Source organism: Alteromonas sp. I10, from assembly GCF_003201515.1.
GTDB lineage: Bacteria > Pseudomonadota > Gammaproteobacteria > Enterobacterales > Alteromonadaceae > Alteromonas > Alteromonas macleodii.
The window spans coordinates 115,344-212,831 of the sequence record NZ_QJJN01000010.1 but is presented as its reverse complement, the minus strand read 5'-3'; the positions used below and the strand labels follow the sequence as shown (position 1 = coordinate 212,831).

At 44.7% G+C, this 97,488-nt stretch carries 101 protein-coding genes and 3 tRNA genes (1 of these 104 cut by a window edge); 49 read left to right on the top strand and 55 right to left on the bottom strand.

The features are described 5' to 3' along the window. Positions 1–111: 111 nt before the first annotated feature. The 9 genes from BZA03_RS17880 (at position 112) to BZA03_RS17840 (ending at position 5,487) form a co-directional block, all read left to right on the top strand. The gene (locus BZA03_RS17880) at positions 112–411 is read left to right on the top strand and encodes a hypothetical protein (protein WP_110289476.1); all 300 of its coding nucleotides are present in this window, start codon (positions 112–114) and stop codon (positions 409–411) included. A 127-nt stretch (positions 412–538) separates the two neighbouring features. Beyond that, positions 539–940 carry a hypothetical protein gene (locus tag BZA03_RS17875; RefSeq protein ID WP_110289475.1) on the top strand — a complete coding sequence of 134 codons (402 nt, stop codon included), beginning with the start codon at positions 539–541 and terminating at the stop codon, positions 938–940. 150 nt (positions 941–1,090) lie between these two features. Continuing rightward, the gene (locus BZA03_RS17870; protein WP_110289474.1) at positions 1,091–1,474 is read left to right on the top strand and encodes a trypco2 family protein; all 384 of its coding nucleotides are present in this window, start codon (positions 1,091–1,093) and stop codon (positions 1,472–1,474) included. A gap of 367 nt (positions 1,475–1,841) precedes the next feature. Then, positions 1,842–2,189, top strand: coding sequence for a hypothetical protein (locus tag BZA03_RS20515; protein ID WP_090492737.1), 348 nt, complete (start codon positions 1,842–1,844; stop codon positions 2,187–2,189). A gap of 309 nt (positions 2,190–2,498) precedes the next feature. Then, positions 2,499–2,741, top strand: coding sequence for a hypothetical protein (locus BZA03_RS17865; RefSeq protein ID WP_110289473.1), 243 nt, complete (start codon positions 2,499–2,501; stop codon positions 2,739–2,741). Between the two features lie 117 nt (positions 2,742–2,858). Further along, positions 2,859–3,329 carry an ion channel gene (locus BZA03_RS20720; protein WP_375342589.1) on the top strand — a complete coding sequence of 157 codons (471 nt, stop codon included), beginning with the start codon at positions 2,859–2,861 and terminating at the stop codon, positions 3,327–3,329. A 140-nt stretch (positions 3,330–3,469) separates the two neighbouring features. Beyond that, on the top strand, positions 3,470–3,823 hold the full coding sequence (locus tag BZA03_RS17855) for a DUF6404 family protein (RefSeq protein WP_110289472.1): 354 nt from the start codon (positions 3,470–3,472) through the stop codon (positions 3,821–3,823). A 152-nt stretch (positions 3,824–3,975) separates the two neighbouring features. Next, the gene (locus tag BZA03_RS17845) at positions 3,976–4,350 is read left to right on the top strand and encodes a hypothetical protein (protein ID WP_110289471.1); all 375 of its coding nucleotides are present in this window, start codon (positions 3,976–3,978) and stop codon (positions 4,348–4,350) included. A gap of 144 nt (positions 4,351–4,494) precedes the next feature. Next, positions 4,495–5,487: a hypothetical protein gene (locus BZA03_RS17840; RefSeq protein ID WP_075177694.1), complete on the top strand. Its 993-nt coding sequence runs from the start codon at positions 4,495–4,497 to the stop codon at positions 5,485–5,487. A 62-nt stretch (positions 5,488–5,549) separates the two neighbouring features. Here BZA03_RS17840 and BZA03_RS17835 read toward each other — a convergent pair whose 3' ends face one another. Continuing rightward, the gene (locus BZA03_RS17835; protein WP_075177695.1) at positions 5,550–5,852 is read right to left on the bottom strand and encodes a type II toxin-antitoxin system RelE/ParE family toxin; all 303 of its coding nucleotides are present in this window, start codon (positions 5,850–5,852) and stop codon (positions 5,550–5,552) included. Next, positions 5,849–6,091: a type II toxin-antitoxin system ParD family antitoxin gene (locus BZA03_RS17830; protein ID WP_075177696.1), complete on the bottom strand. Its 243-nt coding sequence runs from the start codon at positions 6,089–6,091 to the stop codon at positions 5,849–5,851. The genes BZA03_RS17835 and BZA03_RS17830 overlap by 4 nt, the downstream gene beginning before the upstream one ends. 725 nt (positions 6,092–6,816) lie before the next feature. On the opposite strand from BZA03_RS17830, the gene BZA03_RS17820 reads away from it, so the two are divergent. The 15 genes from BZA03_RS17820 to BZA03_RS17745 all read left to right on the top strand — a co-directional run bounded on the left by BZA03_RS17820 (position 6,817) and on the right by BZA03_RS17745 (position 15,425). Further along, positions 6,817–7,275 carry a hypothetical protein gene (locus BZA03_RS17820; protein ID WP_075177698.1) on the top strand — a complete coding sequence of 153 codons (459 nt, stop codon included), beginning with the start codon at positions 6,817–6,819 and terminating at the stop codon, positions 7,273–7,275. Between the two features lie 111 nt (positions 7,276–7,386). Beyond that, on the top strand, positions 7,387–7,719 hold the full coding sequence (locus BZA03_RS17815; protein ID WP_110289470.1) for an SMI1/KNR4 family protein: 333 nt from the start codon (positions 7,387–7,389) through the stop codon (positions 7,717–7,719). A gap of 78 nt (positions 7,720–7,797) precedes the next feature. Continuing rightward, positions 7,798–8,349: a hypothetical protein gene (locus BZA03_RS17810; RefSeq protein WP_110289469.1), complete on the top strand. Its 552-nt coding sequence runs from the start codon at positions 7,798–7,800 to the stop codon at positions 8,347–8,349. A 73-nt stretch (positions 8,350–8,422) separates the two neighbouring features. Then, the gene (locus BZA03_RS17805; protein WP_110289468.1) at positions 8,423–8,809 is read left to right on the top strand and encodes a hypothetical protein; all 387 of its coding nucleotides are present in this window, start codon (positions 8,423–8,425) and stop codon (positions 8,807–8,809) included. A 126-nt stretch (positions 8,810–8,935) separates the two neighbouring features. After that, positions 8,936–9,268, top strand: coding sequence for an energy transducer TonB (locus tag BZA03_RS17800; RefSeq protein WP_110289467.1), 333 nt, complete (start codon positions 8,936–8,938; stop codon positions 9,266–9,268). A gap of 534 nt (positions 9,269–9,802) precedes the next feature. After that, positions 9,803–10,225 carry a GCN5 family acetyltransferase gene (locus tag BZA03_RS17795; RefSeq protein WP_110289466.1) on the top strand — a complete coding sequence of 141 codons (423 nt, stop codon included), beginning with the start codon at positions 9,803–9,805 and terminating at the stop codon, positions 10,223–10,225. A gap of 672 nt (positions 10,226–10,897) precedes the next feature. After that, positions 10,898–11,263, top strand: coding sequence for a hypothetical protein (locus BZA03_RS17785; protein WP_110289464.1), 366 nt, complete (start codon positions 10,898–10,900; stop codon positions 11,261–11,263). Positions 11,264–11,412: 149 nt separating this feature from the next. Beyond that, positions 11,413–12,201 carry a YwqG family protein gene (locus tag BZA03_RS17780; RefSeq protein WP_110289463.1) on the top strand — a complete coding sequence of 263 codons (789 nt, stop codon included), beginning with the start codon at positions 11,413–11,415 and terminating at the stop codon, positions 12,199–12,201. Positions 12,202–12,266: 65 nt separating this feature from the next. Beyond that, entirely contained in the window at positions 12,267–12,806 is a 540-nt protein-coding gene (locus BZA03_RS17775) for a TlpA disulfide reductase family protein (RefSeq protein ID WP_049588383.1), read from the top strand. Between the two features lie 40 nt (positions 12,807–12,846). After that, positions 12,847–13,104, top strand: a complete 258-nt coding sequence (locus BZA03_RS17770; protein WP_110289462.1) for a PspC domain-containing protein — start codon at positions 12,847–12,849, stop codon at positions 13,102–13,104. 161 nt (positions 13,105–13,265) lie between these two features. Beyond that, a complete protein-coding gene (locus BZA03_RS17765; RefSeq protein WP_049588380.1) occupies positions 13,266–13,700 on the top strand; it encodes an energy transducer TonB in 435 nt (144 codons plus the stop codon). A 63-nt stretch (positions 13,701–13,763) separates the two neighbouring features. Continuing rightward, entirely contained in the window at positions 13,764–14,099 is a 336-nt protein-coding gene (locus tag BZA03_RS17760) for a YnfA family protein (RefSeq protein ID WP_110289480.1), read from the top strand. A gap of 35 nt (positions 14,100–14,134) precedes the next feature. After that, positions 14,135–14,563 carry an N-acetyltransferase gene (locus BZA03_RS17755; protein ID WP_181417309.1) on the top strand — a complete coding sequence of 143 codons (429 nt, stop codon included), beginning with the start codon at positions 14,135–14,137 and terminating at the stop codon, positions 14,561–14,563. A gap of 52 nt (positions 14,564–14,615) precedes the next feature. After that, on the top strand, positions 14,616–15,071 hold the full coding sequence (locus BZA03_RS17750) for a GNAT family N-acetyltransferase (RefSeq protein ID WP_110289460.1): 456 nt from the start codon (positions 14,616–14,618) through the stop codon (positions 15,069–15,071). 24 nt (positions 15,072–15,095) lie between these two features. Further along, positions 15,096–15,425 (top strand): zinc ribbon domain-containing protein YjdM, encoded by a 330-nt coding sequence (locus tag BZA03_RS17745; RefSeq protein WP_014948132.1) that lies wholly within the window; start codon positions 15,096–15,098, stop codon positions 15,423–15,425. Between the two features lie 91 nt (positions 15,426–15,516). Here the strand turns inward: BZA03_RS17745 and BZA03_RS17740 are convergent, their stop codons facing one another. Then, positions 15,517–16,374, bottom strand: a complete 858-nt coding sequence (locus BZA03_RS17740) for a LysR family transcriptional regulator (protein WP_110289459.1) — start codon at positions 16,372–16,374, stop codon at positions 15,517–15,519. Positions 16,375–16,545: 171 nt separating this feature from the next. Between BZA03_RS17740 and glyA the strand changes: the two genes are divergently transcribed. Continuing rightward, positions 16,546–17,802 (top strand): serine hydroxymethyltransferase, encoded by a 1,257-nt coding sequence (gene glyA, locus BZA03_RS17735; protein ID WP_110289458.1) that lies wholly within the window; start codon positions 16,546–16,548, stop codon positions 17,800–17,802. 9 nt (positions 17,803–17,811) lie between these two features. Here glyA and BZA03_RS17730 read toward each other — a convergent pair whose 3' ends face one another. The 5 genes from BZA03_RS17730 to BZA03_RS17710 form a co-directional block, all read right to left on the bottom strand. Then, a complete protein-coding gene (locus BZA03_RS17730) occupies positions 17,812–18,282 on the bottom strand; it encodes a hypothetical protein (protein WP_039225015.1) in 471 nt (156 codons plus the stop codon). A 147-nt stretch (positions 18,283–18,429) separates the two neighbouring features. Continuing rightward, on the bottom strand, positions 18,430–19,701 hold the full coding sequence (locus tag BZA03_RS17725; RefSeq protein ID WP_110289457.1) for an NRAMP family divalent metal transporter: 1,272 nt from the start codon (positions 19,699–19,701) through the stop codon (positions 18,430–18,432). Between the two features lie 142 nt (positions 19,702–19,843). Next, positions 19,844–21,181 carry an alginate export family protein gene (locus tag BZA03_RS17720; protein ID WP_110289456.1) on the bottom strand — a complete coding sequence of 446 codons (1,338 nt, stop codon included), beginning with the start codon at positions 21,179–21,181 and terminating at the stop codon, positions 19,844–19,846. 146 nt (positions 21,182–21,327) lie between these two features. Continuing rightward, positions 21,328–22,125, bottom strand: coding sequence for an ABC transporter substrate-binding protein (locus BZA03_RS17715; protein ID WP_014948126.1), 798 nt, complete (start codon positions 22,123–22,125; stop codon positions 21,328–21,330). A 19-nt stretch (positions 22,126–22,144) separates the two neighbouring features. Next, the gene (locus BZA03_RS17710) at positions 22,145–23,263 is read right to left on the bottom strand and encodes a porin (protein WP_014975544.1); all 1,119 of its coding nucleotides are present in this window, start codon (positions 23,261–23,263) and stop codon (positions 22,145–22,147) included. 257 nt (positions 23,264–23,520) lie between these two features. Between BZA03_RS17710 and BZA03_RS17705 the strand changes: the two genes are divergently transcribed. The 4 genes from BZA03_RS17705 (at position 23,521) to BZA03_RS17690 (ending at position 25,649) form a co-directional block, all read left to right on the top strand. Continuing rightward, entirely contained in the window at positions 23,521–23,862 is a 342-nt protein-coding gene (locus BZA03_RS17705) for a Rho-binding antiterminator (RefSeq protein WP_258364666.1), read from the top strand. A gap of 48 nt (positions 23,863–23,910) precedes the next feature. Continuing rightward, positions 23,911–24,297 (top strand): VOC family protein, encoded by a 387-nt coding sequence (locus BZA03_RS17700; RefSeq protein WP_014948123.1) that lies wholly within the window; start codon positions 23,911–23,913, stop codon positions 24,295–24,297. 92 nt (positions 24,298–24,389) lie between these two features. Continuing rightward, the gene (locus BZA03_RS17695) at positions 24,390–24,701 is read left to right on the top strand and encodes a hypothetical protein (RefSeq protein ID WP_014948122.1); all 312 of its coding nucleotides are present in this window, start codon (positions 24,390–24,392) and stop codon (positions 24,699–24,701) included. 222 nt (positions 24,702–24,923) lie between these two features. Next, positions 24,924–25,649, top strand: coding sequence for a YitT family protein (locus BZA03_RS17690; RefSeq protein ID WP_049588369.1), 726 nt, complete (start codon positions 24,924–24,926; stop codon positions 25,647–25,649). A 425-nt stretch (positions 25,650–26,074) separates the two neighbouring features. Here the strand turns inward: BZA03_RS17690 and alr are convergent, their stop codons facing one another. Further along, positions 26,075–27,151: an alanine racemase gene (gene alr / locus BZA03_RS17685; protein ID WP_061094112.1), complete on the bottom strand. Its 1,077-nt coding sequence runs from the start codon at positions 27,149–27,151 to the stop codon at positions 26,075–26,077. A 190-nt stretch (positions 27,152–27,341) separates the two neighbouring features. Between alr and murQ the strand changes: the two genes are divergently transcribed. Continuing rightward, the gene (murQ, locus tag BZA03_RS17680) at positions 27,342–28,355 is read left to right on the top strand and encodes an N-acetylmuramic acid 6-phosphate etherase (protein WP_110289454.1); all 1,014 of its coding nucleotides are present in this window, start codon (positions 27,342–27,344) and stop codon (positions 28,353–28,355) included. A gap of 18 nt (positions 28,356–28,373) precedes the next feature. Further along, a complete protein-coding gene (locus tag BZA03_RS17675; RefSeq protein ID WP_110289453.1) occupies positions 28,374–29,897 on the top strand; it encodes an exo-beta-N-acetylmuramidase NamZ domain-containing protein in 1,524 nt (507 codons plus the stop codon). Positions 29,898–30,056: 159 nt separating this feature from the next. Here BZA03_RS17675 and BZA03_RS17670 read toward each other — a convergent pair whose 3' ends face one another. Both BZA03_RS17670 and BZA03_RS17665 read right to left on the bottom strand, forming a co-directional pair. Then, positions 30,057–31,127 (bottom strand): mechanosensitive ion channel family protein, encoded by a 1,071-nt coding sequence (locus BZA03_RS17670; protein WP_110289452.1) that lies wholly within the window; start codon positions 31,125–31,127, stop codon positions 30,057–30,059. 94 nt (positions 31,128–31,221) lie between these two features. Continuing rightward, positions 31,222–33,195: a glycoside hydrolase family 3 N-terminal domain-containing protein gene (locus BZA03_RS17665; RefSeq protein ID WP_110289451.1), complete on the bottom strand. Its 1,974-nt coding sequence runs from the start codon at positions 33,193–33,195 to the stop codon at positions 31,222–31,224. A gap of 196 nt (positions 33,196–33,391) precedes the next feature. Here BZA03_RS17665 and BZA03_RS17660 point away from each other — a divergent pair, with 196 nt between their 5' ends. Together BZA03_RS17660 and ggt are read left to right on the top strand one after the other, a co-directional pair. Next, positions 33,392–34,768 (top strand): Na+/H+ antiporter NhaC family protein, encoded by a 1,377-nt coding sequence (locus BZA03_RS17660; RefSeq protein WP_110289450.1) that lies wholly within the window; start codon positions 33,392–33,394, stop codon positions 34,766–34,768. 76 nt (positions 34,769–34,844) lie between these two features. Next, positions 34,845–36,563, top strand: a complete 1,719-nt coding sequence (gene ggt / locus BZA03_RS17655; RefSeq protein ID WP_110289449.1) for a gamma-glutamyltransferase — start codon at positions 34,845–34,847, stop codon at positions 36,561–36,563. A 100-nt stretch (positions 36,564–36,663) separates the two neighbouring features. On the opposite strand, the gene BZA03_RS17650 is transcribed toward ggt, so the two are convergent. Next, the gene (locus tag BZA03_RS17650) at positions 36,664–37,134 is read right to left on the bottom strand and encodes an NYN domain-containing protein (RefSeq protein ID WP_014948113.1); all 471 of its coding nucleotides are present in this window, start codon (positions 37,132–37,134) and stop codon (positions 36,664–36,666) included. A 77-nt stretch (positions 37,135–37,211) separates the two neighbouring features. On the opposite strand from BZA03_RS17650, the gene BZA03_RS17645 reads away from it, so the two are divergent. Further along, the gene (locus tag BZA03_RS17645; protein ID WP_258364665.1) at positions 37,212–37,931 is read left to right on the top strand and encodes a PepSY domain-containing protein; all 720 of its coding nucleotides are present in this window, start codon (positions 37,212–37,214) and stop codon (positions 37,929–37,931) included. A 52-nt stretch (positions 37,932–37,983) separates the two neighbouring features. Here the strand turns inward: BZA03_RS17645 and BZA03_RS17640 are convergent, their stop codons facing one another. From BZA03_RS17640 to BZA03_RS17620, 5 genes are all read right to left on the bottom strand, one after another. Further along, positions 37,984–38,400, bottom strand: coding sequence for a VOC family protein (locus tag BZA03_RS17640; protein WP_014948111.1), 417 nt, complete (start codon positions 38,398–38,400; stop codon positions 37,984–37,986). A gap of 11 nt (positions 38,401–38,411) precedes the next feature. Next, positions 38,412–39,818, bottom strand: coding sequence for an aldehyde dehydrogenase family protein (locus BZA03_RS17635; RefSeq protein WP_110289448.1), 1,407 nt, complete (start codon positions 39,816–39,818; stop codon positions 38,412–38,414). A gap of 316 nt (positions 39,819–40,134) precedes the next feature. Next, a complete protein-coding gene (locus BZA03_RS17630) occupies positions 40,135–41,433 on the bottom strand; it encodes an adenylosuccinate synthase (protein WP_014948109.1) in 1,299 nt (432 codons plus the stop codon). Positions 41,434–41,937: 504 nt separating this feature from the next. Continuing rightward, positions 41,938–42,120, bottom strand: coding sequence for a DUF2065 domain-containing protein (locus BZA03_RS17625; protein ID WP_014948108.1), 183 nt, complete (start codon positions 42,118–42,120; stop codon positions 41,938–41,940). A 56-nt stretch (positions 42,121–42,176) separates the two neighbouring features. Next, positions 42,177–43,355: an aminotransferase class V-fold PLP-dependent enzyme gene (locus BZA03_RS17620; RefSeq protein ID WP_110289447.1), complete on the bottom strand. Its 1,179-nt coding sequence runs from the start codon at positions 43,353–43,355 to the stop codon at positions 42,177–42,179. Positions 43,356–43,619: 264 nt separating this feature from the next. Here BZA03_RS17620 and BZA03_RS17615 point away from each other — a divergent pair, with 264 nt between their 5' ends. After that, complete coding sequence (locus tag BZA03_RS17615) at positions 43,620–44,048, top strand: hypothetical protein (RefSeq protein ID WP_110289446.1); 429 nt, start codon at positions 43,620–43,622, stop codon at positions 44,046–44,048. 153 nt (positions 44,049–44,201) lie between these two features. On the opposite strand, the gene trxA (BZA03_RS17610) is transcribed toward BZA03_RS17615, so the two are convergent. Further along, entirely contained in the window at positions 44,202–45,071 is an 870-nt protein-coding gene (trxA, locus tag BZA03_RS17610) for a thioredoxin (RefSeq protein ID WP_014948105.1), read from the bottom strand. 287 nt (positions 45,072–45,358) lie between these two features. On the opposite strand from trxA (BZA03_RS17610), the gene BZA03_RS17605 reads away from it, so the two are divergent. Beyond that, positions 45,359–45,691, top strand: a complete 333-nt coding sequence (locus BZA03_RS17605) for a DUF962 domain-containing protein (RefSeq protein ID WP_014948104.1) — start codon at positions 45,359–45,361, stop codon at positions 45,689–45,691. A 283-nt stretch (positions 45,692–45,974) separates the two neighbouring features. Next, positions 45,975–48,083, top strand: coding sequence for a S9 family peptidase (locus BZA03_RS17600; protein ID WP_110289445.1), 2,109 nt, complete (start codon positions 45,975–45,977; stop codon positions 48,081–48,083). A 200-nt stretch (positions 48,084–48,283) separates the two neighbouring features. Here BZA03_RS17600 and BZA03_RS17595 read toward each other — a convergent pair whose 3' ends face one another. The 6 genes from BZA03_RS17595 to purE all read right to left on the bottom strand — a co-directional run bounded on the left by BZA03_RS17595 (position 48,284) and on the right by purE (position 52,695). Beyond that, entirely contained in the window at positions 48,284–49,465 is a 1,182-nt protein-coding gene (locus BZA03_RS17595; RefSeq protein WP_110289444.1) for a PQQ-dependent sugar dehydrogenase, read from the bottom strand. Positions 49,466–49,659: 194 nt separating this feature from the next. Continuing rightward, on the bottom strand, positions 49,660–50,133 hold the full coding sequence (locus BZA03_RS17590; RefSeq protein ID WP_014948101.1) for a Dps family protein: 474 nt from the start codon (positions 50,131–50,133) through the stop codon (positions 49,660–49,662). A 186-nt stretch (positions 50,134–50,319) separates the two neighbouring features. Beyond that, complete coding sequence (locus BZA03_RS17585; protein ID WP_075177727.1) at positions 50,320–50,865, bottom strand: copper chaperone PCu(A)C; 546 nt, start codon at positions 50,863–50,865, stop codon at positions 50,320–50,322. A 66-nt stretch (positions 50,866–50,931) separates the two neighbouring features. Beyond that, positions 50,932–51,007, bottom strand: a tRNA-Thr gene (locus BZA03_RS17580). Positions 51,008–51,067: 60 nt separating this feature from the next. Next, positions 51,068–52,204 (bottom strand): 5-(carboxyamino)imidazole ribonucleotide synthase, encoded by a 1,137-nt coding sequence (locus tag BZA03_RS17575; RefSeq protein ID WP_014978177.1) that lies wholly within the window; start codon positions 52,202–52,204, stop codon positions 51,068–51,070. Then, positions 52,201–52,695 carry a 5-(carboxyamino)imidazole ribonucleotide mutase gene (gene purE / locus BZA03_RS17570; RefSeq protein WP_014948098.1) on the bottom strand — a complete coding sequence of 165 codons (495 nt, stop codon included), beginning with the start codon at positions 52,693–52,695 and terminating at the stop codon, positions 52,201–52,203. Before purE ends, BZA03_RS17575 begins: the two co-directional genes overlap by 4 nt. 278 nt (positions 52,696–52,973) lie before the next feature. On the opposite strand from purE, the gene nhaA reads away from it, so the two are divergent. Next, on the top strand, positions 52,974–54,248 hold the full coding sequence (nhaA, locus tag BZA03_RS17565) for a Na+/H+ antiporter NhaA (RefSeq protein ID WP_014948097.1): 1,275 nt from the start codon (positions 52,974–52,976) through the stop codon (positions 54,246–54,248). On the opposite strand, the gene BZA03_RS17560 is transcribed toward nhaA, so the two are convergent. From BZA03_RS17560 to trxA (BZA03_RS17545), 4 genes are all read right to left on the bottom strand, one after another. Next, on the bottom strand, positions 54,210–57,026 hold the full coding sequence (locus BZA03_RS17560; protein WP_110289443.1) for an ATP-binding protein: 2,817 nt from the start codon (positions 57,024–57,026) through the stop codon (positions 54,210–54,212). The genes nhaA and BZA03_RS17560 overlap by 39 nt on opposite strands. Before the next feature lie 22 nt (positions 57,027–57,048). Further along, positions 57,049–58,347, bottom strand: a complete 1,299-nt coding sequence (locus BZA03_RS17555) for an amidohydrolase (RefSeq protein ID WP_075177730.1) — start codon at positions 58,345–58,347, stop codon at positions 57,049–57,051. Between the two features lie 229 nt (positions 58,348–58,576). Continuing rightward, the gene (gene rho, locus BZA03_RS17550) at positions 58,577–59,842 is read right to left on the bottom strand and encodes a transcription termination factor Rho (RefSeq protein WP_014948094.1); all 1,266 of its coding nucleotides are present in this window, start codon (positions 59,840–59,842) and stop codon (positions 58,577–58,579) included. A 271-nt stretch (positions 59,843–60,113) separates the two neighbouring features. Further along, positions 60,114–60,440, bottom strand: coding sequence for a thioredoxin TrxA (gene trxA / locus BZA03_RS17545; protein WP_012517074.1), 327 nt, complete (start codon positions 60,438–60,440; stop codon positions 60,114–60,116). A gap of 100 nt (positions 60,441–60,540) precedes the next feature. Between trxA (BZA03_RS17545) and rhlB the strand changes: the two genes are divergently transcribed. Both rhlB and BZA03_RS17535 read left to right on the top strand, forming a co-directional pair. After that, a complete protein-coding gene (gene rhlB, locus BZA03_RS17540; protein ID WP_014975523.1) occupies positions 60,541–61,833 on the top strand; it encodes an ATP-dependent RNA helicase RhlB in 1,293 nt (430 codons plus the stop codon). 33 nt (positions 61,834–61,866) lie between these two features. Further along, positions 61,867–63,378, top strand: coding sequence for a hypothetical protein (locus BZA03_RS17535; RefSeq protein ID WP_014948093.1), 1,512 nt, complete (start codon positions 61,867–61,869; stop codon positions 63,376–63,378). Positions 63,379–63,490: 112 nt separating this feature from the next. On the opposite strand, the gene hemB is transcribed toward BZA03_RS17535, so the two are convergent. The 7 genes from hemB to tatA are packed head-to-tail and all read right to left on the bottom strand — an operon-like array spanning position 63,491 to position 69,066. Next, positions 63,491–64,501, bottom strand: a complete 1,011-nt coding sequence (gene hemB / locus BZA03_RS17530) for a porphobilinogen synthase (RefSeq protein ID WP_039225046.1) — start codon at positions 64,499–64,501, stop codon at positions 63,491–63,493. Further along, positions 64,498–66,396, bottom strand: coding sequence for a diguanylate cyclase (locus BZA03_RS17525; RefSeq protein WP_101563388.1), 1,899 nt, complete (start codon positions 66,394–66,396; stop codon positions 64,498–64,500). Before BZA03_RS17525 ends, hemB begins: the two co-directional genes overlap by 4 nt. Before the next feature lie 12 nt (positions 66,397–66,408). After that, positions 66,409–67,185 carry a TatD family hydrolase gene (locus BZA03_RS17520; RefSeq protein WP_039231022.1) on the bottom strand — a complete coding sequence of 259 codons (777 nt, stop codon included), beginning with the start codon at positions 67,183–67,185 and terminating at the stop codon, positions 66,409–66,411. Then, entirely contained in the window at positions 67,186–67,740 is a 555-nt protein-coding gene (locus tag BZA03_RS17515) for a hypothetical protein (RefSeq protein ID WP_110289442.1), read from the bottom strand. Positions 67,741–67,765: 25 nt separating this feature from the next. Next, the gene (tatC, locus tag BZA03_RS17510; protein WP_014978169.1) at positions 67,766–68,521 is read right to left on the bottom strand and encodes a twin-arginine translocase subunit TatC; all 756 of its coding nucleotides are present in this window, start codon (positions 68,519–68,521) and stop codon (positions 67,766–67,768) included. Continuing rightward, entirely contained in the window at positions 68,522–68,821 is a 300-nt protein-coding gene (gene tatB, locus BZA03_RS17505) for a Sec-independent protein translocase protein TatB (RefSeq protein WP_014948087.1), read from the bottom strand. It abuts the gene before it with no gap. Next, complete coding sequence (gene tatA / locus BZA03_RS17500) at positions 68,821–69,066, bottom strand: Sec-independent protein translocase subunit TatA (RefSeq protein ID WP_230598753.1); 246 nt, start codon at positions 69,064–69,066, stop codon at positions 68,821–68,823. The genes tatB and tatA overlap by 1 nt, the downstream gene beginning before the upstream one ends. A 177-nt stretch (positions 69,067–69,243) precedes the next feature. Here tatA and BZA03_RS17495 point away from each other — a divergent pair, with 177 nt between their 5' ends. Further along, positions 69,244–70,305 carry a hypothetical protein gene (locus BZA03_RS17495; RefSeq protein ID WP_075177736.1) on the top strand — a complete coding sequence of 354 codons (1,062 nt, stop codon included), beginning with the start codon at positions 69,244–69,246 and terminating at the stop codon, positions 70,303–70,305. A 79-nt stretch (positions 70,306–70,384) separates the two neighbouring features. Here the strand turns inward: BZA03_RS17495 and ilvN are convergent, their stop codons facing one another. The 10 genes from ilvN to orn all read right to left on the bottom strand — a co-directional run bounded on the left by ilvN (position 70,385) and on the right by orn (position 80,551). Beyond that, positions 70,385–70,882: an acetolactate synthase small subunit gene (gene ilvN / locus BZA03_RS17490; RefSeq protein WP_014948084.1), complete on the bottom strand. Its 498-nt coding sequence runs from the start codon at positions 70,880–70,882 to the stop codon at positions 70,385–70,387. Beyond that, positions 70,882–72,600: an acetolactate synthase 3 large subunit gene (locus tag BZA03_RS17485; RefSeq protein ID WP_014975512.1), complete on the bottom strand. Its 1,719-nt coding sequence runs from the start codon at positions 72,598–72,600 to the stop codon at positions 70,882–70,884. Before BZA03_RS17485 ends, ilvN begins: the two co-directional genes overlap by 1 nt. A 273-nt stretch (positions 72,601–72,873) precedes the next feature. Continuing rightward, positions 72,874–73,251, bottom strand: a complete 378-nt coding sequence (gene maoP / locus BZA03_RS17480; protein ID WP_039225146.1) for a DUF413 domain-containing protein — start codon at positions 73,249–73,251, stop codon at positions 72,874–72,876. A gap of 233 nt (positions 73,252–73,484) precedes the next feature. After that, complete coding sequence (locus BZA03_RS17475; protein ID WP_014975511.1) at positions 73,485–73,946, bottom strand: hotdog fold domain-containing protein; 462 nt, start codon at positions 73,944–73,946, stop codon at positions 73,485–73,487. Between the two features lie 147 nt (positions 73,947–74,093). Continuing rightward, positions 74,094–75,662, bottom strand: coding sequence for a sulfotransferase (locus BZA03_RS17470; protein WP_110289441.1), 1,569 nt, complete (start codon positions 75,660–75,662; stop codon positions 74,094–74,096). 93 nt (positions 75,663–75,755) lie between these two features. Continuing rightward, on the bottom strand, positions 75,756–78,227 hold the full coding sequence (locus BZA03_RS17465) for a TonB-dependent receptor (protein WP_110289440.1): 2,472 nt from the start codon (positions 78,225–78,227) through the stop codon (positions 75,756–75,758). 474 nt (positions 78,228–78,701) lie between these two features. Beyond that, entirely contained in the window at positions 78,702–79,472 is a 771-nt protein-coding gene (locus tag BZA03_RS17460; RefSeq protein WP_258364664.1) for a hypothetical protein, read from the bottom strand. Between the two features lie 227 nt (positions 79,473–79,699). Next, a tRNA-Gly gene (locus tag BZA03_RS17455) sits at positions 79,700–79,775 on the bottom strand. 53 nt (positions 79,776–79,828) lie between these two features. Continuing rightward, a tRNA-Gly gene (locus BZA03_RS17450) sits at positions 79,829–79,904 on the bottom strand. A 101-nt stretch (positions 79,905–80,005) separates the two neighbouring features. After that, on the bottom strand, positions 80,006–80,551 hold the full coding sequence (orn, locus tag BZA03_RS17445; RefSeq protein ID WP_014948078.1) for an oligoribonuclease: 546 nt from the start codon (positions 80,549–80,551) through the stop codon (positions 80,006–80,008). Positions 80,552–80,637: 86 nt separating this feature from the next. On the opposite strand from orn, the gene rsgA reads away from it, so the two are divergent. From rsgA to BZA03_RS17425, 4 genes are all read left to right on the top strand, one after another. Further along, positions 80,638–81,681, top strand: a complete 1,044-nt coding sequence (gene rsgA / locus BZA03_RS17440; protein WP_014975509.1) for a small ribosomal subunit biogenesis GTPase RsgA — start codon at positions 80,638–80,640, stop codon at positions 81,679–81,681. Between the two features lie 248 nt (positions 81,682–81,929). Then, positions 81,930–82,877, top strand: a complete 948-nt coding sequence (gene asd, locus BZA03_RS17435; protein WP_110289438.1) for an archaetidylserine decarboxylase — start codon at positions 81,930–81,932, stop codon at positions 82,875–82,877. A 3-nt stretch (positions 82,878–82,880) separates the two neighbouring features. After that, entirely contained in the window at positions 82,881–83,756 is an 876-nt protein-coding gene (locus tag BZA03_RS17430) for a DMT family transporter (RefSeq protein ID WP_110289437.1), read from the top strand. A gap of 32 nt (positions 83,757–83,788) precedes the next feature. After that, positions 83,789–84,481: a glycerophosphodiester phosphodiesterase gene (locus BZA03_RS17425; RefSeq protein ID WP_075177745.1), complete on the top strand. Its 693-nt coding sequence runs from the start codon at positions 83,789–83,791 to the stop codon at positions 84,479–84,481. A 123-nt stretch (positions 84,482–84,604) separates the two neighbouring features. On the opposite strand, the gene BZA03_RS17420 is transcribed toward BZA03_RS17425, so the two are convergent. The 3 genes from BZA03_RS17420 to BZA03_RS17410 form a co-directional block, all read right to left on the bottom strand. Continuing rightward, positions 84,605–85,033 (bottom strand): MerC domain-containing protein, encoded by a 429-nt coding sequence (locus tag BZA03_RS17420; protein ID WP_014948073.1) that lies wholly within the window; start codon positions 85,031–85,033, stop codon positions 84,605–84,607. A 156-nt stretch (positions 85,034–85,189) separates the two neighbouring features. Beyond that, positions 85,190–86,095, bottom strand: coding sequence for a divergent polysaccharide deacetylase family protein (locus BZA03_RS17415; protein ID WP_110289436.1), 906 nt, complete (start codon positions 86,093–86,095; stop codon positions 85,190–85,192). Between the two features lie 123 nt (positions 86,096–86,218). Further along, positions 86,219–87,382 carry a murein hydrolase activator EnvC gene (locus BZA03_RS17410; RefSeq protein ID WP_110289435.1) on the bottom strand — a complete coding sequence of 388 codons (1,164 nt, stop codon included), beginning with the start codon at positions 87,380–87,382 and terminating at the stop codon, positions 86,219–86,221. A 253-nt stretch (positions 87,383–87,635) separates the two neighbouring features. On the opposite strand from BZA03_RS17410, the gene BZA03_RS17405 reads away from it, so the two are divergent. The 4 genes from BZA03_RS17405 (at position 87,636) to gpsA (ending at position 89,948) form a co-directional block, all read left to right on the top strand. After that, positions 87,636–88,061, top strand: a complete 426-nt coding sequence (locus BZA03_RS17405) for a rhodanese-like domain-containing protein (RefSeq protein WP_014948070.1) — start codon at positions 87,636–87,638, stop codon at positions 88,059–88,061. Positions 88,062–88,073: 12 nt separating this feature from the next. Then, entirely contained in the window at positions 88,074–88,334 is a 261-nt protein-coding gene (grxC, locus tag BZA03_RS17400) for a glutaredoxin 3 (protein ID WP_014948069.1), read from the top strand. A 62-nt stretch (positions 88,335–88,396) separates the two neighbouring features. After that, positions 88,397–88,906 carry a protein-export chaperone SecB gene (gene secB, locus BZA03_RS17395; RefSeq protein WP_014948068.1) on the top strand — a complete coding sequence of 170 codons (510 nt, stop codon included), beginning with the start codon at positions 88,397–88,399 and terminating at the stop codon, positions 88,904–88,906. A 10-nt stretch (positions 88,907–88,916) separates the two neighbouring features. Then, positions 88,917–89,948, top strand: a complete 1,032-nt coding sequence (gpsA, locus tag BZA03_RS17390; RefSeq protein WP_110289434.1) for an NAD(P)H-dependent glycerol-3-phosphate dehydrogenase — start codon at positions 88,917–88,919, stop codon at positions 89,946–89,948. A 90-nt stretch (positions 89,949–90,038) separates the two neighbouring features. On the opposite strand, the gene BZA03_RS17385 is transcribed toward gpsA, so the two are convergent. The 7 genes from BZA03_RS17385 to BZA03_RS17355 form a co-directional block, all read right to left on the bottom strand. Beyond that, positions 90,039–90,431, bottom strand: a complete 393-nt coding sequence (locus BZA03_RS17385) for an NAD(FAD)-dependent dehydrogenase (protein WP_110289433.1) — start codon at positions 90,429–90,431, stop codon at positions 90,039–90,041. Between the two features lie 160 nt (positions 90,432–90,591). Further along, entirely contained in the window at positions 90,592–92,001 is a 1,410-nt protein-coding gene (locus BZA03_RS17380) for a TolC family protein (RefSeq protein ID WP_110289432.1), read from the bottom strand. Positions 92,002–92,005: 4 nt separating this feature from the next. Further along, positions 92,006–93,976, bottom strand: coding sequence for a MacB family efflux pump subunit (locus BZA03_RS17375; RefSeq protein WP_110289431.1), 1,971 nt, complete (start codon positions 93,974–93,976; stop codon positions 92,006–92,008). 1 nt (position 93,977) lies between these two features. Next, positions 93,978–95,156, bottom strand: a complete 1,179-nt coding sequence (locus BZA03_RS17370; RefSeq protein WP_232362799.1) for an efflux RND transporter periplasmic adaptor subunit — start codon at positions 95,154–95,156, stop codon at positions 93,978–93,980. A 172-nt stretch (positions 95,157–95,328) separates the two neighbouring features. Beyond that, positions 95,329–95,793, bottom strand: coding sequence for a tRNA (uridine(34)/cytosine(34)/5-carboxymethylaminomethyluridine(34)-2'-O)-methyltransferase TrmL (trmL, locus tag BZA03_RS17365; protein WP_039225063.1), 465 nt, complete (start codon positions 95,791–95,793; stop codon positions 95,329–95,331). Between the two features lie 152 nt (positions 95,794–95,945). Next, positions 95,946–96,923: an alpha/beta fold hydrolase gene (locus tag BZA03_RS17360; RefSeq protein ID WP_110289430.1), complete on the bottom strand. Its 978-nt coding sequence runs from the start codon at positions 96,921–96,923 to the stop codon at positions 95,946–95,948. 64 nt (positions 96,924–96,987) lie between these two features. Further along, on the bottom strand, positions 96,988–97,488 hold the end of the coding sequence (locus BZA03_RS17355) for an ATP-binding protein (RefSeq protein ID WP_110289429.1). Its footprint extends 861 nt past the window's final position; 501 of the gene's 1,362 nt are visible here — the last part of the coding sequence; the start codon falls outside the window, past its right edge; the stop codon is at positions 96,988–96,990.

The window sequence follows — 97,488 nt, the reverse complement described above, 5'->3', positions numbered from 1 at the left end:
GCTAAACACGTTCACTTCGTTCACTGGGACAGTAACGCAGCGGCGCTTCGCGATTATGCCGCTACGTCACTGCCCGTTAGCTTAGCGTTATGTGCTAAAGAGAATGCTTAGATGGATCTATTTTTTGCAAATCTGGTAACAATTGTATTCTTCGTTACAGGGTACAAGCTCATCGAAAAAGCAATTTTTCCAATGCCCTCCACTCTGCTGAAAATTGCACTCTATTCCCTTTTGATCTTCTGCTGTTTAGGCATTAATTCGATTCTTTTTGCAATTGCTATCGGACTCTGGTTACCAGATACATACCCAGTAACTTTTTCATACAAAGCGCTGTTTATTTGTCCTATTATTACCATCTACTTTTTATTTAAAATGATGCAAAACAAAAGGCTTGTTTCTGCACGCACATAACAAGCGCATTAACACTCGCTGCGCTCGCCAGGGACAAAAAAACGTAGGCTCCCTGCGCTTCGCTTGGTATTGTAGCCTACGTATTTTTGCCCGTTATGCGGGTGTTAGGGTTACAAGGATAGTTTAAATGTATAAATCTGGCCAAAAGGTACTCAATAAAGGATTAAGTCCCTTTTCCAGAATCTTGCTCGGTAGCATTTCTGGCCTTTTTGGCGTTGTCATGGTTTTAATTGCTCCTGATATGAGTAAGCCAATAGCTATTTATGGGTTTGGTGTTTTTTGCCTTACTATCTTTGTAATGTGCATCACTAGTGGCAAAATACGCAATTACTTGGGACGCGTAATCGGACTTATCGCCTTTTGCTTATCAATTGTTTATCTTTTGAGTCAAATAGGTGAGGGCCAATTAATATCAGGGCATAGATCAAAGCCATCTATTTACAATGCTGTATTGTTTTTCTTTGCTTTCGGCCTTCCTGGTATTTGGTTCGCAGTTAAAGGTAAATTCCGTGTTGATCATAAAGGATAACCTCCTAAGCAGTTGTAACCCTAACAAACCACTCAAAGCACTCGCTTCGCTCGCTGGGACGCTAACACATGGGCTGCGTCACTTCGTTCCGTATTTTAGCCCATGTGTTATCGCCCCTTAGTGGGGTGTTAGCGTTCAAAGGAGAATTAAATGGAATTAAAAGACTTCGTCAAAGAATCATTGGTCCAAATTAGCAAGGGAATTGAAGAAGCAAATGCTGAGCTTGCAGACTCAGAAGCTATGATAAACCCTGTTTATGTCAAGATGCATACGGATAATGCTCAAGCTTACGGTAGAACAAAGTCTCGAGATCCGAAGCATGACTTACAACCTGACTCACGAATAGTTCAAAAAGTAGATTTTGATGTAGCAGTTGTTGTTGAGTCAGGGCAGCAAGGCTCTGCTGAAGCAAAGCTTTCAATAGCTTCAATTGGTATAGGCGGTGGTGGAAAAACAGAATCGTCTAACAAGTCAGAGTCTCGAATAAAGTTTTCAATACCCGTTGTTTTACCCGGCTGCATAAATGAACGCTAACAAACCGCTGTAGTCGGTCGCAAGCTCCCTGGGACAATAACACGTGGGCTCAGTCGCTTCGCTCCAAGTTTAGCCCCAAGTGAGTATTCAGCAGATATTGGCTTCTCCCCAAGGGAAGACGCATTGGGTGGTGGAGGTAAAGTGTCTATTGAATCCATGGAAATCATGCTTCGTTTAGGACTGGAGCTCTATTTATCAGAGTATCCAGAGGACTAGGATGTTTAACCACAAACCTAACAACTCAATAAACCCGCTCACTTCGTTCGCTGGGACGCATACAAGCGGGGCGGCTTCGCCATTATGCCCCACATGTCTGCGCCCGTTATTGGAAAGTTAGGTGCTACAAGTGAAATGTCAGTGTCAAAGCATGGATATAAGAGTTACTGGCTGGAGAAATGATAGTTACTTCAATTCAATGCCTGAGATGCAAAGTTATGGGAATGGTTGGCAATCTATTCTCAAATGTTCAACTTGTTCTCAACATTGGCTAGTTGATCATTTCGACAAAGTACAGTCACTATTTGCTGTGAAAATTGACTCTCCGACTGATGTCAGCAAAGATCATCTATTGAGGAAACACATAAGTGCGTTACTTAAAAAGTACAATGGTTATTCAACTAACAATTGTCAATTTGCTGGCTGTAATGAATTGGCATTAAAAGGAAAGGCTTTTTGCCCTAAATGTTTGATTACAAAGCAAGGGGTCTATGAATAAGCTCGCACCTAACAAAAAAATTAAGTCACTCACTTCGTTCGCTGGGACGCAAAGATGCGGGGCGGCTTCGCCATTATGCCTCACATGCCTGCGCCCCTTATTTAAAAGTTAGGGCTATTTAGCTCACTCATATATTTTTAACTAAGGAGAGTCATTATGGCTGGAAAAATAAAGTTACCTCATAAATGCCCAAAGTGTGGTGTCGTTGCTAAAACAGAGCCTGAGTTGGAAAGGATTTTTGGTTACAGAACGATGAATGGGGGTGTCAGTAACCAAAGCCAGTGTAAAAAATGTAGATAAGGAGGTTTTATGAGTTTTTGGAAAAAAGCTTTAGACGTAACAAAAAATGCAGCTACGGCCGTTGCAGGAGAAATTGAAAAACAAGCAAATGAGTTACGAGAACTAAAGCAGAAATATGAAGATAAGAGTGATGATGAATTGCTTAAAATAGCGAAAAATGACGGTGTATTTGGAAGCACTAGTAAAGAGAGAAGCGTAGCAGCATCAATATTAAAAAAACGAGGTTTCTCTGTCGAAGAGTTAAAGTCATAGCCCTAACAAACACCTTAACAAAGGACGTAAAATGCTTGGCTCGCGCTCCTTCGTCGCTAATTATAAGCCAAACATTTTACGCCTGTTAGGTGGGCGTTATGTTCAGGGAAGATACAGTTGATTAAACAGCAACAAAGAATAGTTACTGCAATTACGCAAATATTGGCTGTACTAGTCTACTTCTTAGTACTAAATTACTCGGTATTTTGGGCGTTTATATACGCTTCCTTTTTCGCTGTAGCCGCTCCATTTTCGCTACGCAGGGCGTTAAGTTCGCACGCTTCTGACAATAGGTTTATTTTTACTGCAATTACTATAGCGGCAGAAATGCTAGCAGTTATCTTTGCATTCGCGAATGCATACCAGATTTATGGTGGTGTAGTTGTAAATGGGGTCGCAGCTATAGGGTTTGCAGACCACCTCTATTTTAGCGTTGTAACATTTACTACCCTTGGATATGGTGATTTTCTCCCAACTGGTACAACTAGGTTTATCGCTACCTTCGAGGCATTGTTAGGTTATGCATACTTTGCTGTTATCATTGGTCTTTCTGCAAGTCTCTTTTATGAACATTTGCGGAAAACATAACAAACAAATTATGTCACTCGCTGCCGCTCGCTGGGACGCAAATACGTGCGCGGCTTCGCCATTATTGCACACGTGTTTGCGCCCCATGTTTGGAAGTTAGGTTTCTCCGCGGGAAACATCGAATTCGAGGATTTTAGATCATGGATTATGAAGCGAAGCTACGACTTGCTCACAAAGAGTTAAATGATAAAGGCGTTTGGAAGTCGAACTACAATCCACCAATTGTAAAGTGGCTACGTAAACTTGGAATGTGTTTTCCGCCACCTTATTACCAAAGTTATTTTGCAAACGTTATGCTTTGTGTGACTTTCTTTGCTCCTGTATGGGGAATCTTCCAATGGTTTCTTGTGTGGAACGAGCTAGGTAAACCAGTTTTAGAAGCCGTTTTCATCTCGTTACTTGCTGGCACTTTGTTTGGCTTTATTATAGCAACCTTCTACTACATTAAACGTAAGCAATTAAATCTAACAGATTGGGGTTCATTGAGAGAGTAAGCCCAAAACCTAACAAACTGTTCAAGAGGGATTCGCAACGCGTGGCATTTTCATCATGCGTTGGTTTTAGTGTTTAAGGCGGTATGCGGCGACTTCGGTATTGCGTTGCTCACCCCTTAACAGGGCGTTATGTGACTCAAGGATGACGAAGAATGTATTTGCCTTTAAAAGATTTGAAAAAGGAACATTCGATACCGGAAGTATGGAAAGACTCCATTTGCAAAGTGGTTATTCAATTAACCAAAGATAATTTCGAACTCCACAATGTCTCGGAACACATCACTCTTCAATCTAGCGATTTGGCCAAGCTTAATCGAGAAAATGTTCTTGAATATGGTTGTTATCTAAAGGCGTTATCTACTGAATGTTGGGAACGTTCATGCTATCAATGGCAAGGTGATTATTGGGATTTAATCATCGATTTATGTACTGTAGAGGAAGGTGTTAGTGATCTCGTTCTGAAAGGTCGAGTTTATCCCATAGTTTCAGGCTACGAATATGAGTTTGGCATGGTATATGTTCCTTAGTTTTATTGGGCAGTCACATAACAAACACATTAAGCTGCTCGCAGGCTCGCTGGGACAGTAACACGTGGGCTCTGTCGCTTCGCTCCTATTTTAGCTCACGTATTGCTGCCCCTTATGTGGGTGTTATACCGCTAAAAGGATTTTATGAACCCGAGTGTTAAAAGCAAAATTCCACTAGTGTTTCTGATCATCATTTCGATTTGGTGGTGGTATTATTACGCGACTTCAAATGCCCTAAACGAATATGGAAATGCCAAATATGAGTGGCTATTTATGCTAGACGCACTATTAGCACTTCCAATTTTGTGCTTTCTTTGCGAATCAGATAAACAAAAAGCACTTTTAAAAGCGGCAATTTTGTGTAGCACTTCCGTGTTCATAGGAAGCCTTGTAATTCCCGAACAAAACAAAGTCATTTTCCATTTCCTTGAAAGTGGTCGTTATTTTGTCATAGCCATCATTCTTGTGTTAGAGCTCGTAGCAATAGTTACGGTATGTTTAGCCGTTCGCGCTGCGCTTGCGAACAAAGAAGATCCAGATTTAGCAGTAGCAAATCCTATCGAGAAAATTTTCGGTTTTTCGCTGTTCAGCTCAATTCTAGCAATTGAAGGACGCGTCTGGAGCTTTGCACTTTTTGCTTCCCAAATAGAAAGTAACGCATATCGTGGCGAACAACATTTTTTCTACGATAGAAAGGATGACGCTCAGAGTAACTTATTTGGCTTTATACTCCTCATCATTATCGAAATGCCACTTGTCCACTTACTCCTTCACTTTTTATGGTCAAGCGTCGCCGCAAATATCACAACAGGACTTACACTCTTCGGGCTTATATTTTTCTTGGCAGAATACAAAGCTGTTGGTAAACGCCCCATTTCAATTCATGGGAAAAACTTAATCATCCGTTACGGACTTTATGCACCGTTAACCATACCGTTAAAGGACATATCTGAAATAAGCCCAAATAATTCGTTTGTGAAGCGTTCGCGTGACGTCAAACGGTTTAACTACTCTGGTGTTCCGAATGTTGTTATCAAACTCTGTTCACCTATTAAGGGAAAAACGAAAATTTATTTGGGTGTTAACTCGCCAGAAGCTTTTATCATCACCGTTAATCATGCAAAAATCGCGGTATAACAAACACATTAAGGCGCTTCGCTCGGATTTTAGCCCACGTGTTACTGCCCCTTATGTGGGTGTTATGCGCCAAAGCGTACAGGATTTACATCCATACTTTTATGAAGGATTCTTGTGATCAGAATTTCCTGACTGCCCGTTTGTTTATAGAAAATAACATGGCTACCTTGAGGGAATTTTCTGTATCCATCCCTTATTTCATCGCAGCTTTTACCAATATCAGGATTTTCAGACAACATCCAAAATGAATCGTCGAATTGTTTAAGATATACATTACGCTGTTCTCGGCCCCATTTCCGTTGCGTAAACAATGCAATATCTTTTAGATCTGATTTTGCTAGTACGGTTAACTTAAATGGTTTCACTCTTTTAATTCACCGTCTAGTTCTGATATCAGGTGCTCAAGGTCGTATTCAGTCTCGCCGCTTTCTTCACCTGCTACAAGTAATTGACGCAGAGTGTTTAATTTGGTTTCCTGTGTTTCTAGCAAGCGAAGAGCTGAACGAATCACCTCACTTGCTGAACCATACCGACCAGTTTGAATTTGGCTAGCAATAAAGCTATCAAAATGGTCTCCAAGGGTAATGCTGGTGTTTTTAGCCATCTGATTTCTCCAAGTACCAATATATACCTAATTATGGTACTCGCGCGTTGTAAGTCAATAGCGCATAACAAACTGCTGTAGTCGCTCGCAGGCTCGCTGGGACGCAAACACATGGGCTGCGTCGCTTCGCTCGGAGTTTAGCCCATGTGTTCCGCCCCAAAGCAGGGTGTTATACGTCGAACAGGCATCAAGGATGATTTTTAATAAATTCATGAGAGTATTCAAAGAAACGAAAGGGATGCCAAAGTTATTCCGGTTTCAGCATATGCTCAACTCAATTACATACTCACTAATGGTGTTATTTGCTTTATGGCCTTGGCCAAACGCAGAGTATTCGTTGAATGGACGCAGCCTTACTTACCAAGAATTTTGGTTAACAGGTATGGCGCCCGGCTTTCTGCTATTTAGTATATTAATCATTGCAATTTGCTTCGCTTCTGTGAATAAACACTGGACTGGCCGCGTTGGTACTTTTTTATACTGGGCATCTATTATTGCCTTCATGTCTTTTTATTCTTTAAATGGGGGTGTAATCGGTGGGGCAATAATAGCTGTTTGGGCGTACTATGTGTTCTATAGCACTGGCATGAGGCAGTTTTTTGTTCAGTCAAACGTATAACAAACAAATTACGGCACTCGCTGCCGCTCCCTGGGACACAAGCACGTGCACGGCTTCGCCATTATTGCACACGTGCTAGCGCCCCTTATTTAAAAGTTAGGTGCCGATGACAAAACTTAGTATCTCAATCCTATTAATTATACTTGGCCTAGCGGGCTCAATATGGGTTCAAGTCCAAATTGATGCTGAGATTCCTAAATTAGAAGAGTATTCGGTAGTCTCAAGTTATAAACCTGTGAAGTACAAAACTAGGCAAACTGGCGGAAAGCCTAGTTACGAAATAACTTCCTTTACCATATCGGACGTTGAGTTTGTAATTACAGACAACAACCCATTCTATCGTCGTGTCTTATTTGCATTAAACGCTGGCGGTTACCTTCGCGTTTGGTACAAACCCACAGATAACTCAGCAATGATTTATCAACTCTCCCAAGACAATAAAATAGTGGCGCCATTTGATAAATTAGTTCATATCAATGGATATTCAGGAAGTGGAACTGCGACAATTCCCATATTACTCGCTATAGTGTTTGTATTTTCGTGGTATCGCAAAAGTGGCACCTAACAAAAGTTTACGTCACTCACTTTGTTCGCTTAGACGCATAATACACTCGGGGCGGCTTCGCTACTATGCCCCACATGCCTGCGTCCGTTATGGAAAAATTAGAGCTCAAAGATGAATCGAGCATTTGGGAAAGTATTTAAAAGCGAAAATGGCGTTAAGTACGGTGTAATCAGAAAAGCCACAGCGCCATTTCCTAAAGTCTTATCGGCTTTGGAGGTCTTGGCCGAAGACGGCTGTGGTAACTATTTCGTTCTACTAAATGAAGCCGTTTGCTTCTGGGATCACGAAACAGATGAGGCCGAGGTTCTTTCTAATTCAATAGATGATTTCGTTTCTAGGTGCTCGGCTCTAGAAGAAGTTGAACTAGAGCCTAGCCAAGTAGAGTCGGCATGGATAGATCCCGAGTTTGCGAAGAAATTCGGCATCAAGAGCAAGCCCTTATAAACGCATGTTTGAGACAAATTTCCGCTGCGCTCCAATTTGCCGTTATTGGAAAGTTAGCTGTATAAGGACGTTTGGCATATGAAATCCATTTTACTTATTTTCCTTTGTCTATTTTCTATTTCTGAAGTTCGTGCCAATCGGTTAATTTTAGTTACAAAGGTATTGTCTGAAGAGGTAGTAAAACGTAACTTTAACGGCACAGAAAATCCAAGGTTAAAACCGTTCAGATTAGAGCAGTCGAACGCCTGTGGTGTACAGTTTGTTAAACTTTATGTTGAAAGCGTATTAGATGGATACTTTGAAAAGAAAGTAATTGATACTCATGTAATTTTGGGTGAGTGGTGTGGACAGCCATTTAAACCTTTTCAAGAGTATGTTGTAAAATTATTCGATAAAGAAGACCCTGTCGTTTCAATACATCGTACTCAATTGGATGGTTGGGAGGTGTTCAATCTATATAGCATTGAACGTTTGCCAAATAATGAACGAGCGTTAACCCAAGATTGGCATGTTAAGCATTTCGATCATTTAACCCCGTCAGTAATAAGTGATTTTAATGGCAAGTCAGTAATTAAAATTAATGAACTAAAGGTGTGGTATACAGCTAACAAACAAATTAATTTGGACTAAAAAGCTTGGCTCAGCTCGTACCTCACTTATTTTAGCCCGTTATGTGGGCGTCATATTTCAAAAGGAGTGAGTTATGCGGATTTGTTTTTTAGCTCTCTATTTCCTTTGTTCAGGTGTATTTGCCACTAGCTGTTATATCAGCGAACAGCAAAGTACTGAGAATAGCATCAAACATCAGGATAAAGTCGACATCGAGGTAACGCTTGTAGATACTGATTACTCTGTGATGATATCGCTACCTTCTCAAATAGATGAACTTTCATTTCAAGGAGTCTTCCTCATTGCTGAGGACCTGGAACATCCAACTTTTTTCACTCAGCTTCAACCTTTCGAAGAGAATGGTAAAAATGTAGCTTGGTACACAATAAATGCTGGGTTAATTCGCCGTCATTTTATCGTTGCCAGCTTCGGTGAGTGTGGTATAGATGTGTTCAAGGAGGTTTTGTACCATGAAATATAACAAACCACTTAAGGCACTCGCTTCGCTCGCTAGGACGCTAACAAATGGGTTGCGTCACTTTGTTCCTAATTTTAGTCCATGTATTATCGCCCCTTAGCGGGAAGTTAGTTCTTTCGAGGAAGGTTGATGAAAAAGGAAATTTTACTCTTTATATTTTTTGCGTTTGTTGCAGCGTCTATCTCAACGCATTGCTTTGGAAATGAGACCGCAACAAACTTAGAAAACGAAACAAATGAGGCACTCGAAGGTTGGGTCCGCATGTCTTTTGACATCACTGAATCCGGAAGTACTGATAACATAAAAATATTAGAATCATCTCCATCGGGAAAATTTGATAACGAGGCAGTCAAAGCACTTTCAAAATGGAAGTACAAACCCAAGGTGGTTGATGGTACTGCAGTAAGGCAAACTGACTTAAAGGTACAGCTTGATTTTGTTTTAGAAGACAGCGAGTACTAACAATCAAATTAAGTCACTCGCTCCGCTCTCTGGGACGTAAACACGCAGGCCCCCTTCGCTTCGCTCCGTATTATAGCCTGCGCAGTTGTGCCCCAAAGTTGGGCGTTATGTGCCGCTAGACTATGCCAAATTTAAAAATTAAAGCTGAATTCGCATCAAGAGAAAGAAAGTTCTTAACGGCTTTGCTTATTTTCGCTCTACCTTTTGCCGTTGTCGTGGTTATCAATTCTTTTTCATCTACATACATAAATCCCGGCTTTCCTTTCGTCATCATGGTGCTGGGTTTTATGTTTGCTACTTATAGGTGGTATCGATGTCCTAAGTGCAACTCGATACCGCGTGCTTTAGGAAACCCTGGGGTGCAACTGTTTGCAAAAAAGTGCGGAGAGTGTGGAGCTCAACTAAGGTGAAAGCATGTAACAAGCCAATAAACTCACACACCTCGTTCGCTAGGACGCTAACTCGCGGGGCCGCTTCGGTATTATGCCCTACGTGCTATCGCCCCTTATTTAAAAGTTATGCTCAAGGAAGATTATGAAGATTTATCCAGAAGTACTCGACCCAGAACAAGTTGGAAACTATCCCGCAGTTGCCAAGTCCGGAGGTGGGTATGTTTGGGATGAAGTTCTCGAATATAGGGTATGGTGTCATCCTCACGATGGCGCGCCAGACCTCGAAGGTGGAAGCGACTATTACTATGCTTTCGCCACTTTTGAAGAAGCATTGGAATGTAGCAACGATATTCTAGGTGCAGAAAGACCAATGGCTCTAGTTCTTCAACGCGAGTACATAAGCGAACCAATCACCGGCCAATATGAACACATAAAAGAAGAAAGAATAACTGAATGGCCAGTTCAATTTTTAGGGCGCCCTAAAAGAAACAATCTAACCATTCCTAACTTTATGTCTCCAGATGCTCCGGACAACAAACTGGACATAATTAGAGGCCTTGCATAACTTTGGCGTAAGGCATAACAAGCCGCTGTGGACCCAAGCGGAGCATACTGGGACAAAAACACGCAGGCATGTTCGCCATTATGTCCCACGAGCCTGCGCCCGTCATTGAAGAGCTATGAAGTGTTGAATCATTTTAGAGGACTTTTTATGAAACTCTACCCTTATCAAACGATACAAACTGTAAACCTACCAACTCTTTTGTTCGCAGCTAGAGCTCTTGGTATTTTCGCCTATATATTCTCTTTTTTTACTGTTCTACTATGGGGCGCAGCTTTCGCTGTCGATCCTAGAGTCAGAGAAACTTGTTTACTTGTTAGCATGGGCACATTTTCCGCTACTATTTGCTTTTTAGTTATTAGCGGGTTATGCGCTGCCGTTGTCTCTTGCGAACAAAAATACACTCAAGGATAGAACGCTACACAAAAAACCAAGCCAGCGGGATACAAGCACGTACGTTCCCGTAACTTCGCTTTGTATTTTAGCTTACGTATTTGTGTCCCTGCTTGGGATATTCTACTCACAGGAGAAGATAGTGCTATTTTCTCCTGTGAATAGAAGAAAGGCGCTTAACACGTTCACGCCGTTCATTGGAGCAGAAACCCAGCGGCGCTAGGCTATGATACCGCTACGTTGCTGCTCGTTAGCTTAGCGTTAGGTACTACAAGGAACTTTATGGCAAAAGCCGAAATAAAAAGATTCATTAAAGACATACAGTCTCGTTTTCCGGATACTGTACCTTTAATGGAAAAACACGAGAGTTGGGCGCTAACCTTTCGAATGGAAGAGTTTGCAAACTCAACAACTTTTGCGTTTAACGAGAATAGACTAGCGGAAGCTGAAAGACATTTATCATACATGAGCCAAAAATTAGACTCGGCAACTTCAATTGAATTTGAGTACATCGACAAATATTACGTCGAACACTTGTTTTGGAATGCAACACCTGCCGGGATAAAAGCTGGTTGGCCACTCGTTCCAAACAACTTAAAAAAGCTCTACATAGATTTTCACGGTAACGAACCGAAATCGAGGTCGTAGAGGCACGCACCTAGCACCCAAATAAACGCACTCGCTAGGCTGCTTTGGACAAAAGCACGTAGGCTCCCTACCCTTTGCTTGATATTCTACCCGACGTAATTTTCCCCTAAGGAGGGTGTTAGCCTCCCCATCAAAGGAATTGAACAACAATGAATGAAAAAATACTAAGCCTCGATGAAAAGTGCCTTAGGCTTATTTCCGCAGAGACAGAAGTAGTTAGTTTTCTTGGTGGAAAGCCAGTAGTACGTTCACCTTTCGACTGGCCTCGTAAAAATAATAAACCACTTGGGTTCATTGCTCAGCTAGACTTGGAAGAAATTAACGTAAATCAAAGTATCGAATGGCTACCTGACAGTGGCCGATTATTATTCTTTTATGATTTTGAAGAGTGGCCTTGGGGGTTTGACCCACATGATAAGGGTGGTTGGGCTGTAATTTATGAGAATGGTTCTGGAGATCTGTACTCTCATGAACTGCCCGGAGATCTCAGTGACGAACATCTAGCCCCTTCAATTAAATATCTGAAAGCAAAAAGTTTTACTAGCTATCCAGATGCGCAAAGAATTAGCTTTAAAGAAATTGGCTTATCTGAAGACGAGGATGATGAATACTGCGACTTTATCGATGAGCAGTACGGAGTAGAACCTCGCCATCAAGTTGGAGGCTTTCCTACACCAGTCCAAAATGACGATATGGAAGAAGAGTGTCACCTTGTGAGTAGTGGAGTAAATTGTGGCGGTTCAGAAGGATACAATTCTGAAAAAGCCAAACAGCTTCGAAGGCAGAAAAACGATTGGCGAATGATTTTCCAATTTGACTCTGATGATGATATCGAAGTTATGTGGGGGGATATGGGTATACTTTATTTCTGGGTTAGAGAAAGTGACGCTAGAAAACGTGACTTCTCTGCTGCTTGGGTGGTGCTACAGTGCAGTTAATATTAACCCATGTATTACTTCTACTTATTTGAGTTGCTATATTCTTTGACAATTAGGAGGTCATTGTGAAGAAGGTTTCAATATTACTATTTCTGATTTTCTCAAGCGGTTCGTGGAGTCAGACATATGAAGAGAAAGTCGCAGCATCTAGGGCATTCATAGGAAAGCCTGTTCAAGAGCACACGTTTTATACTATAGATAAACTGCCCATCACCTTTCAAAGCCTTGAAGGTGAAAGTGTTGTTGCTTACTTTTTCGCATCCTGGTGCTCGCCTTGTTATGAAGCATTAGAAAATTTAAACAAAGCAATCAAGACTGCTCCCCCATCCATCCGTGTCGTTGCAATTTCTTTAGATGAAGACTGGACTGATCTTGAGAGAATGTTAGCAAGAACAGGTTTCACTGGAGAGGTATGGAAATCGGCAGACGCAAAGCTAGCATTTCGAGAGCGCTTATTTGCGAATTTTAGCGGTTCTCTACCACACATCGTTCGTATAGATTCTCATGGGGTTCTTGTGGAAGGAGGCTCCAGAGTGAAAACTATTGAGCAATGGGCAGCAGTAATCAATAAAAATGCCTCGTTGGCTGAGGCTAGTGAAATATAACACACCAACTTTAATTTACAGTTAAGTCAAAGGAACTGATATGCAGAATAAAGCAAATATTCTTACGCGCGGTAGTAAAGGAGTTATTGCTGGCGTTTGCTCAGGCATCGCTGAATACTACGGTCTGCGAAAGAATGGCCTTCGTTTAGCATTTCTGATTACCAGTTGTTTCTTTGGAATTCCACTTCTCGTCTACATTATTCTGTGGATGATTTTACCAAGCTACCCTATATCCCAAGCTATGGCTCGCGAACTAAGCCGTAAAGCAGAACAACGGCGGGGTATTAAAGGTAAGTGACTCGCCAGCTTGGGTTTTACCTCTCTTTTATAATGGAAAATATGTATTCAGAGTGTTTTTTCCTTTTATTTCATACAATGCGTTAAGTGGTATCTACCTAATGCAGAAATCGTGTTAGCGTAGAATCTAGGAAATATGTCAAACAACACAAGGAAAGTTATATGTTTTATAAAGCGTCGCTATTTTCACTCTGCTTACTGTCTGCCGGCTCCTTTGCCGATACCATTTATGGCACGGTAGAGCTTACGCACTTAACACCCACTCAAGCAGAAAGTACGTGGCAAAGAGAAAATCAGGTTGTGCCTCGCTATCCAATGAAACTAGCACAAAAAGGCATTGCTGGGTGCGGCATTTTTAAAGTTAACGTTGATGCTGAAGGTACCACTAAGAGCATTACATTAGTTAATTCGGTACCTAAAAGGGTTATCGAAAAACCTGCTGCTAGAGTCATAGAGGAATGGGACTGGACGCTGGCAGAAGGAAAGTCGGCTGCGAGCGAAGAAAAGCTGATTCGATTAGATTTTTGTTTGGGCGCAAGCTCTGAAGAAGAAGCCAATCAACTGTGTAAGCAACAAGCCAGCATGGCGTGCGAGTAGCGCTTTAATGCCCTTTTCAAAGGGCATTGTTTGCTCACCATCAGTATTTCAAAAGAGGTCTGCCTGTTGGAATTAAAAACCATTGGTTTGTTTGTTATTACTGCACTTGCTGAAATTGTTGGGTGCTATCTGCCCTACTTATGGTTGAAAGAAGATAAGTCCATATGGTTGTTAGTACCAGCGGCTATATCTCTCGCGCTTTTTGCTTGGCTGTTATCACTGCACCCGACTGCTGCCGGGCGCGTATACGCGGCTTACGGTGGTGTTTACATTTTCATGGCTATTATGTGGCTTTGGCTTATTGATGGTGTGAAGCCAACGTTATTGGACTTGGTGGGCACCTTTGTCGCTTTGATTGGTATGGCGATAATTATGTTTGCACCAAGAAGTCACGGATAAGAGTCTTGCTTGCAATAAATAACGAAGAAAACGCGATGAAGATTACCTTTATTCCAAGTACGAACCTACCAAGGGCTGCTGAGTTTACCTTTAATAACATGCGCGATTATTACGCTCAGTTTGCGCCTGATTGGGACGCCGAAAAAGTGCTTGGGGTTACCGCAGAGCTCATTAATTACGACATTCAAGTAGACAGCGAAACGGTGGGGGTTATGCGTCTTCAATACGACGGTAATACCTGTATGTTACGCGACCTTCAGGTCATACCCAGCGCACAGAACAAAGGCATAGGTAGTGCTGCCATTGAAGAAGCAGAAAGACTAGCGTTAGGGGCCAATACTAACTCGCTTGACTTACGAGTATTCAAAGTTAGCCCTGCCGTTTCGCTTTATAAAAAAGTAGGATTTGTCATAAAAAGTGAAGACGACCGCTTTTATAACATGACAAAACCCTTAAGCACTTAACAAACAGGCTTGTACCGCCGTCTATTCAGAATATACCTAAAGGCCAAAGCACATGAAGATTATTATTGATGATCTCACCGGAGGAGAAGTGCTAGCGCTTTTAGAAGAGCATTTGTCTGATATGTATGCTACATCGCCACCTGAGAGCGTACATGCATTAGATGTTGAAGCACTAAAAGCTTCGAACATTACTTTTTTTAGTGGCTGGAAGCAGCAACGACTTGCGGGCTGCGTCGCTATTAAAACCCTTGATACACATAGCGCCGAGCTAAAATCTATGCGCACCGCCAAACCGTTCAGAGGTTGCGGTGTAGCGTCTCAGTTATTACTTTTTGCCCTAGAACATGCGAAAATGAAAGGGTTTAGTTCGGTAAGTTTAGAAACGGGAACGCAAGACTACTTTTTAGCGGCCAGAACCCTATACAAAAAGTTTGGTTTTGTTGATTGCGGTCCATTTGGCAGTTACTCAATCGATCCCAACAGCCACTTTATGACCCGAGCGCTTTAATTTAGTACTTTAAGAGAATTCCACATGTCGTTACCTCCTTGCCCGCATTGCCAATCAGAATATGTATACGAAGATCAGCCTCTACTTATTTGCCCTGAATGTGGACACGAGTGGAACCCGAACGAGGTAGAAGAGGAAGTCTCAGCAAAAGACTTCAACGGTACACCGTTAGTTGCCGGCGACAAAATTACGCTAGCAAAAGATTTGAAGGTAAAAGGCAGTTCGTTGGTACTTAAAATTGGCACCAAAGCCGTTATCCGACACGTGAAAGATGCCAAAGACCACCAGCTAGATTGTAAAGTAGATGGCGCGGGTGAAATGATGCTAACTGCACAGTTTGTTAAAAAAGCATAAACGGCACCTTATTTTAAAGCCTTTTCTCCTTTCAACGCGCTTGCCTTTTTGTTGTTCGGCAGGCGCGCTAGCTATCCCCTGCTATCTCCTCTTAAAAATTTGCGACTTCGTTGGTGATGGTTTCAGTGAGCAAGCTAATCGCTTTCGATGACACCTTCTGAGGATTAACTAAACAAACACCCACATGCCCAAGCTCGGGTAAACTTTCTGAATTAGATAGAACGTGTAGACCAGGCGGCACCGAACTTTTTGCAAGAACGGTTATACCCAACCCTTCGTTAATGGCCGTTTGTATGCCGTTTAAGTCAGCAATGGTGTACACCACCTGCCACGGTTTTTTGATAGCCGATAACAGATTGGTTGCTCGCTTGCGGTAAATACACGGCGACGGTGCAGCAATAATAGGCAGTTTAGCAGGCACGCTATTTACAAAGCGCTGACTCCCCACCCATACCAATTGATCTGAAATGATGTAGCCGTCTTGCTGAGGATCTGGTGTTTCTTGTAGCGAAAGAATTAAATCGAACTGACTTCTAAGCGGCTCACTAAGTAAGTCTTTACTTAGCGCACAATGCACCTCTAGCGATATTTCCGGATAGGTTTGCGTGAACCGTCGAATAATTTTAGGCATAAGCGTTGTGCTAAATTCGCTAGGAATGCCTAACCGAATATTTCCCGTAACCTGCGGCTTGCCGAATTCGGCCATAGCCTGATCGTTAAGAGCCACTATCTTTTCACCATACGACAATAAGCGACTACCAGCGCCAGTCAGTGCCAAGCGGTTTTTGTCGCGGGAAAATAGCTTTTCCCCAATCATTTCTTCTAGTTTTTTTATCTGTAAGCTAATGGCAGGCTGTGTGCGCTGAAGCTGCTCCGCACATTGTGTGTAGCTACCCGTCTGTGCAATAAGCACGAACGAACGCAGAAAATCTATCGATAAGTTTTTCATTACTTTGCTGTACACCTCTCTATTAGCTTTGCCTGCTGTTTTGCCTTACTGATGCCAAACTTGCTCACAAAGCCATTTAATAAAGTTATAATGCCATATTTTTTATTAATTTTATTTATTCTTTTTACACTCCTAGTATCAGATACAAAATAATGACATTTAGGAGCCAGCATGAACCCACTTAACCAGCACCTTCACGAACAAGACCCAGATATCGCAGCATTTATTGCGCAAGAAAACGAACGCCAAGAACATCACATCGAACTGATTGCATCGGAGAACTACACCAGCAAAGCGGTTATGCAGGCGCAAGGCAGTCAGCTAACTAATAAGTATGCAGAAGGCTATCCGGGCAAGCGCTATTACGGTGGCTGCGAGGCGGTGGACAAAGTAGAACAGCTTGCTATCGACAGAGCTAAAGCATTGTTTGAAGCGGACTATGTGAATGTGCAGCCTCACTCTGGCTCTCAAGCGAATACTGCAGTTTATATGGCGCTATTAAACCCCGGCGATACCATTCTTGGGTTGAGCCTTGATCACGGTGGGCACCTGACACACGGTGCAAAGCCTAACTTCTCGGGAAAACTATACAACGCGATTCAGTATGGCTTGAACACAGAAACCGGTGAAATTGACTATGACCAAGTAGAAGCCTTGGCTAAAGAGCACAAGCCAAAAATGATTGTAGCGGGCTTTTCCGCTTACTCTCGCGTGGTCGACTGGCAGAAGTTTAGAGACATCGCTGATAGCGTAGGCGCGTATTTACTCGTAGATATGGCACATGTTGCAGGCCTTGTTGCGGCCGGTGTTTATCCATCGCCAATTAACGCGGCTCACGTGGTTACTACTACTACCCATAAAACACTGCGTGGCCCTCGTGGCGGGCTTATTATGTGTAAGTCAAACCCCGAGCTTGAAAAGAAATTCAATTCATTAATTTTCCCTGGCATTCAGGGTGGCCCACTTATGCACGTTATTGCCGCAAAAGCGGTAGCGCTTAAAGAAGCCATGACAGCAGAGTTCCGCGCTTATCAAAAGCAGCTAGTTATTAATGCACAAGCTATGGCTGATGTGTTTATGAAGCGTGGCTTCGACGTAGTATCTAATGGAACCGACAACCACATGTTCCTGTTAAGTCTTGTAAGCAAAGGAATGACGGGGAAAGAAGCCGACGCGATATTAAATAGCGTGAATATAACGGTAAATAAGAACACAGTACCCAACGACCCGCAGTCGCCATTCGTTACAAGTGGTATTCGAATCGGCACACCTGCGGTCACTTCACGCAACTTTAGTGAAGAAGACTGTGTTCAATTAGCCCATTGGATTTGTGATGTGTTAACAGCGCCAGAAGACAATGCAGTAGTACAGCAAGTGATAGATAAAGTGGCAACGCTAACAGCGGCTCGCCCCGTTTATACTAAGTAAAACCTAGTACTATACTGAGCGAACTCGTGCGTTGCAGGTAGCCACCATTACCCGCCACACGAGTTTGGCTCGTTCATTAAACTGCACTATTCCCACTCCCCAAGCGTCTTCCATGGCGCCTTGCCACACGCTACACGTTTCAATGGTATCGCCGTACAAAGGGGCTAACGATAAGCTAATGCGTAGCGACTCCAACCATTCCCTAAATAACGGGTCCTGATTACCTGCTTCACGCATTTGAGAAAGCTGTAGCGAAGCCTGTTGCTTAATACCTTGAAGCCTTTTGTAGATTTCGCGAGGGTCTTCTTGCTGCCCCAAAAGATGAAGTTCGCGCTCAATGTCGTAAGCATTGTGCCAGTGGATAGTTTGCTGCGGTTCTTTTGAACAGCCCCACATTGCCGCACTCACAAGCGAAAGCAGCATGATACGCTTACCCCATAATAAAAGGGTTGAAGGAAATAGTTTTTTGCCACGCACCAAGCTGCGAACTCCTCAAACGATGTCATCTACAGTATAGATGAGTATTGCGCTGGGGCTCGCACAAGTGCGCGTAATTAAACTAATTTACTAAGGTGAAACTTGCGAAGCACCTAAAGTGCTTTGCGCTCTCGTTACGGTAGGAAGTGGCTAGCTAAACCACTTCCACCATATAAACACCATTAGAAACCCAAATAGATAGATTAGGCCTAAATAGCTAAGCAGCTTCACTATTACGTTTGGTGTCGCGTCTTGATGAAGCTTGGTTTGTGCCACAAGCTTATGGTTAAGCCAAGCAAACATTGGAGTAGTAACAAAGGCCAGCGTCATCGCAAAGCCTAACATTGCCAATAGCGCAGATTTAAAGAACAACACAATGATAAAACTCGCCACTGCCATGAACAGTAACACTGGCGTTACCAGCGTATTTCGTGCGTTTTTGTCTTTGTTAAAAAGAAGCGCTATTGCTTCAGCAACCACCCTCGCATAACCATCGTAAACGGTTAGCGCCGAACCAAATATGCACAAAAATGCAACTAGTGCGATAAGCCAATGCGCCCACTGTCCAATGGTTGATGAGTACATGCTAATTAGCTGATGGGAAAAGCCGATACCGCTGGTACTTAGCTCTGTACCGCTGCCATACAAAATTAATGCACCTAAGCCCAAAAACAATAATGCGAGTAGCACCGTCACTGCATAACCTAAATTAAAATCGAAAAGGGCCGACTTTGGCGTTACGGCTTGCCCTTTGCACTGGCGCTTTAACCAAAGTGAAGTAATGGACGATATTTCAATAGGTGCGGGCATCCACCCCATTGTGACTACTAAAAAGCCTAATGTAGCGAGCGTCCAAGGCGAAGGCGGCGCCACGGCAGGTGCTGGTGAAGCAGAATAATTGCTTAGTGCCACCACGAATACGGCTACAGTCGCCACCACAAGCACGCCCATTATGCCTTTGGCGATATTGTCCAATCCTTCAAAATGGCCAGCGAGTAGAATGATTAAAATAAGTGCCAAAACCACTGAAGCTGACAACGTTATGGCGATATCGAAAGGAATAAAATACGACAATAAGCTTGCAGCAAACAACAACAGCGCTGCAGCATTGACCACCGACGCAATGGTATTCAAACCCAAGGCAATGGCCAAATATCGTCGTCCCATTCCCAAGTACCCTTGCTGAAGGGTTTGTTTTGTACTGATGGTGTAGCTAACACCTGCTCTAAAGAATGGGTATTTGAGTAAGTTAACTACCAATATAAGCAGCGCTAACTGCCAACCAAACTTCGCCCCCGCTTGAGTTGATGCTACTAAGTGACTACCGCCTACCGCCGCTGTTGCCATAAGCACACCCGGGCCGAGTAATTTTAATAGTGCAATACAACGGGCAAAAAACGATGTTTCAGCTGAATACGACAAGGAAACCTCTAAATGGGCATTTCAAAATAGCCGTTAACCATATCAGTAATATAATAAACAGAAAAGAGAGTACGCGCTCATCTGCAAGGCTTGTAGTGTAAGCAGCTGTACCCAGTTTACGCGGGCTATTTAGCCGGAGATTTTAAAAGGTATACAAAGCGCCAGTGAATAAAAAGGCGCTGTTGTCGCTGTAATCTCCACGCGCAAAACCCTCTCCTTTTTTGAGGTAGGCTCCACCTAGCACTAATCGCAACTCGGGTCGCACTTGATAACGCCAGCGAGCTTCCACTTGATGGCCAATGAAACTGTCCACGTCTTGAGGTGCTTTTTGGTACCACATGGCTTTGTAACCAAGCATAATATTGTGCGCTTTTGCTGGCTTAGACACGCTTCGAAGTCCCACTGCTTTTAGGTTTCTACGTGGCATAGCCTGATATACATCAGTAGGTCCGAAATCAAAACGTCGCACGCCGTATAAGGTATCAAAGTCAGAGATTGTGTCATCGCTTGTGTCGTTGTCGCCACTGATATAGTCAACTTCAGCTCTAAGAAAGGTGTTGTCTGTAATCTGTTTCCCAACATAACCAAACAGCATATATGCACGAACGTCTTTCTCGTCTGTATCGTTAGCAGATGCGGTTTGAAAAGAAGTTCCCGTTTGCCCCACCACCTCTATATTTGTTATCAGGCCATTATCGAAAGGCTGGGTATAGTCCACACTCAATGTGTACAGATCACGGTTTCTGGTGGCAAGCGCTTCACTATCGTCTTCTTTTAACCAGTAGCTTTGCAGCTTGACGTTGTTGTCTTTTGACGCAGCGTACACACCAAAGAATTTTCGTTCGCTAAAGCTTTTGTCGAACGCGCGTTCGTTCCCGTCCAGACTTTCACTGTCAGTAGGAAAGCGAGATACCGGCAGCACGTACACGCCATGTACTTGCCAATCTGCAACTCTTGCTTCCACCACAATTCCATCATAGCTATTGGTGGCATTGCGATAGGCTGTTTTGGCCAATAGCCTGCGACTACCGTAGTCGAGCTCCATACGCCCTACCTTTATCGCAGACACTTCGTATAAGCTAGATTCTCGTTCAAGTTTGTAGGTGATGAAAAACTGTGTAGGCTCTAGTGTATTAACCTGATTGGCCGTTAGCGTTGGATCGTTTTCGTCAAGAAATACTCGCGAGTCACGTATTTCGATCGTTGCCGCGAGGTTTTGATAACTTACCGTAGAATTCACGATAAAGCGTGTTGAAAGACGCTGATTACTTTGTTCTCGTGCAGCTGATGATGTTGGAAATATAGGGTTATTCAACGACTCGTAGCGCACTCTAAACGAGCCAGAGACATCAAAGGCTATTTCATCACTCGACGCATTGGCTAGCGGGCAAATAACAACGAGTATTAGCAGAAGGCATGTGCTCAACAGCGAGCGAAAACGACCACGCCCGTAAAGTCGCACAAATAAAGGGCTGCGCATTAGGAAATAACCATTACATCAGTATCATGTGCACTGAAGTATATAGATTATTTTTATTATCGCACTGCCCTTTTAGTTTAATTTACTATGCCTTTGGCGTTTAGCCAGCAGGGCCTTTGTATAGCCCCTTAGGCCTGAAACACCAGCTAACGTCTGTCAAAATTCACTTTTTTCTGCGGATGCTGATAGTAGCCTTCTTTTAGAAGGCGTTTAAAGCGGGTCAGTTTTCCGTCCAGCGTTAACTCTTCTAACCCTTTATTAAATAGCGACAGAATAAGCTGACTGTCACTTTCGCCTTTAGGCACTAACAGATGCGTGGTTACAGTTGAGATAAACGGCTTAATGGGCATCACATCTCTGCGGTCGCCACTATCGAAATCACGCTGAAGCAAGTACCATCCTGTTAACTCATCAATGGGAAAAACGTCAATTTTACCTTCAATCAGCGCCTGTAAATTGTCTTTGTCTGTGGCACTTTCCACAACATTACTGCTGCTTTTAATGTAAGCGGCAAGTTCATCGTTGTATAAATACCCTTCTGTTACGCCCATCTTTAGGTCTTTTAAGTCGCTTAATTCAGCCCAAGTATCAGGGCCCTTTTCAGCATTAACATAAAACACCAAGCTTTCCGCACTAATAGGGTTACTGTGGAAAAACTCGCTTTCCCGGGCGCGCACAAAATTGCCGTATGAAATGGCGTCGTATTCGCCTTTTAGCGTTGCTTCAAGCGCTTCTTCCCAGGGTAAAGATACAAACTCAACCACAACTCCCGTTTCTAAAAACGCATCAGCGATAATGTGATTGATATAACCGTCGTGCTGCATATCAGTTGACGTATAAGGGGCATACTCTGTGGTCGCTATTCGCAGTTTCATCCACGCATGGGCAAAACTTTGCATTGGAACTAGCGCTAGTATAAATGTCGCTATTAATAGTAATCGCATGTCAAAGTCCTGTTAGTGATTAGAAGTAAATACCAAGGTTTATGTTCAGGCGGTGGGTAGTTTCTTGTCTACCACCTAAGTCGAGTCCCACGCCCGGACCGCCTGAGAACCACATGTTTTTGCCTTGGATACTATCTACATATACAAACAATTTATCCCAGCCAAAGCTACAGCCGTTTATCCACTGCGACGAGTTTTTCCCTTCACTTCCTTCACCTTTTGCCACGCTGTACTCTGAGTAACAAGTAAGTGATTCTATGTGAGTAAACTTATATGGCACAGAGTACACAAGGTTTGCTGAATAGGTTTTACCGTCGGCCGCGGCTAAGAACGGAAAGGTGAAAGAGGATAGCGCTATGCGATCGTCTGCTTGCCCTTCTGGTGCAGCCAAATCGTATTCATAATCGATATACTGCAGTTCGACTTTTAGGTCGCCTTGGGTATGGCGCATATGCACGGCATAGGCATTCATATCACCATCGTCCAGGGTATCCAGGTTTAAGATGTTGCCGTATTGGTAAGACACGCCAATATCGGTAGTGCCTCCGCGAATAAAGTTTGCTGTGTAGTTAGCACGTAAATTGTATTGGCCGTCTTCTTTATTTCGATATTCACCGTCGTCCGCCACGTCGAACGAATAGCGCCCAAACTCAGCGGCATCGTTGTACTCGTCGTTCATAAAATAAGCGGCTTGAAAATCCCAGTTGCCCCAATCGTGGTTTATTTTCACTCCAGCATCGTAATCATCTTCGAAGCCAAGATAATAATTTACCGAGAACCAAAAGTTGTTACTGGCAAAGGGCTGCAAACCAAACGGTGTTTGGGTTATACCTGCGGTAATTTCGGTTTGCTCATCGAAATGATAAGTCAGGTCGGCGAACCTTACTGTGTCGAAGTCGGTGTTTTCGTACCATCGATATTCGGCTTTATAGCTAAATTGATCTGACTCACCCGACACGCCAAGTTTGAATGATTCAAATTCGAAACCATCCCTAAACTCGGGGATTTGCCAGTCTTGATGCCCGTAGTTAACCCTAACATGGCCGCTTAAATTAAAGGGAAGTTCGTCGGCATTTGCGAAGCTTGAGGTGCACGAGGCTATTGAAACTAAAGAAAATGCGGATAGTAGCTTGTTCATTACTGTTCCTGTATTGAATTTTTGGCGGGAACCCTTTGCTAAAAAATGCCTCTAAGAAACATGAGGGGCGTTCAAGCGCTTAGGTGTATCGCGCACCAAAATAAATCCTTCAGTACTAACAATACTGAGCAAACCTTAAAAAAAGATCATTTGTTAAGGTCAGACTTCTGTGAAGTGACTCATGGAAATTAATCGCCCCCCGCGAGGCGGCGGCATTTAAACATTGGTCGTTTACTGTGGAAAGTGAAGCGCTATGTATGCGCGGTAGATGCGGAAAGTTTTGCTGTGAACGTCAGGTCTACTCTACTAATCGGTCGCCACTTGAACAGCGAATAGGGGAATATGTGAACATAGCGTGCCAGCTTTACGACTACATCGAAATTGCCTGCATGTATGGGCTTGAGGTGAGCGTAGTATTAAAAGACGGGAATACGGTAAAGGGTACAGCGCTGACCACAGTTATCGATAAACGCAACGACGTGGCCACAGAGTGTATTCAAATGTCCATCGACAAAACCAAGCAAAATATTGCGCTTAATGAAATCGCTCAACTTCATGCAATAACTGACAACCCGCATTTCAGCTCAGTCAGCTTTTAGGTAGTATGCGCAGCTAACTTAGCTTAACTTTCAAAGTGATCCTGATTTATGACGCAAAACCTCTCTGCCATTACTTTTTTTGTAGACGACTACGACAGTGCCGTTGAATACTTCACCACGGTTTTAAACTTTACCTTAACCGAAGACAAAGTAACCGGCGAAAACTCGCGTTTTGTTCTGGTAACCCCACCACACAGTGCTACGAGCTTGTTGTTGGCGCAAGCAAAAAATGACACAGAAATGGCACTCATTGGCAGCCAAGCCGCCGATAAAGTATTTTTAATTTTGAATACTGACGACTTCTGGCGCGACTTCAATGCCATGCAAAGCAAAGGGGTGGCATTTTTAGAAACCCCTCGGGAAGAAGTGTATGGTACGGTAGCCATCTTTAGAGATAAGTTTGGCAATAAGTGGGATTTGATCCAAACCACCTAATTGCACTTTATATAAGTGCGCCTTGTCGTTGCGATATTTTTTGCGGCAAGGTTTTAAATGAATAGTGTAAGGAAGTAGAGGAGAAGTAGCACGTGCAGGCCATGAAGCGTTCCATTATTGCTGATGTTGTTGCAATAGCGGCAATAGCACTGTTGATCACTACGACGTTTTATTGGATAGAAGCAAGGCGCGAAGTCATAATTCTCTGCGATAATTTTACGCCTGGCGTATCGAAAAAAAGTGTCGAACGCCAGCTAGATACTGCAAACTTATTGTTGTGGGATACAGAGTTTGTTGCAAATGGCAGCAAAATCGAAGCATATAGCCCTCTACACCTAGGCATTATGAAATGCAGTGTAGAGTTTAATAAGCAAGATACCGTTGTATTCTCTATTGTTGAGTAATCAGACTCCCTAGCAGCTTCCTCTACTTTTTGCGTTTCATGTGAACCAGCTTGGTGCAACGTTTACATTGACGCAACACCCTATTCACCGGTGCGCTAAAAGTCGTAAAGGCAAACTTACCTTCCGCCATTTATCGCACCGAGTTAACTTTTCATCTCGCTGTAACCTACTGTGTTGTAAACGTATAATTACGCTGTGTCTTCTTAACGCAAACTTTTTCTTATGCAAAAAACAAAACACAGTGTCATCGAGGATGTTTTCGCCCTGATAAGCGCCGGCTTGTTTGTTGCTTTTGGCGTATATTTATTTCAGTCTCAAGACTTAATGGTAGGTGGCGCAGCAGGCTTAGCGCTATTAGGTACTTATGCCGTAGATATGGACTTCGGCTTGCTATTCTTTCTGATTAACTTACCGTTTTACACCCTAGCTTGGACGCAAATTAGCAAGCGTTTCACCATTAACACCTTTATATCCGTCACCACGGTTTCTGTACTAACTGAGCAAATTCCAGCGTTTGTGGATATTAGCCACGTAAATCCATTTTTCGCGGCGGTATTTGGCGGTATTCTAATTGGTGTAGGTATGCTGATGATGTTTCGTCATAGCTCAAGCCTTGGTGGCGTTGGTATTATGGCGTTCTATTTACAACAGCGTTTCAATATTAGAGCCGGTACATTCCAGCTAACCGTCGATAGCTGTATATTACTTAGTGCTCTGTTTTTCATCGCTTGGCCTTTAGTGCTGATTTCAATTTTAGCGGCATTTTGTTTGAACATGGTTATTTCGCTTAACCATAGACCAGAGCGTTACTTCCCAGTACAAGGCGAATCTGAATCAAAAAAGGCAAACGTTGAGTCAAACAACGCCGATACCAATCACATGGAAAATCGTGCTGAAAACAGCCTAGAACAGTGCTTAGACAGCGAGCTTCGCGCACAAAACGGCTAAATTTACTCAGCCTGTCTTTGCCATTCGGTCATAAATTTTCGCTGTTACCCCCCTCAAAAAGAGACAGCAGCGATGATTAGGGCAACAAATAAAAAGCCCGGTTAGGCACAACCTAACCGGGCTTTCTTGTATCTTTTATTTGTATTCCTAGACGCCTACAACAAACCTATTGCTTCTTCTGAACAGGTCTTGACGGTCGACTTACTACTCCACGGTTCACTCTTGGACGAGAAAACGAAGTACGCATACAAACCTCACTTATGAGTTGTTGCTCAGCACAGTTGGAGGCGAAACATTCACCGCAATCCCGCAACCAAGCCGATACAGTATAGGCTCAAAATGGGGGTAAAAGTCTCATTCTTTTAATGAATAGTGCTTTATTAAAACTTATATAAAGATTGGCCAAATTGGCACTGCTTTGAAAGTTAAAGGTATTTTACAATGCGCGGCACCCGTTGAGAAACGCGGGTCATTAATTCGTAGTCGATAGTGTCAGCATTAGCCGCAACTTCCTGAATTGGCACATTCTGCCCCCAGAGTTCAACTTCATCGCCCACCGCGACGTTGTCGATATGAGTTACATCGATTGTGATCATGTCCATAGAAACGCGGCCAGCTAAATAGGCGCGTTTACCTCTAATCATTACCGGCGTACCGTTTTTGCAGTGTCTTGGATAGCCATCGGCATAACCAATGCCAACGGTTGCAATTTTGCTGGGCTTACTTGCTACCCAGGTTTGACCATAACCAATTCCCTCGCCTGCCGGTATGGTTCGTACTGCTAATACACTGGAGCGAAGTGTCATGGCAGGGTAGATTTCAATGTCGAGATTTTGTGAGGTAGAAACGGCACCGCCATAAACCCCCACACCTAAACGGTTCCAAGCATTTCGACTTGCAGGCCAGTTTACCGTGGCGGGAGAATTAGCCACGCTGGTTGGCAAGCCCAATTTACTCGCTACTTGATTGAACGCATCGATTTGCGTGTTGGTAAAGTTATTATCTACATCGTCAGCACACGCAAAGTGCGTAGCAATAACCGTTTGCTCGCTAAGTAAATGATTGTACTTAGCAGCAATCCCTTCGATATCGGAAAGGGCAAAACCCAACCGATGCATGCCGCTATCCACTTTAAGCCAAATATGCGGGCGCTGCTGTTCGGGGCAGCTTTCTAACCACGTAAGCTGTTCTTCGCAATGCATAACTAATATACAGTTATGCTGAAATGCCATTTGGCACTCTTTTGCCTGATGTGCCCCTTCTAACACCACAATAGGCGCAGAAATTCCCGCGTCGCGAAGCGCAATGGCTTCTTCAATTATTGCTACGGCAAAACGCGAAGAAACATGCTGAAGAATGCGCGCTACATTTACTGCTCCATGACCATAAGCATCGGCCTTTACTACCGCCATAGACTGACTTGAGGGCGCTAAAGCAGCAAGGGCTTTAAAATTATGTAAAAGGGCATCAGCATGAATGATAGCTTGCGTTTGTCGGCTCACAGAAAAACACGTTCCTTAAATGTTTAATGAGAAAGAATATCGAAAGCCAAAGTGTACCACGAGAAGCGTATTAGCTGCGCAGGATTAATAATGAAAAACGTACCATCTAACGCAAGGTTTCTTATGGCATAAAATACCGTTATGCTTTGCGCTAGCTCATTATCACAATTTCGTTGCCCCAAGGTTTTCAATGTCTTCGCACAATTCTTCTACTTCAGAATCATCCGCCAACGCCAGTATTAAAAATACAGTCAGTACTGACAATCAAGCAGCAGGTAATAAGCCCACCGTTAACGAATTAGCCCAGTCACTGAATAAAATTGTGTCAGAAGGCAGAAACCCAGACACCCTCGATATAGACACGCTAAGCACGGAAGGGATTCTTGCCCGCATTAACAACGAAGACGCGAAAGTGGCAAACTCAGTTACCTCGCAAATTCCGCAAATTGGAAAAGCGGTGGATGCTGCAACCATTAGCATTAAAAATGGTGGCAGGCTTATTTATATAGGCGCGGGGACCAGCGGCAGGCTGGGCATACTTGATGCGGTAGAGTGCCGCCCCACGTTTAGCGTGCCTGATGAACTGGTTGTTGGCGTGATAGCTGGCGGTGAAAAAGCCATTCAGCACGCCGTAGAAGGTGCAGAAGATGACGTCGACGCGGGGCGTGCTGATCTTGTAGCGCTGTCCTTAAACCACAACGATACCGTTATTGGTATTTCGGCAAGCGGTCGTACACCCTATGTAAGTGGCGCACTGGAATATGCCCGTTCGCTTGGCTGCTTTACCGGCGCTATTGCATGTAGCCCTAACGCCGCTATTTTTACCCATGCTGATGTAGCTATATGCCCAGTTGTTGGTCCTGAGGCACTTACTGGCAGTACGCGCATGAAGTCGGGTACGGCGCAAAAGCTAATTCTTAATATGATTAGCACCAGCACAATGATTAAGCTGGGGAAAACCTATCAAAACTTAATGGTAGATGTGAATGCCACTAACGAAAAACTAAAAGCCCGTGCGCTTCGCATTGTTATGCAGGCTACGGACTGCAGTGAAAATGCTGCTTTAGCAGCGCTTAGTGCGTGTAACAACAAAGCTAAAGTTGCTATTTTAATGGTATTAACGGGGCAATCTGCCGAGCAGGCCGCCGCTCAATTAGATGCTAGCGGTGGGTATTTACGTTCCGCCGTGAATAAAAGCGAATAACCACGGTAGCCTAATGCTATGAAAGTTTTAACTTCGGTCACAGTGAACAAGGTTTTTAGACGCCTAACGTCGAGCGCATTCATTGCAATACTATCTTCAGTACTAATTAGCTTATCGCTTAACGGCTGTGCACAGCAAAGCTCATCTAGACATGTATATACAAGTGATACAGATGGCAAAGCGAAGCATCCTACATTAATAGAAAAGCAGCCTACACTAGGGGATAAGCAGCCTGTATCAAGCACTAAGCAGTTTACTGTAGGCGCTGAACGCTATTCGAAGTACCTGCCCTTGCTAGCAGGTAAACGGGTTAGTTTAGTGGTAAACCAAAGCGCGTTGGTTTCGAGCCACAGCGCTTTGCCTTCTAGCAAAGTTGAGCCTGAAGAGCGCGAATCAAGCAACAGCTTGGCTACACAAAAAAATAAGATAAAGACAAGCCAGCGCAATCAGCACCTGCTTGATGCCCTACTTCAACGCAGTGTTAACGTTGTAAGTATTATGTCGCCGGAGCACGGATTTAGAGGAGACAAAGGCGCGGGCGAAAAGGTAGATAGCAATATTGATGCTAAAACCGGTATACCTATTCACTCCCTTTATGGCGCAACCAAAAAGCCTACCCCCGACATGTTGGATGGCATCGATGTGATTGTTTTCGATATCCAGGATGTAGGCGTACGCTTTTACACCTATTTAAGCACCTTGCACTATGTGTTGGAGGCGGCCTTTGCGCGTAATATCGACGTTATCGTGTTAGATAGGCCAAATCCTAACGGCCGTTATGTTGACGGCCCAGTACTTCAATCTGAATTTTCGTCCTTCATTGGCATGCATCCTATTCCCGTCTTACACGGTATGACCTTGGGCGAACTTGCTCAAATGATTGTGGGGGAACAGTGGTTAGATATTGACGTGAGCAGTTATGACAACGCTAAGCTTACCGTTGTCCCAGTGCAGGATTATCAACGCACTGCACATTATTCATTGCCCGTAGCCCCTAGCCCCAATCTGCCAAACGATTTATCGATACTCCTTTACCCAACGCTGTGCTTTTTTGAGGGCACCGACGTGAGTATAGGTCGCGGCACTGACTTTCCCTTCCAACTTATTGGCCACCCGTTTGTTGAATTTGGTAAAACCAAGATACCGGTAAATGCAAATAGTGCAGCGCCCCACCCTAAACATGAAAATACTCTGCTAAGTGCACATGTCTTTTCTTATGCTGATCCAACGATCTTTGAAGGCTCTGACTCTAAGCAAACAACTCACAAGCGCTCACCAATTAGTGGCTTAGATATCGCTACATTGATAGATGCCTATTCTCGTTTTTCTGAATATAACAAGGTGATCAGCGCCAGTGATGCCTCTGAAGAAACCTTCTTTACCCGCCCAGATTTCTTCGACAAATTAGCGGGTACCGATGCGCTACGATATCAAATTCAAGCCGGTAAAACGCCTGCAGAAATTCGCCAAAGTTGGCAGAAAGATTTAAATAAATTTAGAGAAAGACGAAAGGCCTATTTGCTTTACGACGACACGGATTGATCGACAGATAAGCACCTTTAGCTTTGAGAATTTGAGGTATCATATCAAGGTAAATGTGGAGGAAGTGTTAGCGATACTAAACTTACCACATAATGTGTAAGTAAATACTCACACCCGCATAACCCCAGATTTAATGGAAGATAAAAAAGTTAGTAAAAACTAACCTTCTTCATTTTTTGTTTTTACCAAAGCTGCGAGCTGAGCTTCAGCGGTGGCTTTTTGATGTTTAAGCTCATCTCTGTTTTCGCCGTCACTCTCAGCGATTTTTGCATCAATATCGGCGATCGTCTGCATCAGCGTTTCTTTACTTTTTTCTTTTTGCTCTGCCTCTTCAGCCTTGTCAAAAATAACGTCTTCAGGAGATGCTTCTTCTTGTTTAGTGTGTCCAGGCGATTTAGCTATCATTTTCAAACCGTCGGGCTGGGGGCGTTGATTCATAAAGCTAGGAGAAACAATTTCAATATCGGCATTATGCAAAGCGTCGAGTACGGCTTTGTGAAGCCTTGAGCGCGCGCTCAGCAAACTCTTCACTTCAGTTAGTAGACCTGAAATGCGATAACTTACTGAAAAGTCGCCTAGCCCAACCACTTGTACAAATGGCTCTGACAGCTGGGCATTTTCAGCTGCAACAAGTAAGTGCTTTTCAATAATGCTGTGATGAATATCGTAACCTAAGCTGATATCCACACTAACAATTGCGCCAGACGCTCTGGTCACAGAAACGGGCGAATTCACCATCAGTGTATTGGCAAAGGCAATAAGCTCTCTGCTCTCAGTCTGAATTTCAACATCGAGCAAGCCCATTTCGGTAACGCGACCGCTGTAGCCTTCTACCTTGATAAAGTCACCCACTTTAAACGGACGATTTACACGAAGTACGATCCCCGCCATCAAATTCCCTACCATGGTGGTAGAAGAAAAGGCAATCACACCTGATATAAGTACGCCGATAAGTGCAATGACCTGATTTCTAGTACTCTCACTTACAGGGAGCGTCATCGCAATTACGACAGATCCAATGATAGTAAGTACCAACATTCCTACTTGGCGAGGTAACTTCTGCTCACTAGTAAGATGGCTCTGCTTGGCTAGCAGAAGGTAGTGCAGTGCGATGAGCACACTTATTACCAATACAATAGCGACAAGGAGCGGAACAAAAGGGAACAACGCACTTAATACCGTATCGACTAATGACGTTTGCGTAGCGCCTGATGTATTTGTTGTATTCACGATAACTCCTTTTAAAATGGCTTTTGGCTTGGCTCTTTGTTCGCACTTAAATGGGCAATATCTTTGGTTTTGGTCTCTGCTTTCGCGTGGCCACCTATTTCAACGAAACAGGTGAACGTCCCTCAGCGAGCGCGCTACCAAGTAATACATCAACCAATGCATTAAGACTATAGCTCGTAACGTGCTGATTTTCTTTGTCACTTTGCTGTGTAATGTTCACCGCATAACTAAATGTAGCAATAGCAACATCGGCTAGCTCTTTCACGTCATGCGCTTTATATGGCATGCGCAGTGGCGCAAAGACCACGGTTTTATTCTGTGCTTTCGCAGCAACCATTATTTTTTTGCTAAATGCCATCACCTCAGTCTCGCTTGCGCGTCGTTTCACATGCTCAGGTAAATCGACTCCTCCTAATTCATAGTTAGCATGTAGCGGACTAATATTACCAACCACCAGCACGTCAGCTTGTTTTAGTAGATTCATTGCTAATTGGGTTTTAGGTAACGCAGTTAACGGCAAACACGCAAACTCCAGAGTCTTATTGTTGAAGTTGGAACGTGCGCGTGTAAGCGCGGCTTCAAATGCTAAACATCTTGCTGCGTCTGGCATAAGCGCCAACCAGCGATTTGAAGTTATTGGCAACTCATCCTTCCCGAAGAGTACAGAAACTGACGATTTAGAAAGCGCTTTCTCAATTTGAATTCCTCTGTTTTTCAAACTGTTAGGGTTATTCATTGAAGCATTTTCTTTCGCTTCATTGAGCCACCATGACATGGGCTTGGAAATAAAACTTTGCAAAGCAAAGCGCTGTTTTGCCTTAATAATACGATTATGAGACGCTTTCAAGAAAGCGCTTTCCGACATTCGATTTGCTGCATTATCCAAAAGTAACGCGAACTTTTTTATGTCGTCTTGGTTTCTTATGGTGAACGGCATAAGCGCAATATCAGCACCTGCGCTGAATGCACTGACTAATGCTTCTTCATGGGAGAAAAACTGAGTAATACCTGCCATGTCTAACGCGTCAGTAACGATAAGGCCTTGATATCCTAATTGGTTGCGAAGCAAATTGCTTAGTATCTTCTTCGACAAAGTAGCAGGAACTATTTGTGACTTACCATGCTTATCAATAATTGTCGTATCGTCTAAAGACGGGTACTGAATGTGTGCACTCATTACCATTGCAGGAGGCGTTGCACTATTAATGATATTCGCAAAAGGAAGGATGTCACCCGCCATAGCTTGCGCTTTGCTATGCGTTACTTGCGGCAGGCCACTGTGGCTATCTACATGGGTATCACCATGGCCTGGAAAATGTTTGATAGCGCTCATTACACCTGTACTTTGCATAGCACCGACAAATGTCTGCCCGAGTGCGGCTACCTGCTCTGGATTTTCCGAAAAGCTGCGTACGTTAATAACGGGGTTCTTCGGCTCGCTATTTACATCAACCGACGGCGCAAAATTGGTGTTTATTCCCAGCGGTAAAAGCGTTTGGCCAATATGAGATGCCACACTTTGCGCAAATGCGCTGCCTCGCTGATGAAAAGTGGCGCCAATGGCCATGTTACCCGCAAACGGCGAGAGCATGTCTGAAGGCAACCTTGCTACTCTGCCCCCTTCTTGATCGACAGCAATAAATAACGGCTGACGACCTGCTTTTACCATATGCTGCTGCATGGTGTAATTGAGCGTAATTAACTGCTCGGTATTTTGAATGTTCTCTGAAAACAAAATAACACCGCCGATGTTGTGCGTACTAAGCACATTTAAAAGTGACGGTGGAATTACGGTCATGGGCGTACGGCAGCGCGAAGACGGCGTATTGTCTTCACAAAAATAGCGAAAATCCAAAATGATTTTTTGCCCGAGCATGTTTTTTACAGCGCGAATTGTTTCGGCATCAGCGCTGGGCTTAGGATTATTCGAAACGTTAGCACTTTCAGATTGAGCGGTTGCGCTAGCAGTAAACAGTGAAGCACTTAATAAAATGAGTATGCCTGACAAGATAGCGCTAAGGCCCATCAATGAAGCACGTTTTTTACAAATAACTTGCTGGAATAACAATGTTTATCTAATCCTTGGTAACACGAAGCACAATACGGTACGCTAGCATAAATGAGAGAAGCATGTTCGCCAACTTTGAACTGCAATCACACATTCTCTTACGCAAATAGACATACCTATAGGGCAAGTAGAGCGTAGTAACTTATCAAAGCTCAACAAGTCCTAGGCACACATAAATTTAAGTTTGGAAAGAAGTATGGATTGGATGTCAGTCATCCCCCCTCTTGTGGCTATTGCCGTCGTCTTTTGGAAAAAAGAAGTCATACTCGCATTAGCGCTGGCTGTTTTGTGCGCGGAAGCGTTAATTTTGGTAAATGCTGATATCGCTGGCAGCTATATGGCGCCCATTAATGCCATAGAGCGCGTGGTTGATACCGCCGCGAGTCCGGGCAATACACGGGTGCTTATTTTCTCTGTACTAGTGGGCGCGTTGCTCGCATTTATACGTGACTCTGGCGGAGTAACGGCAACGGTCAACTTTCTAGTAAACAAAGGGGTAGCGAAGAGTCGCAAACAAGTTGGCGGCTTGACCATGTTCACTGGCATCGCTGTATTCATAGAATCAAACTTAAGTGTGCTCACTGCCGGCATATTCGCCCGAGGTCTGTTTGACCGTTTCGGCATGAGCCGCGCGCGCTTAGCCTACATCATCGACTCCACCAGCGCGCCCGTTTGCATTTTGATTTTATTGAACGGCTGGGGGGCATTTATACTCAGCCTGCTCGATGCATACGAGCTACCAGCTTCGTCAGCCTCAATTTTATGGGGCAGCGTATTTTTTAACTTTTACGCTATCTTCACCTTACTTATTGTGGCCTACACTATTTCCGCTGACAAAGTGCACGGCCCCATGGCTGAGGAAGAAAAAGCACTCACGCATGTAGAGGTTAACCAAACTACGGAACCTGCCACCAAGGCACGTTTTATGTTGGTACCGCTAATAATAATGGTATTAAGCATGGTTGGCTTCATGTTCTGGACAGGTAATCGGGTATTGTCTGAAGGCAGCGGGAGCAAATCTGTACTTTACGCTACTGCTTTAGCCACTGCCATTGCCTATGGCCTGCTCTTAATCCACAAACGTTTTACCCACAAGGAAGCGGTAGAAATTGGTTTTAAAGGGATGGGTGAACTACTTCCTCTAGTAACCATAGTGTTACTGTCGTTAACCTTAGGCAATAGCCTTAAGGTGCTTGGAACGGGCGTGTTTGTCGCGGGCATAGTGGGAGAGTATCTTCCTTTAGTGCTTATTGTTCCCATGCTATTTATTGCCGGAGCGATCATGTCGTTTACCACAGGCACGTCATGGGGCACATTCGCCATCCTAATTCCTATTGGTGTGCCGTTGATTCAAAGTTTAGGGTTACCCCCTTCACTGGTCATTGGCGCTATTTTGGGGGGCGGCATATTTGGTGATCACTGTTCACCTATTTCCGACACTACTGCCGTATCTTCGCTAGCAGCAGGTACTGACGTATTAACGCACGTTAAAACTCAGTTTCCCTACGCACTATTTGCGGGCGCACTTACGCTTATTGCCTATTTTGTAGCAAGCTTGATCATGCTTGGTTAATGCCGTTGATTAAAGCTTGCTGGAAGTCAGTTGCTAATCGCAAAGGTTTAGCAATGTCTGTAACAAGGAGTTTGTAATGAAAAAGCGGATAGCTAACGTCGGGTTTATCTCGGTAATAGTGGCATTTATTTCAGTAGTGGCAGCATGTTCCCATGCGCCAAATCCCCCTGTTGATAGTGCTAGCAACAATACAGTAGGGCTTAGCCAACAGGCCGTTGCCATGCCTGACAGCTACAGTGCCGATGCTGCAATGCAGGTACTCCAAGAAGGTGGTAACGCAATTGACGCTGCTATTACGGCACAGTTTGTCTTGGCTGTTACTCTACCTGAGGCGGGCAACGTAGGCGGTGGCGGCTTTATGACAATAAAGTTTGAAGATAACACCGACTTTTTAGATTACCGTGAAATGGCACCTGAAAATGCGCATCGCGATATGTATCTTGACGAGCAAGGTGACGTAAAACCGTACGAGTCTTTGTTTGGGGCTAAAGCGTCTGGCATTCCTGGTACCGTTGCTGGTATGTGGGCCGCGCATAAAAAATACGGCACATTGGATTGGGAGCGTCTACTCGCACCAGCCGTTGATTTGGCCGAGCAAGGTTTTGTGGTTCACGAGAAGCTGGCCAATAACATTGATCACTATATTGAGCGTACCAAAGAAGCAGCTATCAATAACAACTTTAGCGAGTATTTTGCACACGCTAAAGCAGGCACTACCTTCAAACAGCCAGAGCTAGCGAAAACGCTTAAAGCGATTCAGCAACAGGGAAAGGATGGCTTTTATAAAGGCGATGTAGCAAAGCATATTGTTGATTTTATGCAGCAAAACGGCGGCCTTATTACTTATGAAGACTTACTGGCTTACAAAGCCGTGTGGCGCAAACCTCTTCACCTAAACTGGCAAGGTTATGAGCTGGTGACCGCACCTCCTCCAAGTTCTGGTGGTGTTGCCGTTGCCCAGTGGATCGGCATGCTAGAAGCCTATGACGCAACGCACGATTTGCCAGCGCAAAACAGCACTGAATACATTCACGTTATGTCAGAAATTGGTAAGCGCGTGTTTGCCGATCGCGCTGAATACATGGGCGATCCTGATTTTGTTAGTGTTCCGGTAAAAGCGCTCACTGACGCTAATTATATTACTCAACGCGCAGCAGATATTCAGCCTACCAGCATTTCTGATACCCCAAGCGTTAAGCCTGGTTTAAAAGAAAGCGAAGATACAACCCACTTCTCCATTATGGACAGATGGGGTAACGCTATTGCCAATACAACGACCATCAACCTTACGTTTGGTAGCGGTGTTGTTGTGACTGGCGCTGGCTTTTTGTTGAATGATGAAATGGACGATTTTAGTGCTAAGCCTGGCGTGCCTAACTTCTTTGGCGCAGTGGGTGGTGAAGCGAATGCTATTGAACCTTACAAGCGCATGCTGTCTTCTATGACGCCAACACTGGTCACTAAAGACGACCAAGTGGTACTGGTAACAGGCTCTCCTGGCGGCACTACCATTATTTCGTCAGTAACTCAGTCGCTATTGAATGCCCTGCTTTACGATATGAGCGCTGAAGAAGCCGTGAACTCACCACGGTTTCATCACCAGCTATTGCCCAAAGACACCATTCGTATGCACGACGGGTTTACAGAGGCAACGGTAAATGAGCTTAAAGCAATGGGCTATACCATAGATAACCGTCGCTTTGGTGATGTACACTTAATTAAGCGTACTAAAGAGGGTGTAGAAGCCGCATCTGAAAAAAGCGGACGAGGTAAGAGCCTAGTACAACCATATTAGTACAGCCTTATCAGCACAGGACTGTTAGCTGAGCCACATTAGTGGAGCTTTGGGGGCTCAGCGTTATTAGTTCAGCCTTGAACAAAGTACAAGCTGAAAACTACAACAACAGCGTGGCGTCGATAGGCACGTACTTAGACGCCACTTTTTGAATACTTTCAGCCGTTAATGCAGGAACACCGTACACCGTTACGGTTTTCCCTTTTGCTTTAAGGGCGTTTACAAGAATATCGAAATCGCCGTCGCCCGACACCAAAATGATCTCATCAACATCGTCGGCGTGTTCAAGTGCATCTACTGTTATACCTACATCCCAATCACCTTTCGCCGAGCCGTCAGCACGTTGAATGAAAGGCTTTAACTTTACTTCAAATCCAATAGCACGAAGAATGTTTTGAAATTCACGCTGCTTGCTGTCCCCCCTGTCTATGGCGTATGCGAAAGCATGGGCTATATCCAAGTTGTAGGTAAGTTCACGCCAAAACTGGTTGTAATTAAAGTTGCGTTTGTACGCCTGACGGCAGGTGTAATACACATTTTGTACGTCTACCAGCACTAATGCTTTATTCAAAACCACTCTCTTCTTCGGTTTACTCGGTTATTGTTTTCTGATGTTATAGCCTTTTGATAATAAAACCAAAAAACCTGATGATGAAATTTATGCGCAAAGCGCACAACTACCTAGGCTTAATACTATTTGTACAAATAGGCCTATGGTTTTTAAGCGGCTTGGTTATGGCCTGGTTACCCATAGATGAAGTAAGAGGTAACCATTTAAGGAACAGGGTAACCACATCATGGCACAGCGCTTCCGTTACTCCTTCTGATATTTTGCGTAACCACAGCAGCACTGCGGTGCTATCACTCACCCATCGCATAAATGAAGTAGGCCTCGCAGAACCGGGCTCGCTCAATGCTATTCCTGTTTATCATGTTGTGGATGACGACATTGCCTATCGCTACAGCGCATTAACAGGTGAAGCTTTGCAAACCATGCAAGAAAGCGCTATTCGTAAAGCAGCAAAAGGGCAATACGCAGGTACTGGCGATATTGGTGAGACCCAGCTATTAAGCGTGTTACCTCAAGAAGTGCAAAACCTGTCTGCGCCATTATGGCAGGTAAACTTCGATGACGACCTTAATTCGCGGTTTTATATCGACCCAAACACAGGCAGTGTTCTGCGCGTACGTACCGACACATGGCGACTGTTTGATTTTATGTGGATGCTGCACATAATGGATTATAAGGACAGAAGTAACTTTAACACGCCGTGGTTAATTGCTTTTTCGGGCAGCGCCTTTTTGTTCACCCTTACAGGTGTTGCGCTTTTATATAAGCGCTTCAAACCAAAAAAGAAGAAGCGCTAGCCTAGTATCAGGCAGCTCTTTGATGTACGGCAAAGAGCAACTGCCCCCATTATTATGAAGCGAAAAGCTGAGAAATATCGGCGAACGCTTTGAACTCTAACGCGTTGCCGAAAGGGTCTTTGAAAAACATGGTGGCTTGTTCGCCCGGCTTTCCTTTAAAACGAATATAAGGTGCGATAACAAACTCGGTATCGGCAGCCTCTAATTTACTTGCCAGTGCTTGCCAATCGTCCATGGTGAGCACAACGCCAAAGTGTGGCACCGGCACAGCATGATCGTCTACCCCGTTATGTGAAGGTGGCGACGGCATAGCCTCTACACAATGGGTCACTAATTGATGGCCAAAGAAGTTCCAATCTATCCACTGGGTATCACTGCGGCCCTTTTCACAACCCAACAACTCACCGTAAAACGCTTCTGCGTCGGTTAAATTAGTGACCGGAATGGCAAGATGAAAAGGTTGAACCATGGAAACTCCTGTTATAAAAACTTCTTAAGCAACGACAGCTTAAACTTAGAAAACGGCGCATAACGGAAGAACACGTCAAGGGCGAATGAACGTTTCATTACCGTTTTAATATGGCTGAATGTATCAAAACCTGCTTGGCCATGATAGCTACCCATGCCGCTATTTCCTACGCCACCAAACGGTAACTCAGGATTAGTCATAAACAGCATAGTGTCGTTAGTACACACACTGCCTGAACTGGTTTTGCTGATAATATTATCAAGCACATCATCCTTATCACTAAATGCATAAAGTGCGAGTGGCTTAGGCCTGCTGTTCACAAACTTAATGCCCGCCTCCATGTTGTCGACAGTGATAATAGGTAGAATAGGGCCGAAGATCTCTTCTTTCATTAATGGGCTATCTAGCGATGGCTCCAGTACAAGGGTAGGCGCCATTGCTGGACGAGATTCATCTAGCTCGCCGCCATACACCACATTGACGTTTTCAAGGTAATTTTCAAGACGCTTTAAGTGACGATGATTAACGATATTGCCGTAATCTCGTGACGATAAAGGTGCTTTGCCGTATTGCTTTTTCAGCTCTTTTTTAACCGCATCGATAAGCTTTTGCTCAAAGCCCTTTTCAACAATGACATAGTCAGGCGCAATACAAGTTTGGCCCGCATTCATCCATTTACCCCACACTAAACGGCGCGCGGTGACAGCAAGGTTTGTGTTTTTATCAACAAAGCAGGGACTCTTACCGCCAAGCTCAAGGGTTACTGGCGTTAAATGTTTGGCCGCGGCGCTCATGACAATTTTGCCCACCACTTCACCACCGGTGTAAAAAATATGGTCCCATTTGCAGGCAAGTAGCGCCGTCGCTTCATCTTTACCGCCTTCTATTACGGCAACGCATGAATTATCCATATATTGGGGGATAAGCTTAGCCACCAGCGACGAGGTTTCTTCAGCCAATTCAGAGGGTTTCAATACCGCACAGTTGCCCGCTGCAATAGCGGCGATATAAGGGGCAAGCAATAACTGAAGCGGATAATTCCACGCCCCGATAATAAGCACAGTGCCAAGCGGCTCAGGCTTGCGAAAGCTCTTACCTGGCCATGCCACCATGGGCGTTGATACTTTGCGTGGCTTTGCCCATTTATCCAAATGCTTAAGCGTATGCTTGATATCAGAAAGCAGAAACCCTTGTTCCGCTACCATGGCTTCGGTCTTACATTTGCCCAGGTCATTTTTAAGGGCCTGCAAAATGTCGTGCTGGTTGTCTTTCAGTAAAGTTTCTAATGCTTTTAACTGGCTTTTACGCCACTCCAAGGACTGGGTTTTCCCTGTATCGAAACTGTCGTTAAGCTTGTGAACAACGTCAACGAAACACACGCCAGTTTCCACTGCGTGAAGAGAAGGTCTATTTGGCATAAGAAGGCTCCGATAGCATAACACCCACTGCAACAATTCTATGGCTCATCTTAAGATTGTTGTCGGGCAAAGCAGCGCAATAATTAACTGATACTATCTTATATTAATAGGGATGTTCGAAGACAACGCAACTAAATTGTTAATTAATGTTTAATGAGCTCGTATTTTAGGTGCAAGTGGCTGACGTTACACTTAAGAAGTATAAACAGTTAACGTTGAAGCAATAACAAAATTATATAAAAGTAAAAAGTCGAAAAATTACAAACAAAAAAGCCCAGTAAACACTGGGCTTTTAAACATATTTAATGTGAAACTATTACGCGTCGTATGGGCTGCGTAAAACGATAGTTTCGTTTCTGTCAGGGCCTGTTGAAACGATATCAACCGGCACACCTGTTAGCTCTTCAAGACGCTTAATGTAGTTTTTCGCTGCTTGTGGAAGCGCTTCAAACTCAGTTACACCAAAGGTGTTGTCTGTCCAGCCCGGCATTTCTTCATAAACTGGGGTTACTTTTTCGTAACCGTCAGCCGCCATAGGTGGAACGTCTTTCACGTTGCCGTCTGCATCTTTGTAGCCTACACAAATTTGAAGGCTTTCAAGACCGTCTAGCACGTCAAGCTTGGTTAAACAGAAACCTGTAATAGAGTTAATTTGTACTGCGCGTTTCATCGCAACTGCATCGAACCAACCTGTACGGCGCTTACGGCCTGTAGTTGCGCCAAACTCGTGACCTTTAACACCTAAGTGTTGGCCTACTTCACATTCTAGTTCAGTAGGGAAAGGACCTGAGCCTACACGCGTAGTGTATGCTTTAACAATACCCAGTACGTAATCTAGCTTAAGTGGGCCAAAGCCAGCACCCGTTGCTACACCACCAACGGTAGTGTTTGACGACGTAACATAAGGATAAGTACCGTGATCGATGTCTAGAAGTGTACCTTGTGCACCTTCAAACATAATAGGCAAGCCAGCATTGTGTGCTTTGTCTAGCTCGTCAGTTACATCAACAACCATTGCTTTAAGAATGTCAGCAACTTCCATTGCACCTTTTAAGGTTTCGTCAAAGTCTACTGCTTCTTCGCCATAGTACTGAGTAAGCGTGAAGTTATGCACGTCTAGCACTTCTTTCAGCTTTGCTGCGAAGTCTTCTGCATTAAACAAGTCGCCAACGCGTAATCCACGACGGGCTACTTTATCTTCATACGCTGGACCGATACCACGACCGGTAGTACCAATTGCTTTTGCGCCGCGGGCTTTTTCGCGCGCTACGTCTAGTGCAATGTGATAAGGAAGAATAAGCGGACAAGCTTCACTAATCTTTAATCGCTCGCGCACTGGAACGCCACGCTCTTCAAGCATAGTCATTTCTTTCATTAGTGCGTCAGGGCTTAGCACAACACCGTTACCAATAATACAGGTAACATTATCGCGTAGGATGCCTGATGGGATTAAGTGAAGTACGGTTTTTTCACCGTCGATTACTAGAGTGTGACCTGCATTGTGTCCGCCTTGGTAACGAACAACATATTTTGCGCGATCAGTGAGTAGGTCTACGACCTTGCCTTTACCCTCGTCACCCCATTGAGTGCCGAGTACCACAACGTTCTTTGCCATGAATCATATGTGTAAGAAAATTAGGCGGGGATTCTACAAAATTCTAGGGCAAGGATCATCTCTTTTTCGAACAAAAATACGACTATTTTATTTTTATTTTTGAAATCACAAAGATGACCCACTGCCGCTCGAGCCTTTTTGAAATAAGGCTTGGCTTCTTATTTTTCAGCACAAACATTCTAAGACGCTAATTTTTAAAGCTTTCTAAACATTACCTGGTAAAAAAGCTGAACAGACGGTCTATCGCAGTCTGCGCTACGCCCCATTTATATAACGTTTTGCTATTATTCGCGGGCATTGGATGCTTAAAAGCTAATGAGGTATTCAAAGGGCTGAAAACATACCTCTGAATGTTGAATACGGGTTTAAGAGCACACTTTTCAGTCAACGGTAAAGTCGCGCTCCTTTTCGTACTATGTATTATGGTAAAGCGTGTGGCAGTGTTTGATGAGGTCCGTTTTCACACCGCTTCACGCCTCTTAATGCCTAGATCTGGGCGCTAACTCAACTGAAATAAAACAGCAGTAGTGCGCCTATTATCACAAGGGTTCCGCCAATTTGACGCAGTTGATTGCTGGGCTGTTGGCTTATCTGAAGTAAATAATTACGCCATTTATTAGGAAAAAGAAGCGGCCCTATTCCTTCTATAATAAGTACCAACGCTAAAGCGGGTAGTAGCCACTCCATAAAACTATCCTTAAATAAGTGTGACGTTAATATTTACGTATGTTTAAAGCAACGACTTACGCTTTCTGATTCAGTGCGGTTAAATCAATGTACTCAGGGGTGTGGTACAGACCAAAACCAAACCGTAAGCGGTTTCCTCTACAATCGGTAAGGATATGGTGCTCCTTAAGCGCTGAAGCAAGGGCTTTTGTTTCATCGGCACTATCTAATTCAAAGGTAAGGAAATGCCCTCGGTTTGCTTCATCACTTACTGCTAGATGTTTTTCGTTTAGCAAGGGATGGTTGCAGGTAGCAAGTTTCTCTAGAAATGTGCGCTGCATGCCCATTACGTATTCGTTAACTGTAGCGACATCAATGCCATTGTCGTCGAACATACGAAGCACGGCTCTTAATCTGTAGAGCGCGGTAAAATCCATGGTCGCACCGGCAAAGCGCATTCCATCTAGACTATATTGAACGCTGTCTTTACCGCCAACCTTGCGAGGCTTATCTAGCTCGCCAAACTCTGCAAACCAGCCTGTATATGCGGGTCTTAGCTCACAGCCCACGGGTACGTGCGCAAAACATGCGCCCTCTCCTGCCTGAGCATATTTGTAACTACCGGCAAGATAAAAGGCTCGGTGGGCAATGTTCGCTATATCGGTAGGCTTTGCCATAAATCCGTGATAGCCATCAACCACAATAAGGGTATTGTCGTTAGTTACGCTATTTACGATATCTGTGACATCGTTGACCACGTATCCGGAATTAAAAAACACCTGACTAAAGAAAACCAGCTCGGGATCGTGTTCGGCAATGGCGGCCTTAAAGCGCGACGCAAACGTATCGTAGGGTTTAGTAGGTACGGTAATAAGTTCTATCGCACCCTGCTCTTGCATCCTACTCGCTTGGCGCTGAAAACTGTGAAACTCGCTGTCTGTCGACACTACTTTATAAGGCGCAGCGCTATCGATGCAGCTCATTACGCGATAAAGCAGCTCATGGGTATTGGGCGCAAAAACGATTTGCTGTGGTGCTCCAGTGTTCAGTATGTTGCTAATGCGCTGCTGTAGCTCTGGCACTAAAGTTTGGAAGAAATATCCCCACTTTTCGTCAACATACTTAGCGCTGTCATCCCAGTAGTTGAGCATTGCATCACGCGTGCAGTCGGGCCAAAAGTAGTGGCTGTGACATGCATAATGCTGTTTACCTTTGTTCGCATTAAGAAAACCCGTATAAAAATGCTGATATGCCATGCTCTATTGCCCAATATAAAAACTGCGTAAACCCTATCAAATTTCTACCTTTTTCGCATGAATCTGCGCCTGCAACAAAACATTTATTTACAAATTAAGTGTAAATTGTTTTGCCCAAATCGACGTGCTTAGTGATATTTCTTATATAAACACAATCACAGCAAATTTTAAGAACTCTGCTATACCCTATAGAGGCAAGATGTTTTTGTTAGCCGAGTTAGCAAGCTCCGTCTGTTCCACGCAGACAAGCATTAAAGGTATTTTATGCGTTTTCCTAAATACGGAAATTATTCATTGGATGTCTCAGGTAACGTACTTGAGGTGTTTGCAACCGGGGCGTGGAACCTGAAAACGACAGAGTTTTTTATAGAAGAAATGCATGAACTTATCACTAAGTTCGACAATAAGCCTTGGGCTGCCCTAATGGACGGACGCCGCTGGGTGCTGTCTACGCCTGAATGCCAAACCCGTTTAGCAGAAGCAATAAAGGTGAACATTTCGCGAGGGCTTACACGCTCAGCTTACGTGCTGGATACCGGAATGGTTAGGCGGGCCCAATTAGAACGAACCCACCCTTCTAAGCACCGTGACGCTGAATCAGCTAACTACGAGCGCGATTATTTTCAAAAGTATTTCGAAGCACTTAATTGGCTGCACAAAGAGGGGTTCTCCCCTATTCTCTCGCCTAAATAAATACAGCAACCGAAGTAGAAATACACACGGTGACACTCGTCAGCATGCGTTCTCGTTCACCTGCAAGTACCAGCACGAACCTCCTGCAGTCAATTTATCAAAGTCAGACTCGACTCATTGTCCCCTACGACAGACGCTAAAATGCTGACGTTGTTAGTACAATAAGCTGTAAACTTTTCGGCGGTATTCCGACTTCAACGGGTCGCCGTCGGCAAGCGCATTCACCATATCCATCATTAGCTTTCTGGCGTCGCCAAACCCAAGTTCTTTCTTTAACACACTATAAAGAAGCTCTAGTGCATCTTGTGCTTTGTTCGCTTGCTGCAACTGTACCGCTAAATCAACTTTAAGCTGCAAGTCGTCTGGGTTCGCTTCTACCGCTGCTTGAAGCTGACGAATTTCAGGAGTATCGGCGGCTTGTTCTGCCAATTCAATTTTTCCCGCTAAGCTCTTATAGCGAGAGTCTTGATCAACCAACTTAATTTCTTCCAATAACGCTTTGGCTGTATCAATAGATCCGGTCTCGATATAGCAATCAATAAGCATATATTTAGCGTTTACGTTATCTGGGTTAAGCGCTAGGGCTTCTTTAGCTGCGGGCAGTGCCTCTGCATAATCACCTTGCTGAATGGCTTTGCCAGCAGTGGCAAGTAGATCGTCTTCAGGATTAGGCAAATATTTAGCGAGCATTTCGCGAATTTGCTGCTCAGGTTGCACACCCGCAAAGCCGTCAACAGGCTGACCATTTTGCACCACCATCACCGTTGGCAGACTTCTAATACCAAACTGTGCAGCGACTTCTTGCTGGGCTTCGCAGTCTACTTTAGCCAGGATCAAGTGCTGGCTGTATTCACCCGCCAGCTTTTCCAAAATAGGCATAAGGTCTTTACAGGGCTCGCACCAATCTGCCCAAAAATCGATTAGCACCAGCTTATCTTGCGACGCTTCAATGATGATTTGTTGAAAGTTTTCTACCGTAATATCTACGATGGTTGCTTGGCTATTCGCAACGAGATTTTCCATAACGCAGGCCTTTAATTTCTTGTATTGAGAGGAATATGGGGCAGACGGCCTGAAATTACAAGGTTAAGGTAGGCTATCTTTGGTCACCGCGCCTTGCACTAGGAAGCGCCTCTTAATTCGCCACTTTGTTGATCTGCGCCAGTGAGCACGCATGTTTGCAAAAACTCATTCTCTTTTTGTCGTATTCACGACAATCTATTTCAGAATAGAATGTTAACGTAGTGTAAACTACTGCTACTAAGTCACTCTACTTCTATAAAATACATGCTTATGGCCGAGAGGGTTTTATGTCTACACAAACAAGCGCTGACACGCATTTTGCTTCATTCAAAGAGTTTTACCCGTTTTATTTAAATGAACATAGAGATAGTACATGCCGCACGCTTCATTTTATCGGCTCGTGGCTGGTTCTCGGCGTTATAGCACTAGCAGTATTTATGGCTAGCTGGTCGCTACTGTGGTTTATTCCGCTAGTAGGTTACGGTTTCGCTTGGGTAGGTCATTTCTTCTTTGAGAAAAATCGCCCTGCAACATTTAAACACCCGCTTTACAGCCTAATGGGCGACTGGGTCATGTTTAAAGATATTCTTGTAGGCAAAATTAGCCTTAAAGGCGAATAAAGCTCAAATGACTTAAAGGACGGCCAGCCCTCTATTAATAATGACAACCACCATTGCTAGCGCCCTGCGTTGTTAAACGTTGCGCTTAATGTTGGATATGTACTTTTAACGGACAATCCAGCCTCTTCACCGCACGCGCTTTACATAAAAGAAACGAAAGCGATATGGTTAGAGACAACGTTCGCAGGTTGCTACATTTGCGTTAGGATTTACGCTAGGCACACGACAGCGAACATTTTACCTATCGCGCTCAGCGCAAAAAACAATAACAAAAGGAACAACTATGTTTGCGTCTCGTTTCGCCTTTCGACCAGTACGAAAAGGCTTATGTGTTACCTCGACTGCATTATCACTATTGGTTTTAGGTATAAGTCAGGCCAATGCAGTGCAGGAATCTGCCTCTGATTCGACTAGCTTAAATGCGCTGACATACGATGACACCTTTAACTTAGAATTTGTGGCCAACCCACAGTTTCTTAATAAGGATACGGTAATTTATTCTCGTCAGAGCATGGATGTCATGACTGACGGAAGACAAAGCCGACTTTGGCAAGTAAATATTAAATCCGGTGAGCATCGCCCGTTTATTGGTGTAGATGAAAACTTGTCACAGGCTACCTTATCTCCCAACGGTAAAATGGTGGCATATACGAAATCGGTCAACGGCCGCGCACAAATCCATCTCTATTACTTAGATACCATGCAGTCTGTGCGCTTGACCAACACCAGCGAAGCACCTCGTCAGTTAACCTGGTCTCATGACAGCAAAACCTTAGCCTTCACCCAGTTTACCGAAGAAAAGCAAAAGCCATTGTTTACCGGCATGCCGAGCAAGCCTAAAGGAGCAAAGTGGGCTGACCAAGGCACCTATATTGATGCGGTGCAGTATAGAGGTGACGGAAGAGGCTACTTGCGTGAAGGCTTTGACCAGATATTTGTCCTGCCTGTTGAAGGCGGTACGCCGCGTCAATTAACAACTGGAAAATTCCCTAGCGGCGGTACCCTTTCTTTTTCTAAAGAGAATGACTGGATTTTTTTCGCCACACCACAACGAGAAGATTACGCGCTGCACCCTTTGTTTAGCGACATCTATAAAGTGAATGTAAATACAGCGGCAGTTGAACAAGTTACCGATATCGAAGGGCCTGAAGGTAGACCAACCTTGAGTCCCGACGGAAAATACCTTGCGTTTACTCAGCTCAACGACAGAAAGCTTTCTTATCAGAATGGCGACCTTGTGGTACTTGAGCTTGAAAGTGGGGACATCACCCGTTTAACTACGTCACTAGATAGAAGCTTAGGCAAATTTGAGTGGCGCAAAGACAGCCGAGGATTAATCTTTTCTTACCTTGATCATGGCGAAACTAAACTTGCTGCAGTGAACCTGAAAGGCGATGTGAAACCTATCGACGTTAGCATAGGTGGACAAGCGTTTGGACGCCCTTACACGTCGGGCGACTTCTCAGTTAGTGATAAAGGCGACATTGTTTACACCACGGCAAGCCGCACTGTGCCTGGCGACCTGGCGCTTTATAGAAAAGGCAAAGATGATACGCAACTCACCGATTTAAACAGCGATGCACTTGGTCATAAAACGCTGGCAGAAGTACAAGACCTTTCCGTAGTATCAAGTGTGGACGAGCTACCTATCGACGCATGGATTGCTTTGCCACCAGGATTTGATAACAGCAAAAAATACCCGCTAATTTTAGAAATTCATGGCGGCCCACATGCAGCCTACGGCCCTCACTTTGCCATGGAAATTCAGCTAATGGCCGCGCAAGGTTATGTGGTTGTATGGTCCAACCCAAGGGGCAGTAGCTCTTACGGTGAAGACTTTGGTAATTTGATCCACCATAACTACCCATCAGAAGATTATAACGACCTAATGGATGTGGTAGACGCGGTTGTTAAGCAAGGCTATATAGATTCAGAGAATCTGTTTATTACTGGCGGCTCAGGCGGCGGAACCCTTACCGCATGGTCCATTGGTAAAACTGACCGCTTTAGTGCAGCTGTTGTGGCGAAGCCGGTTATTAACTGGATGAGCTTTTCATTGACTGCCGACGCATACCCGTACTTTAGCAACTACTGGATGGCAGATATGCCGTGGACTATTGCGGATAAACTCTGGCAGCGTAGCCCTTTGAGCTTAGTGGGCAACGTAGTAACACCCACTATGCTGCTAACCGGTGAAGCCGATCACCGTACGCCAATTAGCGAGACAGAGCAGTATTATCAAGCGTTGAAGTTACAAGGTGTAGATGCTGCAATGGTGCGAATTCCAGGGGCTTCACACGGCATTGCAAGCCGCCCTTCTCGCTTAATACAGAAAGTAGGAAATATTGTGGCGTGGTTTGAACGCTACAAGAAGAATAACGACGGCGAATAAGTCAATACGAGACCCGATGTCCTTATAAATAAAAAAGGCGCTTACTTCATTTTACAATAACAATGAAGTGGCGCCTTTTCTCATTCTACGTCTTATACCAGAATTTGAAAGGGAACAGCCATTCCTGCATTCCCACGCTTTGCTATGAAGCTTGCCAGCGCCTTTTGAGTGAGCACTTATCTATGCGGACTGGTACTATGCTATTTGGTTAGCTTTAATACTTTGCCGTTCGGTGCATCGGTCAGTAAGTAAATGGCACCTTCTGGGCCAACTTCAACGTCGCGAATACGGGCGTGATTGTCACGAACATATTCAAACTGCTCTGCGGGCTTTCCATCTTCTACTTTTATGCGACGAAGGTGAGTAAACTTCAACGACCCCACCAGTACATCCCCGTTCCATTCTTTGAACATTTCACCTTGGTAGAACGTTAGGCCGCTTGGCGCAATTGATGGGTCCCAATACACCCAAGGCTGCTTCATGCCATCCATATGGGTTTTGTCGCTGATAATGTCGCCACTATAGTCAACACCATAGGTAATCACAGGCCAACCGTAGTTTGCACCGCGTTCAAGGATATTGATTTCATCACCACCTTTCGGGCCATGCTCCATCGCCCATACCGCACCAGTTTCAGGATGAATAGTAACGCCTTGCACGTTGCGGTGACCATAGCTGAATATTTCAGGGGCTTTGCCGTCTGTGAATGGGTTATCTTCTACTGCGCTGCCGTCACGGTTTATGCGTACAATTTTACCGAAGTGGTTATCGGTGTTCTGCGCTTCTTTCATGTACTTGTAGCGGTCGCCCATGGTGATGTACAAGTGCTTTTTAGCATCGAACGCTAAACGACAGCCAAAGTGAAAGCCGTTATCCACAATTGAGTCGGCACTAAAGATAACGTCAACATTTTCAAGGCCTGAGTCGGTAAGCTTAGCCTTTGCAACACTGCTACTGCTGCCCGGCTTGCCCTCAACCTCACTCGCTTTGCTGTAACAGAAGTAGATAGTGTTGTTGCTGGCAAAATCCGGGTCGATAGCGATGTCCAACATACCACCTTGGTTTTGCGCAACCACCTTAGGCACATTACCTAGACGTCCTGACAACTTACCGTCTTTTGATAAACGCTGAATGCCACCTTCACGTTCCGTAACTAGCAGATCGCCATTTGGCAAAAATGCCATTCCCCAAGGATGAACAAGCCCTTCAGCGAGCGTGGTTACGGTAATATCGCTGTCGGTGATTTCATGCGCTTCGCCATGTTTATGATCTCCGTGAGCTAAAGCGGATTGGCTGATCGTAAGCGCCAATACACAAGTAAGTGACTGCGCTAGCGCGCTCACAGGTTTGATTGGTACAGCTAAAATAGTTGATGGTTTCATCGCTAGGAGCCTCATTTTAAAAAGCCGTGTGCGCGTTCACACAGGCTTCTTCTATTATTCTTAGTGGAAGGCAGTATACAAAAAAGGGCACAGCGCTGCTGTACCCTTTGTGATAATTTTACTTGCTTATGCGATAAAGGTGACTGGCCGATTAAGCCTATGTTAAATCACTGTCACCGCACTTATATAGCGATTTACTTCGGTAATGTTGCACGAAGCATCCACGCAGTTTTTTCATGAACGCGCATACGATCGCCAATTAACGCTGCAGATGACTCATCGTCTGCGTCTTGCGCTAGCTTTAACGATTCACGGCAGGTTTTCACAACTTGCTCATGACCGTGAGTTAACAATCTCACCATTTCCGTCGCTTCAGGTACACCTTCCACTTCTTCAATTGAACTAAGCTCAGCGAACGACTTATATGTGCCCGGTGCAGCAACACCTAGAGTACGAATACGCTCTGCAATTTCGTCTACCGCTTCGGCAAGCTCTGTGTAATGCTCTTCGAACATTAGGTGCAATTCACGGAACTGCGGACCTTCTACGTTCCAGTGAAAATTATGCGTTTGAAGGTACAAAGTGTAAGAGTCGGCCAATAGCTTTTTAAGACCTTCTGCTACTGCGTTACGATCGCTCTCAGAAATACCAATATCAATCTTGCTCATGTCACACTCCTTAACGTTAAAACCCTTTTTAGATTTACCTTCAGTCCATTCATCGGCGCTGAAAAATCTTGGTTTAAATAATATAAGTTAATAGTACTACAGAAATTTTGATTTAGATTAACGGTTTAGTTGATTGCATTCATCGCATTAATCGATGACTTTATACATTCTGCCTCAGCCACTCTATTAATGGTGGTGATGGTGGCTTTCGCCCGCTTCTTTTTTAACAGGTAGCAAAACCGGTAGTTCACTCCCATCGCTAAATGTGAGGGTTAGTGCTACTTCGCTGCCCTCTTCTAATCCTTTGGTCAGCCCCATCAACATGATATGACGGCCGCCTGATTCAAAAGAGACCATTTCGCCCGCTTTTATTATAACGCCTTCAGTTAGCTCACGCATTTTCATCACGTCTTCCTCCATCACCGTTGTGTGGATTTGCGCTTCACTTGCTACATCGCTTGATACTGAAACAGACGTCAGTGTTTTATCGCTGTCACTATGATTATGCAAAGTAAAGTACACTGCACCAGTTTTTGCCAAAGCAAAGGTCGCTCTAGCATAACCATTCATTACCATTACTTCTGATTGCTTACTGGCGTGCTTGTGCTGCTCTTTTGGCATGTGATGGTTATCATGGTCATTGCCATGCGCGTAAATAGTCGCAGACATGCTTAAAGAAAATAAGCCAGTTACGATAACTAATGGTTTAAGTGATTTGGAAAAAAATGACATACAGTCTGCTCCGAATGAATACTCGTAAGCAAGTGTACGTAAGATTGGCAAAGGAAAAAAGAAAAATGGTGCCGACTGCCGGAATCGAACTGGCGACCTACTGATTACAAGTCAGTTGCTCTACCAACTGAGCTAAGTCGGCACACTTTAAAAACCGCTGCCTAGACAGCGGATGCGTATTCTAGCGATAAACGCGTGGGTGTCAACCTTTTAATCGCGTTGCTTCACCAACTAATTTTGGGAAGTACTCAAGTGGTAAATATTTGCTCAATGCCATGAGCTTTTCACCCAAGCTTTCATAACTATTCGTGGTAACATTGATGTGTCCCATCTTGCGCTTTTCACGAACAGATTTTCCGTACCAGTGAAGATGACTACCATCGATGCTTAGCAAATCGCGCGAGAAGCTGCTGCAACCAATAATGTTGACCATAGCGCTTGGGCCAATGGCTGACGTGTCACCAAGAGGCAATCCACAGACTGCACGTAAGTGATTTTCAAACTGACTGGTTACAGCGCCCGACTGGCTCCAGTGCCCAGAGTTATGTACACGAGGAGCAAGTTCGTTTACAAGTAGCTTGTCGCCTACTTGGAATAGTTCCACAGCCAGCACACCGACGTAGTTCATACCCTCAGCAAGTTTCACAAAAATATCGTGAGCCTGGGCCTGAAGTGCATCATCAACGTTAGTCGCCGGTGCAACCGACACATGAAGTTGACCTTGGTGATGCAAATTTTCAGCAAGTGGATAGGTGCGTACGTCGCCATTAGCATTGCGTACACCGATTAATGACAACTCTCTGTCGAAAGCCACCATTTTTTCAACCACTAAAGGCACAGTCTGCAAATCTAATCCCTGAAGTGCATTTTTTAGTTCAGGTAAGTCAGCCTCATCACTTAAACGCCATTGACCATATCCGTCATAGCCATCGCGGCTAGCCTTAAGAATGAGTTTGCTACCCAGCTGCTTTACGCAATCGTCTAACTGGGCAAGGTCGGTAACTATTTGGTGCTCACAATTTGCCACCTGCATGCTTTCAAGCAGCTTTTTCTCACGTACGCGATCGGCGCCAACAAGAATGCTGTCGATATTCGGCATCAACTTGTTTGTTTTCGCCGCGTCTTCAAGAAGCCTTTCAGGTACATGCTCAAATTCTACGGTAAGAGCATCTGCACCTTCTAATGCTTGAGCAAGTGAGATTTCAAGAGGGGTTTTGCTAACTGGATGTACAACGGTATCGTTGTTTACGTCCACAGCTTGAACGTCAATACCTAACGGGCTTCCCGCCAGGTACATCATTTGAGCAAGTTGGCCTGCGCCGTAAACGACTACTCTCATTCATCTAGCTCCAACGTATTGCTTGAAGCAAGTACCGTATCAGTTTGCGATTTTCTAAAAGCGATAACGGCATTGCGTACGCTTTCGTCTTGCAGCGCAACAACTTGTGCCGCGAGAAGACCCGCATTTGCTGCACCAGCCTCACCTATTGCCAGTGTACCTACCGCAACACCTTTCGGCATTTGAACGATAGAAAGCAGTGAGTCTAATCCGTTGAGCGCTTTTGATTTAACCGGGCAGCCAAACACAGGTAAATGCGTGTGTGCAGCAATCATACCCGGTAAGTGAGCTGCGCCGCCTGCGCCAGCAATGATTGCGCTAAAACCTTCATCTGCAGCGCTTTCTGCAAACTCTACTAGCAAGTTGGGTGTACGGTGCGCCGACACCACCTTCGCTTCAAATTCAACACCAAACGACTTCAGCATTTTTGCGGCCTGCTGCATAGTAGGCCAGTCTGAAGTTGAACCCATTACAATCGCGACTTTTGCCATCTAGAGATCCTCGGGGTAGGTAAAGTGGACAACCTTGGAAAGGCCGCGATTGTAGCGTAAAACCGTTCAAAATCCCACCGTAAATGGCGTCAATTATAGCGCCACTCGCTTAAGGGTTGTTGAGGCTACTCTCTTATAAGGGTGATCTATCTCTTCGCTGTCAGTCGTATTAACTATAATTAATTTATGTAGAAAAGTTGCCTGACTACACGGATTAACGAACGCTTTTATTTCCACATTTTGCGACGTTGACCATGAACGGGCGTTAGAGGTTATTGATGACAGATAAACACGAACCCGACGTACTTGATGAGGTGATAGAAGAAGTACAAGACGTGGTCTCTGACTTCTTAAATCGCGAAGCCGCTCCCGGCATATTGTTAATGGGTGCAACGATTCTTGCGCTCATTATTGCTAATTCTCCCCTAGATACGCTTTACGATCATTTAATCAGTATGCCGGTACAAATATCAGCCGGTACGTGGGCTATCGATAAGCCATTATTGCTGTGGATTAACGACGGGTTAATGGCGGTGTTCTTTTTTCACGTGGGTCTGGAACTGAAGCGGGAAATCTGCGAAGGTGAATTGGCCAATCCCAAAGATATTATTTTACCCGCAGCGGGTGCTGTAGGTGGTATGGCACTACCCGCCTTGATATATGTAGGCATCAACTGGGACAACCCCGTAGCCATTGCAGGGTGGGCAATTCCCGCCGCTACTGACATCGCGTTTGCGCTAGGTATTTTGGCGCTACTAGGTAGTCGAGTACCTACGAGCCTGAAAGTTTTCTTAGTCACCCTAGCTATTATTGACGATATCGGTGCTATCGTAATTATTGCCCTGTTTTACACCGAGCACATTACCGCGGGTGCGCTGTATATTGCTGCAGGTTGTTTATTGCTGTTGTGGCAAATGAATAAACGCAATGTGGTAGATATTCCGCCTTATGTTTTTGTGGGAATCATTCTGTGGGTAGCCATGTTGAAGTCAGGCGTTCACGCCACACTGGCAGGTGTCGTACTTGCTGGCTTTATTCCTATGCGGGATGAGAAAGACGAATCTTATTCTCCGGTAACGCGACTAGAGCACGGTTTGAATGGCTCGGTGAGTTTCGCAATCCTACCTTTATTCGCCTTCGCTAACGCCGGCATAAGTTTTGGTAACATCAGTCCGGAGGGTATTTTCCATCCTGTTACCTTTGGGATCTTTCTTGGCTTGGTTGTGGGTAAACAAATTGGCGTATTCGGTTTTTGCTACTTAATGGTGAAGTTAAAGCTGGCTAAGTTACCAGAGGATCTTAACTTCAAGCATATCTATGGCTGTGCGCTACTTTGCGGCGTTGGCTTTACAATGAGCTTATTTATTGGGGGACTGGCCTTTGCACAGACAGGTATCAATCAAATTTTTGACGAGCGTGTGGGCATTTTAACCGGCTCTCTCGTCTCGGCGTGCTTAGGGTATATTGTACTGCGATTCGTTAGCGAAGCGCCGAGCGATAACACTGATGTAGCCTCAAACGCGAGCAAGTTCACGGGCAATACAGTCAAATAGAACCTGCTTGCGAATAGGCTTACTTAAATGCGCATTCATGCCTGCTTCTAAGCAGGCATTTTTGTCTTCGATAAACGCATTGGCGGTTAAGGCGATGATCCTGATCGAGTCCTTATTCCTGCCTTCACTTCGAATAAGTTTCGATGCTGTATGACCATCCATGATCGGCATTTGGCAATCCATTAAAATTACGTCGAAATCGTGCCTCTTCTCGGCCTTAACAGCATCTTGCCCGTTTTTCGTTCTAATACATTTGATGTTGGACGATTTGAGCATGTCCATGACGATTTCTGCATTAATGTCGTTGTCTTCGGCCAATAAAACCCGTAATCCATCAGGTAGTGACGGAATCACCTCATTTTCTGCATGCTCTTTTTCTTCACTTACTGTGGCAGGAATGTGGAAGGTGAAGCTTGTTCCTTTACCCAGTTCACTTTCAACATAAAGCTCTCCACCAAGAAGCTCAACCAAACCTTTAGAAATGGCCAAACCTAATCCTGTGCCACCAAAATTTCTAGTAGTGGACGGATCGGCTTGCTCAAACTTATCAAAAATAAGGCGTAGTTTGTTGGAAGCAATGCCTATTCCCGTATCGGTTACCGAAATTTTAAGTCCTTGGTGGGCATAGCTGACGTTAACCGTCACGACACCATCGCTGGTGAACTTAAACGCGTTACTAAGTAAGTTATTGATGATTTGGCTCACCTTCCCTGCATCAATGTTCAGTGCGTTAGGTACGCCCTGATTAATATGCAAAGCAATATCGTACCCTTTTACTTGCGCAGCGTGGCGATAAAGATCACAAGAAGCTTCAAGTAACTCGCGAATGGCACAGCTTTGAACATCGGTAAGCATTTTACCCGATTCAATCTTCGACCAATCTAAGATACTGTCCAAGATGATAAGTAAATTGCTAGCAGAGCGTGAAATTGTTTTGGCTCTAGCCGAAACAATTTCCGGCAACTCGTTCTCGAGCATCAATTCACATGAGCCAATAATGCCATTCATTGGCGTTCTGATCTCGTGACTCATGTTGGCGAGAAACTGCGTTTTGGCCACATTAGCGGCTTCCGCTTCTTTAAGCGCTAACGCAAGGTGCTCAGTTTTCTCTTCTATGCGCTTTTCCAAAGACTGATTCAATTCCCCTAGCTCGACATTCAGGCTTTGCTCTACTTCTCTTGCTACCTCTAACTCTTCAAATGCATCGAGCAATCGGGCTTCTAAACTCACGAACTCATCGCTTAGCGACGAGAGCTCTTGAATGTGCAGTGCCCTTTGTGGAGCTTTAACACCTTCTTTTTGTGTAGGGTCGAATTCGGAAATATAGCGAACAAGGCGACGAATAGGCGCGCCGACCATTTTTGCAACTACGTACCCGGTGAATGTTCCAAATGCAGATAATGCCAATAGCAGCAGTAAGTCTTTGAGTAAATAATTACTCATTGATGCCATTAACAGTCGTTTGTCGAAGTAATAGCTGACTTTCCAGCTAGCAAAAGGCATATCTTTCGCTAACCTCAACCATGTTTTTCCCTGAGGCCCGTTCTTAACCTCAACAGCACAATCAGGTTCACAAATATAAAAAGGTGCTTTAGTGAGTGGCTTCATCTTCAAGCCTTTAGATGCATAGATAACTTCGCCTTTTTGATCCTCAATGAGCATCAAAAAACCACCCAAGCTTAGGTTATCAATAGCAGAAAAGCTCTTTAACGATAAAGACCCCTCTACAATACCTTTTGGAGTGCCATCTGCGTCTGTGATGGGGGCTGACAAGGCTACAATTGGATCGTTACCAAAACCTCGGCCTTGAAATACATTTGAAAGGAATGGTTTACCTGTCTGCATGACTTCAAAGAAATACGGCCTGTAAGCCACGTTTGGTATACCGCTTTGCCTTGCTTTATCCAACAAGGTAGGCGGGTAAGCGTGAATAATATCGCCATTGTTACCCGCAATAAGGAAGGTCAGAAATTCAGGGTTATTCGATGCCAACACCCGCAAATTTGTCATCGCTGCATTATCGAAATCGCTGTTTGATACCTCGCTAGATAACACTTGCGCTGCGCTAATAATGGCACTTTGATGTTGCTGAATAAAATTTGAAAGCTGGAACTCCAGCACATTCACGCGCTGCGCCATGTAACTGTAAATTTGTCTTTCTTGCTGTTGTTGAAACAGGCTCACCGACAAATAAATTACCGCCATAGAAGCAACGAAAAAACAACCGGAAAAGAAGTATCCAAAAAGAAAGTGCAGCGTAACCCGCTCGGACTTGCTTGATGTTTGTCGCTTAAGCCCGTGGACTGCCAAATACGAAAAGTGTCCGGTTACAAGACCAAATACACCGCTTACCCAGGTAACCAGCACGCCCGAAAACAGCATGTTTGCGTTATCGCCATCATAAAGAGAATGCTCTAAAACGAGAATGGGCAGAAAGACAATAGACCAAAAACCTGCGCCTACTTTTATCACCTGTTTAAGCGACTTGTTATAGCCAAAAAAGCTAAGTACGACAGGCAGCAGAGTAAGGCTTTCCTTTCCAACAATGCTTCCGTCGTTAAGCCACAAGGGAAGGCTAACAATAAGCGCAATAGGAATGGAAATAAAAGGAGAAAACCGAAGTGAAGCGTAGACTGCCGCACCTATACCAAATGTAGCTATCCCTGTGCTATCAAAGGGTGGGTTGAGAGCATTAAGACCCGCACCTAACACACATACAAGCAGTGCTTGAAGGGCCAGAGACCATGAAAAAGAAAATGAAATACTGCCTATTTTCAACGCATGTCTCCGGCCATCACATTTAGTGTTGAGCCATGTAATCTAGAGTAAAGTTTGTGAGAAGCTTCACGCCTAGTTTCATGCCTTCATCATCAACATAAAATTCCGGAGTGTGATGAGCTGGGCTATCTTCTTCAGACACGTCCAATGGCTTACCGCCTACCCAAACATACAAACCTGGAATTTGTTCTTGGAAAAATGAAAAGTCTTCCGCACCCGTGACCGGCTTAGAAAGCAGCGTGTTTTCAACGCCAGCGGTACGCTGCATAGTAGGCAGCATAGCTTTTGTAAGCTCTGGGTCGTTGTACGTAATGGGGTAATAGTAATCTAGCGGTAACGTAAGTTCTGCTTCTGCGCCCATACTCTCAGCTATAGCCTTAACTTTGCGCGGAAGCGATTCGTAAATGTGATCGCGAGCGGCTTCATTGAGTGTACGAATTGTGCCAACCATTTCTACTTCATTTGGAATGATATTTGAACGGTTGCCGCCGTGAATAGAGCCAATAGACACCACTGCTGCATCGTCAATCAATTTCAACTCACGACTAACGATAGTCTGAATTGACATGATCATTTGCGCAGCGGTAACCACTGGATCAACACTCTTCCAAGGATAAGCGCCGTGGGCTTGCTTACCGTGAATAACAATTTTAAATGGGTCTACCGCGGCCATGGTACCACCCGCGTTATAACGTACTTTACCTACATCAGTATTAGCATTGATATGCAGGCCAAAAATAGCGTCTACATCAGGGTTTTTAAGTACACCTTCAGCGACCATAACTTCCGCACCGCCTTTTTCTCCAGCGGGTGCGCCCTCTTCTGCAGGCTGAAAAATAAACTTCACTTTACCTTTCAGGTCGCCTTTAATTTCGGTGAGAATTTTTGCCGCGCCCATGAGCATCGCCATGTGAGTATCGTGACCACAGGCGTGCATAACCGGTACTTCTTTTCCGTTATATTCGCCCACCTGCTTTGAGCGGTAGGACAAATTGTTTTGCTCTTTTACAGGGAGACCGTCCATGTCTGCACGTAATGCAACCACAGGACCTGGTTTGCCCGAGTCTAGAATAGCTACCACACCCGTTTTTGCCACACCGGTTTGCACATCTAAACCCAGGCTTTCAAGGTAGTCAGCAACATATTCAGCGGTTTTAAACTCGCGATTCGATAATTCGGGAAATTCATGAAAGTGATGGCGCCATTTAATTACATCAGGTTCTACTTTATTGGCTAATTCATCAACATTGATTTGAGTAGCATAAGCAGCAGACACAGAGGCCAGCCCTGCAAACGCAAGTGACAGCAATTTCTGGTACATAACTATTATTTCCTTTGGTGTTTTTTAGACAGAGTAAATCATCTCAAGGGAGAACACACCACTGAACTAACGATTGCTGTTAAAAATCATTGAGCCAATGAAAATACCCCATTCACTAGACTGAGGGTATTAGACGGAAGTATAAGAAAAGTGCTTTATCGATGCAGGGAATAAAAAAGGCGCCGAGTGGCGCCTTTTCTTTAAATATCAACTTATTACTAAGTTTCTATTAACTCTTTTGTCTACGCATTGCGTCAAAGAACTCATCGTTTGTCTTGGTCATCGACAACTTACTGATAAGGAAGTCCATTGCGTCAATTTCTGACATTTCGTGAACGATTTTGCGAAGGATCCACATTTTCTGTAGTTCATCTTGCGCTGTAAGCAGTTCTTCACGACGGGTACCAGAGCGGTTGAAGTCGATAGCCGGGAATACACGCTTTTCCGCGATTTTGCGATTAAGGTGTAATTCCATGTTACCTGTACCTTTAAACTCTTCGTAGATAACTTCGTCCATCTTAGAGCCGGTATCGATAAGCGCTGTTGCGATAATCGTTAAGCTTCCGCCTTCTTCAACATTACGGGCAGCACCAAAGAAGCGCTTAGGCTTGTGAAGAGCATTCGCATCAACACCACCGGTAAGTACTTTACCTGATGATGGGATAACCGTGTTGTAAGCGCGAGCAAGACGAGTAATCGAGTCAAGCAGGATAACCACGTCTTTTTTGTGTTCAACAAGACGCTTGGCTTTCTCGATAACCATTTCAGCAACTTGTACGTGACGACTTGCTGGCTCATCGAAGGTTGAAGCAACGACTTCACCTTGAACAAGACGATGCATCTCGGTTACTTCTTCCGGACGCTCATCAATAAGCAGTACCATTAACTCACAATCTGGGTGGTTAGCAGCAATTGACTGAGCAATATTCTGAAGAAGAAGCGTTTTACCGGCCTTAGGTGGCGCTACGATAAGACCACGCTGCCCTTTACCGATTGGCGACGCCAAATCCAGTACTCGAGCCGTAATGTCTTCTGTTGAGCCATTACCACGTTCCATGCGCAAGCGATCTGCTGCGTGAAGCGGTGTAAGGTTTTCAAAAAGGATTTTATTACGTGAGTTTTCAGGCTTGTCGAAGTTAACTTCGCGGATTTTTAGCAGGGCGAAGTATCGTTCACTGTCTTTCGGTGGACGAATTTTCCCGGCAATCGTATCACCGGTACGCAAGTTAAAGCGTCGAATTTGGCTTGGCGATACATAAATATCGTCTGGTCCTGCAAGATACGAAGAGTCAGCTGAGCGTAAGAAGCCGAAACCGTCCTGTAAAATTTCTAGTACCCCATCACCAAAGATGTCTTCACCGCTTTTTGCGTGTGTCTTTAGGATTGAGAAAATGATGTCTTGTTTTCTGGCGCGCGCCATGTTTTCCAGGCCCATCTCCTCGGCCAGGTTAACCAACTCGCTTATTGGTTTGTTCTTTAATTCAGTTAAATTCATACTGGTGGGTCTTTGTGCTTGAACTTCGCTTACAGGACTTAAAGTCACTCTGTTCTAGTTTAGATTTGATATCACCCTGATGTGGGCGTAAGCAGAACGCTGCTCGGATGAGCGCTGAAGAAAAGTTAGCACTATATTTAATCAACGTCCAGCGTTTTACCGCCGAAATGTTAAATAATTTGTGGCTTGCTCTTCTAGAATGAAACGTTAGTCCCTGTGGCGTAAATAAAAACCGGTGCTTCGTTAGCACCGGTTTTCAATTTGAAATCAATTAAAGGTTTTCGTTAAGAAACTCTGTTAATTGAGCTTTAGATAGCGCGCCTACTTTAGTTGCAGCAACGTTACCGTTTTTGAAAAGTAGCAATGTAGGAATACCACGAATACCATATTTAGGTGGAGTTTCGTTATTTTCATCGACATTCAACTTGCCAACTGTTAACTTGCCATCAAACTCGGTCGCAACTTCTTCCAAGATTGGTGCGATCATTTTACACGGGCCACACCATTCGGCCCAGAAGTCAACCAGTACAGGACCTTCAGCATTGATAACATCTGCTTCGAATTTATCGTCAGATAACTGGATAATTTTGTCGCTCATTCTTTTCTCCATTATTGGTCTGTCGCTGATTTGTCTCAGCCTGACCATAAGTGTTATATAGAAACTGTTTTTTAATGCAAGCACTGATAAGCTATAAGCTATGCCTACTCACTTAACTGATACTCACTTTTCTGACCTGCCGATTAACGGCAAGGTTGTTGACGCCTTGGCGGCAGCTAATTTTTCACATTGTACACCAATTCAAGCACTTGCACTGCCTCCTTTATTGGAAGGTCACGACATTGCAGGTCAGGCTCAAACCGGAACCGGTAAAACCATTGCCTTTTTGGTAGCTACATTTCACTATTTGCTAAGCAAAGCAGAAAATGCAGATAACAGCAAATCAAATGGCCCTCGCGCAATTATTATGGCGCCGACCAGAGAGCTCGCCGTTCAAATTTATAACGACGCCAAACTGCTTAGTGAGCATACTGGATTGTCGCTTGGTTTGATTTATGGGGGCGAAGGTTACCAAAGTCAACGTGAAACTTTGGAAGAAGGGGTAGATATTATAATTGGTACGACAGGACGCATACTGGATTACTACAAACAGAATGTGTTCACACTGAAGAATATTCAGGTTGCCGTACTTGATGAAGCCGACCGCATGTTCGATTTAGGCTTTATAAAAGATATCCGCTTTTTATTCCGCCGCATGCCACCGGCAAGCGAACGTTTGAGCATGCTATTTTCAGCTACACTTAGCTACCGCGTGCAAGAGCTTGCTTACGAGCACATGAACAACCCTACCCACGTACAGGTAGCGCCAGAACAAACAACTGCAACTCGCGTTTCTCAAGAGCTATTTTATCCGTCTGATGACGACAAGATGCTGCTTCTTCTTACGCTGCTTGAAGAAGAATGGCCAGAAAAGGCAATTGTTTTTGCCAACACTAAAAATAGTTGTGAGAAAGTTACCGACTGGCTTACCGCAGATGGCCATCGCGTTGGCTTGCTTAGCGGCGATGTACCACAGAAGAAACGCCTTGGGATCTTAGAAGATTTCACCAAAGGCAATCTTGATATTTTAGTCGCAACCGACGTTGCAGCGCGCGGTCTTCATATCGACGCGGTAACGCACGTATTCAACTACGACTTACCTGACGACGCCGAAGACTATGTACACCGTATTGGTCGTACTGGCCGTGCAGGACAAAGTGGTGTTGCAATTAGTTTCGCGTGCGAAAAATACGCACTAAACTTACCTGCTATTGAGCAATACATTCAAAAGGCAATACCGGTTACCGATTACGACCGCAGTGCTCTACTTGATGATGTAACGCCTCCAAAACCACGTAGAAGACGTACGCCTAACAACCGCAATTCTTCACGTCGTGGAAACGGAAGAGGCCGTGGAAAGCCTCAAAACCGAAACAACAGAGCGCAACAGTGAGGCGTAAAGGTACTCAATAAGAATCGAGGTTTTATGCAGGCAGAACTCCAGCACGACGCACAAACCTACGGCGAGTATTACGCCGCCGTAGATTTAGGCTCTAACAGCTTTCACATGGTGATTGTTCACGTTGTTAATGGCAGTGTGCAAATAATAGGGAAAATTAAACAGAAAGTGCGCCTAGCAGCAGGTTTAGATGATGAGCTAGCACTTGATGACGTAAGCATGGAACGCGGCTGGCAATGCCTGCAAGTATTCTCGGAACGCCTGCAGGATATCCCCCCTTCTAATATTAAAATTGTAGCGACCGCCACATTGCGACTGGCAACCAATGCGCATGTATTCATTCGCAAGGCAGAAGAGATTCTCAATCACAAACTTGAAGTGATTAGCGGTGAAGAAGAAGCGCGACAAATTTATCTTGGCGTAGCCTACACATCCGCCAACCAAGGCAATAGCTTAGTCATAGATATTGGCGGCGCCAGCACAGAAATCATTATCGGCAACGACATGCAGCCTATCCATCTTAAGAGTTTGGATATGGGCTGTGTAACGTTTATGGAACGCTATTTCACCGGCGGCACTATCACCGAAGACAATTTCGACAATGCCAAACAAGCCGCACACGCGCTTATTGCCGATGTGTCTAGCGCGTTTTTGTGTTTTGATTGGGAGAATTGTTTAGGTGCATCTGGCACGCCGCAAGCCATTACTGAGATTCTTGTAGCACAGGGCATTAGTGATGCTATCCGCTTAGACTATTTGTATCATTTAGAAAAGCAATGTATTGAATGCGGCAGCATTAAAACCCTTGATATCGACGGATTGGAAGATAACAGAAAAGCTATTTTCCCGTCTGGTTTAGCGATCCTCATCAGCTTATTTGAAGCGCTAAATATCAAGCACATGAATATTTCTGGTGGTGCGCTTCGAGAAGGACTTATCTACGGAATGTTAGATAACGTTACCGAAAATGATCGTCGCCAGCAGACCCTTAATCAGGCAAAACATCGTTATCATGTAGATGCCAGTCACGCGAACTCGGTTAGTCACGTAGCGCTTACTTTATGCCATCAACTTTGCGCACAACAGAACATTTGTCATTTAGATACCGAAACCATTTTAGGTGCAGCCGCACAGCTTCATGAAATAGGTCTTCACATTGAATATAAGCGCCATCATGAGCATGGTGAATACATATTAAGTCACATTGATTTGCCCGGCTTCACGCGCCTTCAGCGCGCCGCCATCCGCGATTTAGTTGCTCAGCATAGGTTAAACATAAAGCCAGACGTATTTGAAAAGTACCACGAAGACTACCGTCCAATGCTAAAAGGCTTATTGCGAATTTTACGTATCGCAGTGGTGTTATGTCTGCGTCGTCAGAATAAACATATACCAGAGGTAACTTTGCAGTGCGAAGAAAGTAAGTGGACACTTACTTTCCCTGAAGGCTGGTTGAAATCGCATCCTTTGATCAACGCAGAGCTAGCAAATGAATGCTGGCTTCAGCATAAAGCTGGCTGCGAGCTCGTTTGTAAGTAACCACTTACAAACAGATAGGATGCGTTAAATGTATTGCGATAAATAGAAAAGAAACATAAAAAAAGCCGTGCATTGCACGGCTTTTTTATTGTCGAACCTTTGGTTGTTGGTATTACTTGTCGTTTTGCTTCGCTAAAAGCGCAGCAGCTTGCGGAGCGAAATAAGTCAGAATCCCGTCGGCGCCAGCGCGCTTAAACGCTAATAACGATTCTAGGATCACCGCGTCTTCATTTAGCCAACCATTAGCAAAAGCAGCTTGATGCATAGCGTACTCGCCACTTACTTGATAGGCGAATGTCGGTACTTTAAATTCATCTTTACAACGACGCACAACATCTAAATACGGCATACCTGGCTTCACCATTACCATGTCAGCGCCCTCTTCTATATCAAGCGCAATTTCGTGGAGTGCTTCATCGGTGTTGGCAGGATCCATTTGATAGGTTTTCTTGTTGCCGCCCTTTATATTTGCAGCGGAGCCGACGGCATCACGAAATGGACCGTAGTACGCAGACGCGTACTTAGCAGAATAAGCCATAATACACGTATTGATGTGACCTGCTTCTTCAAGTGCTTTTCGGATACTGCCAATGCGCCCATCCATCATGTCAGAAGGCGCAACAATATCAGCGCCAGCTTCAGCATGCGATAACGCTTGCTTAATGAGCACCTCGACTGTTTCGTCGTTCATCACATAACCAGTTTCGTCTAAGAGGCCATCTTGACCATGAGACGTAAATGGATCTAATGCGATATCAGACATCAGCATTACTTCAGGAAACGCCTTTTTAAGCGCTCTCATAGCTTGCTGAGCAAGCCCTTCAGGATTGAACGCTTCACTTGCACACTCGGTTTTAAGAGACATAGGTGTCACAGGGAAAAGCGCAATCGTTCTAATGCCCAGCTCTACCCATTTCGCCGTTTCTTGCACTAGCAAATCGATAGAAAGTCTTTCCACACCAGGCATAGAAGGTACGGCTTCTCGTGCGTTCTCACCGGGTAGTACAAAAACAGGGTAAATGAGATCGTCAGTGGTTAAACGGTGCTCTGCCACAAGCCCTCTTAAAGCATCTTTGGCGCGTAGTCTGCGCATTCTTCTTTGAGGGAAAGGTGAAGATGTCATAGTTTTTCCTGTAAATGTTTATGTATTACTGTATTGCGGCCCGCAGCCTTGGCTTCGTAAAGGCATTCGTCGGCGAACTTGAAAAGATTTTGCGCGTGCTCTTCATCAATAATAATGGTTGTAGAAACGCCCGCGCTTGCAGTTAGCTTAATGGTTTCCCCTTCGTAATCAAGTGGGGTCGACGCAAGGCTATCTCGCATATTTTCGGCAACGTGAAAAGCGCCTTCAAGATCGGTATTAGGCAATATAATGGCAAACTCTTCACCACCTATGCGACACAAGTCATCTGTAGGGCGATGGATGTGCTTCTGAAAGACATTGGTGACGTGAATTAAGCACGCGTCACCACCATCATGTCCGTGTTGATCATTAATTTGCTTAAAGTGATCCACGTCAACAATGATGAGAGATAATGGTGTTTGCTCACGTCTACTGCGTCGCCCTTCAGAACGCAGACGCTTATCGAAATGTCGACGGTTGTGCGCTCCCGTGAGCGGATCTATTGCATTTAACCTTTCCAGTTCTTGGTTTACTTCAGACAATTCGCGTAACGTAATTTCTAGCTCTAACGTGCGTTCTTGTACTTTATACTCCAGGTCATCTTGATAACGCTTTTGCACTTCAAGTAAATTCTCTTTGGCCGTATTTGCCTGTTTTTCCTGCTCTAGCGCGAACTGCTGCGCCTCAATGAGATCATCGCGACTGTGGCTATAATTAATCGCTAGGATAAGTGCCAAGATGAGCGTTTCAACCGCGCCACCAATGATCAGCAGGTTATTTGACGAAATAGGCAATTGAATAATATTAACGTTATCAAGGCTCGCACTTAGCCCACTAATTAATAGAAAACCCCAAGCAATGGTAAAATAACGTGCTACGACCACCCCTTTGAGCGTTAGCCAAATACCTAACCCAAGAGTAAAAATAACGATGAGGCTAAGCAGTAACAGGAACGCCTTTATCATGAACGAGTAAGGCAAGATAAGGCCGAGGATTATACTTAACCCGCACACCCAACTGATTGCCTGTGTGATTTTATCTAGCTTTACGCTGTGGGCTCTAATAGGTAGTAGGCTTCGCGTAAACATCGCCGCAAACATAATAGTCGCGTTAGCAAACACAAGAATTGCTTTACCTTGAAACCATGTGCTTCCCGGCCACATATAGGAGAAGCCGTAGCCGTGTAACGTCGCCAATATAAGCGCCAAACTCATTACATAGCCAGAGTAATAAAGGAACGACACGTTACTTGTCGTTACCGTTAAAAATGCGTTACTCACGCCCATTGCTACCAAGATGCCAAAAAATATCCCCAATGCCAGGTTACGGCTTGATGTATAGGCAATAAACTCTGTTTCTTCCCATATACGGATAGGAAGGCGGACGCTGCCAGAGGTTTGTACTCGAATAATCACCCGCTGCGACTGAGCGCTTACTGGTAGGGGGAATAGTGGCTTCACATGAGAAACAGGCCGGTTGTCAAAGTGCAGACCATCGCCACCTGAATAAGTAGCAATAGGCGTGCTGCCTATTTGGCTGTAAATCGCAACATCTAAACTATCTAAAAGGGGATAGTCGATGTGCAATAGAAATCGACTTTCATTGCTTTGCGTTGGCGCAATGACCATTGAAAACCAATGTACGTTTGTGTTCATACCCAAGTTAATGGGTGAAGATATTGGTGTCCAGTCGGTAAGCGGCGTTTGAGTAATGGTAGTAAAATCGAGCGCATTGCCATTATCTACATTGAGATAAGTAAGCTGCGAGAATCGTGGTGTTGCACTGGTGTTAGGAGACAAACTAAACAACACAGACACAAATGCAACGACGGCCACTAGGGTGATAAGAATAAGACCCGCATCATACTTGCGCATCGCTTTCAGATTTGTCTGCATATAAACCTATGTTTAGCTGAGAGAAAACAACTCACAGCTATTAGCATAACTGCTAATACGTAATTTATCAGTCTCAACTTGCAGATATTCGCCTAATTGTTTAGCGATATGGGGTAGAAAAGCAGGTTCGTTATTACGTTTTCTCGGTCGAAGGGTTTTGGGAAACAGATAAGGCGCATCAGTTTCAAGAATAAGACGGTTTAAAGGTATAGACTTCACGGCTTCGCGTAGTGCTTCGCCTCGCTTCTCATCACATACCCAGCCAGTAATACCAATATAAAGCCCCAGCGCAAGGTAGTGCTGAACCTGCTCTGCATTCCCAGTAAAACAGTGGGCAATACCACCTTTTATACGAGGCATATACTCGGTTAATAACGCGACTTGTTCGTCAAACGCATCCCTTTCATGTAAATACACGGGTAAGTCTAATGCAGCCGCAATGTCTAACTGGGCTTCGAACACTGCCAACTGAACGGGCTGTGGTGAGAAGTTGCGATTAAAGTCTAAACCGCATTCACCAATTGCAACACACCCTTTCTGTTGTGCAAGTTCGCGTAACCGCTTGTAATCACTTGGTGTGACATCTTTCGCATTGTGAGGATGGACACCGATAGTGTAACAGCATTGGGTTGGATACTTATTATATAGCGCTACTGCGGCGTCCCATTCACTGGGATGCGTGGTGATAATGCAGAGTTTTTCTACCCCTGCATCTTGTGCTCGTTGTATAACTTCATCGGCGTCAAATCGCTTATCAAGCAAGTTGACGCCAGCATCAAACCAAGGCATTTATTTTACGCGTTTTACTTTCATACGCTTGTTAACGCCTTCTACGCTTAGATAAAAAGAACCTAAGAGACCTCTTTCAATGGATACTTGCTGACCTTCTTCAATCTTCAAATAAGCACTATCGCTCTGCTGCCATACCGAGCCATCGCTAAAGGTAATAATCTTTTTACCTCGAAGGGAATCTTTAAATGACGCAATAGTCAATGAAACTTCTGAAGCCTCGGCTGATAAATCACGTCTATGCTCTAAACCAAAGTCATTTTTCGGCTCTGAAGCTTCAGCCGGTCTATTCACAACAGGCTGCCTGCTCGCTTCGACTTGAGGTCTTGGTTGAGTGGCGGCTTCAGATCGATACGCCTGTAATTGGCTAACTTGTGCGCTTGCGCCGTCGTACTGATTCAGTGATTTCGCAATATTGTCGTAACAGATTAAGCGCTTTAAGCTATTGTCTGTGTTACGGCATTTTTCCATAGCATCGGCTACAGTTTCAGCGTGAGCGTTGAACGCCCCAAAAGCACACAATAATGTGGCAAGAGATATCAGTCGAGTTTTCATTTTTATTCCTTTCTTTTTTTAACTTCTATGTGTTATCCGTTGTTTGAGTGGATGCATCATCTTTTGGCGTTTTACCGGCGTAAAAGCCTCCAACAATAACCCCTACTTCAAACAGCAACCACATTGGAATAGCTAATAATGTCTGAGAGATAACATCGGGTGGTGTTAGCAACATGCCAACCACGAACGCGCCAACAACCACATAAGGGCGCTTGGCTCTGAGCGATTTAGCGTCGGTTACTCCAGTCCAGCACATTAAGATAATGGCTATCGGTATCTCGAATGAGACCCCAAATGCAAAGAACAGTTTCAAGACGAAGTTCAAATAACTGGATATATCTGTACTTACCGTTACACCTTCAGGTGCTACGCTTGTAAAAAACGCGAACGCTATTGGAAATACCACAAAGTAGGCAAACGCCATACCTGCGTAAAACAGCAGCGTACTGGAAAGTAGTAAAGGCGCTACCAGGCGCTTTTCATTTCTGTACAAACCCGGAGCCACAAACCCCCATACTTGATAGAGCACATAGGGAATAGCAATAAAAAACGATAACACCAGTGTAAGTTTAAACGGAGCAAAGAAAGGTGATGCAACGTCGGTTGCAATCATGCTCGCATTTTCAGGTAAGGCTTCAAGCAATGGCATCGCCAATAGCTTATAAAGGTCTTGCGCAAACGCCGCAAGACAAATGAAGACGATAAGTACGCTCAAAAGGGCTTTGAGAATACGGCTACGCAATTCAATTAAATGAGAAATAAGGTTATTAGCGTCAGACATCTATTGCTTTTTATAAGGTTCTTGAACCGACTCTGCAGCTTTTTTTAGCTCATCGACGCTTTGTTCAAGTTCAGGTGAAAGATCTTTAAGCCCTTGCTGCTCTGCTTTTTTCAAATTTTCATGCAATTCGTGCACACGCAACTGATGCTCAACTTCTTGCTTAAAGCCCGTTGCTACATTACGCACGCTACGAATTGTATTTATAGTTGAGCGCATGGCACCCGGCAGTCTTTCTGGCCCTAAAATAAGCAGTGCCAGTACACCGATAACCAATAGCTCCCAAAAGCCGATATCGAACATTAGGATTTTTCTTTAACGTCGCTCTGCGTCTTAGTTGAAACAGGCTCTGCTGCTGACTTTTCTTCAACTTGCTTCTTTTGTTCGAAGTCTGCGTCTTTCTCTTCTTCGCTGACTGCTTTTTTGAAGCCTTTGATTGCGCCGCCTAAATCAGTACCTATACCTTTAAGGCGCTTCGTACCAAATAAAAGCACCACAATAACCAGTATGATCAGCAACTGCCAAATACTAATACCACCCATAAAAATAATCTCCCTTACATCGATTAGCACAGTATGCCATTGCCTGCTGATGCTTTCACCTGAATATTTACTTCAATGAATAAAGATTGACGTTTTGGTTGGGACAATCCATGCTCTGTATATCCCCAATGCGAATGGTCGAAACATTCAACTATGCTAATTTTTACAAGGAGTTAGTGAGCAATGCTATGCCTTACTGTGGTCTATTGCCATTTATTGCTCGCTTTACCTGTTGCACCTGACTCAGCTGCTGACACGTTGAACTCCCCCGTAAATGCGACCAGTGTAGGTATAACCTATCGGGATATTGCTCGACCAGAAAATACGCTTACTAACAGCGCTACTTCGACACAAGAAAGTACACACTCCTTGCCTCCTTCAATACCTAATGAGCAATGGTTTGATATTTGGCAGCGTAGCTTCACCGACACCATGGACTTCACCGTAAAACAGCTTGATGGTTTGTTTGAAAGTTCAGATGAAATAGGTGCTTCAGGACAGAAGGAAGCCAGAGCCGAAGGTCGTGTTCAACTTGCCTGGGAGCCAAGAAGTGGCATGCTCTCGGATACGGATTTGCGCTTCAGGGTAAGAGTTCGCCTACCGGCTTTAAAAGAACGCGTTGATTTACTATTAAGTGATAACGAAGACGAGACACAGAACAACACAATACGAGCTGCGAGGGATACCGGCAATAACAACCGCGATCGAACGACCATCGCGCTTCGCTTTCGTCCTGAGCAAGACTCTCACTACTCATTTAGAATTGGCGCTGGTCGCCGCGACCAACTCTATGCGATGACCCGATACAGAGATGCTTTTGCCTTTTCTAAACAATGGGCCATGCTATACGACGCCGAACTTTACTATTACACCCGTGACCGTTTGGGTGCGGAGGTGGGCGTCGCTTTTCAATACGAAATCAATAAAAAGCACCTGGTTCGACAAAATAATCGCTACTACTACCGCGACGATACCAACGACTGGCTATGGCGTCACGAGGTCCACCATTTGTTTTCGGTAGATCAACATAACGCCGTTATTCCTCACTTTATGGTGGAAGGGCTTAGCCAACCCAACTTTCGCGTAGAAGAAGTCTACGGCGGGTTTAGGTGGCGTAACAACATGCTGCGCGATTGGCTATTCTTTGAGGTAGAGCCTTTCGTTTTATGGCTACGTGAAGAGGATTTTAAAACCTCATACGGCGTAGCCCTGCGCGTAGAAGCCTATTATGGGCGCGATACTTAGAGTAATTCCCTAGAATGAAAAAAGGCTGTCTAATGACAGCCTTTCGAAAAAACGCTTTGCGCGAAAACTCAGAAAAAACTTAAGGACGAAGCGCCCTATCACCTCGAGCAAGCCCACACACACCGGTGCGCGATGATTCGATAATTTCAGCACACTGCCCCATAGTCGTGGCAAATGCATCTAGCTTATCTGTGGTGCCCGTAATTTCAATGGTGTAGTTGTTTACGTTCACATCTACAATACGCGCACGGAAGATATCAGAGTTCCGCTTCACTTCAGCACGTACCGACTCAGTGCGAGTCGCGACTTTAATCAGCATAAGTTCGCGTTCAATGTGCGCGCCTTCAGTCAAGTCTACTACTTTGAGCACATCAATAAGCTTATTCACTTGCTTGGTAATTTGCTCTATGACTTTGTCGTCGCCGTGCGTGATAATCGTTAGACGCGAAAGGCTCGCGTCGTCGGTTGGTGCCACACACAGCGAGTCGACGTTGTAACCACGTTGTGAGAATACACCAACGATACGAGATAGTGCGCCAGGGGCGTTTTCCATTAATACAGAGATAATACGTTTCATCAGGTTCGCTCCGTCTTGCTTAAGCGCATGTCATCCATTGCGCCAAACTTAATTTGCATTGGATATACGTGTTCGTTTTGGTCTACTGCTATGTCCATAAACACTAAGCGATCTGTGTAACTGAAACATTTCTCCATTGCTGCGTCTAGCTCGTCAAGCTTGTCTACTTTAATGCCCACATGCCCGTAAGCTTCTGCCAACTTCACAAAGTCAGGCATTGAATCCATGTAAGAGTGTGAGTGACGTCCTTTATAAATCATATCCTGCCACTGACGAACCATTCCAAGAGCACGGTTATTCAATGAGATAATCTTTATAGGCAGGTTGTACTGCAAACAAGTAGATAGCTCTTGAATATTCATTTGAATACTGCCGTCACCCGTTACTACCACAGAGGTTGAACCTGGGTGCGCAAACTGCACACCCATTGCAGCCGGTAAACCAAAGCCCATGGTGCCAAGACCACCTGAGTTGATCCACTGACGCGGTTTATCATAAGGGTAATAAAGCGCAGCAAACATTTGGTGCTGACCTACATCAGAACTTACGTAGGCTTTACCGTCTGTGTGTTTGTACAAGGCTTCGATAACGCGCTGAGGCTTAATTACCTCTTCGCCCTGTGCGTAGTTTAAGCACTGACGAGCGCGCCAGGTTTCAATTTGTTGCCACCAATCGGCCAGCTTTTCGCTTTGACCTGATAAGTCTTTCTTATTTACCTGACTTAAGATTTGATCAAGTACTTTATCTACCGAACCTACCACAGGAATATGCGCATTTACGGTTTTAGAAATCGATGCTGGGTCAATATCAACGTGAATAATATCCGCATGTGGGCAGAACTTATCAACGTTGTTGGTAACACGGTCATCAAAACGTGCACCTAGTGCAATGATGCAATCGGCATTATGCATGGTCTTGTTCGCTTCAAGCGTACCGTGCATACCTAGCATGCCGATAAATTGCTTGTGTGTACCCGGCATAGCACCAAGACCCATTAGCGTACAAGTTACCGGTGCATTAAGCTTCTCGGCTAACTCAATAACCTTTGCAGACGCATCGCAAGCTACAGCTCCACCACCTACATACAGTACGGGACGTTCTGCTTTAAGTAGCGACTCAACTGCCTTTTTGACCTGTTTAGGATGGCCTTTTTCAGTTGGGTTGTAAGAACGCATGGTCACGTCAGTTGGGAACACGTACGGGTGTTCTTCTGCTACGTTCACAATATCTTTTGGCAAATCTACTACCACCGGGCCAGGACGACCTGTGTTGGCAATATAATAAGCTTTAGCAATCGCTTCTGGGATATCAACCGCGCGCTTTACCAAAAAGCTGTGCTTAACGATAGGGCGTGAGCACCCCACCATGTCAGTTTCTTGGAATGCGTCTTCACCAATATGCTTCGACGGCACCTGTCCCGATAAAATAACCATCGGAATAGAGTCCATATATGCAGTAGCAATACCTGTAATAGTATTCGTAGCGCCTGGACCTGATGTGACGAGCACTGTGCCGGTTTTGCCAGTTGAACGTGCATAACCATCCGCCATGTGGGCGGCTGCCTGTTCATGACGTACGAGGACGTGTTTGACATCATCTTGCGCAAATAACGCATCATAAATGTCTAATACGGCACCACCTGGGTAACCGAACACGTGTGTCACTCCTACATCTTTTAGCGCTTCAACCACCATGGCTGCGCCCGACATCATTTTCACAGTGCTTTCTCCTGTAATGGGTTGGGGGGTTTGTCAGCGTACGTTGACGATGCCCCGACTATATCTAAGGTAATAGGAAGATAAAACACCAAATTGCGTAAAAGTGAGATATATATCCCAATATTCGCAATAATTAGGATAAATATTTCGACTTAAGTGTAATTTTGACAGAAAATAGGATATTTATTTACACAGTTTTAACAGTGCAAACAATAATCATGATTGCTTTAAGAGAGGCGCCTTTACACGTTTAAGATGCATAACGGCATAAGCTTAATCATCGAGATCGATATCAAGATCACTGTTATCGCTCATATCGTCGTCATCGTCAACATCTTGTTCAGCAGCACGCTTAGAGCCATAAATACTTGCTGTTTTTGGACGGTTTATTCTGGCTTGGTATTTCAACCACGCTTTCTCTTGCGGTGTTGCAGGGTCACGATGACCAAGAGCCGATTCCAAATAGGCTTGTTCTTCATCATTCTCTGGCGTAATTTTCCCGTCCACCAGTGCAGCGAACAAACTACCATGAGCCTGAAGAAGCTTACTTTCATTAATTGAAAAATCACCTGAACGGGCAAAGCCGTACGGGTAATTTTTCTTATCTATAAAGGGTTTTCTTGCGACTTGCTCTTTTGTGATTACAGACATCTTAACCTCTTCCACCGCTAATACCTGCGTTGTAAACACAGACAAAATTGCAACACCAACTGTTGAATGAAATAGACTACTGATATAGCGCCTTAATCGCTTTCAAGGTTATTCTTAGTTGGATTTTTATTTTCTGTCAAACAGAAAAGTAGCTGTAGTAAAAACTTAATATTGAATGTTTTAAAAGAGCATAAAAAAGGCCGCAAGCGCGGCCTTTTATTATAAGTGGGATATCAGCGTTTTTCGCTTACCCAAACCGTAATGGTTCCGTCGACGACCACGGTGCCTTCAGCGTTATACGCCTTAACAGAAATAGGTAAATCACCTGGCTTCCATGCGTCAGCTGGCACTTCTGCTACACAACGAATATCTGAGTCTGCTTTCGCCGGATACTTTACTTCCATACCTTTTGGGATCCACCTGAGGTTTTTAGGTATGGATGCTTCACACATAAACCCCATGGCCATTTCCAGACCATTGCAAATAGCAATAACGTGAACCGTTCCAATGTGATTTTCTACCGCTTTACGTTTACTAATAAGCACTTCACAGTAGTTTGGTTTAATGTCTGAGATAAGTGGCGAAACGGTAGAAAAATAAGGTGCCCTGCGCGCTGAGTACCAGCTAAATAGCTTCTTGCCAAAGGGCAGCTTCATAAATTTGTTATATGTATTTAGTACGTAATTCTTTGACATAGTTGTTCACGCTGATTTTATAAAAAGTGCGAACGCAGGAGAGCGGTGTTGATACACCGTCTCTTGCGCAATCTGGTTAGACCAGTAAGTGTAGCGTTAACATAATCGTTACGTTTAAAGGTTGCAAACGAATCTGTATTTTTTCAGTTAAATAATACCTAATGACTTCTGCAAAGCTTCGGTTTGCAACTCGTAGCGTTTCCAGCGACCTATTGAGCGAGTATTTATTGGTTCTCTTACCTGAACCTTACTTGCTGTTGATACGGGAAGCTTGTTGTTTTCGACCTGTAGGCACTGCTCTTCCCAAGGCAAGTTACAGAATGCCAATAGCTCTTTTACTTCGGTATCCGGATGCTGAGCAAGTTGCTCGTATGATTGCAGCCGAATTGCATGTGGATAAGTGTCAGCAAATTTTCTCACCCACTGTTCGAAGCTTTGATAAAGCTGTCCAATCGCATCGATGTCGTAGGCGTAAGCGTAGTAAGGGCTGTGGATAGAAAACAACTGTCTGAAGTTACCTACGCAGGTATCCATTGGGTTACGCAGCAAACAAACAATTTTTGCATTAGGTAGTGCCTGTCGAATTAGGTCGATATAGAAAAAATTGAATGGCAGTTTGTCGACTAAGTGCTTTGCATCTTGTCGCAAGAAAGCCGTACGCTGAAGATAAAGCTCTCCAACTTTGGCTAAGTCACTTTTATACGCACTTTCAATGGTAGGCGTATCAAGCACCAGTTGGCTGCTAGTTTGGGTTACCTGCTTAACGGCAACGCCAAAGTCTTGTAGCTCTCCTCCAGAGGCAACTAACGAATGATGACTTAAAATACGCTCAACCAGTGTTGTGCCGCTGCGCGGCATGCCCACTACAAAAATGGGGGCGTCGCTTTGAGAAACATTAGTGGAAAAAGCGTCCGAGCTAACCTGTGATTGCAAATTGGCATGAAGAGTATTAAATATTGCCTGATAATCTTTGAGCGCATTTTCGCTACGTGCCTTCTGGGGCGCTTTCGCGTGTTGCAGGGATTCAAAAGCACCGGTGTAGTCACCTAGTGCTTCATACTCTTTTGCGAGAGCATGCCCTATGTGAAGTCGTGCATCGGGGTTTGCCTTTACTTTTTCAACTAAGGGCTCAAGTCGCGCTAAATGATTATTTTCACGCGAAATGCCGCCGAGATCAGACAGGGCAAAATGCGCCTGAAAGAAATTAGGCTCGCTATCGATGGCTTGTTCAAAATGCTTTCTGGCTAGCTCAAATTTTCCCGCAAACTTGCAGCTGACTGCATAGTTATAGTGGTATTGCGGATTTGATGGCGCCAAAGCAAGGGCCTTTTCAAAATAGGCGATAGCATCCTCATGTAGGCCTACTCTCGATAATGAAACGCCAACCGTATCTAAGTCGAGAGCACGGGTAAGGCTCTTTACTGGCGAACGAGCCACACAGTCTAGCGCTTGCTGCATATCGCCTTTTAACGCAAAGCACTTGGCTAGATAGGCAAAGGTAATAGGACGGTTTTCGATCTCGTTAGACTTCGTTAACAAGGCGATTGCCTTTTCTATCTGTCCGATTTCAATATGAATAATGCCAAGTAAAAAATAGGCGTGAGCGTGCGGTCCGAATTGTTGAATCACTTCTACACAACAGCGGTGCGCTTGCTGATAATCACGTTGTGATAAAAACCTTACGGCGTCGTCTAAGCGAGTGTGACTTGTATTCATTTTTAGCTTTTTTTAAAACCGTTTTAATACGAAAAAGGCGCTTACACGTTAAGCGTAAGCGCCTTTTTATTGTATCGTATATCGATAACTATACTACATGCCGAATTGATACTTAAACATCAATCCCACAGTACGCGGTGTTAGCACATAATGGCCATAGTTTCGCTGCAACTCGATGCCATTTGGCTCTAGGGTGTCGTTAAACTGACCTAAACCAATATCGCCTACGTTACGACGAGTTGAAGTAAACGCATACTTATCGAATAAGTTATCGATGTATAGGGTTACCGACCAATCTTCATCTGAAATTGTCGCGTTCAAATTACTTACTGCATAGCCAGGTAGCGCTTCACCATCTTGACGAAGACCAACCGTGGTATACACATCGCTTTGCGCAGTGATACCGTAGTTCACATTCAACATTTTATCGTCAAATACTTCTTGGCTGTATGTGATACCGAATGAGAACTGATGCTCTGCAGTTCCCGGTAAACGGTCACCATCTTTACCATCGTAAAAGTCTTGAAGCTCAGTGCCTTGCTCATCGAACACACCAAATAAGAATGGTGCGTCTGCAGTTAACTCTGCCTGTGTGTAGGCATACGTTGCATAAGTCGTGATATTGTCGCCAATAATGCCGCGAACCGAGAATTCGGCCCCCTTCGACTCCGCACCTTCAGCATTAACGATAATCGGCTGCTGGCCATTAATGGTAGCACCTGATACCTGAGGGTCTTGCCAGTCAACATAGAATAGCGCCGTATTAAGCTGAAGTTTGTTTCTAAAGAAACTGGTTTTAACGCCTAACTCGTAGTTAGTGGTGGTGTCAGCCTCAAAGAGCTGTTCTTCGGGAGTAGCGCAAACAATTTGGTTATTCAGATCATCGACGTTATCTGGGCAAGCTCCAACGCTATTCGCGCCACCAATTCTGAAGCCTTCACTGATGGTCAAATAACCCATTGTGCTGTTCGTAAACTGATAGCTAGTGTTAAATTTGAATAACGTGCCGCTATCGTCAGCTTCTGTCTCACCATAATCTAGTACGATAGAATCAGACGCTCTGCCTTCAAATACAGAGTTATACAGCGGTAAATCTACAGCCGAACGCGAATAGACATCATATTGGTACGCGCGCAAACCTAAGGTAACGTCCCAGTCGCTTGTTAGTTCGTAAGTAAGTTCTCCGAATAATGCTTTTTCAGTAACCTCGCTTTCGTCAACTGAGAAGTATTCAAGTGCATCTGGACGATAGTTACCGTCTACACCCCACACGTCAATGGCATAAACATCGAAGTTAGGTGTAAATTCTTTACTGCTGCCTTCACTGTCTAAGTCGTAATAAAAGCCGCCAATGATCCATGATAAAGGCCCACTGGTTTGAGAAACTAAGCGCAGTTCTTGCGTGAACACTTCCCGTTCTTCCACTTCTTCCGTGTAAGCCGAGAATGCTGGAAATTCTTCATAGCTGTAGTCTAAACGAATTAAAAGATCAGTTTGGTCACGTTGGCCGTTCGCGTCAAAGTTAGATAGACCGGTTGCAGATACTAATTCTGCAAAGCCCAGGTCAGCACTTACTTCTAAGCTTAATAGCTCGTCTTCTTTTTCACGCGGCTCTTCGTAGCGATAGGCTGACTCGTACTTGCCGATAACATCGCTTAAAGGATTTTCGTCCGAAAGCGCGTCGTAATGTGTGATAGAGCGACCTTCAACGTCCTGCTTTTGGTAAAAGTAAGTCAATGTGCTGTCAAACCAGTCGTTCGGCGCCCAGCGTACTGCAATACGGCCTGTTAGCGTATCTTCACCGTTAGCATCTTCAACACGACGTAGGTTGCTATTCACCTCTTCTTGATTAGACCAGTCTGGGTCTGGCAGTGACACACCGCCCTCTTTTACCACATAGTTGTAGTCAAGGAAGCCTGGGTTATTGAAATAGTTCAATGACGCGCGTACCGCTAATTCACCATCAATAATAGGTGCGTTGAAGACAATACTGCTTTCTCCGCCTAGTGAGTCGCTCTCGCTAATACTGAACACGTCACCCGTTACTTCCCCAGACATAAACTCTAAATCGACTTTCTTTGGAAGGTAACGAATAGCACCGCCTAAAGTTCCAGCCCCGTAAAGCGTACCCTGTGGGCCAATAAGAACTTCAACGCGATCTACGTCAACAAGACGCATATTCAGGAAAAGAGGGATATCACCAAAATAAGTGGCTACCGTGCCCCCATTTGAACCTGGGCCTGATGAATTAGTATTCAAACCACGTACGATAATTGGAGAGTCGTTTCGTCCACCTTGATCTGTCACCGTAAGACCAGGTACCCAACGCGCTACTCCGTCAAGATCTTCAATATTCTGTTGGTCTAAAACGTCAGAGGTTAGCGCTGAGATATTAATAGGCACTTCTTGTAGGGTGCCGCTTCTGCGCGTTGCGGTTACTTCTACTTTTTCAATTTGTTTTTCGTCTACTGTAACCGCTTGGGCATATACGCTTGGGCTTGAGCAAGCGGCTAACACGGCGCCTGCTACAGCGGAAATATGGAAAGGAGCACTCTTACTATGCATGTTCTCTCTCTTAAAATGGGCATTACTAAAAATCACTAGCCCGTTCCATAGGAAAAACAGAGTCCTTCTGATTAAGCGTTTCTAGCGTGAATTAGGTAAATATGCGTACCGGCTCGTTCTAGGTAGCTTCTTATTATTTTTGTTTGCTATCCACTAAAAGGGCCTAGAGCCTAAGACTCAGCAGAATACGTGCCGGAATTTGCGCGCATTCTAATATAAAAAACGCCAAAAGCCAGAGCAAAACAGGATATTTATTCATTTAAAGTGCAAATAATCCCACAGCACGTTACACATTGGGGCGGTCGCACTTTATGAGAACTTATGAAATAAATACTTTTAACTTAAATATCATAACGTTATGCATATATACATATAACCATATCAAAGCCGCACGACTTTGGTGCGTAGGAAATCGAATTTATACCCAGAATCAGTGCAGGGTATTGTGGAAAAGGAAAGCTTAGAGATTTGTCGTCATTTATTTATTCGTCGATTAATATAATCATTAAAGCGACTATTATCCCTACACTTAACTGTTCCTTGTACAGCGATAGAGTCTGACAGAGAAGGAAAGTCACGATCCTCAATCGTTACCCCCTTATTTTTACTTAGAAGGCTGAATACTTTTCCTTTTACCGTATTGCAGTCCACTACAATTTCAATGCTTTCACGAAGCTCTTCGTCTTCAGTATTGTAGCGTTTAGAAAGTTTGGTATTTTTTACTGCGTTTGAACGAGTTGTGTTGGAAGACGATTGATCGGCGATGTCCTGCAAACGCTGTCCGTTCAAGCGATTGATATAATCTTGTGTCGCTTCCCTAATACTCAGCCTGACATCTTTTTTTTCTGTATTAAGTTGTGCTGAAGGTTCTTTTACCAAAGGTGTTTGTGGTTCTTCAGATTCACTTGTCTCATTGGAAGCACTCGCAGCGATCTCATCCTGCTTTACGTCATCAATGTCAACGCTATGTGCTATACCGGAATTTGTCTCAAACGCTAATTTTGGCTTGCTTTGAGCCTTTCGCAGTGCAGCCGTAGGTTGTACTAATACTGCTTTTATCAAAAGTGGGTTGAAATGTGGCTGACTGACAGGTTTTTTATCTGTGGTGAATGCGAACACAAGTAACAATCCCCCATTGATACCAAGTGAAAGTAGGAGTGCACGAAAAGTAGTGGCGCTTGGCAGGCTTATTTGAGTAAAACAGCGCCTCTTAAATTCATATCTATCAATCCTTGGCTCTATCATTAATGCATCCGTCCATATAAGCACGTAGCAATTGAGCATTAAACAAACAGAAAGTTCAGATAACTGTAACGTAGAAATTAACGTTGATTATCAAATATAAAAAATAAGGTATGAAAATTTGGAGCGGGAAACAGATTTGCCAACTGGCCGACACTCGGTCGCGGGCCCTTTAAGGGGTCGCATCAATACATCTGCTAATGTTTAGATTTTCGTGATGTTTGAAAATTTGGAGCGGGAAACGAGATTCGAACTCGCGACCCCGACCTTGGCAAGGTCGTGCTCTACCAACTGAGCTATTCCCGCATAGAGTCGATGCTGTGCATCTTATAGGCAATCTAGAGACCTAGATTAAAATTTGGAGCGGGAAACGAGATTCGAACTCGCGACCCCGACCTTGGCAAGGTCGTGCTCTACCAACTGAGCTATTCCCGCAACAAAAGAGGTACTTCGTTTGAAGTGGTGCGCATTTTACAAAAATTTTGGGGTAACGCAACCTTTAATTCTACTTTTTTTGCACCTCAATGTTTGAATGCCTAAATCGTAAACACTTTCTCACGATAATAGCGCATTTCTTCAATAGACTCGCGAATATCATCAAGCGCTAGGTGTACGCCTTTCTTTTCGAAACCGTCTAAAATTTCAGGCTTCCAGCGGCGCGTTAGTTCTTTTATTGTACTTACATCAATATTTCTATAATGGAAGTAAGCTTCAAGCTCGGGCATGTACTTAACCATGAAGCGTCTGTCTTGCCCTATGGTGTTTCCACATAGCGGTGACTTGCCTGCATCTACCCATTGCTCTAAAAAGGCAATAGTTTGCGCTGATGCTTCTTCAACGCTTATTTTACTTTCTCGGCAACGTGCAGTTAATCCACTTTCACCGTGAACTCGTGTACACCACTCGTCCATATTGTTTAACACGTCATCACTTTGATGTACCGCTATTACAGGGCCTTCCGCCAATATATTCAGCTGTGCGTCGGTAACAATGGTCGCGATTTCCATTACTACACAGGTTTCAGGATCTAACCCTGTCATTTCCATGTCTATCCAAACAAGGTTACTGTCGTGTTTACTCATTACTTTCCTCTTTGCGCTACAGACATGGCAACCATGCCCTACAAACGGTATTATTGACATAGTATACGTGAAACTAGAAAAGAATCGTGGCGAAAAAACCAAAACTTACACAACGACAGAAACGACAAGTTGCAGCAAATAGAAGCAAGCGCTTGCGTGAAAAGCACGCGTCAAAGGGCGCGGCGAACCTTGATGAAAGCACGCTAGAAAGCGGTACTGTGATTGGTCGCTTTGGTAAACACGCCGACGTTGAAGACGCAAACGGCGCAGTATCTCGCTGCCACATTCGCCGCACGGTAGACTCTGTAGTGTGTGGTGACAAGGTGTTTTTCAGTAAAGGGGATGACGCTGAGTCAGGTGTAAGTGGGGTTATTGAAATTGTAAAAGACAGGCACTCTGTCCTGACTCGCCCAGATTATTACGACGGTATTAAGCCCATCGCCGCGAATATTGACCGCATTATTGTGGTTAGCGCTATATTACCTACCCTTTCGCTAAATATTATCGACCGTTACCTCGTTGCCTGTGAAGACATTGGTATTACGCCGCTGATTGTCCTTAATAAAGTAGAATTGCTCAGTGAAGAGGAACGCACAACCGTTACAGAGCAACTTAAGACGTACGAAAACTTAGGCTACGAAGTGCTTTTCACCAGTTGCAAAACCGGTGAAGGCATTAGCAAACTCAATGAATACCTTAACGATAACATCAGCGTTTTCGTAGGGCAGTCCGGCGTAGGTAAATCGAGCCTTATAAACCAAGTTCTGCCAGACGCCGATGAATTAACCGGCGATATTTCAGATAACTCGGGACTAGGTCAACATACAACGACGGCGGCCAAATTGCTTCACTTGCCAGCCGGCGGTGATTTGATTGATTCCCCAGGAGTACGTGAATTTGGCTTGTGGCACATTCCTACCGAACGTATTACATGGGGCTTTATTGAGTTCAGAGATTATTTGGGCGGCTGCAAATTCAGAGACTGCAAGCACTTAAATGATCCGGGGTGCTTACTAAGAGAAGCTGTAGAAGAAGGAAAAATTAGCGCAGAACGCTTCGACAGCTACCATAGAATTTTAACCACCATGGAAGAGCAGCGCCCTAGTCACAGCCAGCCTCCCGGGGCATAACAACTGCCACTAGGTTTCAACCTCACTGGAGCGCTAAACTCGTTGGAGCGACCGAAGAAGTACACGCACTGCTTACGTGTAATAGCTGTCTCTTAGTCGGCGATTTATTCTTTTGGTGTGAACCACGTGCTTATGCTTTTGTGTAAGCACTCATAACCCTAAAGTTGCTCTTAATACCACGACTTACGATACAATAACGCTATCTATGCAATGCGTTATTGCTTGCATAAAAGAAACGGAGATATTTTGTGTTAGATTGGCTTAAAGTTAATTTACAATACGTTACACCAAAGCACCTGCTTTCACGCCTTGTAGGCAAACTTGCAGAAGCAGAAATGGGTAGTGTTACGACATTTTTCATCAAGGCGTTTATTAAGCAATACAACGTTGATATGTCAGAAGCGCTGCATGAGGAACCAGAGCATTATAGAAGCTTTAATAAGTTCTTCACCCGCCCGCTTAAACCTGAAGCCCGCACCATTGACGAAAACGATGACGTACTTATCCATGCTGTTGACGGTACGGTAAGTCAGTTTGGCGATATCCATAGCGACAGTATTTTTCAGGCGAAAGGCCATGACTTTAGCCTAACTACATTATTAGGTGGCAAGCCTGATGTAGCTGCGCCATTTAAAAATGGTAAGTTTGCTACCATTTACCTTGCCCCTCGTGATTATCACAGAATTCACATGCCTGTTGAGGGCACGCTTACTGATATGTTGTATGTGCCGGGCGAACTTTTTTCGGTAAATCCTCTTACAGCACAAAATATTCCAGGTCTGTTTGCACGAAATGAACGCGTTGTCGCGCTGTTCGACACGCCTGTAGGCAAAATGGCGATGGTGCTCGTGGGCGCTACCATAGTGGCAAGTATTGAGACAGTTTGGGCTGGCACGGTTACGCCACCTGCGGGTAAAAATGTTCAGCACTGGTCATATGAAAAAGACAGTGAAGCAGCAGTTTTCCTTGAAAAAGGTGCTGAGCTAGGCCGCTTTAAGCTAGGTTCGACCATTGTGGTGTGTTTCGAAAAAGACATGATTGATTTTGAAGACCTCGCCCCTGGTATGGTTACACGCCTTGGTGAGCCTATGGCGCTTAAATCAACCGCACAGGCTACGGCTAAAGATACGCACGTTAGCGATGAAACAGCCAGTGACGAAAAGAACGAGGCTTCGTCAGAGGGCGCTGACAGCTAATTTATGGATGCTGTTAAAAAAAGCCTGATCTCACTTCATTTCACGGTAATTTTACTTGGTGGTACAGCCCTTTTCTCTCGGCTCGTACCACTTAGCGCCAGTGATATCACTCTTGTTCGTTCAGTATTTGCCTGCATAGCGTTGTTTGCCTTTTTGAAATTGGCGAAGAACAAAATAAAGCTGAATTCAAAAAAAGACTACGGCGTTGCCCTTGGTTTAGGCGTGCTTATGGCACTGCACTGGGTCACCTATTTTGCCGCCATGCAATATGCTGGGGTGTCTGTTGGCATGATTGCCCTTTTTACCTTTCCTGTAATCACGGTACTTATCGAGCCTTTCTTTGAGCGGGTAAGGCTGGTCTGGCAGGATATCGTATCTACCGTTACGGTGGTCGTTGGCGTTTATTTAATAGTGCCAGAGACATCACTGGAAAATGACATTACCCTTGGCGTTCTTATCGGTATTGCTTCCGCCATCTTGTATTCGTTTAGAAACCTTATTCATCGTAAGCACTTTAAGCACTACAGCGGTGCGCAAGCCATGGCGTGGCAGACCTTGGTTATCAGCATTCTAATGTTGCCGGTAGGCAGTGCAGCAATAACCTCAGCGTCTGCCAGTTCTTGGCTAATGCTATTGCTTTTAGGTACCGTATTTACTGCGCTTCCTCATGCACTTATTGCTGCGAGCCTACGTCACCTTAGGGCAAAAACGTTTTCGCTCATAGCCTGCATGCAGCCTCTTTATGGCGTTTTCCTTGCTATTATTCTGCTTAACGAAAAACCTGGTTTAAGTGCGTTGTTAGGTGGAATTCTTATTACGTCAGCATCAGTTTATGAAACACTCAACACGCATAAGTTGCATAATGCAAAAGATGATTAAGCCGTGTTGTGATCTTTAAGGAAGAAATGTCTATGCTCATTTTTGCTCACCGAGGTGCCAGTAAAGCCGCCCCAGAAAACACAGTAAAGGCATTTAAACTGGCTTTCGAACAACGTGCCGATGGCATTGAGTTTGATACCTATCAGCACGAAAGCGGCATTATTGTTTTTCACGATAGAACACTTACGCGCAGAGCACGGGAATCCGGCTATTTACTTGACGTACCGTGGCAATCCCTTACAGAAATGGACATTGGGGATGGAGAGCGCATACCGACCCTGACCGAAACACTGAATTGTGTTCCAAAAGACAAGTGGTGCAATATTGAGATAAAACACTTACGCGACGTAGACAGCTGGGTTAAAGACGTTAAAGCGGCGGTACTGCAAAGCGGTATTAATGCTGACAAGCTACTTATCTCTTCATTTAACCATCACTGGCTTCAAGCTATTGCGCTTAAGTGGCCCGAAGTGAAGATCGGCGCCTTATCTGCAAGCTACGAGCTTGACTGTACGGCAAGCGCCCGGGCTCTGAACGCTTATTCCGTAAACATTGCTTTAGACGCCGTTGATAAGCAGTTTGTGCAAACGGCACAGCAAGACGGATTTGACGTATTCGTTTATACCGTAGATGAGCCGAGAGACATGCTTATGCTTAAAGAGTGGGGAGTGACGGGAATATTCACTAACGTGCCCGATGTAGCGCTTAGTGTGTTGTCGCATTAAACCCTACTTTTTCAGTGCGAAAAGTCTGTAGAGCGCGTATCTGATACAGACTCACACTATAAAAAAAACGAGCCATTGGCTCGTTTTTTTTGGAATGCTTTACTTGAATTGCAGCTTAGTTGACTACTTAAATTCAGTTGAAAGGTGGTCTGAAAACACCGTATTCTTGCAGCACTTACATTGTCTACACAATCGCATATTCACCCAGTGGCCGGCTACAATTAGCGCTGCACCTATCGCGATGGTAAAGGGTTCGTAGTGATGCCCAAAAATATCTTTGTGCCAATAAATAGCGCCACCCGTAAACAGCAATGCAAGCGGGTAGTATTTGCCATGATAGCGAATTGCACCGCTAACCAAGGCAACTGCACCTACAATTAACGAAAAGGTTAATATCGTTCTCTCAAACCACACTTGTGCAAAAAAGCTAGAACCGATCAGCGGCAGCAGAGGCACCAAAACAGGTAGCGCGAGGCAATGCAACGCACACAAGCTCGACACCCAGATGCCAAGTTTGTCTAGTTTTGTTGGATTCTCGTCAATTGGAGTCATTACCCTAATTACCACCGTGAAAAAATGAGTTCGCGAACTATTCGCCAGAGACGTTATATTATAACAGACTCACAGAAATGAGAAACGTTCCCACATTAAATTTTGATCTTAACGAGATGAAAATGAACTAACTACGTATAAAATGGGGCAAAAAAGCTATTCGTTTGGCGCTGTGCCTAAGCGCTCAGCAACGCCTTTTTCTGCGGAGCTGTGCATTAGCCCACTGCTGTGTAAAGCATTTTCTTCGGTCATGCTTACGCTATCCTTCACATCGGCGTTATTGAACGAAGCCGTTTGATCGCGCTCTTTACCAAACTGCTTGGCCACTTTCGGCGCATGTGAAAAATAGTCGGTTACTGAGGTAAGGGTTAAACCTTCTTTTTCAAGTGAGGGTATATGAGTTTTCAAGAAATCGACGGTTTCTGGGTGGGGATGACCAATCACCACAACGTGACCATTCTTTTTAGCAATACGTTTCATGTGGTTGAACTGCTTAAGTAAGAATGCAGGCTCAAGCTTATGGTCCAGAAACACCTGTCTGCTTGCGCTAGGCACACCTAACCGTTGCGCAATTTCTTCACCTTTTGTGAGTACCGTGGTTCGGCTATCCACAAAAAATAAGCCTTGCCGCTTCACCTCTTTTAAGAGCGCTTCCATTCCTTTTTGCTGCCCCGTGAACGCACTTCCCATATGATTATTCACACCAACCGCGTTCGGCACGCTCTTCATTGCCTTTCGCAAATTGTAAGTAATGGCACCTGCGAACATGTCAGTGGTTAACCCAAGGGGCCCCATGTTCTTTCCACTTTGCGCCTGCATAGGCATATGCAGCATAACGGCCCTGCCTTCTTGCTCAGCGCGGAGCGCAATTTCAGAAGCCAGCGGCGTTTGCGGAAGTATAGAAAAGGTAATTTCTTTAGGGAGAGAAAAAGCAGCGACATCGGACGGCCTGTATCCCAGGTCATCTAATATTATAATTATGTCTGACTTTGCTTTTACTTGAAGGCTAGTTAGCCCGCATAAAACAAAGATTATACAAGGCATTAGCAGACGCAAAAGCATCTAAGTCACATCCGTTTTTCATCATTATTATTAAGCGCACACTACACAATGCTGTGTTTTTTCTAGAATACCAACAACTGATTCAGTTTCAACTTAGTTTCTGAAAATCTAAAATTAACCTGCCTAGTCTAGCCAAGAGCTTGGATTTAGTGCCTTGCCTTTATGACGAATTTCAAAGTAAAGGTTAGGATATTCCTGACCACCACTTCGGCCCACAAGGGCTATGCGTTCACCTTGCCTGACATCATCGCCAGCTTGCTTGAGTAACGCTTGGTTGTGACCGTAAACACTCATATACCCTTCGCCATGATCGACAATAGCGACCAGACCAAATCCGCGCAACCAATCGGCGTACAACACTTTTCCAGGCGCAATGCTGTTTACAGGGTCGCCCTCGGCACCATCTATCACAATGCCTTTCCAAGACACTTGCCCTTGGCGGCGACTACCGAATAAGTTTCGTATTCTGCCTTTTACAGGCGCTGCCAGCTTACCTTTTAATTTGGCAAGTCCATCCATACTCACTTCGGCTTCACGGGCAGCCCGTTCTGCGGCAATCCGGGCCGCTTCAATAGCGTCTTTCAGCGCTTTTTCATCAGCTTGTAGCGACGCAATACGCTGGTTTTCAGAGGCTATGGTTTTGTTTATTTTCTTAAGCGTTGCTTTTCTATCATCCTGACGGGTTATAAGTACTGCTCGCTGACCTTCTTGCTCATCTTTCAAAGCGGCAAGTGACAAGGCTTTTTCGCTAAGCTCTGCGTTAACTTCTTCAAGCCTAGCAACATTTCCCCTAAAGCTCTCAATCTCTTTTTGGCGCGCTTTTGCCACGTATTGATAATAGGTGATGACACGCTCGAAGGTTCGCGCGTCGTCTTGGTAAAACAGCATTTTCGCGTAGTCGTAATGCCCCGCCATAAATGCACTTTTAAGCTGGCTCGATAAAAGTGACTGCTGTTTACGGATAGCCGTTTTAAGCCCTTCTTGTTCTTCTTCGAGCTTCGCTTGTTCTTGCTCAATGTTTTTGAGTAACTGTCGGGTGCTGGATAGTGCTTTCGCCACTTTAGCGATTTCGAGTTCAGAGGCCTTCAGCACATTTTCCAATTCCTGTGCACTGGCTCTATTGTTCTCTAATACTTGCTGTCGAGCGCGCAATTCGGCCTGTAACTCAGCTAATTTTTCTTTTTGACTATTCGCACCGCCTTCTTGTGCAATAGCACTACTTCCAATCGGCATAATTGCAAGGGCAACTATGCACCCAATGATTGAAAGAAATAATCGTACTGACATACGTGCGCCTAGAACCTTAACTTTTTCATTGATGACTTAATGTGTTTCATCGTTGCTGTTAACAACGTTTTCCAGTGTATCTGACGCTCCTCCATATGCCCAGTGCAATTTGTTCGTAATATCAATCATCTAAAGTATTTAGCGCAAACCCGCTATGACTGACATTCATCATACTGAAAGGTAAGCTGGTTTCTCGCCCATTTTTCTATATACTTTGCACTCTTTTCATGGTCTGTAGACAGGGTTAGAGGTAATGGATCAACTAATTGAATTTGCTAGCAACAACTTTATTCTTGCTGGTATTTGGGTTGCGCTGATTGCCATGTTGATATTTAGCTATATCAGTGCATGGACATCTTCAGTAAAAGAATTAAGCACGCACGAAGCAACGGTTTTGATGAATAAAGACGATGCGATAGTGCTAGATACGCGCCCTGCGAAAGAGTTTAAAGCTGGCCATATTTTGGGTGCCAGACAAATTAAACCTGAAGAGTTGCGTGAGAAAAACTTCAAGAAACTTGAAAACAGTAAAGACAAACCCATTATCGTAGTATGCGCTATGGGTAATCAGGCTCGTGGTACAGCAAATGCGATGCTTAAAGACGGCTTCGCGAATGTGAGTGTATTAAAAGGCGGAATGAACGCGTGGCAAAGTGCCAGCCTTCCCGTTTCTAAATAACAGGTAACCTTTATGAGCAAAGTAGAACTTTACACCAAGGGCCACTGTCCTTACTGCCACCGTGCAAAAGCATTGCTAACGCAAAAAGGTGTAGAATTTATTGAATACCCAATAGATGTTAAGCCTGAACTGCGCGACGAGATGATTGAACGCGCAAACGGCGGCTGGACTGTTCCGCAAATTTTCATTGACGATCAGCACGTTGGTGGCTGTGACGATATGATGGCTTTGGAAGCACAAAGCAAACTAAATCCAATGTTGGGTTTGGCGTAAAGCGTCAGCGCATACAGCAACGCACTACATTAAATTAAAACGACAATTAAATAGGAAATACCATGGCTGACGAAAATCAGACAAATAACGGCGAAGCAGCGGGCGCACAAGCGCAACAGAGTGCTCAGTTCAATATTCAGCGTATCTACACAAAAGACATTTCTTTTGAGTCTCCAAACGCGCCAGCTATTTTCACTAAAGAGTGGAAGCCTGAAATTAAACTAGACATCGACACTAGCACTAACAAGCTAGAAGAAAATGTATTTGAAGTTGTACTTTCAGTTACCGTTACGGCAACACTTGGTGAAGAAACAGCATTCCTTTGTGAAGTGCAACAAGCAGGTATCTTCGCTATTGGCGAAATGCCAGATCAAAACAAAGCGCACACGCTGGGCTCGTTCTGCCCGAACATGCTTTTCCCATATGCGCGTGAAACCATTTCTAACTTGGTTAACCGTGGAACATTCCCTCCACTTAACCTAGCGCCTGTAAACTTCGACGCTATCTTTGCCGCTTACGTGCAAAAACGTGCACAGCAAGCGCAGGGCGAAGCGCCAAAAATGGACGCCTAATTAGGTGAACATGAAAGGCGTGGACATGAAGTCGCATTCGGTTTCAAAGTCTGTTTCAGTATTAGGGGCGGGGTCTTACGGCACCGCCCTTGCTTTTTGTCTTGCCAGAAATGGCAACCCCACACTGCTTTGGGGCCGTGATGAAAAGCACATTGCCGAAATGGAAGCGAACCGAGAGAATGCTCGTTATCTTCCAGGCGCAACATTTCCAGATGCCCTAGTGGTAAATGCCAACTTAGAAGAAGTGGTAGCCGCCAGCCAAGATATTTTAGTGGTTGTACCTAGCCATGCATTTGCGGCTATGCTTCAAAGCTTAAAGCCATTGCTTAAACCGCATCAACGCATTATTTGGGCGACCAAAGGACTTGAGCCAAAAACGGGCCGTCTGCTTCGTGATGTGGCAGAGGAAATACTGGGTACCGACTATCCCCTAGCCGTGTTATCAGGCCCTACTTTTGCTAAAGAAATGGTAGCAGGCTTACCTACTGCAATTTCGCTGTCTTCCACTGACGATACGCTGAGTGACGAATTTGCAGCAAAGCTGCATTGCGCAAAGTCGTTCAGAGTATACAAAAACTCAGACTTTACTGGCGTTCAGCTTGGTGGTGCGGTTAAAAACGTTATCGCTATAGGCGCGGGCTTAGCCGATGGCCTTGGCTTTGGTGCAAACGCGCGAACGGCGCTGATCACCCGAGGTTTAGCAGAGCTTACCCGTTTGGGCGTGAAGTTAGGAGCCAACCCAGAGACCTTCATGGGCATGGCAGGCCTTGGCGATTTAGTTTTGACTTGCACCGACAATCAATCGCGCAATCGTCGCTTTGGGCTGGCTTTGGGTCAAGGCAAGAGTGTCGATGTTGCTATTGACGAAATCGGACAAGTGGTTGAGGGATATCGCAACACTGAAGAAGTGCACATTTTATCTAAGAAAGTAGGCGTAGAAATGCCTATTTGTGAACAAATTTATGCTGTGCTTTATCACGGAAAATCCCCTAAAGAGGCGGCCTTAGCTCTGCTTGGTCGAGACCTCAAAAAAGAAGCCTAGTGAATACTTGATGGTTTTTGCTTAGTAGCAAAAACCATCAGCCTCTTAACGCCCCACTATTCCTATCTTTTCCAGCTTATCAACCTGAACTTAGCGGCCTTCTCTTACCACGATCACTTTAGTGTTGTCGTGATATCTAGCGTGACTGCGCTTGTGGTGTTTCACTTTTTTCAACTTTTTGTAGGGTGAATCGACAACCAAATAGCGATTCCCATGCTTGCGATAGTAATGATTATTAGCAACGTAATAACGATGATTGTCGATAACCTCTACCCTATGCGCACCTGGCAAGACGTTAACGTACAGGCCAATTTCAGGAACGCTTATGGCTACGTCAATAATCGGACGAGCAGGTTGCGTAATAATAGTGACCCTTTCATTCGCCCCTCTATTCGAGTGAGAATGATGACCTGAATGGGCGCTTGCTTGCCCCGCAATCATTAAGCAAACGCCGGTGATAATACTCAGTGTGATACGTTTCATAATGCTTCTCCTAACTCATTCGTGCATGTTCACAGGCTATATTAATGAGTGAAGCTGAACGAAACCTGACTCAGACAGGCTTTATACCAATCCTTACAAAACGCACAAAAAAGCCCTGTTCACAGGGCTTTCGTATTGCTGCTTGAGAAAATCTAAAAAGCTATGACGAAGTGATGTCGGCGCCTGCGCTTTCTCTGTAGGTGGCAATGACAGAAGAGAGTACGGCTTGATAGCTACTGATTACAGATTGCCTAGCCGAGAAAAAGCTACGTTGAGCATTAAGCAAATTCAGAAAGTCAGTGTCACCGGCTTTGTAGCGAATATCCGCAAGACGATAAAGCTGCTGATTGTTCTCGAGCGAGGCTAACGCGTAGCGGTAGTTTTGTTGATTGAATACCAAGTTAGTTTGGCTATTTAACAACGCTTCTATCGCGCTAAGCACCGTCTGCTGATACTGTAAAATCGCCAAATCAACATCCGTTTTTGCCGCCTTCTCTGCAGCTTCTAACCGTCCCCCGTCGAACAGGGTTGCTGCTGAGCTTACTGCTGCGCCTAAGGTCCACCCTTGCGCTAAATCTAAAAGATCACTCACACCAATATCTGCACTTAAGCTCATGCCTGGAAGACCTGCCACTGATGCTTCGTAAAACGCTAAATCAGCCTGCTTAAATTGCGCTATAGCTAACTGAACATCTGGACGCTGCTTCAATACCTCAGCGCTTAATACAGGTGCCACTTCGGGCAGTGAAAAATCGGTTAGCGAAAGGGAAAGCAGCGCTTTTTGTTCAGGCGTATTAAATTGCATAGATTCATTACCTAACAATACCGCTAATGCCCGCTCATTAAGCGTTAAACTATTGCTCAGTCGCAGCACCTCCGACTGAGCACTGATCAAGGTATTGCGCTGCTGGGAAACCTCAATACCTGAGGTATCCCCCTCTTCAAAGCGAATTTGAACTAGGTTTAGCAGCGCTTCGCTAATCTCTACGTTTTGCATCGCAATAGACAGCCGCGACTGCAGTGAAATCTGCTCAAGCAGGGTATTTATAAACAACGCCTGAGTGTCTAACAGCGCATCGGTAAACTGATACTGTGCAGTTTCAATACCTAACTGACGGCTGCGCTGCTGCGCGTCGCGTGTGCCCCATATATCCGCGTCATAACTCAACCCCAGTCCACCTGAGGTAGAGTGGCTTGAACGGCCACTATCTAGGTCTCTTCCACTGCGTCCAGATGTCCTCGCCGTTATAGTCGGAACGTCACCTGCGTTAACTTGTGCTAACAGAAATTGCGCTCGTTTCACCCTCTGCTCGGCTTGATTAAGGGTTAAATTTTGGCTTTCAAGCGTCTTCATTACGGGCGCAAGTTCAGCCACCTCGAACACCTTCCACCATGATGTTGTTATTTGACTAGTCGCGTCCACAGACTTCGCTTTTTGTAGCGCCTGCGTGTCAGTTTCGGGCAACGTTGTAGAAGGTGAATAAGCGCAGCTTGCGGTCAGCACGATACAAGAGAACGCGCACAGTAATGAACGAGCGGCAAGAGACACAGAAAAACGAAAAGAATGCATGGCGTTACTCCTCTGCCAACGCGTCAATAGGATTAAGCTTTGATGCTTTTTGAGCAGGGGCATAACCAAAAATGAGCCCTACAGCGAGAGATGTGACAAAAGCCAAAACGGGCGGCATTAGCGTGTAGGCGACAGGCACACTGAATGAAGCAACGATAAGGACAACAAAATAGCCCAGAAGAATGCCGAATATACCACCCAAGATACACACTACCCATGCCTCGATATTGAACTGGCGCAAGATATCGCGAGGTTTTGCGCCTGTGGCGATGCGTAGTCCAATCTCCCTCTTACGCTCAGATACGTTGACCAGCATGATATTCATTACACCGATACCGCCAACAAACAAAGATATGGCAGCAACAGACGCCAAGAGCCAAGTTAACGTGTCTTGCGTTTCCGTGACCGCCTCTACCAGTGACTCTGTGGTACGCACCATCACGTCTTCTTGTCCGTGACGTTCTACCAACAGTGCCAGCACATCGTCTTTTACCTGAGTGGCTACTTCGGTACTTTCTGCCTTTATGGTAATGCTGCTTAAGTAATCCCGACCAAATACCTTCAAACGACCAGTTGTAACCGGAATGAGCACTTCGTCATCCATATCGTTACCACCTGCACTGGCGCCCTTAGAATGAAGTACACCTACGACCTGATAAAAGGCATTTTGCATCAAGATGTACTCGCCTACTGCCCGATATTTATCTTCAAACAGGGTCTCAGCTACCGTATCTCCAATTACCACCACAGGCGCATAATTTGTTACGTCTTCATCACTGAAAAACACGCCCTGCGCCATTTCCCAGTCTTTGGCATGAAAGTAGTCAGGCGTCGTGCCTGTAATACGTCCTGAAAAATCATTTTCGCTGTATCGGATGGTTGCCCTTGCACTTCTTTCCGGCGCGACATAAGCCACACCCGGAACACTTTTCAATGCAGTGGCATCAGCTAATGTCAGCGATGCAATATCACCGGATGAGCGCATGTTTCGCCCACCCGGCCTAATCGAAATCAGGTTCGTGCCAATGGTTTCAATGCGCTCTAGTACCTGCTGTTTACCTCCCTCACCGATGGCCATCATGGTCACCACTGCCGCTACACCAATAATAATCCCCAAGAGTGTGAGCAAGGTTCTAAACCAATTCATTCTAAGGGCAGTGAACGCCATAGATAGGGCTGAAAAAAGTGAGATACTTGGAAAAGGTTTAATTGCCGGCTCTGAATTGCGCTCTTGAGCATGTGCGTGCTGCACTGAAGCCGCATTCTTCTCAACTGATTCACCTTGGCTACGTGGAGCGCTTTTGGTATCAGTTACAATTTTCCCATCGAGCAAGTGTATTTGCCTGTCGGCATGTTCAGCGACCGCACTATCGTGGGTGATAAGAATAATAGTCACCCCTTCTGCGTGAAGCTCTCGAAGCAATGCCAGTAACTGCTCTCCGCTGGCCGAGTCAAGCGCCCCGGTGGGTTCGTCGGCTAGTATTACTTCTGCACCATTAATTAAGGCTCGCGCTACCGAGACACGCTGTTGTTGGCCACCTGAAAGCTCTCCGGGTTTGTGCTCTTTTCTGCTTGAAAGGCCAAGTTTATCAAGCAGCTGTTGCGCTTTTTGAGTGCGATCTTCGCTAGACGTACCGCTGTATATTGCTGGCAGTGCCACGTTTTCAGTCGCATTTAGCGACGACAGTAGCTGATAGCGTTGGAAAACAAACCCGAACGTTTTCAAGCGAAGAGCTGAAAGCTGGTCTGGGTTTAACGAAGACACTGACTGCCCGTGAATACGGTACTCCCCTTCTGAAGGGGTGTCTAAACACCCTAGGATATTCATCAAGGTCGACTTACCCGACCCCGACTGCCCCATTATGGCGACAAATTCCCCCTTATCGATTGATAACGAAACGTTATCCAATGCGGTGACTTCAAACCCTTCTGTTTTGTAGCGACGTGATACGCCATTAAGCTGTATTAACGACATATTAGAATCCGTCACGGCGGCGCGGTGGGCCTGATGGCGGCTGCCCACCCGGAACTCTGCGCATGCCCGCGGCCGGCATTGCGGTGCCGTCTGCTAGACCCACAACCACTTCATCACCTTCTGATAGGCCTTCTATAATTTGAATATGGGTTCTATTTTTTATGCCTACTTTTACTGGCGTGCGAACCACCTCATCGCCCTGTTTAAGCATCACGAATTGATTGCGAGCTCGTCCTTTTACTGCCGCTAACGGCACAGAAAGCGCGCCTTTCACCTGCTCTTGCACAAAGAACACTTGGGTAGTCATGGCGTCCATTAACGTGCGATCAGGATTCTCAACATCGATTAGCACTTGGTATAGCACCACGTCGTTGAGTACGGTGGGTGTAGGTAGCACTTGACGAACGGTAGAGTGGTAGAAGGTTTTGTTATCACCCAAGGTAGAGAAATAGACTGGCATGCCGCGCTTTATTTTCTGCACATCGGCTTCAGACACTTCTGCGCGTAGGGTCATTACTGATAAATCGGAAATTTGAAGCAACACGGGGGCGTTTTGATTAGCATTCAAGGTTTGCCCCTCACGCACCGGTAAGGTGGCTACAGTTCCGGATATTGGCGCGAATATCTTTGCAAACCCGAGCTTAGTAATATCCCCTTCCAGCGAGGCTTCGTCGGCTTTAATCTGTGCGATGCTCGCCGTGATCTTGGTATCGATAACTTTAAGGTTTGTATCGCTGCTTACGACTACATCTTGGCTGACTGCATTTTGCTTAAACAAATTTTGATTGCGTTGCGCTCTCACTTCGGCAAGTTCTCGCTCTGCCCGCAGCTGAGCCAGCTGTGCTTTTTTGCTGTCCAGCGCCGCTTGAGAGTTCTGTACTTGTGTTTCAAATACACGGGCATCGATCTCTACCAGCAAATCGCCTTCTTTAACAATATCCCCCTCTTCTACGTGAATATTGTCTACCTGACCTGAAACCTGCGCGCCTACCTCTACGTAGCGCTTGGGCTCAAGCTGACCTGTAGACACCAAATTTAATTCGATGTCTCGTATCTTTGCATCTTGAAAGAGATATTCGGTATTTGTCTGAGGTGAGTATAGCCATGCATAAACAGCATAAGCAGGCACAAACACAATAATTGCAATGAGCAGTACTTTAATGGGTAGAGGGAGTTTCAAAGCATTCGATCCATAAAAAAAACTGAATGCAATATAGCGAATGTAAAGATTCGCCACGAGAGACAATCTTTACATTTACGCTATCTTTACAGACATTTTTAAAGGCTGAATAAGCTTTTGATTTAAATGGTTAAAAGAGTTTTTAGCAAAACAGTAAGCGTTAAAGAAAGTACTAACGAGCACCCTCGTAACCAAACTGACGCCAGCTTTCATACACAAATACCGATACTGCATTAGACAAGTTCATACTACGACTGTCTGGCAACATAGGGATGCGAACACGCTGCTCTGGGGGAAGCGATTGAATATAGTCGTCTGGTAAACCTCGGGTTTCCGGTCCGAAAATTAACGCATCGCCTTTTTGATAAGACACATCGCTGTGAAATGCTTTGCCTTTCGTTGTGCAAGCGAATACCCGTTTTGGCTTAGCATCATTCAGGTAAGCGTCTAAATTGGCGTGGCGCTTTACGTGAGCAAACTCGTGATAATCTAAACCTGCGCGTCGAACGCGTTTATCGTCCCATTCAAAACCCAAGGGCTCGATTAAGTGCAACGTAAAGCCACTGTTTGCGCATAAGCGGATGATGTTTCCCGTATTTGGCGGGATCTCTGGCTGATAGAGTACGATATCGAGCATGCTTTTTTAAATTACCTTCACAGTTAACAACTCGTTTATTTTATACCGAAACGCCATTCTTCATCACCCTTGCACACACTTTTATTACATGTGAAATAGAAAGCGCTGCTCTTAAGTATGATTACCTAACTAAATGTTAGCTGCGGCTGCACTTATGTAGACGGGTCTTCTGTCAAAAAGTCGAGAATACGCGCCACAGAGCGCTCGCGAATGTCGTCAGACTCGGTGAATAGCTCATGGTAAGCGCGGGGCACTATTTCAAGTTTTGCATTTGGCATAAGCTGCGCCACGCGGCGCTGACGGTTATTATCAATAATCGCGTCATCGTCTGCACTTAATACAAGCGAGGGCGTTGTAATAGCGCGTGCGCTACTTTCAATTTTGTTCATAGCCTGATGTGCCGCGGCCAACCACTCTGTAGTCACGCCACCAAGCTGAATATCCTGCTCTTCGTCATACAGTTCACGAAATAGGGCATAGCGGGTTTTGCTGTGGGTGAGCTTATTAAGTGAAAAAGGAAACGCGATATACGGGGTTTGACCAAAAAAGTACCCCGCATCTTTCTTTTTCATCCTGTTTACCGCAAGGCCTGTGCGAATTAAGCCATTCGCCAACCAATTGGGCAGAGCCGGTTTAATGCCAAACATGGGTGAAGCTAAAACGGCTTTTGAAAACAAATTCGGAAGACGCAGCAGCGTGAGTGCACCAATGGCGCCCCCCATCGAATGGCATACCAGCTGTAACGGGCCTTGCTGCAGTGGCTTTACAATAGTTTCTACGAACATAACGAAGTCATCAACGTAGTCGTCAAAATCGGCAACATAACCATGCTGAGGGTCACGGGTCATCCTGTCTGACAAACCTTGGCCTCTGTGATCTAAGATGAATACGGCGAAACCATTTTGATAGAGATCGTAAATGAACTCTTTGTACTTTAAATAAGATTCGATTCGACCAGAGCATATTACAATGGTAGCTCGCGGCGATTCTGGGATACAGTGCGCAAAGCGTACCTTGATATTGTCTTTCCCAAGGAAGTGGCCCTGAGTAACACTGTTTTGCCAGAAGGGATTGATATACGTGGCAAAAGTGCTGGCTAAGTTATTTTCAGACGTGAACGTCCAGTTCATAAATACCCTATTACAGTCAAATTGCGCTCTTTGTTAGGCTACGGAGTGCTATCTACGTTCCCAATCATAACTTGGGAAATGACATAGTAACTCGTAGCCCACCGCGCTCAGCAGGTTCAGCGATTATGCGTCCATGATGCAACTCAACTGCCGCTTTTGCAATGGATAAGCCCAAGCCTACGCCTCCTGACTCGCGCTCTCTGGCAAGAGTTGCCCTGTAAAACGGTGAAAATATACGCTCACATTCCTCAATGGTTAACCCGTCGCCGTCATCTGTAATGTGAATACACCAATGCTGCGCATCTTCGCTAAACGTAATATGCGTGACGAGTTTGCTATGACGTATGGCATTGCGAAGAACATTCTCGACGGCGCGACAAAACATCATGCTGTCAATGACTACCGTCTTTTTGGGTATATCGTCAATTTCTAACTGCTTGTTTTTGTTTGCCACTTCAAAGTTAGCGTCGGTCAGCACATCGTTGAGCACTAAAGACAAAGCGTGTTTTTGCATGTTAGCTTCGCCAGCTTCAGCACGACTAAGAGTAAGTAATTGGCTTACCAG

Coding starts and splice junctions, on each gene's coding strand:
- purE (WP_014948098.1), bottom strand. CDS start 52,695: ATGGCAAAAGTCGCGATTGTAATGGGTTCAACTTCAGACTGGCCTACT.
- maoP (WP_039225146.1), bottom strand. CDS start 73,251: ATGTCTGTAATCACAAAAGAGCAAGTCGCAAGAAAACCCTTTATAGAT.
- BZA03_RS17780 (WP_110289463.1), top strand. CDS start 11,413: ATGAATGAAAAAATACTAAGCCTCGATGAAAAGTGCCTTAGGCTTATT.
- BZA03_RS17810 (WP_110289469.1), top strand. CDS start 7,798: ATGAAATCCATTTTACTTATTTTCCTTTGTCTATTTTCTATTTCTGAA.
- BZA03_RS17595 (WP_110289444.1), bottom strand. CDS start 49,465: ATGAAACCATCAACTATTTTAGCTGTACCAATCAAACCTGTGAGCGCG.
- BZA03_RS17815 (WP_110289470.1), top strand. CDS start 7,387: ATGAATCGAGCATTTGGGAAAGTATTTAAAAGCGAAAATGGCGTTAAG.
- BZA03_RS17830 (WP_075177696.1), bottom strand. CDS start 6,091: ATGGCTAAAAACACCAGCATTACCCTTGGAGACCATTTTGATAGCTTT.
- BZA03_RS17385 (WP_110289433.1), bottom strand. CDS start 90,431: ATGAAACGTATCACACTGAGTATTATCACCGGCGTTTGCTTAATGATT.
- trxA (WP_014948105.1), bottom strand. CDS start 45,071: ATGGAAAATCTCGTTGCGAATAGCCAAGCAACCATCGTAGATATTACG.
- BZA03_RS17535 (WP_014948093.1), top strand. CDS start 61,867: ATGCAGGCAGAACTCCAGCACGACGCACAAACCTACGGCGAGTATTAC.
- BZA03_RS17465 (WP_110289440.1), bottom strand. CDS start 78,227: ATGCATAGTAAGAGTGCTCCTTTCCATATTTCCGCTGTAGCAGGCGCC.
- gpsA (WP_110289434.1), top strand. CDS start 88,917: ATGAAAGGCGTGGACATGAAGTCGCATTCGGTTTCAAAGTCTGTTTCA.
- trmL (WP_039225063.1), bottom strand. CDS start 95,793: ATGCTCGATATCGTACTCTATCAGCCAGAGATCCCGCCAAATACGGGA.
- BZA03_RS17745 (WP_014948132.1), top strand. CDS start 15,096: ATGTCGTTACCTCCTTGCCCGCATTGCCAATCAGAATATGTATACGAA.
- BZA03_RS17470 (WP_110289441.1), bottom strand. CDS start 75,662: ATGAATACAAGTCACACTCGCTTAGACGACGCCGTAAGGTTTTTATCA.
- BZA03_RS17870 (WP_110289474.1), top strand. CDS start 1,091: ATGGAATTAAAAGACTTCGTCAAAGAATCATTGGTCCAAATTAGCAAG.
- BZA03_RS17765 (WP_049588380.1), top strand. CDS start 13,266: ATGTTTTATAAAGCGTCGCTATTTTCACTCTGCTTACTGTCTGCCGGC.
- BZA03_RS17425 (WP_075177745.1), top strand. CDS start 83,789: ATGCTCATTTTTGCTCACCGAGGTGCCAGTAAAGCCGCCCCAGAAAAC.
- tatB (WP_014948087.1), bottom strand. CDS start 68,821: ATGTTCGATATCGGCTTTTGGGAGCTATTGGTTATCGGTGTACTGGCA.
- BZA03_RS17600 (WP_110289445.1), top strand. CDS start 45,975: ATGTTTGCGTCTCGTTTCGCCTTTCGACCAGTACGAAAAGGCTTATGT.
- BZA03_RS17715 (WP_014948126.1), bottom strand. CDS start 22,125: ATGCGATTACTATTAATAGCGACATTTATACTAGCGCTAGTTCCAATG.
- BZA03_RS17475 (WP_014975511.1), bottom strand. CDS start 73,946: ATGTCAAAGAATTACGTACTAAATACATATAACAAATTTATGAAGCTG.
- glyA (WP_110289458.1), top strand. CDS start 16,546: ATGAACCCACTTAACCAGCACCTTCACGAACAAGACCCAGATATCGCA.
- BZA03_RS17555 (WP_075177730.1), bottom strand. CDS start 58,347: ATGTACCAGAAATTGCTGTCACTTGCGTTTGCAGGGCTGGCCTCTGTG.
- BZA03_RS17755 (WP_181417309.1), top strand. CDS start 14,135: ATGAAGATTACCTTTATTCCAAGTACGAACCTACCAAGGGCTGCTGAG.
- BZA03_RS17740 (WP_110289459.1), bottom strand. CDS start 16,374: ATGAAAAACTTATCGATAGATTTTCTGCGTTCGTTCGTGCTTATTGCA.
- BZA03_RS17675 (WP_110289453.1), top strand. CDS start 28,374: ATGAAAGTTTTAACTTCGGTCACAGTGAACAAGGTTTTTAGACGCCTA.
- BZA03_RS17625 (WP_014948108.1), bottom strand. CDS start 42,120: ATGGAGTGGCTACTACCCGCTTTAGCGTTGGTACTTATTATAGAAGGA.
- BZA03_RS17575 (WP_014978177.1), bottom strand. CDS start 52,204: ATGAGAGTAGTCGTTTACGGCGCAGGCCAACTTGCTCAAATGATGTAC.
- BZA03_RS17710 (WP_014975544.1), bottom strand. CDS start 23,263: ATGAACAAGCTACTATCCGCATTTTCTTTAGTTTCAATAGCCTCGTGC.
- BZA03_RS17630 (WP_014948109.1), bottom strand. CDS start 41,433: ATGGCAAAGAACGTTGTGGTACTCGGCACTCAATGGGGTGACGAGGGT.
- BZA03_RS17770 (WP_110289462.1), top strand. CDS start 12,847: ATGCAGAATAAAGCAAATATTCTTACGCGCGGTAGTAAAGGAGTTATT.
- BZA03_RS17620 (WP_110289447.1), bottom strand. CDS start 43,355: ATGGCATATCAGCATTTTTATACGGGTTTTCTTAATGCGAACAAAGGT.
- murQ (WP_110289454.1), top strand. CDS start 27,342: ATGTCTTCGCACAATTCTTCTACTTCAGAATCATCCGCCAACGCCAGT.
- BZA03_RS17635 (WP_110289448.1), bottom strand. CDS start 39,818: ATGCCAAATAGACCTTCTCTTCACGCAGTGGAAACTGGCGTGTGTTTC.
- BZA03_RS17845 (WP_110289471.1), top strand. CDS start 3,976: ATGTATTTGCCTTTAAAAGATTTGAAAAAGGAACATTCGATACCGGAA.
- BZA03_RS17690 (WP_049588369.1), top strand. CDS start 24,924: ATGCAAAAAACAAAACACAGTGTCATCGAGGATGTTTTCGCCCTGATA.
- rho (WP_014948094.1), bottom strand. CDS start 59,842: ATGAATTTAACTGAATTAAAGAACAAACCAATAAGCGAGTTGGTTAAC.
- BZA03_RS17520 (WP_039231022.1), bottom strand. CDS start 67,185: ATGCCTTGGTTTGATGCTGGCGTCAACTTGCTTGATAAGCGATTTGAC.
- BZA03_RS17410 (WP_110289435.1), bottom strand. CDS start 87,382: ATGTCAGTACGATTATTTCTTTCAATCATTGGGTGCATAGTTGCCCTT.
- BZA03_RS17795 (WP_110289466.1), top strand. CDS start 9,803: ATGAAGATTTATCCAGAAGTACTCGACCCAGAACAAGTTGGAAACTAT.
- secB (WP_014948068.1), top strand. CDS start 88,397: ATGGCTGACGAAAATCAGACAAATAACGGCGAAGCAGCGGGCGCACAA.
- BZA03_RS17615 (WP_110289446.1), top strand. CDS start 43,620: ATGCGTTTTCCTAAATACGGAAATTATTCATTGGATGTCTCAGGTAAC.
- tatC (WP_014978169.1), bottom strand. CDS start 68,521: ATGTCTGACGCTAATAACCTTATTTCTCATTTAATTGAATTGCGTAGC.
- BZA03_RS17855 (WP_110289472.1), top strand. CDS start 3,470: ATGGATTATGAAGCGAAGCTACGACTTGCTCACAAAGAGTTAAATGAT.
- BZA03_RS17785 (WP_110289464.1), top strand. CDS start 10,898: ATGGCAAAAGCCGAAATAAAAAGATTCATTAAAGACATACAGTCTCGT.
- BZA03_RS17460 (WP_258364664.1), bottom strand. CDS start 79,472: ATGATAGAGCCAAGGATTGATAGATATGAATTTAAGAGGCGCTGTTTT.
- BZA03_RS17420 (WP_014948073.1), bottom strand. CDS start 85,033: ATGACTCCAATTGACGAGAATCCAACAAAACTAGACAAACTTGGCATC.
- BZA03_RS17430 (WP_110289437.1), top strand. CDS start 82,881: ATGGATGCTGTTAAAAAAAGCCTGATCTCACTTCATTTCACGGTAATT.
- BZA03_RS17875 (WP_110289475.1), top strand. CDS start 539: ATGTATAAATCTGGCCAAAAGGTACTCAATAAAGGATTAAGTCCCTTT.
- trxA (WP_012517074.1), bottom strand. CDS start 60,440: ATGAGCGACAAAATTATCCAGTTATCTGACGATAAATTCGAAGCAGAT.
- BZA03_RS17880 (WP_110289476.1), top strand. CDS start 112: ATGGATCTATTTTTTGCAAATCTGGTAACAATTGTATTCTTCGTTACA.
- nhaA (WP_014948097.1), top strand. CDS start 52,974: ATGACAGATAAACACGAACCCGACGTACTTGATGAGGTGATAGAAGAA.
- BZA03_RS17645 (WP_258364665.1), top strand. CDS start 37,212: ATGATGAAATTTATGCGCAAAGCGCACAACTACCTAGGCTTAATACTA.
- BZA03_RS17495 (WP_075177736.1), top strand. CDS start 69,244: ATGCTATGCCTTACTGTGGTCTATTGCCATTTATTGCTCGCTTTACCT.
- BZA03_RS17750 (WP_110289460.1), top strand. CDS start 14,616: ATGAAGATTATTATTGATGATCTCACCGGAGGAGAAGTGCTAGCGCTT.
- BZA03_RS17405 (WP_014948070.1), top strand. CDS start 87,636: ATGGATCAACTAATTGAATTTGCTAGCAACAACTTTATTCTTGCTGGT.
- BZA03_RS17515 (WP_110289442.1), bottom strand. CDS start 67,740: ATGAAAACTCGACTGATATCTCTTGCCACATTATTGTGTGCTTTTGGG.
- BZA03_RS20515 (WP_090492737.1), top strand. CDS start 1,842: ATGGATATAAGAGTTACTGGCTGGAGAAATGATAGTTACTTCAATTCA.
- orn (WP_014948078.1), bottom strand. CDS start 80,551: ATGAGTAAACACGACAGTAACCTTGTTTGGATAGACATGGAAATGACA.
- BZA03_RS17820 (WP_075177698.1), top strand. CDS start 6,817: ATGACAAAACTTAGTATCTCAATCCTATTAATTATACTTGGCCTAGCG.
- BZA03_RS17705 (WP_258364666.1), top strand. CDS start 23,521: ATGCGCGGTAGATGCGGAAAGTTTTGCTGTGAACGTCAGGTCTACTCT.
- BZA03_RS17585 (WP_075177727.1), bottom strand. CDS start 50,865: ATGTCATTTTTTTCCAAATCACTTAAACCATTAGTTATCGTAACTGGC.
- BZA03_RS17415 (WP_110289436.1), bottom strand. CDS start 86,095: ATGCTTTTGCGTCTGCTAATGCCTTGTATAATCTTTGTTTTATGCGGG.
- ilvN (WP_014948084.1), bottom strand. CDS start 70,882: ATGAAACGTATTATCTCTGTATTAATGGAAAACGCCCCTGGCGCACTA.
- hemB (WP_039225046.1), bottom strand. CDS start 64,501: ATGACATCTTCACCTTTCCCTCAAAGAAGAATGCGCAGACTACGCGCC.
- BZA03_RS17380 (WP_110289432.1), bottom strand. CDS start 92,001: ATGCATTCTTTTCGTTTTTCTGTGTCTCTTGCCGCTCGTTCATTACTG.
- BZA03_RS17375 (WP_110289431.1), bottom strand. CDS start 93,976: ATGTCGTTAATACAGCTTAATGGCGTATCACGTCGCTACAAAACAGAA.
- grxC (WP_014948069.1), top strand. CDS start 88,074: ATGAGCAAAGTAGAACTTTACACCAAGGGCCACTGTCCTTACTGCCAC.
- BZA03_RS17805 (WP_110289468.1), top strand. CDS start 8,423: ATGCGGATTTGTTTTTTAGCTCTCTATTTCCTTTGTTCAGGTGTATTT.
- BZA03_RS17360 (WP_110289430.1), bottom strand. CDS start 96,923: ATGAACTGGACGTTCACGTCTGAAAATAACTTAGCCAGCACTTTTGCC.
- BZA03_RS17840 (WP_075177694.1), top strand. CDS start 4,495: ATGAACCCGAGTGTTAAAAGCAAAATTCCACTAGTGTTTCTGATCATC.
- BZA03_RS17700 (WP_014948123.1), top strand. CDS start 23,911: ATGACGCAAAACCTCTCTGCCATTACTTTTTTTGTAGACGACTACGAC.
- ggt (WP_110289449.1), top strand. CDS start 34,845: ATGAAAAAGCGGATAGCTAACGTCGGGTTTATCTCGGTAATAGTGGCA.
- BZA03_RS17605 (WP_014948104.1), top strand. CDS start 45,359: ATGTCTACACAAACAAGCGCTGACACGCATTTTGCTTCATTCAAAGAG.
- rhlB (WP_014975523.1), top strand. CDS start 60,541: ATGCCTACTCACTTAACTGATACTCACTTTTCTGACCTGCCGATTAAC.
- BZA03_RS17525 (WP_101563388.1), bottom strand. CDS start 66,396: ATGCAGACAAATCTGAAAGCGATGCGCAAGTATGATGCGGGTCTTATT.
- BZA03_RS17640 (WP_014948111.1), bottom strand. CDS start 38,400: ATGGTTCAACCTTTTCATCTTGCCATTCCGGTCACTAATTTAACCGAC.
- BZA03_RS17660 (WP_110289450.1), top strand. CDS start 33,392: ATGGATTGGATGTCAGTCATCCCCCCTCTTGTGGCTATTGCCGTCGTC.
- BZA03_RS17800 (WP_110289467.1), top strand. CDS start 8,936: ATGAAAAAGGAAATTTTACTCTTTATATTTTTTGCGTTTGTTGCAGCG.
- BZA03_RS17720 (WP_110289456.1), bottom strand. CDS start 21,181: ATGCGCAGCCCTTTATTTGTGCGACTTTACGGGCGTGGTCGTTTTCGC.
- BZA03_RS17590 (WP_014948101.1), bottom strand. CDS start 50,133: ATGAGCAAGATTGATATTGGTATTTCTGAGAGCGATCGTAACGCAGTA.
- BZA03_RS17865 (WP_110289473.1), top strand. CDS start 2,499: ATGAGTTTTTGGAAAAAAGCTTTAGACGTAACAAAAAATGCAGCTACG.